Here is a 115,343-nt window from a genome sequence, read left to right as displayed (position 1 = left end):
TGTCCGCATCCAAAATGTAATAATAACCGTTGCCGTAAGCCATGCCGTAACGAGCCTGGCTCAGGCTGTCCAACGTCGCTTCGTCCGAAAAGCCGGTATCGTCGATGCGATACATATACGCTCTTGGCGTCTCGCCGTTCATGACTATGGATGTGGCGGCGTGCATGCCATTGTCCGAATCGGTATACAGCTGCATGGATGCGCTTGGGCTGTCGGCGATCGCGCCCCATTGCAAAGTGGCTTCGTTATATTTGTACAGCTTGGCCGTATTGTTCAGCGGCTGCAGCGGGCTATATTTGCGAATGTTCGCGTACAGTTCATTCGAGCCGTTTACGGCTACGCCCGTATAAGCGAAGCTGAACCCCCCCGCATCGGCAGGCACCGAAATTTGCGACCAGGTGCGATCCGCACCCAGCTTAAATATGTTTTTGCCGTCATTCATGTACACCGCGCCGTTAGCGCCAACGACCAGCGGATTCAGTGCGCCTGCGATCGTATAAGACGAGGGCAACTCGTAAGTGGCCCATGTAACTCCATGGTCGGCGCTGGTCCGTATTTTAATCACGCTTGGAGACATCATGCCGGTCGTTGTAATATCCGCCGCGTACCAGTTGCCGCTGCGGGCCACAAAGGAGAATACCGTGCCAAAATCGCTTTGAGGCCAAGAAGCGAACTTCCATTCGGTGTCCGTGACATTCCGGTAATAGACGCCTTTCGTACCGAGCTGACCCGCATAAACCGCTTGATCCACCGACAACATCGGGTTCATTACATCAAGATTGCTTGTAATATTGTACCAAGTTGCCGGCGGAGTTAGGGCGGCTGGCCAGAAGTTCGGGTTGCTGGTACGGATTTTATCGGCGCTTGCAATATAAAAATAGCTGCCGTCAAAAACAATACCTTTCGACGTCCAAGCCGCATCGTCGGTCAGAAGTTCCAAGTTGTACGAGGAACCGTCATACGAATAAATATCTTTGACAGGAGTCATATTCCCGTTGTTCGGGCTATCGGCGTGAGCAATATAAATGCGGCCGTTCGAGCCGCCGGTAAATTGCATTGTCTTCCAGGCAAGAGGGCCGGTTACCGGACTCCATGTACTCCCGTTTAAACTATAAAAGAGATTCGTCTTGTCATTTATGTTCGTTTTATTCGTTTTGAGAACTGATGCGTATACTTTTCCGTTGATGTCCGCAGCGGCGCTTGTGAACAAATACGAATAATTGCTGTCTTCAGGAACAACACCAACTTGACTCCAGCTGTTATTTGTACCGAATTTGGAAAGGTACATGGAGCTGAGTGCATAAAAATTTCCCGTCGTATCAAAAAACATCGATTGCAGCACATCAGCTCCGGCGTTTAGTGCGACATAACCGCCCGGCGGCCCGTTGATCTCGGCCCAATTCTGACCATTATCGGAGCTTTTGAAAATTTTGGAGTTGCTGGATGAGGAATCCGCCACACCTTCATCAATGACGTACATGTCACTGCCCTTGACCAACAGTTTGGCCGGTACGCTAATCTGGTTAGGCAACGTTACAAGCTCGCTCCAGCTCGAATCGTTTTTTTCTCTGACAACAATTTTTTTCGATGCTTTGTACAACAAGTACAGCTTATCGTTTGCGATGGCAATGCTGGTTACCCCTGCGGCAGCATTGCCGGTGATATCACGCCAGACATCGCTCGCAGCTTCCGCTTGTCCTAGTCCCGCGACGAGGCCGGGAAGTGCGATCATCAGTGCCAGCAGCAGACGTATCGCTTTTGGTATCAAGTTTCTCACCTTCATAATAAGCGTTCATTCCTCCTGTCGATATTTGTCATACCAAAAAATCAACATCTAATTATAACAACAGACTCTCAACAAACTCTAAACATAATGGTGTTTTGATGCTGCGATGCAATAATTCATCGAAAAAGCAAAAACCTCTTGCCCGCTTTTCAGAGCGGACAAGAGGTTCGGCTGCATAAGGATTTGTGATGCCTGCTAAAACTTTATGCGATTGCGGCAGTACGTAAACCCCGCAATGTTATTGCTTAAGCGTCTTAACCAGACGATCGGCTTCGCCATTCGGCGTGTCGATCGATTCATAGATGTTAATCGTCAGCGGATATTCCAACTGATCGGTCTTCAGATTGGTGAACTGAACGATCTGTTCGCCGCTTATCAGTTTGTTAGTGCCTGTAAACGGTACGGATTGGGAACCGATCGTGCGGCCCAGCCCGTCGACGAGCTCCATCTTGAACTTGGAGAAGTTCTGGTCGACAACGACGTTATCCTCGCGGTTTACCGTCAAGTCAAGCTTCATCTTGTACGTATAAGACAAGGTCTGGCCCGTAACGCCGCTTGTTTGTGCGTTCAGCTGCCAATCGTTTAACTTAACCGTAAACGGATAAAACGACATCGTATCGCTGTCCGTTTCCAGCGGTACGGCTGTTTGCAGCGCGGCCAGCGTTGTGTTATACGGCGCGGCGGTCACATTATCCAGCAGCCGGATGGAAAGCTGATCTCCTTTTTCCGTATCCGGGACCATAAACGAATAACTGACTACGTAACTCAAGTTTGGCATTAAGTTCGTTAACGTCATGTTTTGCCGCGTTCCCGTATAAACGGCGCCGCCGCTGCCGGCAATTTCAGTTTGGAAGGCGGGATAAGCGACGGTCATGCCGCTTTTGTTATTCAATTTAAATTTGGCGACAACGGTTTTGTACCCGTCATCGTCGGTTCCGTGCATGGTCAACTCGACCAAAGAAACCTCCGTATTCGCATCGATCAGCTTGCTCAGCGGATCTACGGAAATCGGCGTCCCCATCGTATAGTCGGCTGCCGGCATCGAGGACACCGAACCCGTGCCTTCAGCCGGAACGGCGATCTTAAGCCGGCCTACGTCAAACGATGCCGCTTGCGGCTGAGCTCCTGCCGCCGCGGGAGCGGTATACATCTCGCTTGTCATCAGGAACATGCTTTTCAGCACCGTGCCGTTGTCTACCGGGATAGCGACATGCACATATTTTTTCTCGCCGGGAGCCAGCTGTACGGCTTGTTCTTCCACCAGTTTGCCGGGGAATACTTTATCGTCGGTTTTTCCGTCCAGCCGGAAACCGCCCATCGTTTCTTGTCCGGTTCCGGTATTTTCAACAAGTAAAGTTACGACGAAAGCACGTCCTTTATCGTTGTTTTGCTCGGAATATCCGACGGTCGCATATCGGAGCGGCGAAACCGAACCGGGAATCGCAAACGATTCGCCCCAGCCTTTATTGGCGTAAGGATCGGTAATATCCGCCTTAGATGCGTTCCACACATTTGTAACGGGAATGGTCAAAAGCGTATTTTCCAGCTTCGGATAAACATATTCGTCCACATAAACGAAAGATACCGAAGTAACGGTAAAATCGTCCTGCCGGTCAACTTTGACCATATATGTCATATCGGCGTTTTCTTTGGCCAGCATCGATTTTTGATTGGTCGCGCTGGACGGCAGTGTATATACGCTGCCGTCAGAGGTTGTCACGCGCAGCTCATAGTCCGGCACGCGGTTCATCTGCGTCAGCTGATTGCGCAAGCGGACAGCGGCGCCGATCGTTGTGCCGGTTGTCGATTTGCTGAGCGACAAGCTTTTTACCTCGGCCTGCACCGTGCCGTTCAGCGGATACACCGCAGGAGCAGGAGCTACCACGGGGGCAGCTGCCGTTGCTGCAACCGTTGGCGCAGGAGCTTCTGTCGCCGCCGCTGGCGCTGCTGCATCCGTGGCTGTTGGCGCGGGCGTTTCCGTTGTCGCTGGCGCTGCTGCATCCGCAGCGGTTGGCGCTTCCGTCGCCACTGGCGCTGCTGCATCCGCGGCCGTTGGCGCGGGCGTTTCCGTCGTCGCTGGCGCTGCTGCATCCGAGGCCGAAGCTTCCGGCTCCGCGGCTGCTGTCGAAACCGCCGCGTTATCGGAGGCGGCTTGCGCCGTCTCCACCGCTCCGGTTTCCGGTTCCGCCAACGCCGGAACAACGGCTGAAAACGCCAAAGAGGCAATCATCAGCGTGGCAAGCGTCGCTTTCCAATTCATTTTCATATGCGTTTCCTCCTGTTGACTTATTTATGATTTTGCTACTTCCACTTTCTGGCCGTCCTTCAGCTGATGCTGACCGGATACGATGAGCTGTTCGCCCGGCTTCAAGCCTTCAAGTACCTCTTGATTCGCATCTTTCACCCGGCCCAGCGTAATTTTCCGTTTTTCCGCATGGTCGCCATTTAAAATAAACACAAATGTTTCGTTGCCTTCCCTTACTACACTTAAGCTTGGCACAACGACCGATTGCTCTTCTTCTTCGGTTGTCAGCTGCAGCATCACCCGCGAGCCGGGCTTTAAAGCCGCGTCCGTATTGGACGCTTCAAGCTCCAGTGCAAACAACTTCGTTTGGCTGTTCATCGTATTGGACAGGAACGTGATTTTCGCTTTCCGCTTCTGATCCGGACGGTCGGCAGGATAATAAACAAGTTCCTGCTTGCCTTTGACCAGCGCGGCGGCATTTTCCGTCAAATCGACCTTCAGCTTAACCGGATCCGTCTGCTGGATTTGCCCGGCTTTGCCTGCGCTGGACACCGTCGTTCCGACATCCACGGTCAAATCCGCCAACACGCCGGAAATCGGCGCGGTCACATTATAATTGTCCAAAGCGCTGGCGGCGTCCTGAACGCTCAGCTGCGAGGAAGCGACCTGCGCTTGAAGCGAGGCCAAACTGTCTGTATTGTCCAATGCCGCCAGCTTGTTTTGCGCCGAGGCGAGGTCCATCGAAGCATTGTTCACCAGCTTCTCTTGCTGGTCAACTTGCTGCTTTGTGGCAAGTCCGGCGTCATAATCGTTGCGTATTTTGTTGAAGTCTCTTTGTACCGTATCGAGCTGCTGCTGCGCCTTGGCGACGGAATTTTGCAAATCGACCCGGTTGTTAACCAGATCCTCTTGCGATTTCCGCAAGGAAGCTTCCGCACTTTGCAGGGCAACGTCGCTTTTCTCCTTGGCCCGTATGGCATCTTTCGAATCGATCCGGAAAATCACTTCGCCCTGCTGAACCGGTTCTCCCTTTTTCTTCAGCACCTCGACGACTTGTCCGCCGGCTTTAGGAATCAGATCAACCTGATTCACCGCAGCGACATCGGCCACTTGCTCTCGGGGAGAGCCCATGCTTTGCTTCGCTACAGCCGCTACTTTTACCGGCTTGTTTTGTGCCGCCGCAGCGGCGGCGTCCGGCTTCGTACCTGCCGTACCGCAGCCCGCAGCGAGCAAACCGACCATCGCGAGGAGCGCGGTGGTTTGCAGCATTTTGCTAGAAGATTTCATTATTGGTCACGCTCCTTAGATTACATTTTGATTTGCTTCACCGGTTTGCCGGGCTTGCGGTGAAACCAGCCGCCCATGCGTGTTTTCATAGCCTCGACCAGCTCATAAATGACCGGCACAACGACAAGCGTCAAAATGGTCGATGTCGTCAGACCGCCGATAACGACTACCGCGAGACCTTTGGAAATCAGCGTGCCCTTGGACAAGCCAAGCGCCAGTGGAATCAGCGCGACAATTGTAGCGCCGGCCGTCATGATGATCGGACGCAAGCGAACCAGACCGGCCTCAATCAAGGCGTGGCGTACCGTATAACCTTCCTCGCGCAACTGCTGCGCGCGGTCGATCAACACAATCGCATTGGTCACGACAATCCCGATCAGCATCATAAATCCGATAAGCGACGTAATATTTAACGACTCTCCGGTTAAAAATAATCCTAACAATCCGCCAATCGCAGCCAGCGGCAGCGAGAATAGAATCGCAAACGGCGCACTGGCGTTGCCGAACGCAAGCACCATAACCAGGTACACAACGCCGACGGCGACCGCCATAGCGGCAAACAGCTGCGTAAAGCTTTCCTGAATATCGGCGCTGACCCCTTTTACTTCGCGGGACACGCCGTCCGGCAGATCGACTGCGGCAAGCGCCGCGGATACTTTGTTGCTGACGCCGGATTTGTTCTCCGAATCGATTTTTGCCGTAATTTTAACCAATTGTTCCTTGCTCTCCCGCTGCAATGCGGCCGGAGCTTGAACTTCGTTGATTTTTGCCACCTCGTTTAAATAAACGGTCGTTCCGTTCGCCGTTTTGAGGGGCATTTTGCCAAGCTGTTCCAATGAATTTTTATCTGCTTTGGACAGCTGGATCGTTGTCTCGTACGTAATATTGTCGAATTTCATATCTCCTAAATTCTCTTTCTGTATCCAGCCGCGCGTCGTATCGCGTATCGTCTGGGCGCTTAATCCGAATGCTCTGGCTTTGCTTTGATCGACTTGAATCTCTACCTGCGTTGTCGCATCACTCAGAGAATCCTCGACCTCGCTCAGCTCAGGGAATTCCTTCAGCTTATCTTTAATTAACACGGAGGCCTGCTCAAGCAGTTGCTGGTCGTCTCCTTTCAGCGAATAGGAAAAATCGGTTGTAGACGTTCCGCCTCCGCCGCCGGCGAGCGTTTTGGGCTCTACCTCGGAACCTTTGGGCAGCTCGTACAAAATCAAATCCTGATATTCCTTCTTCACTTTATCGGGGTCCGCCGTTTTGTTTACTTCCGTGAACACTTCCGCGGCGTAAGGCACTTGGTCTTCCTTGCCGTTATAACCGACAAGAGACTCCACAAACGTAAACAGCGGCTGGCCCTTATCGTCTTTGGCCCCTTGAAGCATCGCTTCGATTTCTTTTACCTTCTGGTCGGTGCCGTCAATCGACGTTTCATAAGGCAGCTTGATCTGATAATACATCTGCCGCTCGGGGTCGCTGGAAGGCATAAAGCTTACCGCCAAATTCGGCACGATCGCCGCCATCGAAACGACAAACAGCAGACCGGATATTATCAGTGTTTTGCCGCGGTGAACAAGCGACCAATTGAGCACTTTCTCATAAAACGATTTGATGCGGCTTTTTTTCGTCTCGTCGTCGTGATGCGTGATTTTGCCGCTCTTTAGCACCAGCAGTTTGGCCATCATCGGAATGACGGTGAGCGCAACAAGCAGCGAAGAAAGCAGCGCACATCCGATCGTAATCGCAAACGGCCGGAAAAATTCGCCGACGATGCCGCTGACGAAACCGATTGGCGCAAACACGCCCACCGTGGCGATCGTAGATGAGGTAATCGCTCTAGCCACTTGCTGAGTCGCCATTACGATGACCGACTCGCCGCGCTCCTGCGCTTTCTGCAGGGACGCGTAAATATTCTCGATGACGACGATACTGTCGTCGACGACCCGCCCGACGGCGATGAACATGCCGCCAAGCGTCATGATGTTTAAAGTGATGTTCATCTGCGAAAGCATTAGCAGCGTCATCAGAATCGACAACGGGATGGACACGAGTACGATCAGCGTCATGCGCACGTTGCGCAGGAACAGCAGGATCATCAGCGACGCGAGCAGCGCCCCGACAATGCCTTCGCGCATCATGCCGTTAATCGATTCTTTTACCTCATCGGCGCTGTTGTAAATCGCCTTAAACGTCACATTAGGCATCGTTTTTTGCCATTCGGCGATTTGCTTGTCGGCTGCGTCGGAAAATTCGACGGCATTGGCTTCTTTCGTTTTGTACAAATGAATGCCGATTGCCGGTTTATTGTCCAGACGAGCGATAAAGTCGGAATCCGTGACGGCTTTGATTTCGGCGACTTGCTTGAGCAAAATCGTATCGCCCCGGCCTGTCGTCAGTTCCATGTTTTCCAAGTTATATAAGCTGTCCAAATCACCCGTGATCCGGGCCATCTTCGTATTGCCGTTGAATTCGACCGAACCTACCGGCCCGTTCGACAGTGCCGCCTTTATAGCGGAAGACACTTGGGTTGGGGTCATCCCCAAACTGGTCAGCGCGTCCGCGTTCATTTGAATGTCCAGCGATGTGGTGCGGCTGCCGATGGAATCGATGTGGTCGATTCCGTTCAAACCTTCGAAACCGGGCTTGATCGTATCTTTGTACAACTGGTCGAGTTCGGCTTGGCTCATGCCGTTATCGGCGTATACCGCCAAATAATAGGCCGGTATGGAAGCAAAACCAAAGGTCGCCACCTTCGGTTTACCCGCCGAAGTCGGCAGGCTGACATCCTGCATCAAACTTTCAATGTCCTGCTTTTTCTTGTCCGTATCCACATTTTGCTCAAATTGAACGATAATGGTGGACATATTGTCACTGGACGTGGATGACATCGTATCGATTCCCGCCACATTCCCTATCTTATCTTCTATAGGCTTCGTGACCTCATCCATCACGTCTTTAGGTGTACCGGGATACGATGTTGTCACCAGAACGACGGGAAATGAAACGTCAGGCATATTTTCCGCCTTCATGGTTGTCGCCGCGTAAATACCTCCTCCGAACAACAACGCGATGATGATAATGACCGCGGCCACGTTTTTCATGGAAAAGCCGGTCAGCTTGTTCAATTCGGTTCCCTCCCAACCTCTTTCATGCTGTCTCTATCTCTTGCGTTTCAAGCTGGTTCGCCCGACATGTCATCAACATACAAACTGAATATGAACTGAATGTGAACCGCAGCGCGGCGCAATACAGGGAATGAAAGGGATTTTGGCAGAAAAAAGCACACCGGGTCCGGTGTGCTTACGAATGTTTTTTGGCTGGTTCCGGTTTGAAAGTGGAGTAGCCGGGCAATGTAACCGTAAACATCGTGCCGGTCCCCGGCGAGCTGTTTACTTCGATCCGCCCATGATGAAGCGCTACGATTTTATGAACAATGGCAAGCCCTAATCCGCTGCCGCCCGTCTTGGAGCTGCGCGAACGATCCGCTTTAAAGAAACGTTCGAAAATCCGCTCGCGGTCCGCTTCCGTTATGCCGATCCCGTTATCGCTTATCGAAACGCGGATTTCACTCATCGCCGGCTCGAGCTGAATCCGGATGCCGCCGCCCGGCGGCGTGAATTTGATGCTGTTGCCAAGCAAATTCATCCATACTTGATTCAGTTGGTCTTTATCCGCGTGGATTTTCACATTGGGCAAACTCAAGTCAAGCGTAAGCCGTTTGCCCGACCATTGCGGCTCGCAAGCAACGACGACGTGCCGCAGCTGCTCGTCCAAAGCATAGGTGGAGGGCTGGAACGGATGCTGCTCCGATTCGAGGGAAGCCAGCTTCAGCAAATTTTCGCTGAGCCGGGACAATCTCTCGCTTTCCGTCTGGATGATTTCCAGATAACGGATGCGTTCCTGTTCGGGCATCGTATTATTTTGCAGCGCCTTGGAAAATCCCGAGATGGAGGTCAGCGGCGTCTGGATTTCATGTGATACGTTGGAAACGAAGTCCTGCCGCATCTGCTCCATCTTAGTCAGCCCTTCGCCCATTTCCTCGAAGCTGCGCGCCAGCTCGCCAATCTCATCCTTGCGGCTGCGCCATTCCAGGTCCACTTCGAAATCACCTCTGGCCATGCGCCGCGTCGCCGCCGTCATCGCCCTGAGCGGTTTGACCAAATATCTGGCAGCGATAAAAATAAACAGGCTGCCCGCAGCCAGCGCCGTAATCAGCGTCGTATACATTAGCGGCTGCAATCCCGAGTTCCACCGGTGCTGCGAAGGCTGCATAAATAAGGCAAGCATTCCGCCGCTGGATTGCAGCGGAATGCCGACAAGCACACGATCGATTTTGGAGCCGCTGCTGCGGTATACGCTGCCTGCCAGCACTTTATCGATCATATCGGAGGTAATACCGGAAATGCCAGCTTCTTTGTCGGCTTTAGCTGCGGCAAAGCTGCGGAACGATGTTTGGGAGTCATACAGCACCACATCGTATTCCTGTAAGGCATTGATCGCCGAGAAATACCCCGCCGCGTCCCTCACGCCAAGCTCCGTATACATCCGGCTCATCTGAAGTCCCGCTTGAACCAGCTCGTTTTGCATATCTTCATTTAACCTGTCGCGAAAAAAAGCCGTGCCCACGACTCCCGCTGCCGTGAGACCAAACATAACGGCAGCCAAAAACGTGGCGACTACGCGGAGGTACAACGTCTGCCTCATTTATGCCTTCACCTCGATGCGATATCCGAGCCCGCGGATCGTTACGATGGCAAACGGACTCGACGCTTCGGGGAACCGTTCGCGCAGCCGTTTGATATGCACGTCGACCGTACGGTCGTCCCCTTCGTAATCGATGCCCCATATTTTTTCGATCAGCTGGTTTCGCGTGAAAATTTGCCCTGGATAACTGGCAAGGCAGAACAGCAGTTCAAATTCCTTCAGCGGCAGCGTCTGGCTTTCTCCTCTGCCCGTTACTTCGAGACGCCCCCGGTCGAGCTCATAACTGCCGATGGACAACTTCTGCGACGACTCAATACGATACCGTTTCAGCAGCGCCTTCACCCTCACGATCAGTTCGGGCGGATCAAAAGGCTTGACCAGGTAATCGTCGGCTCCCAGCTCAAAACCTTTCACCTTCTGATTTGTTTCTCCTTTGGCCGTCAGCATCAGCAACGGCAGATCGGGATACCCGGCGCGAAGCTCGCGGCATAGGTCCCAACCGTCCATCTCCGGCATCATGACGTCGAGAATTACCAAATCAGCCCCGGCCGATTTTATAGTCGCCAGCGCTTCTTTGCCATCCTCGGCTTCAACAACGTCAAACCCTTCCTGGCGCATATAATAAGCGATCAACTCGCGGATATGGGCGTCGTCGTCGACCACAACTATGTTAACCATACATCGTTTTCACCGCCCTTAAATGACATCCCGGCAGGCCGTTTTATTGCTTCAGTCCTCTTATTGTTTGCCAAAACGGGAAGTTCCATGAGCGATGTTAAATAAGCTTCACGTATGTTTTTGACGGCCCGTTCCATTCCGAAAGAATTGTCCTTAAGCAGGGCTTGTAGCTGGAACGCATATTGCTGGACCTGGAACCGGCTGGTGTATAATGGAGTTACTATCCAATGAAAGCACAAATGAACAGGACCGCTTCTATCGTTTTTGATACGATGCCATTATAAGGAGGCAATGCGATGGAATGGCTGACCCGAATGACGGCTGCGATTGATTATATGGAGGAGCGGATGACCGAAAAGCTCGATATCGCCGAAATATCGAAAACGGCCTACTCATCTCCGTTTCATTTCCAGCGCATGTTCCATATGTTAACCGGCTTCACCGTGGCCGAATACATCAGGAACCGCCGGTTGACGCTTGCCGCGCAGGAACTCGCCGTGTCGAAAGATAAGGTCGTGGACGTCGCGCTTAAATACGGTTACGACTCGCCGGAATCGTTCTCCAAGGCGTTTCGCAAAGCGCACGGAATCACTCCTTCGGATGCGCGCGATTCGGGAGCGGGGCTTAAAGCGTTCCCACGTATCGCCTTCCAATTAACTTTGAAGGGAGATAAAGAAATGGATTACAAGATTGTGGACAAACCCGCTTTTACCATTGTCGGAAAGTCGATCGAGGTCTCAATGAAAGAGGGGGAAAATTTCCGGGAAATCCCCCGTTTCTGGCAGCAGTCAAATAGTGATGGTACCGTAGCCAAATTATGCGCTCTTGCCCCGGATAAGGATGTGCTGGGCGTTTGCCTCAGCTCAGGGCACCATAAGGAAACGTTCTATTACGCTATTGCGATAGAAAGCAGCGCGGACGCAGCAGGAGGAGAGTTCACGGCAACGCCGATACCCGCACTCAGTTGGGCTGTGTTTACTTCGGTCGGCCCGATGCCGGGCGCTATTCAAAACGTGTGGAAGCGCATATTTGGGGAATGGTTCCCGGCCACCGGCTACGAGCACGCCGACGGTCCGGAGCTTGAGGTGTATCCGCCGGGCGACACCCAAGCGGAAAATTACCGCTGCGAAATATGGGTGCCCATCATCAAAAAACCTTAATAGAAGTCAGTTTGCCCGGAAAATTCGCGGGACAGTCCCTTATTGCGGTAAGTTACTTTGGTGCGTTGAGGCGGGGTTAAGCCGCGGGTTCCGGCCGCCCATTAAAATCGAGCCCTTATGTGAACAATTTGGAGTGACCGGGGCCTCGATTTTAAAAGACGGACGCTAGCGCTTCTCCGCCCCGTGCCATCCCTTGCCGCCGGTCCTGCTAACCTTTTAAACCTGTCCGGTTTCATCCGGAATACAAAAGAACACCTTTGTCCCTTCTCCCGGTTTGCTTTCGATTGTAAGTCCCTTTCCATACATTTGCGCCAGCCGGCGGTGGGTGTTGGACAACCCGATACCGCCGCTGTCTTTGACCTTATAATCGAGCAGGTGGCTGATCGTATCCTGCCTTATCCCGATCCCGTTATCCGCCACTTCAAAAAGCACTGCGCCATCCTGCCGAACAATCCGGATAAGTAAGCGGCCTCCTTTCGATTTGCTTAGCAACCCGTGATTAACCGCATTTTCTACGAGCGGCTGAAGCGTCAGCGGAGGTATCGCCAAACTCACGTCCGGATCAACCTCCCACTCGACGGAAACCCTTTGCCCGAACCTTTCTTGTTCAATATATAAGTAAGAACGGACAAGTTCCAATTCATAAGAAAGCGGCACTCGCTCGCCGGAATTGAGCATATCAAAGCTAACTTGCAGATAGGAGATAAACGCTTCGCCCAACTGCTGCATCTTTTCCGTGTCGATGTCGCTCAACGCCATGATGGAATTCAGCGTATTAAACAGAAAATGCGGATGTATTTGCGCTTGAAGATACGCCGCTTCCATACGCAATCTTTCATTGACGGATTGCTTCAGTGCCGTCAACGACCATACGCGGTATTTCAACTCCAATGCGTCGGCCGGTTTGGTCACATAATCGTTGGCTCCGGATAAAAAACCGGCATAAATGTCGGCAGGTTCGCCGCGCGCGGTCAACAGCAAAATAGGCAGCTCCGATGTGGAGAACAATTCCCTTACCTTCCGTGTCAATTCATAACCCGACATATGCGGCATCATAACATCGACAATGAGCAAATCCCAACTTGCGGTTCGCAGCAGCTCAAGCGCCTCCAATGCGGAAGCCGCGGGCTGGATGTAGTATTCATCCGTCGACAAGATGCTTTCCAGCACTTTCAGATTGACCGGATCGTCATCAACCGCCAAAATGTTAGGTTTTTGGCCGTGCAGAGACAGCAGCACCGGCTGCAAAGCAGGCCAGCGATTGTCCAATTTATAAGGAGCAAACAAACCCTCCGCAGTTCCCTCATCATTTTCCTCCGCTGTGCGGGCTGCAGCGATCTGCTGCTGAGGATGCTCGCCGGCAAGCGGAAGCGCAAAGCTGAACACCGTTCCTTTGTCCGGTTCGGAGTTAACGGTAAGCTCACTGCCGTGAAGTTCGACAAGCTGCTTGCAAATACTCAAGCCAAGACCGATTCCGCCGCTTTCGCCCGCTCCGCGTGGCCCTTGCTCATAAGGCATAAAGATGCGCGCTTGCGTAGGTTCGTCCATGCCGATTCCCGTATCTTTTACATGAATGACAGCCGCTTCGCCAATGACCTCGGCAGTTACGGCCACCGTACCTTCGTCCGTATATTTCAACGCGTTATGCACCAAATTAAACAAAATTTGCACAAGTCTTTTTTCGTCGGCCCAAACGGGCGGCACCTGTTCGGCGATCTCCATCTGCAGACGCACCGGTTTGCGCTCCGTCATATATTCGAGCATGCCCATCACGCCGGATACGACCGATTGAAGCCGCAGCGGCTCCGGCTTTAATAAGATACGCTTGTCTTGAAGCCGCGCAATGTCAAGCAGGTCGTCCAGCATATGGGACATACGGCGGCTGATCGTCAGCAGAAGCTCCGTATCTTTGGACCGTTTGCCGTCCAGCTCGTCTTTTTCCCGAATCAGCATCGTCTGCGCAATATTCATAATCCCGTGCAGCGGTGTCCTCAGCTCATGCGACGTATTGGCGAGAAACTGATCCTTCAGCTTGTCCGCTCGCTTAAGCTGCGCGGTCAGCTTAAAGTTTTCCTCCGAATGGCGAAAATACTTCTTGAACCAAAACGATGAGAAACCGATGATGGCCGCAATCACATCAATGGGATAATACATTCTGGTGACTTCCGCATTATAGTTCACCACACCCCAGATAACGCTGGATAAAACACTGGTAGCCGCAAACAGTATAAAATGAGCGTCGCGTTGATTTTGAAACGTCATCCTGCCAATCATGTAAACAAACCATACCAGCGGAGCCAAGTATAAGAAACTAAAAACTTTATACCCCACCGAATAAAATACAAGCTGGATCGGAGCTGCCGCGATGAACACCGAATAAAGAAAAAGAACACCTGAATACGCCTGGAACCATCTCGTACCGGGCCTGTATGCAGCAAGGATTCGCGCCATCAGCAGCATAAAGAAGGACAACCACATATAAGACAGCAGCCGTATCTTGGCAGCCCAGGCATAGTCAAACGGGATCCAGCGCAGCAGCAGATTGTCATGGTCGGATATAACCGAAATACCGGCGCTCAACATCAGCAGCACAAATACAAGAAAGGATTTTTCTCTGACATTAAATATGTACAAGATTCCCGCATACAACGCATGCAAAAGCAGAATAAGGAAAGTGACCAGTTGGAACCCGATGGAGTACCAGCGCCGCGTATCGATCGCGGCATCCGAACCGAAATAGACGGATTTGATCAACCCGCCCTCATTCGGGCGTTCGAAATTGGCCGCTCTGACAATCAATTCGATTTCTTTGGCGTCCGTTTCATAATACACGGTGTACGCGGTGACGTAGGGCGTATGCAATTCCGCCCGCTCCGCCGGCTGACCGAACTCCGCCATCACACGCCCATTGATTTCCACGGCCGATGAAGTTTCAATTTTCTGCACCCAGAAAGCATAAGGCTGTTGCAGCGGCTGATCGACCAGAATACGCAGCCGGTAAGTCCCGTAGCCGTAGGAATCATTTTTCGCATCAGCGAAGCCGCCCCTCCAATCTCCAGGCACCTGCATGTATCCCCACGGAGCGGCAGATCGCTGCGCAAAGTCGTCGTGAGAAAGCAGCCGTTCCGGATAAAACTCCCACTCCCCATCCAAGGTGATAGGACGAGATAGCTCGAAGCCCCGGAGATCCAGCACGCCTTGTATGGCACGGGGATGCTCCGGTATCACAAAGAAGGAGAACCAGAACCACCGGAGCCCAAGAAGGATAACAAGAAACAACATAATGAGCGCAACATGTTTAATCATCTGGCTATAATTAGTTTTCATCATAACTTGTCAATTCGTTATCGTCTCCGGTTTCTCCTGTCAATCCATGGTTAAAATATAGGGGCCAACCGATCCCGTTCATCATTCAACTATTCTCTAACCAGCGCAGCTTGATGGATGTAGTCCGCCAGCGGCGGACCCAGCTTCACCATTTCCTTGGCGGCTAATCCGGCAATACACCTTGCCCCGTACTCGTTAAAATGCGTATTGTCCTCCAAACCTTCCGGATAATTCGGATGCTCCCCCGGCTTCAGCCATACGAACAGCTCTTTGGAGTTTTCCGGTCCCATTTCCCGGTACAGTCTTTCGGTGAGCGGCAGCAGATCGATCACAGGCACTGCCATTTCAGCGGCAAGCTCACGGATGGCGCCGGGATAATCACCGTGCGTTTGCTGAAGCTGCCCTTCCTGGTTAAAATGACGCCGCTGCACCGGAGTCACAAGCACCGGATACGCTCCTCTCTGCTTCGCTCCCTCCACATAACGGGTCAAGTACACCCGGTATGTTGTTTGCGGCTCCGTAAACCGCTCGTCTTGTTTTTGGTCGTTATGGGCAAAACCGACGATCAGCACATCCCCAGGCGCCAACTGCCCCAGCAGCGGATCCAGCCAGCCTTCCGCGATAAAACTTCGCGAGCTTCTGCCGCACCGAGCGGCATTAACCACGGTCACTTCGCCTTGTAAAAATAAAGGCAGCATCTGCCCCCATCCGGCCATCGGCGCCTGATCGTCAGGGTAATCCGCCATTGTCGAATCGCCCGCCATACATATACGCATCATCTTTCCCCCTCGGTAAGCTCTATTTCCAGCCGAAATAACATGCCAAAAAGCGCCTGCAAACCGGGCAGGCGCCTTCTACAGATAATCCCATTATATATAAAAACGTCTATCGAAGTCATTCATGGGATGTGCAATCGTACTTCAGCCGCATAATCCGGAAGCCGATCCAGATCCTCGGGAATATCAAGCAAATACAGATTCGCATAACCGCTGCGGTCGCTTGTGAACAGCAGTTTGCTCCCGTCCGGGCTAAACCGCGGATGGGCATGCACCTTCTGCACATGAAAGCTGCAGCGGTGTTCAGCGAGCAGCTTGGCTTGAGCGAATCCGTCAACGCCGCGCCGCCAATAAATAAGATCCTGAACCGGGGCGCGTCCGTCTACGATGACCTGCCTATCTCCATCCCCATGCGCATGCCAATTGACAAAAGCAAATTCAGTTTCCTCCATATCCGTATTGTCGAGCGAAATCGAACCGAAAAAGCCGGTCCCGTTCGCACGGAAGCCATGGTAGCCGATGCGGCCGCCGCTCTGCTCATCGGACTCGAGCCAATATTCGTGGCCGACCATCTCCAGCTCTTCCCTCCGGGGCCGGATCGGCCAAGTTCGTCCGGTCGCCGCGTCACAGCCCCATATGCGCTGATCGACCAGTTGCCAAGGCCCTTCATGGCAGTAAGTCAGCAGATGGGGATGCACCGGGGAAGGATTGACGTGGCCGATCCAGTCCCGCTCTTCCACAACGGTTCGGGCCTCGCCGCCGCTCACCGGTATTTGTACGATGCGGCTGAGCGGCCTCGCTTCCATGATTTCGCGGTGGCCGACGTAACCGCTGTGCAGATCGGTGCGGATACGGTGTGACAAATCTTCCACGAGATTGGTCAACACATACGCGCCGTCCGCCGATACGCTGATTTGCCCGGCTTGAAAACCGGCCGGCCCTTCATACAGCTGCTTTTCCGCTAAAGTCGCAAGATCGACCTCGGTAATCGTGTTGCGGTGCTTGTAATAAGCCTTTGTCCCTTGGGGATTAAGACAGGCGCTCAAAAAATCGCAGCCTTCAGTCAAGCCGGTAAGCTGCGTGATCCGTCCCATATCCAGCTCTATGCTGAACAGATTGGTGCAATTGCTGCGGTCCGACACGAACAGCAGCCGTTTGCCGCCGTCATACCAGCCGTTTTCGGTAAAATACAGGTGATAGTTATGCGCCTGATAGTCGGTCAACTGCCGCACCGAAACCCCGGACTTCGCATCTTGAAACGTCCGCCCCTCCGCCGGCCAAACTTCGCCTTTAAGCCCCTTGTTCATATAGGTTCCTCCCCGTCTCAAGCCATGATCTCGCTGCACCATTTTTGCAGTGCGCCGCTCCTTGTGCCAATCCGCAAATAAAGCCAATGCCACTTCGCGTTGTTAAACCAACTGCATCGCACCCGGCAAAAAAGACGGCATCTCGTTAGGCAGGTTCGCCCTTAAAATGCCGCCTCAGCGATTCGTTATTTGCCCGCCCGTTTATTGTAGGCATCGGTCATTTCCTGGCTCATCTTCACCACGTTCGGGTCGTTTTTCATCTTGGCGACGTATTCGTCCCATGCGGTCATCGGCACAGTTCCCAGCAGCACCTTTGTTTTCAAGTCCTGCACATTTTTCTGGAATTCCGGCAGGAACTGCTGCGCCGTCGGTGAGAATAAACCGATGCTGGTGTCAGCTACGCTGTTTTTCGTGCGGTCGTCCTGAACCTTTTTGTACAAATCGTTGGTTTCTTTCTGGAAAAAGATTTTCGTCGAGCTGGCATACGGGTCGGCAACGTAAACGATTTGGTTAAAGTCGGGACCGTTGTCGTCCTGCAGTTTCTTGGAATCAACGACTTTAACGCCGTCCTTCACGGTATGATGCGTGCCTTCAAAGCCGTAAGTTTGGATGTTAAACACATCGTCGTTCATCCAGGTGTCGACCAATTTCAAGATACGCTTCATCTTGGCTTCCGGCACTTTCTTCGGAATGGCCAGTGTACCGGCAAAACCGGGACCTTTCGGATTATAATTGTTTAATGAAGTGATCGGGTAAAAATCCGTTTCCTTGAAAGCCGGAACCGCCTTCTTAATATCGTTGTAATAATCCATCAGCGTGCCCGCTTTATCATTGATCATGCCGGCTTTGCCGGATTTGAACAGATCTTTTACCTGCGTCCCCTTCATGGACGCGAAGTCTTCGGGAATCAGCTTCTCCTGCACCGCTTTTCGCAAAAACTCCAGCGCCTGCTTTTCTTCCGGCAGGAAAGCGGTAAACACCATTTTGCCGTCAACCAGCTTCCAGCTGCCGTTGGCGCCGGTAAAGGCGTTTTCAATTTGGGCAAGCGATCCCATATCGGTCGGGTTGACGTTTGCGGCAAAAGGCATCGTATCCTTCTGGCCGTTTTTATCCGGATCGTTCTCGGCGAACGCCTTCAGCGCTTGATACAGCTCGTCGGTTGTGGTCGGCACCTTCAGATTCAGCGCGTCCAGCCAATCCTTGCGGATCATAAAAAAGCTGTCGGCTTCAGAAGGGCGGGGACGGGGGATCGAGTAGTTTTTGCCGTCCTCCATTTTCGTGAGATCCCAGGCGGTTTTGGAAATTTTGCCCGATAAATTCGGGTAGTCCTTAATATAATTCGTAATGTCCCAGAATGCCCCCTGCTGCACCATCGAGCGGAATACGGGTGAAAATGGATCGTTAATGTAAGTCAGATCCGGGATGTCGCCGGAGGCCAGCGTCACGTTCAGCTTGTCGGGGTAGCTGTTCGAGGAAACCCACTGAATGTTCATTTTGGAATTGGTCGCTTTTTCGATCGCCCGTTTGATCGGATTGTCGTCGGCTGCCGGCGTAGGGGTCAGCAAAATTGTCATAATGGTTAGCTGGAGCGGATCCTCCGGCTTGCTTGCCGTTCCCGCAGGTGCGGCCGAAGAGGACGGGGTGCTGGCATTGCCGGCCGGTGCAGCGCTTTCATTTGTACCGCCGCCGCAGCCCGCCAGCATCGACAGCGCCATTACGGCGGCGAGACTGAACGGTATGTTTTTTCTTATGCTCACGATGACTCCTCCTAAAAGTTTTTGCGCCAGCAAAAACTGGCTTCGTAAACCTCTACATCTCGTTCTTCGATCATCAGCCTTCGCTGACGTTAAGTCAACTGTAATGTAAGCCGTATCTTCAGACAATCGCACTTTCTTGCAGTCGCGATTTTTGCCGGTATAGACTTTGTTGCACGACCAGTACATAGTTGCGCCGCGCCGATTTGCGTTATTTCACCTGTTTGTTAGCAATTTCAGGAAATTTTCAATTTACATTCAGAGTGGTTTAAGCAAGCGCCTTTACAATAGGCTTCGTTACAGGTCAACAGACGATAACGAAAGTCAAGAAACGCAAAAGGCGGGGTGCTGGAAGATGATCAAATTTACGGTAGGAAAAAAGCTGGGGCTGAGTTTTTTGTCTGTCCTCTTATGTGTAGGCACAATCGGGGCGGTATCCACTACAAAAATGATGAACATGGGTGCGGATGCCGAGCAGGTGCAAACCTCTTATATGCCGAGCATGAAACTGCTTGGCGATATGAAGGCCGATTTTATTAACGTTGAACGGCTGACCTTAAGATGGGTCATGGAAACGGATGCCGGAGCGAAAGAAAAGCTCAGATCGCAGATTGACACCGCTGCAGCCGATATACAGAATACGGAAAATACATACAAACCTCTTGTGGATTCCGAGCAGGAACGGGTCATCTGGGAGGGCTTTCTCCAAGACCGTCAGACCATGTCGGAGATTCTTCCCAAGGTGCTCAAAGCCGGGGAACAAAATGACAGTGCAACCGCCGATAAGCTGATCAGCGAATCAAGAAGCTCCTTTAATAGCGCGCTGGAGCGGCTTGAGCAATTAATCGATCTTAATGAACAACAATCCGCGGAAGCGATGGAAGCTTCCGCCAACCAGTACAAAACAGGAAAACGTCTGGTCGATATGATCAGCATAGCGGCGTTAGTGCTGACAGCAGCTTTATCTTGGTTTGTTCCGAGAATCATTTCCAGGCCCATTGTCACTATGGCCCGATCCGCCAAGCGCATCGCGGCCGGAGACCTTACCGCAGAGCGGATCGATGTGAAAAACCGCGACGAAATCGGCGACCTGGCCGTTTCGTTTAACGAAATGACGGCGCAGCTCCGCAGCTTGATCCGAGAGGTCCAGACCGGGGCGAAGCACGTTGCCGCTTCTTCGGAGGAATTAAATGCCGGTACGGAGCAAATCAGCAAAGCGACCGAGCAAATCACGTTTACGATGGAGGAGGTTGCCGCCGGTACGGAGAGACAAGCCCGCAATGTGGATGAAAGTGCCAAGTCGATCGGCGAAATGTCTTCCGGCATCCGTCAAATCGCCAGAAACGCGGAAAGCGCAAATTCCGCCGCTATGGACGCCTCGGAGCTGGCTGCGGAAGGAAATCAAACGATCCGGATGAACGTTAAGCAGATGAATTCCATTCAAGATACGGTGGAGAGACTTGCCGAAGCGGTAGAAGGCCTGAGCCGGCGTTCCCAGGAGATCGGCCGCATTGTGGACACAATTACCGGTATCGCTCAGACGACCAATTTGCTCGCCTTAAACGCATCCATCGAAGCGGCGAGAGTCGGCGAACATGGGAGCGGGTTCGCCGTCGTAGCCAGGGAAGTGCGGAAGCTGGCGGAGCAAACTGCCGATTCGGCTAAGGAGATTGCGCTGATCATAACGGATATCCAGGCGGAAACCGGCCATGCCGTACAATATATGAAAGCGGGAACGAAGGAAGTGGCGGAAGGCATCGTTGCCGTTCGTATTGCAGGAGAAGCGTTCGACCGGATCCAACGGTCGGTTAACGAAGTCGCCGGCCAAATTCAGGAAGTATCCGCTGCCTCCCAGCAACTGTCGGCAAGCTCGGAGCAGGTCGTTCATTCGATAGGCGTCATTGCCGACGTTGCGGAAACAACCTCCGCCGGCACGCAGCATGTATCGACAGCGGTGGAAGAGCAGCTAGCCTCAATGCAGGAAATCACCAACTCAGCCGCCACCCTTTCCGTTTTGTCGGAGCAATTGCAGACAATGATCGTCAGGTTCAGGGTGTAGAACGTAAAGCAGGGCTCAAACGCAAGGTCCGCTCCAGCGTGCTGTTTTCTCACGCTTCGCGGACCATGTCCCGGAACTGACTGGGAGTAACGCCCTCATACTTTTTGAAAATCCGGTTGAAATAGCTTTGCTGGTAGCCGACCTTCTCAGCCACTTCGGTAATTTTCAGCTCGCTTTCCTTCAGCAGCTGCTTGGCTGTCACAAGCCGGATGTTGGTCAAATAGTCGATGAAATTGATTCCCGTGATCTGCTTGAAGGCACGGCTGAGCGTATAAGGGCTCGTTCCGTAATAATCGGCGCACGATTCCAGCGACAGGTCGGTCATATACCGCTCATTTAAATATAAAATCACCTGCTCGACCATCTGCTTCAGATGAAAATCCTGCTTGCTGATCAGCTCCTGAATAAAAGCGCGCACAATCCGGTGCTTGAACCACCTCAGGTTGTCCTCGGGCCCGTTCTGTTGGCTTAGCTCATCAAACAAATTCGCTCCTGCAAACATATACACCGGATTCATTCCCGAATGCACCATCGCATTCAAAATGCTGCCAAGCAGCTGCAGCATGCCTTGCCGCACGATCAGCTCGGTGGCCCCGTCCTGCGACAGCTCGCTTAAAAACTGCCCGATCAGCTCGGCCGCAGCATCCTCGGAGCCCATCCGGATGGAATGAATGATTTCTTTTTCCAGCGAAAACGGATAGCTGAATTTGCGCTGCATATCGGTTTTGTCGACCAGCTCCAGATCAATAACCTGGCTGCCCTCCGGCAAGGTACGGTAGCTGAGCGCACGCCGGGCTTCCTCGAATATATAAGGAATCTGCTTGCCGCTGGGCGTCGCTTTGCTGATCGAAATCGTCATTTGCAGCTTCAAAATCCGGCCGATCACACGGATCAGCTCCTGCCCCCAGTCGCGCAGCTCTTTCTGCCACCCGCTTCCCGGCGTGTCCTCCGACACGTGAATCAATACGCCGATGCACATGTCATGGAAGTTGATGATCTCTGCGCCGGAAAGCAGATTTTGCGCCAATTCTTCAATAATATTGGCCGCGGCAAACGAAACAAGCTCCTCGTCACCCGAGGAAAACCGGCCCTCCAAGCTGGACAGTCCGCGCAGCTGGATCATCACGGCGACAAACGAATGGCCGTCCGCATCGCGCCCGTACGTTTTCAGTTTCTCGCGAATATCCCGCTCCGAGTAGGAAAACAGGTAGCCCTGCACAAGCTGCAGCATAAACCCTTCCCGGACCAGCGGGAGCTGCTGCTCCAGCTTGCCTTGCAGCGATTCGCTTTCGCGCGAAAGCTCGTTCCACTGCTTTTCGATCAGCTCGAATTCGTCCTTGTTTTCGTACCGCTGCATCGTTCGCCGGTCCCTGGACAGCAAGCGCACCACCCGGTCAATCGGCGTATACAGCCGGTTGGATGCCAGCCAGGAGAACAGCAGCGCAAGCAGTAGTCCTACCAGGCTGATAAACACGATCAGCTTGGAAATAAACACAACCGGGGAAGTAATCGCCGTCACCGGAGCCGCTGACAAATACACCCATGCCGTGCCAAGCCTCGTGAGCGTGCCTGAAGAAACGGAATAGGTGACATTTTTATAGTTCATCAGAAACGATTCCGCTTTGCCCTGCCGTTTGCGGTATTCGGCTTGCAGCTCCTTATCCAGCTCGGTCATTTTGTCTCCGCCGGAAATGACCCAGCCGCCGTCTCCCGACATCAGCAGCGTGGAACCCTCGTTGTAAGGAGTCAGCGTACGCAGCAGCTTGCTCAGCTTCGTCTTATCCAGCGTAGCGACAAGTACGCCGAACGGCTCCGTGCTGCCGCCGGGCAGCTTCGTCACCAGCGTAAGCGCCGATTTTCCGTCCGCCCCCGGCTGATCCTTCATCTCGTCGGTCCAGAATATCGTTTTGTTCTGCTTCATAAACGCATTGTACTTGTCGATCTGCGCCGGATCCGTGAGAAACGTATATTTTTCCTTATTCATCGTAAGCAGCCGTGGTTTGTTTAGATAAAGCTCCACATTTTCAATCAGCGGATGCGAACCCTCGATCACGATCATCGTCCGGTACAATTCCTGCACCTGATCGTATTTATATTTAAAGTCCAAGTCCTTAAGCCTCTGGTCGAATTTCGGATCAAACGTCCAGTGTGAAAAAGTAAGCTCCAAATAAACCAGCTGGTCGTCGATATTTTCCGCGCGCTGTTTGATCTGGCTTTGGTGCAGCCGCTGCAGCTCGTTTTCGATCTGCTTGGTGGCGGCGAAATAAATGCCGGCTCCCACGATAAGTCCCGGAATGCAGGCGATTAACGCGATCATTAACAAGCTTTTGCGGTAAAAGCTGCGCTTGTAGCCGCGGGAGTCCTGTTCCGCCCTGAACCATTTCGCAATCGGCCCCGTCATCAGCGTCCCCCCGTCATCAATAAAAATCGTCTATGAGTGCGTGTTCAACCTCTATAGAGAACAGTTCAACAACGAGCCGCCAAAATCCTTTTACCCTTTGACGGAACCGACCATAGCTCCCTTGGCAAAATGTTTCTGCAGAAACGGATACACAACCAGGATCGGCAAGGTGGCGATGATGACGGCAGCCATACGCAGCGTCTCCGACGGCGGCGCAGTCGAAGTCGTCGTGGAAACGGCCAAGTCGCTGTTGCTTGCATTCAGCAGGATATTTTGCAGCAGCACCTGAATCGGCCACTTCGAGGCGTCGTTTAAATACAGCAGCCCGGTAAAATACTGGTTCCAGTAACCGACCGCGTAAAACAGTCCAAACGCGGCAAGCGACGGCAGCGATAACGGAAGAATGACGCGAATCCAGATGCCGATGTCGTTGCAGCCGTCAATGGCGGCCGACTCCTCCAGCTCGGCGGGAATGCTGTCGAAAAAGCTTTTCATCAAAATGACGTTCCAGCCGCTCGCCAGAGCCGGAATAATGAGCGACCAGATGCTATTGATCAGGTGCAGCTGGCGCACGACCATATAGTTCGGAATAATGCCGGGGCTGAACAAAATCGTCAGCACGATCAGCAGCAGAATCGTCTTGCGTCCGCGCAGCCGCTTGCGGGACAATGCGTAAGCAAGCGCTGCGGTCACAACGAGACTGCAGGCGGTGCCGACAGTCGCCAGAAAACCGCTGTTGCCAAGCGAGCGCAGAAACGCTTTCGACGACAGCATGTATTTATACGAGTCCAGGGACCAATTGTGCGGGAACAACACGAACTTCTTTTGCAAATATTCCGTCGGATCGGTAAACGAAACGACAAACACATAATATAGCGGAAAAAAAGTCGCCACCGCGACGATCCCCAACAGGATCGAGTTGACAGAGTTAAACATCCTGTCGCTTAAAGCTTGTTTCATAGGGGGAACCTCCTAAGATTTTTTTGCGTGAGCAAAAAAATCGCATCGTAAGCATCTACTGGGCTTTGCCTATGCAAAGCCTGCTTCGTAAACATCGTGGCCACTGAAAAAGTGAACGCTGCATGAGCGAATCATGCTTACGATCGCCAATTGTCCCCGAATTTCTTGAATTTACCTGCTTTCCGCTGGTGAAATTCGGGAACAAAAGCGAACGCTGTCGCTTCTCCAGCATGATTTCGATCACTCCGCTACTTTTTCAGTAGCCTCATAAGCATGTCATCACCACATTAAAATACGCCTTCTTCGCCCCACTTTTTGGCGATCCAGTTGGCGACCAGGACCAGGGCCAGCCCAACCACCGACTTGAACAGGCCGGCGGCCGTACTGTAGCTGAACTGCGCCTGCTGAATGCCGACCCGGTACACGTAGGTATCGAACACCTCCGCCACTTTGGAGACGGCCCCATTGTACATCAGGAAAATTTGCTCGAAACCTACATCCATAATATGGCCGAGCCGTAAAATCAATAGCACGACGATCACGCTGCGGATAGCGGGGAGCGTAACATGCCACATTTGGCGGAATCTTCCCGCCCCGTCCATTCGCGCCGCTTCATAGATTTGCGGGTCGACGCTGGCGATCGCCGCGAGGAAGATGATTGTGCCCCAGCCCGCTTCCTTCCAGATCGACTGCAGTGTCACCATCAGCCAAAACAAGTCCGGACTCGTCAGAAACGGAATACGCTCCATGCCGGACGCTTCCAATATTTTGTTGACGACGCCTTCCCCTTTGGCGAACATCAGGAACGTCAGCCCCGCGATGATCACCCATGACAAGAAATGCGGCATATACACGATGGATTGCACCAGCTTTTTATAAATCGCGCTCCGCAGCTCATTAAGCATCAGTGAAAGAACAATCGGCAGCGGGAAGAAAAAGACAAGATTCAGCGCATTAATCGCCATCGTATTGCGGAACAGCAAATAAAAATCCGGGTTGGCGAAAAACTTTTCAAAATGCTGCAAGCCAACCCACGGACTGTGCATAATGCCCGTAAAAGGCGAGTAATTCTGAAACGCGATGACAACTTCCCACATCGGCACATATTTAAACACAAGGAAAAACAACAATCCCGGAAATGCCAGCAAATATAAATACTTATCCCGATTCAGGTCGTTCCACAGCCGGGATTTGGCCGCAGACCGGCTTGCGGCCGCCGCTGTTCTGGAGATTTCCGCCATCTGCGCATACAGCTCCTTTCATCATTTCCTTGTTGAGGTCGCGCTGTACTTACACATAGTGCGTTTAACGGCCGTTGCCGCCAAACTGCTGTACAGGAAGCAGCGAATGTGAAGCGTCGTCGAAATAACGGCCCTCGAGTAGTCCCGCAAGTGAATAGGTCACACGTACCTCCAGCTCATTGCTCTCTTCGGTCAACCACTGCGACGAACCAAACCAGCGGTAAGGCGACCACGGGCGCACTCCGAGTGAACGGCCGTTAAGCAGCACCTCCACGGTATCGTGGACCGTCCAACCTTCCAGCTGCAATTCAAATTCCGCGCCTTCCGGCAGCTCCCGCTTATCCAATGTACGCGTGTAGCCGATAGTGCCCGCGTAATACGGATAACCGGGGCAAAATACTTCCGGCAGCCCGCTTACGCGTTCCGGCTGAGCCGTCATCACCGGATGGCCTTGCTCGTCAAAGCGGACTCCAAACGGACCGGTTACATACAGCGGATCAACAACTCCGTCCCAGTCATGCTCCACCTGCAGCGCGACTGTCAGCTCATTAAGCCCCGGACGCAAGTAACCGACGACGTCGCAGGCGATATTTTTATGGTCATATAACTCCTGATATGAAAAATGCTCCCGTGTTAGTGGATGTCCGTTCACATACAGCATCCATTCGCCGGAAATCGCCGCTTCGTCCATAAGCAGGCGGCAGCTCTTAGGCATGGTCTCGATCGTAAATTCGGTTTGGTACGTACAAGCCACCGGATAACCGACACTTAAACGGAACGGAGTGCCAAACGTTTGCCTGAACGCAACCGGCAACTGCAACTGAGCCGACAAATCGTCGCATTGGTCAATGAACGTTTTGGCTTTGACCGGCAGTTTTTGGAGATTGCCCATGTCAGTTCCCGCCCCAATGGTCAAGCCAAACGATTCGAAGCGGATGGCATTGCCGGCCAGCGGTTTCACCTGCCACTCACCTTGACGCTGAAGTGTCCATAAAACTGCATTCGCAGCTACAGGGTTAGGTTCCGGAGCAGGCTGCTCCTCCAACAGAGACATTGCAGGCACGGACCATTCGATCAAGTGCGATTGGTATGGAGCAAAAGAAAGCGGGATACGCCAGATTCCATTGTCGCCCTTGGATGCAGCCACCGGCTGCGAGTCGCCGGTCTCCAAATCGTACAAGCTAAATTCAAATCCGGAATGGCCGACCGGAAAGCTGAAGCCAAGCCGCTGCGAATCGATGCACAGCGTCGTTTCCAGTGTCCCATCCTCCTGATGGCTTACAAATACCGCTCCGGCACGATCCGAAAAACGCCGTGTTTGCATTAAAAATGATTGTTCTGCCCCGCCGCTTTCCAGTTTGACCGCAGCAGGGGACACCCGTTCAAGCAGCTCCACCAGAGCATGCATCGCCGCATCCTGACCCTCGCGGCCATGTTGACGAATAAAATAAACGTTGCCTTGCCCTTTTTCCCATGGCTGCGGCTCTGGCTTCCCGCTTGCAGCCGATTCCTGACGATTATCCGCTTGCTCCGCAAGTTCCTGCCCCCAATACCATTCACCCGACTGACGCGAATCGGTCCCGAAAAAGTCGGCTGAATCTTGCCCATCCGGGCTGCCTTCTTCGATCCGGTCGCTGGGCAGCAGTCCTATTGCAATCACGGTCCCGCCCTGCTCGGCGAACTGCCTCAGCTTCACCCATGCCCCCGCTTCCATATTGGTCAGCGGCGGCACGATCAGCACCTCGTAGCGGGCATCGCCGATGTGCATGGCTCCGGCGGACAACTCCGCCGTCTGCAGCAGCTCCGGATCCAGATGATCGTAGTCCCGGCGATTTTGCAGCAGCCGGATTCCGATCGTCTCCCAATCGTTTTGCAGCCGCTCCAGACGGGCCTTTTCCCCAGCTTCGCTGCCTCCGTATTGAAATCCGTGAAACGGATTGCCCATATGCGCCCATAATGTAGTCGTCGGATCAAGCACGGCGATTCGAATATCCGCCTGTCCCGCGCTCATCAGACTGCTGATGCGCCCCGTATAATCGCCAAGCTTGCGAAAATGCGGCCAATACGGATTTTGCAAAAATTGCGAAGGCGGCGCGTCATGTTTCACCATCCCGTTTAACGTGTAAAAAAACGCATGGAAGTTATACATATTTGTGCCAAGCGCCGCCATCCGGTCTATCATCCATTTAGCATCCTGCAGCGTCATCGACCAGCCGACGCTGTGAAAACATTCGATCAGATTGCGTTTGCGTCCAAGCTGCCGGGCCAAAGAGCTGACCATTTTCGGGTTGGCGCGCAAGCTTCCCGCATATTTATTCAAAATCCATTCCAGCGGCCTGCCCAGCTTTTCGTGAGCGGAATCTCCCCCTGGAACATGGCTGAACAGCTGCGTTGTCATGCGCACTGCCGGCACTTCGGCCACGTATTGCAAGCCGTGCCGCTCGCACCAGTCATGCACTTGCTTGTGATAGGACTCCCGCAGCAACAGATGCACCGTTTGAAAAAAGTCGTAGCGGATTTTTGCCCGGTTGGGGTGATCGGAGCAATAAAGCGCAGGCAACTGCTCTTGCAGCTCATATCCGCACCGCTCGCGGAAATAAGCGGGCAGCTGAGGCGACCACGGAATATGTCCCAGTAAACCGATCTCGTCGGTAAACATGCCTTTAATGGTCTTGCCGAAATGATCGCCGAGATGTTCGGCGTATTTGTCGTGAGTAAGACGGATAAATTCAGCCATAGCTTCGCGATGGCACGGATCTACAAAGGTGCCGTAATATTTGAAGTCCTCGATTTCTTTTTCCTGAAATACAACAACTTCCCAGTCCCCGGGAGGGGCGTCCCAAATCATTTTATAAATCGTGCGATAGGTGAAAAAACGCTTTTGATTGTATGCCGTGAGACCTGCTTTTTGAAAAACCGGATCCGCTTGAAAATTGCCGATGGTATGGCGCACATCAACCGCTTGTTCCCATAGTCTTGCGCCTTCCTTGCTCACCGGCACGGCCTTTGCGTACAAAATGCGCGCCCACGGCAGCTCCAGCGTAAGCTGAGATCCCCCTGCGACCCGCTCTGACCGTTGAACAAGCGTATAATGTTTGGCTTCGGGCAGCGTCAGCGTCACTTCTCCGCCCGCAATGCCGCTCGGATACGGGTATTCGTCGTACAGCCACACATGCAAGCCATGCTTCTCGGCACTCTCCACCGCCGTACGCACCTTAGCAAACCAAGCCTGCGACAAATACGGGATCGTCATGCCTTGTCTGGCGCATAAGAAAAATCCGCCTACCCCTTTATCCGCCATTTCGGCAATTTGTCTCTCCAATTGATCGTCCGCCATCTCTCCGTTCCAAAACCAAAACGGGTGAATTCGGTATTCGGATGAAGGCTGCTTATTTTGTTTCCAGTCCATAGTGTGGAACCCTCCTAAACGTTTTGGAAAAACGGCTGAATACTTATGCGTCACCCAGCCTGTCATTAATCGTTGGCGTAAGCGCTATCAACGGATAAAATCAAATGTTACTTTTTTCGCTCATGAGGGGAGGTTCCGCTTCACCACAGATTCTATGAACCTGACCAAATTCACAGGCAGCGATTGCGGAGGATCCGGCTCTCAACAGCTTTCCACTACTTCTTTCACTATAGCCTTGCCGCCGCCAAGCGGCAATCATACTTTCTTGAACTTTGCGCCGTATAGGGTGTGCACTTTTTTGCACGACTTTCACTTCGTTGCAGTTCAACCGCATAGCGCCCGTTGCATGCCTCAAAGTTAGGCGGCAGCCCAGTCCGCTGACGCCTAACCCGCATATAGTGGGCATATAGGCATTTGTAACCCCAAGCGCATTCCACGCCAGTTTTTGCTGGCGCAAAAACTTTTAGTTTATGCTTTCGATGCCAGTTTTTGCTGGCGCAAAAACTTTTAGGAGTTGACCGTCATGTATCCAGTTTATTATTACGCGTCCCCGTACCGCAGCTTTTCGGGCGTACCTGGCGCATGGCAAGGCACGCTGCCGGGTACCATCTCCGGGCCGGACTCGCAAATGGGGACTTTCCCACCGGGCCAACAGGGGGCATCGCCTTCCGCTGCACCGATGGCGCCTCCATGGTCTTATCCTCCGGGTCCGTTTCCCGGAGGCGGGGGACCCGCACCGGGTGGATTTCCGCCTCCACCACCTCCTGCCGGGGGACCCGCACCGGGCGGATTTCCGCCTCCACCGCCTCCCGGAGGACCAGCCGGAGGGCCGCCGCAAGGACCGCCCCCCAGCTTTACGCCGACTCAAGCGACATACGGCGCCGGGCCGGGAGCGCTGGCGATCAGCCCGGGCAGCATCCAAGGCTGCTTGTACCGCTACGTCTACATTTGGCAAAATAACGGCCAAAGCTACTGGGTATATTTGACCAACGTAAGCCGCCATTCGATATCCGGCTACCGCTGGCTTGGATTTGGACCGGTTGGTTCCTGGGTATACTTCGGAATCGATTTAAATCAAATCAGCCAATTTTACTGCTACGGCTGACCAAACCATGCAAAGCACGCTTTTGCTGCTATATAAGTTGAACACATGTTTTGGAAGCCCGTTCCATTCCGAAAGGGATTGCCTTGCCGGCTCAAACAACTTGTTTTGAATTCCTTTTATTAAATGGGCCTGCGGATGGTAGGAATTCAAAGCCAAAACTCGCCTGCAAGGCAATTCCCTTTCTCCACTGCACTCCGGTTTTTCCCTGATGTTCTTTTGTTCAACTTATATAGTATGAAACCGCAAAAAATCAGTTTGATACTTTCGGCACCTCGCGCAGCTCCCAGCGCGAGGTGCAACGGCGCATGATGGCTGCAACCTCAGCCGAAGCATCCGTGGCGTCCGTACGCTATATAAGCAAAAAAAAGAGACTGAACCGGGCAATGCCGCACCGGCCAGTCTCCTTTTTTTAAATAACGATTTAACTTCCTTACACCACAATTTACGTAATCCGAGCTATGTAAGTTGAACGAAAACACGCTGGAGATGAACTCGCATTCAGATGAGTTGGAGCCGGTTCAACTTACATAAATCAAAGCTTATTGAACAAATCCTTAAACACGCTGTCTCTGTTGATGTTCCACACATAACGGATGAAATGCCGGGATGAGTCGAAGCTCCATCTGAAATCCTCGGAAAGCAGCGGACTGTGCATAAGCGAGCTTGGCGTCCAACGCTCGTCGTTCAAATACGCGATGGTGGAAATATCCCAAATGACGCGTGAATAACCATAGTGGTCTTCGCTGCAGCCTTTATAAGTCTCGTATAAATAATGACCCATTTCGCCCTTGTCCTTCACATGGGCCTCCACTTCCGCCAATGTGGTGATCAGATGCGAGGAGACCCCCTTACACGGAATAAGCACAAGTGGTACGCCGCTGTCCAACACGATGCGGGATGCATGAAGATCCTGGTACAAATTAAACTCCTTCGTATTCGGCCAATGGAGCGCATGACCTCCGAGCCAGACGACAACGATCTTTTCGATAATTTTCGGCTCCAGCAAAATAGCTGAAGCTACATTGGTGATCGCTCCGATTGCAACAACGTACAGCGGGTCGTCGTCAGGCGACGCCATCGCCCGCTTCACCAAATCGCGTGCAGCCTCGCTGTCCACCGGCGTATGGGGACCCGGCAAATACGCTTCCGAACCGCGATATATCGGATAAGCCCCGTCCTTGCCCATCACCTTCATAATTTTCAGAAGCTCATCGTAACTCTTCTCCATGCCGTCTTTTGGACCCGAAGATAAGTGATTGTAGAAAGGAGCGGCATAAAAAGCTTCGATCTCCATCTTGTCCTTGGACTGCATAGCGTAAATGACCGCAAATTGGTCGTCGATTTCGTTAAAAGTGTCCGTATCGAGCACCATACGCACTTTGCCTTTCGGAGGTTCGAGCCTTTGCAGTAATTGTTCCGGCGATAACGCAGGATAGTTCATATCAATTCGCTCCTTGTCAGGGACTCTGTTTTCGCGAGCAACCATTCGCCCCACAGACTCCGTTTTTTATTCTTTAATGCCCGTACCCGTAACCCCTTGAATAAAATAGCGCTGAAGAGGCAGCAGCAGCAGAACGGGAATGATGACGGCGATAATGGAACCCGCATACAACTCGTTCCAGATCGTGGCGAATTCGGTCGTAAAATCGCTCAGCGCTACTTGAATCACCTTGTAATCTTTGGAACGGGTCGTGATTAGCGGCCACATAAACGATTCCCATTGGGAGATGAACAGCATCAACCCGGCGCTGACGGTAACGGGCCTGCACAACGGCATGATGACGGAGGCGTATATTTTCCACCATGACCCTCCATCCACCCTTGCAGATTCAATCAAAGCGTCCGGCAAATCGAGAAAAAACTGCCTGTATAAAAAGATCACAAGCCCATTGGCGACCGCCGGCACAATCAGCCCGTAATAGGTGTCGATCCAGCCAAGCTGGTTGACCAGCCCGTAAAGCGGGATGGCGATTACCTCGAACGGAATCATAAAGGTCAGCAGCACCAGAACAAACAGCGCATGCTGCCCTCTGAAACGGAACTTCGCAAAAGCAAAAGCGGCCATCGAGCCAAACCATATGCCGAACCCTACCGTAACCATAGCAACAAAAAACGTGTTATACAGCACTTTGCCAAAGTTCCTTTTGACAAACAGATTGACGTAAGCCTCCAACGTAAAATGAGTCGGCCAAAACGTTTGCCAAGTGACCGGAGATACGTATTTATAAATGTCGTGCAAAGGCCGCAAGGAAGACACGACGGCAAAAAACAAAGGAAAAATTATCAGAAAGACGACGACAATTTGTGTCACGTACATAGCCGATTTGGCTGCTGGTTTTGTTGTCACTCGGTTCGCCCCTTTCTAAACCGACGACCGCAGCAAGCGGAACTGGATGCCGATGATGCATAAAATGAGAATCAGCAGCAAGATCACGATAGCCGAAGCTCTGCCGGGGTCGGAGTATACAAACGCGCTGCTAAAGCTTTCCTGCATCAGCACGTTGGTGCTGTTCTCCGGCCCCCCCTTGGTCAAAATGTACATTGGCGCAAACAGCAGGAAGTTCGTCACCGTATCCGCCACCGTCACAAAAGTCAGCGGCCGCTTCATCAGCGGAAACGTGATGTTGCGGAATTGCTGCCATTTCCCGGCCCCGTCGATATCGGCCGCCTCATATAAGCTGGCGGGCACCTCCTGCAGCCCGGCCAGCAGGAACACCGCCCAATAACCGACGCCTTTCCAAGTGGCAATCGCCATAATCACCCACATCGCCTGATCTTTACTGGTCAGAAAAGGCTGCTGCGACTGGCCAAGCGCGACCAATAGCGAGTTGACGACGCCCTGCTCAGGGTTCAGCATAATGCTCCACAACACGCAGGCGATCGGGAGAGAAACGGCGATTGGCACCAGATTCAGGCTCCTGAACAGGTTGACGCCTTTGATCTTGGAATTCAGCAGAAGCGCAAGCAGGAAAGCGAGCACGATCTGCAGCGGGTTGACGAACACATTAAAAAACAAAGTCGCATATACCGATTTCCAGAACACGCTATCGGAAAACAGATACGTATAATTGTCGATGCCGACGAAAGTCGGCTGATCGGCGATAAACCCCGGTGCAAACAGGCTGTTTTTCAGCCCTAAAGCGATCGGATACACCTTAAAAATGATGAGCAGGGCCACTGCGGGCAATAAAAACAAGTAGGGCGCGTATTTGGCTCTGATCATAAGCGCTCCCCTTCCGATGTCGAATTTACTTCACTACGCTTTCATATTTCTTCAGCTGACGGTCCATTTGCGAAGCCGCTTCGTCAAGCGCCTTCTTGGGATCGGTGCCGTTTTTAATATCCTCAAACGCTTTATTGTACAGCGTTTCCCAATCCAAATATCCGGGAGTTAGCGGTCTTGGAACGGCCGTTTTCTGAGCTTCGTAGGTAGCGATACGGTACACGTTGTTCGGGAATTCGTCGAATTTTTTATCGGTATCGATCATTTTCAGAATATCGACGTTGGACGGCAGATCGTGATTGCCGTTAAACCAGATTTTCGCGCCTTCGCCGACCGTCAAATAGCGGATAAACTTGGCCGCAGCCTCTTTTTTCTCCGAATATTTGTTGATGCCCAGATGCCAGCTTCCCGTAGGTGTCACGATATTTTGCCCGCTGAAGTACGGATGGGGGGCGATCCCGTAATTCACCTTCGCGTCCGTAAACTGCACCGTATTCCACGTTCCGCCGACAAACATCGCGATTTTACCGGATTTGAAATATTCCTTGGATTCGTCCGGGGAAATCTTCGGGCTGATTTTCCAGGTGTTGAACATATCGTAATAAAATTTTGCAGCCTGAACCGATTTGTCGGAATTGATGAAACCCGTCGTTTTTAAACCTTTTTCGTCGATTGTCTTGGCCCCTAAACTTTCCGATAAAGCCAGCGTCTGGTAAGCACGGCTGATTTGGTCGAAGCTGAAGCCAAACACGTCGTTTTGCCCGTCGCCGTTTGTATCGTACGTCAGCTTCTTAGCGGCATCGACCACCTGCTCCCAAGTCCATCGCTTCTGAATATCGAAGTCGGGAGGCGTGACTCCTTTTTGCGCAAAAATGTCTTTGTTGTAAAACAGCACCTGCGTTGATGTGTTCATAGGCGCGGCCATCAGCTTGCCGTTGACCGATCCCGCATTAATCGAAGATTCAATCCATTTGGTCTTCCATTCGCTGGCCGGAAAATAATTCTCAAGCGGCTCCAAGTAGCCTTTGACCGTATAATTGGCGACCAGCGGACCGTCTACCGCAAACACATCGTAATCTTTTGATTTCGATCCAAGCTTGACTTCGATTGTCTCAAACAGCTGGCGGAACGGGTAACTCTCCAGCTTGACCTTAATTCCCGGATTTTCCTTCTCGAAACCGGCAACCACGTCCTGCAGCCCGTTTTTGTCCCATGAGCCCTGAGACATCATCGTAATTTCCGTTACTTTCGCATCCCCCGGCTTGGCGTCCTTGCTTACCGCAGGGGCCGCCCCCTTGTCGCTTGCGCTTGAACAGCCGATGACCGACACGGCAAGAACACCTGCCGTCAAACCCGACCATATTCTTCTCATTATGCTTCCTCCCTTGTTATATCCGGCGCCACTTATCAGTGTATAGGAGACGGCATCGGCGGAATACGGATGATTTCTTTAGAAAGTAGTGGAACTTTTTAATGTCCCGGGAGTCCGTCCCGGTCAGTCCAATGTTGTCATGGTTAATGATGCGAGTAGATTCAGGATGACAACCGTTGGACGCGGGCCCGAGGCAGTCAGTCGCGCCGTAGTAAGCGCTGGTGCGACAATGCCAAGCGCAGCGATGGCAGGCGCTCCGAAGGCGCGAAGCCCGAGGCACATCCCCCCCTCCACCGATGGCTGGTCCAGGGCGCAGCGCCTGGGGTCCCCCCGTGGGGGATTTAGGGGGCTATACACTCGCGATATTCCTGCGGCGTCATGCCGAAATGGCTTTTGAACAGCTTCGTAAAATAAGGGGTGTACTGGTAGCCGAGCTGCGCGGCGATTTCATATACTTTCGCTTTGCTGTTTTTCAATAAATACCGTGCTTTTTCCATCCGGTAGCGGTATATGTACTCGCTCACATTTTCACCCGTTTCCTGCTTATACATCGCTGAAATATAGGCCGGATGCAGCTGCATATGCCCGCCGAGCGCCTGCAGCGAAACGTCCTCGGACAAATGCCGCTCAATATACCGGTGCACCTGCTGCACAAACGTGCCGTGCGTTTGCTTCATCTCACTCACGAGGCGCGCTTCGATCCGGCGCAGCATACGCGAAGACCACCCATGGAGCTGATTCGCCGATCGCAGCATCGGACGGTTCATGCCCGCGTACTCCTCCGAGACCGAGACATCCGCCAACTGCAGGCCGTTCATATGAACAATGCAGGAGAACGCATTCGACAAGGCAAAAAACACCTCCGTCAAATGCTCGGACGTATCCAGTCCTTGCTCGCTTAGCTCGGCGAATACGTAAGCCAGCCTGTCGTCCGCTTCCTGCCAGCGGCCCGCCTCCATCAGCTGCAGCACTGTCGGCGGTTCATACAGCCGCTGAAGCGACCGGACCGGCGTCTGCGGCGGCTGGTCCCACAACCGGATCAGGTGCTCCTGCTCGCTGACGGGAAGTCTGCGCAGCAGCTGCAGCGATTTCTGATACAACTCCGCCAGCCGCTCCGGAAAAGGTTCGAAGTCGCAGACCAGTGCCGACACCTTGCCGCCCAAATACGTCGAGACGTGAATTTGCAGCTGGCATGCCAGCCGCTCCAGCAGCTTTTTGCCGGAAACCGGTTCCGGGACAGCAGGTTTCATTTTCATTAAAAACGTCAAATACTGAAATTCATCTTTGCAGGTCCATATGTCAAAATATTCGCCGAACACTTCTTCAGCGATATTAATGACGGCGAATTCAAACAACAAGATGCTCTGCTCGTCATATTCGAGGAAACGGTTCTCCACCCGAAGCAGCATCATCGCCGTCTGCCCGCCTATGGTAAAGGGAAGCTCGAATTTGTCCAGCTCTTCAATCAGCTTCTCGCGGGCCATCCGTTCTCCGCGCAGCAGTTCCCGCAAAAAGTTGGCTCTAAGCAGTGATAGATGGGAGCGCAGCGTCTGCTCCGTTTTTCGCCGTGAGCCGATGTCCCGCCATTTCCCTTGCACCGTCTCCGCTACTTGCACAATGGTATCCAGCAGCTCGTCTTTTTTGACGGGCTTGAGCAGGTAGGCGGCAGCCTTGGTTTGGAGCGCCTTCTGGGCGTATTCGAATTCGGCATAGCCGGATAGCAAAATGCACTCGGTCATCTTCCAGTTCTCTCTTGTGTACTCGCACAACTCGAGGCCGGACATGCCGGGCATGCGGATATCGGTTACGATAATATCAAACGGATGCTGCTCGATTTTCTCCACGGCCTCCAGACCGGAACCCGCCGTATGGATGTTCTCGATCCCCGGCATGTCGCCCAGAAACGCAGCAAGATCCTCCAAAATCACAGGTTCATCGTCAACCAGCAATAAACGTACCATTTGCGTAATCTCCTCTCCAATACATGACGATGCGCAATCCCGATGACGCCTGCGGCACCGTAAATTCCAAACCGGCGGTATCGCCGAACCAATGCTTCAACCGTTGGTTGACGTTCCACATGCCGCAGCCGATCTCCCCGTCCATCGGCCGGTTCAACCGCTCTTGCAGCTGGCGGAGCTGATCGCCGGACATTCCTACTCCGTTGTCCTCAATCGTGAGCCAAGCGCCGTCCCCGTTCAACTGTCCTCGGATGGCGATCCGTCCGCCTCCCATTTTGGGCTCGATGCCGTGGACGACGGCATTCTCTACAATCGGCTGGATCAAAAGGCGCGGCAGCGCAATGTCCAGCATCTCTTCGGGCACCTCGATATCGAATTCAATCCGCTGCAGCCTCAGCTTGTGAATGTCCAAATAATTGCGCACAATGCGCAGCTCGTCGCGAAGGCGGACTGTTTGATCCTCCAGCCTTGTCATATACCGGTAATAATCGCTTAAATTATAAGCCATGGCGATAACCGGCTCATGCCGGCCGAGGTTGGCCGAGCTGATAATAAAGTTGAGACAATTGTACAGAAAATGCGGATTGATTTGGGCTTGCAGCATCTTTAAAGTCGCAAGCCGGGAGCGGTTCTGCTCTTCGTATACGTTTTCAAAAAGATGCTGGATCTGCTCCGCCATATCGTTAAAACGGACAACAACAAAGTCGAATTCGTTATGAAACCACCTGTGAAGCCGTACGCCAAAATCGCCGTTCTGAAACCTTTTGAGCACGCCGATTAACGCTTGCAGCGGCAGCTGCACATGTTTGTACAGCAGATAGGAGGCCGTAAACCCGACGACGAGCAGCAAAGCGATACAACCGTAGAACAAATTGCGGCTTGTTGTGATCGGCAGCAATATTTGCTGCATCGGCGTGTAATCGACAATAGTAAACCCCAGCGGCTGGGAATATACGAAGTTAATCAAATACGGCTTGCCGTCAATTTTTGTTTGAATCGTCCCGCTTTCCCCCCGCATCTCGGGGCTGATCGCTTTCACAACTTCGCCGGTTCTTCCCGGATCGGACGTTCGGTTGTAGATGATCTGGAGGTCCGAACCCACCATAAACGGATCGCCCTTGCCGCCCGACTTCAGCTGGTCCAGCATCGAAGCCAGACTTTTCTCGTAAAAAGCCGTCTCCACAATAACGATGCTTTCGTCAATTTGCCCTTTTTCATTAAACGGTCCTCCTGCGTAATATACGAATTTGGAAGAGCCGATCCGGCCGGGGTCGGCCATATATACCCATCCGGCACCACGCGAATGATGGTCGAGCTGCTGATAGTCGTATTCACTTGGCGTGACGCCCGTAGACAGCTTTCTTTGCACGGACGGAAAATTCAAGCTGATCTCGTTGTACCAGCTGCTGGCCGAGCTTTGCAAATTCAGCTTCTCCTGCACGGTAGCGCTGAGCTGGGTCACCTTTTGCTCGTCATAGATGTACATCATTTTTTCCATCTCCATGACGGTCGGATCACGCGATAATGTAACCGTATTCATCGCTAGACTGTAGGCCATCGTATCCATCTGTGTGCGGAAAAACTCCAGCTGATTGCTGTTTTCCTTCTGCAGAAGCGACTCGACCACATGAACGCTGGCCTGGTTGGATATGCCGTACAGCAATAAAATCGGAATAAGAAAAATGAAAATCACCGCATTCATTTTCGTAAATATGTTTTTCTTGAACCTCATCGGCCCCCGCCCTCCATTCCCATTCGGAGAAAAATGTATCGTCTTAAAACACGGCTACAACACGTATGCGCTGACTTTCATTTTCCCAAACGGGTGTGTGTCTCGCTTACGCTTATCCATTATATTACATCGGATATTTGTATCCCGGCTATAACTGCAAAATCAACTGCGGGCACACCTTTGTCCCTGCCGCGGGAAAAGCAAGAACCACAACGATAAGAACCATAAACTGTCACGGCAATCGTATAAAGGTGAAATGAAAAGGCATGAGCCCGATACAATACCGGATCCATGCCCTTAAGGTAGCTTAATTGCGGAAAATGCGCTTCGCTACGACGGAAATTGTTCTCCGTAAAGCAAGCACAATTCGCTTCAGCCGTTTATTAATCCTTGCTTCACCGATCTAAAAATCACGAGAGTGGTAACGTCGATCCTATCCGGCACTCCGATCCGTATACGTCTTTGCAGCATCAGCGAATCATGAATTTAAAAAATCGTCGCGACACGCCCTAACGTTTGTTTCCGTTCCGGCCCAATGCGTGATCCCGGCTTCGCCGCCCAGCGCTTTCACCGGGCGGGCGCCAGCGGTCATCATCCTCGTCGTCTTCGATTTCGTCCAGCGCAGTATCCGTAATCGGTTCCTTTTCCTCTTGCGGTTCCATAACAGATTTCCTCCTTTATCTCCGGCAGTATATCGTCAGTCGCCTTATGCATCATTCAAACTTTGCCATCCGGCACGCTCCATTCCAGCAAGCACCAAGCGATTTCGCATTGGCGGCAATCGGAGACCACCGACGGCCCTTATATCAACAGCATACTGCCTTAAAGGCGGTTTGGTCCATCCCGATTGTTCGGCTGCACAAAAATAGCCCTGCCCCGGAATCATCCGCGGCAAGGCCCTCACCTAAACGTGATTTTGTTATTTTACAATCAGAACCGGCATGGACGCATGCTGAGCGACATAGTGGCTCACGCTGCCAAGCACCAATTCTTTAATACCGCTCAGTCCGCGGCTGCCGATAACAATAAGATCGCACCCGTGTTCGTTTGCATATTCTACGATTGTTTCGCCGATAATACCTTCCTCTACGTGGGTAATCACTTCAGCATGACTTTGCAGCGCTTCGGCTGCCTCGGCTACTGCCTTCTCGCCTTGCTGAACGCGAAATGAGCGTTCCTCGTCGGCAATTGCGTAATAAGATGAAGCCACCGTCGTCGTGGGGAAAGGAGCTGCATACAGCACATGCACCTTAAGTCCGGAAATCAGACCGCCCAGCTCCTTGACGTTTTGCAGCGCTTGTTTGGCGTGCTCCGAGCCGTCGTAGGCTAACAGCAAGTTTTTGCAGAACATGATCATCATCTTCCCTTCCTGTGGTCTCCCTCCATTATAGCACGTCCGGGGCATATAAATGTAATCTTAATCACACCGGCGTGGTTCATAACTAAAAAACAAGCAGCTCTATATTTCGTCTCACTAAATACTTGCGGATCCTGCCATCCTCTACTATACTTAAGTCGGCATAAAACCTTATCTATCGTTAGGCTGGTGAAAACCTTGAATGTACTCGGTGCGGGCGAACGTCTTATCCAAAATCACTTTCACGCTTTGACGCATAAAAACTACCGTTACTTCTGGCTGGGACAATGTGTATCTCTGGTCGGCACGTGGATGCAAAATATCGGTCAATCATGGCTTGTTCTGACCATGACCGGATCGCCTTTTTTGCTGGGGCTTGTCGGAACTGTGCAGTTTTTGCCGGTTACGTGTTTTTCCTTATTTGCCGGAACGATCATTGACAAATTCCCCAAAAAGACGGTGCTGCTCATTACGCAGACCGCTTTTATGCTGCTGGCGTTCATTTTGTCCGCGCTTGTCTTTACCGGTACGGTGCAGTACGGCTACATTCTCGTGATGGCTTTCCTGCTGGGCACGATTAATGCCTTTGACCTGCCTACGCGGCAATCGTTTAATATCGAAGTCGTCGGTAAGGAAGACCTGCTTAACGCGGTTGCCCTAAATTCGATGACCTTCAATCTGGCCCGCATTGTCGGTCCGGCGATCGGGGCGGGCATGATGGCTTATTTTGGAGCGGCGTGGTGTTTTCTACTGAACGGGCTGAGCTTTATCGCTGTGATATATGGTCTGCTGCAAATTAAACCTGTCGCTTATGTCCGCAAGAAAAAAGCAAATACCGGCGTATTTAAGGAAATCAAAGACGGTTTCCTGTATATCGCGCGGGATCCGCTGCTGGCCAAAACCATTTTGCTTGTCGCGGTGATCGGCACCTTCGGCTTTAATTTTGCCGTGCTGATCCCGGTGTTCACGAAATCCGTGCTGCACATGCAGGAGAAGACGTACGGCGTGCTGATGTCCTGTCTTGGCGTAGGTTCATTAATCGGAGCGCTCGCCATGTCGGTCAGAAGCAAGCAGGGGCCAAAGCTGGCGCTTATCGTATCCGGCGCTTACCTTATCTCCGTGTTTTTGATCGGCAACGGACTCAACAACGTGCTGTGGCTGACCGGCTTGCTGCTGGCCTTAAACGGACTTTGCAACATTTTATTCTCGACCAACTGCAACTCGACTTTGCAGCTCAACACGAAGGACGAATACAGGTCGCGGGTCATGAGCATCTACACCCTGGTATTTGCCGGATCGACCCCGCTTGGCAATCTGTTCGCCGGCATCGCCGCAGACCGGTTTGGGGCGGATGGCGCTTTTGTCGCATGCGGAAGTCTGTGCCTTATCCTGATTTCGGTGATTTTGCTGGTTTACCGCCATAAAGACCGGGATATGAACAAGCAGGACGCTTTGGCAACATGAGCTGCTGCCGCATACGGCATCATTTAAAAAGACCGAGACGCCTCGTAGAGAGGCCACTGAAAAAGAAGCGGAGTGAGCGAAATCATGCTGGAGAAGCGCCAGCGTTCGCTTTTGTCCCCGAATTTCACCTGCCGCAAGCAGGCACATTCAAGAATTTCGGGGACAATTGGCGATCGGAAGCATGATTCGCTCATGCAGCTTTCACTTTTTCAGTGGCCACCGATAGAGCGATCGGTCTTTTTTGCGAAACATCAAACATTCACGCTGCCGCTTGCAGGTTGAGCTTTCCTGGCGGAAAAGATGTAGACCAGCAAAGCGATGGCTCCGGAAATGGCCCCCGCAGCAAACAACGCCGTGAACCCAAACATCTGCGAAATCCAGCCAAGTACGATCGATCCGATGCCGATGCCCAGATCAAATGCCGTGGCAAACGAAGCATTGGCCATACCGCGCTGATCGGGACCTACCAAACGCAGCATCATCGCCTGCAGCGCCGGCTGCGCCGAGCCGAATCCGAGCCCAAACAGCACGGCGGCCAATACGATGCCTGCCACCGATTGAATGAATGCCAACGCAACCATGGCCGCAATCGTCAGTACAATGCCCGGAAGGATCGTATACACCTCACCGTAACGGTCGGACAGTCTTCCGGACAACATGCGGGCCACAGCAAGCGAAATCGCGTACACCAGGAAGAAGGTGCCCGAATTGACTTTGATCGACTCGGCGAACAGCGGCAGGAACGAAGCGACCCCACCGTATATAAACGCCATAAAAAAGATGGCCCCAGCCACCGGCAGCAGCACTTTATTAAATAAGACCATTCGTCCCCTCTTTGCCGGCTGGTACGGCATCTTCATTAGTGCCGCCCCCAACAATGCGATCACTGCGAGTGCAGCGGCAAGCGTGAATAACGAAGAAAACGAATATTGGCCCAGCATCCATACGCCAAGCAGCGGACCGATCGCCATCGCCGCCGTATTGGATAAACCGAACCAGCCCATGCCTTCCCCGCGCCGATGGGCCGGTATATGATCCGTCACGGCCGTGCTGATGGCTGTCGTGGAGACGGCCCAACTGGCCCCATGCACGATACGCAGCACAAACAGCAATACGATGCCGCTCACCCAGGTATAGGGGTACATCAGCAGCGCAAACAAGATAAGCCCCCAGACGACAAATACTTTTCGTCCGACCTGATCCAGCAAGCCTCCGATAAACGGCCTGACGACCACGGCGGCGATCGTAAACAAACCCATAACCAGCCCAACCTGCGATTCACTTCCGCCAAGCTGCTTGATGTACAATGGCATCGCGGGAATCAGAAAATAGAACCCGGTAAATAGAAAAAACGTCGATAAGGTCAATACGACAAACGGCACGGTCCATAAAGGCTTCACTGCTCCTCACACTCCTTCATTCAATTCGTCACACGAAATAAACTCATAAAGGAATAGTAAGGTTCATCAGTATACTTTGTCAACATTATTATATAATAAATATGTAAAGATAAGAAACTTTATAATATAAAAAAAGCGAAGCCCCCACGGAACGCTCCATGCAGGCTTCACTTTTTAACCTATATATGCAATTTGCGCCAGGTGCCTTAATCTTTAATTTCGACGATCAGCTCAATCTCCACCGGCGTATGAAAAGGCAGCTCGCTGGTGCCAATCGCAGAACGCGCATGCCGCCCGTTTTCTCCGAAAACTTCGATCAACAAGTTGGAAGCGCCGTTGATCACATAAGGCTGATCAGCGAAACCCGGCGCGCTGTTGACAAAAGCGAGCATTTTTACAATTTTCACCACGCGGTCAAGGTCCCCGAGATAACTTTTCATCACAGCCAAACAGTTGACAATCACTTGACGCGCCGCTTCCTGCCCCTGCTCGATCGTGAGATCGCTGCCCACTTTTCCTTCGTACATCAGGATACCGTCCACACGGCAGTCCTGCCCTGACAAATAAAGCAGATTGCCTGTCCGATTGCATGGAATATAGGAAAACCGCGGCTCTCCCACCGGGGGCAACTCAATCCCCAGTTCACTCAGTCGTGCTTCGAAATTCGACATCGGATACACACCCCGTTTTTTAAAATGATCTTAAGGCTTATGAACACCCGTCCCCTAGCAGCAATGGCAAGCGCGAATCAACGTTCCTTCCCGCGCATGAGTGTGCTCGCCACCCGCCAGCGTTATCTTGCCGCCAACCACTACGTGCGAAATGCCTTCGGGGTATTGGCGCGGATCTTGATACGTCGCGGTATCGCAAATCGTCGCCGGATCAAAGATAACCAGATCGGCGGCATAATGGGGCACAATCAAGCCGCGCCGGCCCAGCTTAAAACGCTGCACGGGGAACGACGTCACCTTGCGGACGGCCTGCTCGAGCGACAACGTCCGTTTCTCCCGCACATAACGGGCGAACAGCCGCGGGAACGAACCGTACAACCGCGGATGCGGCTTGCCTGTCTCACAATGCAGGCTGTCCGAGGCAATCAGCGACTTCTCCCAGCCGACCACCTGCTCCACATCACTGTCAGCCATGTGAAAAAACACGATCGACACTTGTCCGTCCTGCTCCAGCAGCAGGTCCATCACACAATCGGCGGGATGGCGCCCGCGCATGTCGCTGATTTCCGCAATCGATTTCCCTTCCAGCGAGGCATGCTCCGGATGGCTAACCGAAGAGATAATGACGGCGTCCCAGCCGGTGGAGCAGACCAGGTTGTCCCATTCCGTCTGTTCCTCGGCAAGCTCCTCTTTCACACGCCGGCGCAGCTCGGGGCTGCGGAACCGTTCCAGCGTCGCGGCGATGCCGCCCTCCAGTGTCCAAGGGGGGAGCACGGTCGTGAGCATCGTCGAACCGGCCGAATACGGGTACACGTCGCAGGTCACGTCAAGCCCCCGCGCCCGAGCGTCCTCGATCAGCTCCAGCGCCTCCAGCGCCTTGCCCCAGTTGCTTTTTCCCGCCGCTTTCAAGTGGCTGACATGCAGCGAAACGCCGCTCTGCTCCGCGATCCAGATCACTTCCTTGACGGAGGCGATCAGATTGTTGCCTTCCCCGCGAATATGAGTCGAGAACAAGCCGTTGTATTTGGGCAGCACGCGGCACAACTCGACAAGCTCTTCCTTCGACGTATAACTTCCCGGGGCGTACAGCAGACCGATGGAAAAACCGATCGCCCCCGCCTGCATCCCTTCATCCAGCAGCCGCTTCATATGGTCAAGCTCGGCAGCCGTTGCCTGCCTGTTTGCAAAGCCCATTGCGGCGATCCGCAGCGCGCCGTGCGCTACATAAGTCGCCACATGCTCGGACGGGCGGGAAGCGGCGACATGCGCCATATATTCGCCGACCGTTTCCCATGGCCACTTCCAAGACGTCGAGCCGATCACGGGTTGAATATAGGTTTTCAACATCTCGGCCCGCTCGGGCACTAACGGCGCCGGAGCCAGGCCGCAGTTGCCGATTACCTCGGCCGTCACCCCTTGGCGCAGCTTGATTTCGCTATGCGGATAATCCAGGATCATCAGATCGGAATGGCAATGTCCGTCGATAAACCCCGGAGAAATCACCTTCCGCTGCGCGTCAATAACTTGATGCGCTTCCATATCAAGACGCCCGACTGCGGCGATTTTACCGTCCGTTACGCCGACATCGCCATAAAACCACGGATTTCCGGTTCCGTCAACAATCTTCCCATTTTTAATAATCAAATCCAGCATGATGGGCAGCCTCCCTTATTTTCGGCTATCTCATATCGCACAAGAATCGTTGGTAGCGCTGCCATACTTCCGCCTTCGGCAATCATTGCCTGCTTTCTCGGGTATGGGTGCATGATCTGCGCGGGCAGCATACACGATAGAAGCATTCCCGGCCGCTGCTACTCCAGCATGCCCCGCGCTTGAACGGCCACCTTCTCAATGCTCGGACCGTCGACAAGATATACATAATTGTGCAAATTTAACGTGCTGCATACGTGATTGGGGATAATGTGAACGATGTCCCCCACCGCCAATGTATGATGAGGCTCCAAGCGGATAATGCCGTGTTCTTCCGAGAAGCGTTCCAAGACAGCGTCCGGCGCTTCGAGGATATGCCCAAAACCAACTAAATTCAGCGGGCTTGTATGGGGCTGGACATCGGTGGCGAACGTCTTGCTGCCGCCGTCGATCACCGCATGGCGCTCCGATGGCCGGCTGACGACCGTTGCCTGAATGACGGCTGCGCAGTCGTCCAAAGAGCAAACGCCAAATTTCGCCTGCATCCGGTCGTTAAACACAAACGTGCCGGGACGGATTTCCGTAACGCCTTTGACTTCGGCGGCGTATGCCCCCGTCGGGGTGGACCCGACGCTGACATCGGCGATCGGTATGCCTTCCGCCCGCATGGCTTCGGCGAGCCTTACCATCAGCTCCCCTTCTTCTTTGCCGGCTTTCTCCAGATCAAGTGTCGGTTTGCCGTCCAGCATCGCGCCGCGGAACGTAAAAATACCCGACAACCGCACGTTAGGGAGTCCGTGTATCAGCAGCGCCAGCTCAACCGCCTTGTCGTATTCGACGCCGGTTCGCTTCATTCCCGTGTCGATCTCCAGCCGCACCTGCAGCACATGATCGTGTCTTCCCGCCGTTTCCGACAAACGCCGGGCTCCTTCAAAGCTGTCCGTTCCGACAATCAGCCTGATTCGCTGACTGAGCCGAACCGCCCTTTCGATTTTGGCTTCAACAACAAGCGGATACGCTACAAATATATCCTCGATGCCGTGCTCCGCCATCACTTCCGCCTCGGAAATTTTGGCGACGGTAATGCCCGACGCACCCGCCATAAGCTGCGCTTTGGCGATGTCCGGGATTTTGTGCGTTTTGGCGTGAGGCCTCCAAGCGACGCGGTTGCGCTTGGCTACTTCAGCCATAGCGCTGATATTCGCATTCATCGTAGGAACGTCAATTAACAAACACGGTGTTTCCGGCATAGATCGATTCTCCTTTCTTGGATAGGGAAAACTTCATCTTTCGCCTTCTGCTTGAGTCATGTTTGCCGATAAAAGATGGCCTTTAAAACATAAATACGATTCTAGCGTCCGTTTTCCTTCCGGTTGGTAAAATTTCAAGTGAATAAAGCATATTTCTTGCCGGATAGAATGGAACGGATTGACTTCTAGTAAGATACCACTTATGATGAAATTAACAGATCTCGCCGAGCCTCTGCTTGAAAAAGCAAGCGTAATACGGGCGAGCCATTTTTTTATTCAGGGGTCTTTTTCATGAATGACAACCTTATTCAACCTTTGTCTGGCATGGAATTAAAACACCCGAAGACATATCAGGAACAACTTGATATTCTTCGCCTTCGCGGGCTTGTGGTTTTTGATGAAAGAAAAGCAATCGAGGCTTTAAAACGGCTTAATTATTTTCGGCTTACCGCGTATGCCCTAACATTTAAAAAAGACGGTATCTTCCAAGAAGGGACCACATTTGAAACGTTATATCGGCATTATGAATTTGACAGCAAGTTGCGGAATTTGCTCTCCGAAGTAATTGAGTATGTTGAGATCGCTTTTCGGTCTCATATCAGTTATGAGCTTGGACACAAGTATGGAGCCCTCGGTTATCGAGATTCTGCAAACTTCAGAGATCACGAGTACCACAACTCGTTCCTAAGCAAACTCGACTATTCATTGCAGGAATCTAAAGACTCCTTCGTAATACACTATCGCGAAAAATATAACAATCAATTTCCAATTTGGGTTGCATTTGAGGTGCTTACTTTTTCTAACCTATCTATGCTTTTTAGGAATTTACTTCAAGTTGACCAGAAACACATAACCAGGACCTACTATAGTAACCTTGATTATCTTGAAGTATCCAATTGGCTTCATGGAATGACCATCATAAGAAATCGCTGTGCACACTACAGCCGACTGTTTAATTATAAATTGCCTGTTCGTATAGGCTTTCGAGTTATCGATCGAAAAAAGGATATTAGCAGCAATGAGATTTTTGCCATCATTTTTAATACCAAATACTTAATGACAAATAAAATTATATGGCAGAGTTGGGTTACACGTTTGGAAGCGTTGGTCTCGGAATACCGGGAAGTGGATTTGGGGTATTTAGGATTTAAAGAGGATTGGCACGCTCTTCTAACAACATAATAAAACAGAGCAAGCACTCCCTCTTTGGAGTGCTTTTTTCATTTCGTGCAGGATGAGCTTAACTTTTTGATAGTCTAGCCCTATGTCCGAACGGTTTTAGCGTGTGATTTATATTTTACTCGAAGCTATTGCTTCACCGGATTAAGCAAAGTATCGAAGCCGCTGATCCGGCATTCCGCCACATCCCCATCCCGCAGCAGCGCCGATCCCGGCGTGCCGGTCATGATGATGTCCCCGGGCAGCAGCGTCATCATCTGCGAGAAATACGAGACGATGTACCACGGCCGGTAAATCATGTTGGCCACCGTATTGCGGTGGGTCACTTCGCCGTTGAGTCCGGTTTCCACCACCAGCGCATCCAGCGGGCCGACCTCGTCGAGTGTGACCAGATAGGGACCAAAGCTGAAAAACGTGTCGAAGCATTTGGAGCGCCCGAGAAAACGCGGGTTTTTGGCGTGAATATCCTGAGCCGTCATGTCCAAAGTAGGCGTTAGGCCGGCAACATACAATGGAGCCTCAGCTTCGCTGATCTCCTTGCATGTTTTGCCGATGATGATGCCAATCTCCGCTTCGGCCGTCACTCTTTCGGAAATGGCGGGCAGCACAATCGCATCTCCCGGGCCGATCAAACTCGTATCCGGCTTCAAGAAACAAATCGGCTCCATGTCGGGAGGCGTGGATGCCAACTCGACGGCTTTTTCCACGTAATTCATGCCGATTCCCCATATTTTACGCGGATTCCGGTACAGCGGAGCGATCACAGCTTCGGCGTACGGGATCGCTTCTACACCCGCTAACTGCTCTTTCCCTCCGCCGTCAAACCATGCTTGCAGCCCGGCAAGTTGATCCCGCTTCAGCAGTTCCAACAGTTCCACGGCCCAATTCGAACCGGTTAACCGGTTGACCGTATCCAAGGGGATCAGCCCCGTACCCACGGCAACGGCTGCCAGCTCGCTCCCCCCGATTTGAATGGTTGTCAGCTTCACTGCACAATCCCCCCTTCACGTTTTGCCGCCGCTCCCGCCAAAATGCCGGGATGGTTTTCCGCCCAGCTTAACGCGAATTCAAGCAGCCGCATATCTTGTCCGGGCCCGGCGATCAGCGATAATCCGACCGGCGCTCCATCGACAAATCCGGCCGGCAGCGTCAGCTGCGGCAAACCGCAAAGCCCGGCAATGCAGGTGAGCTGCAGCGTTTGCGCGCGGCGCAGCTCCAGCTTCGCGCCATCCAACCCGCGGATCGGAGCCGGTCCGGGTGCGGTAGGGATAACGAGCAGCGTATCGTCCTTAAGCCGCTCGGCCAGCTTGCTGGAGATCGCATGGCGTTTTGCGGTCGGAGGGTGGGGATTCGTTTCATAAAGCGACTTGGCCCATGCAAACCGTTCGGCGATTCCCGGACCAAAAGCGGGCTGAACGGATTGGATCCACTCTCCATGATGGCTCCATATTTCCAAAGCTTGAATGGTTCTGAACACATCCACCCATTCGGCCAGCCCTTCTGCGGCGACCGTTTCTTGTGCTGTAAAACATAACGCCTCGGATAACGATGCGCACGCTTCGTCCAACTGGCGTTGGCATTCTTCGTCGGCCAGCCCCCAAGCATCCGCGCCTAACAGGAGCTTTTTGAACGAGGGAGCAGCCGCTGCCGTCGGCATGCTTGACGTACCACTTAACGCCTCCGCCGAACTCCGGTTCCAGATCAGCAGCGGCCGCGCCACATCCACCACAAGCCGCAAATCACGCGACATCCAGCCCACTGTATCGAAGCTTGGAGCAAGCGGAATCACTCCGGATATGTCGACCGCGCCATGAGTCGGACGGAATCCGAACAATCCGCAATAAGAGGACGGGATCCGCACCGATCCGCCGGTATCCGTGCCCAGCGCAAAATCGACAAGCCCCGCCGCGGCCGCAACGGCCGAGCCGCTTGACGAACCTCCCGGAATGCGGTCCGGAGCGGCAGGATTGACCGGCGTGCCGTAATGATGATTTTCACCGTTTAAGCTGTACATCAATTCGTCCGTATGAGTGATTCCGGTCAAACAAGCGCCAGCGCGCAGCACTCTTTCCACGCTTTCTGCGTTCCGCTGCGAAGGCTCATGGGTCCGCAGCCAATCCGGACTGCCCGCCCCCGATATATGACCGGCGATGGCATACACGTCTTTGACCGCAAACGACTTCCCTTCAAGCGGACCTTTGCCAAGCGGCTCCACCTTTTGTTCAACGACAAACGCTCCCCATGAATCGGCCATGCTTCTCACTCCTTGCTTTGTGCTGCTGTGTTATTTTAATGCCAAACCCCGCAATACCGCCAAATCGTCTTCATCCAAAGCAGCTTCCGGCCCGTTTTTGATCAAATCGGAAAATGTCTCGTCCGGCACCATCGTTGTCAGCACGTAAAGTCTGCCCGTGCCCGTGTTATGCACCTCGTGATTGTTGCCCGGCGGCACGATAAAATAGGAACCCGGCGCGATGCTCACCTTCGTGTCGCCAACAACCGCTTCGCCGACACCTGCCAGCACGTAAAAATATTCATAGGCTTCCGAATGCTCATTCGGCGGCGTTTTCCCGCCTTCATCGAAAATCTCCACAACGGAAACAAACGGAACCTGCGTACCGTCGCATAACAGCACGAATTTATTGGAATCGTTGCTTGAAATTTTACGCACCGGACAATCGGTAAAGCTGCCTACCACCAAACCTGGAATACTCATTATAATTCTCCCTTTCGTTAGTGAAGTCCTTTTTTTAAAAATTTCCCGAGAGTCTGCCCGACCGCAAGGTAAATTCAAGAAAAACACGGTTTTCATTGGCGGTGGAGTGCTATCCGCTTTCCGCAATAACTGCGGGTAGAAATAAAAATTCATCATGTCATTTCACCGGTCAGACTCCTACCCCTGCCCCATACCCGCCAGCAATCCAACCGAGTCAGCGACAAAACCGTAGCACTGCTTAATATTGTAGATGGCCGCTTCCGCACAGTAGGGCGGTGAGTTCGTCGCACAGCAGTCGGCCAGTAGCACGCTGTCATAGCCGCAATTCACGGCGTCCTGCAGTGTCGCCATCACGCATTGATCAAGATTTACCCCGGCAAAAAGCACCGTTTCGACTCGTAAATTTCGTAAAATACTGTCCAGCGGCGTATCCCAAAAACCGCTCATCCGGTATTTATCGACGCGAATATCCTGCGGGTCGACCGCCAAGCCCTTGATGATATCGGCGCCCCAGCTGCCCTTCTCCAGCACCCGTGAGCCGTTATCCGGCAATGGTTCGCCGATGCCTACGCCTTCGCCGTCGCCGTTGTACACATGCAGCACCGACGGGCTGATATTCAGCCGGTCTTCGCGGTTGCCCCAATTCAGCCAAACGACGGGGACGCCGGCGTCCCGCAGCGCAGGCAGCAGCCGGTTGAGCGGATCCACCGGACTTTGCAGCACCTCGTAATCTCCGCCGATATAATCGACCCATCCGCCTTTGGAGCAAAAATCGTTCTGCATATCGACAACGACGATCGCCGTCCTGCTCAGATCCAGCTTGATCCGCTGCGGAGCCGCCTTCAGTTCGACCGGCTTGGCTCCGGGATATGCCCTGCAAAGATCGGCGGCTTCCTTGGATACAGTCCAGTAATTACTGCGGTGCCCCAATTTGTACATGCGCCGCTCCCCTCCTTGTTCATCCGCAGCCGAACTCCGGTTTTTTTAGTTTCTAATTTCCGAATCGTGCCACGAGCTGAGCATCCGTTTGGAGATCGCGTTGACGATCAGGAAAAAGCCGATACCAAGTAAAGAAGCGGACAATCCGCAAGCGAACAAATACGGAGTTTGCAGCCTGACCGCGGCAACGGTGATCGCATAACCGAGGCCGCCCTTGCCGCCGCCGATACCGGCGATGTATTCGCCGACAATGGCGCCGACGATCGACAGCGAGCAGGAAATTTTAACGCCGGCCAAAATATAAGGAAGCGCGGCGGGTATCCGCAGTTTCCACATCGTTTGCCATTTCGTCGCATTGTAGAGGTAAAACAAATTTTTCATATTTTGCTCGGTGGAATTCAGTCCGATCAGCGTATTCGACAAAATCGGGAAAAAGCTGATCAGGAATGCGATAATGACGATCGCGTTAAGACCGGCTCCAAACCAGATGACAATAATCGGAGCGACCGCGACAATCGGAATCGTCTGCATAATGATCGCGTAAGGGTATACGCTGCGTTCCACCAGCTTGGACAAGGCCAGCAGAATGGCAAATGTAATCCCCAACACGATACTTACGGCAAGACCGATAATGGCTTCCATAATCGTGGTGCTGACCGAAACCAACAGATTGTGCCCGTTTTCCAACGCCCCCGATAAAATATCGCTAGGTTTCGGGAGCAGGTAAGGCGGTATCGCGAATAACCGGACCAACCCCTCCCATAATCCGACAAATAACACCAATACGATAAATGGAGGACCTACCGCATTAAGCAGCTTCCAGATCGGAAGCTTGCTGATCGGTTTAACGGCAGGCGCCTCCGTACTTATCGTTTGCGGCCCAGTAAGATACGTTTCTTCCGTCGCCATATTCATTCTCCTCTCCGGCCTTCAATTTAAGTAGATGGTCAATCCGTTCGTTAATGCTTCAAGCAGCCCGATACCAAGCCGACATATTCTCCAAAATCATTGCTCGAACGAAATGCATCGCCGCGCGGAAATGGAGCTTCGATCGGAATTACGTCCGAGATTTTGCCGGGTCTTGGCGTCATCACAACCACACGGGTCGATAAAAATACGGCTTCGAACACGTTATGCGTAATAAACAGCACGGTCATCGTTTTTTCTTTGCTCCAGATGTTTAACAATTCGTCCTGCAGCGTTTGCCGGGTAATTTCATCCAAAGCGCCAAAGGGCTCATCCATCAGCAGCAGCTTCGGTCTGGATATAAGCGCCCGCGCAATCGATACACGCATCTTCATGCCGCCGGAAAGCTGGCGGGGCAAAGATTTGATATAATCCTTCAGGCCAACGAGCTCCAGCACCCGCTCCCCTTCTGCGTAACGCTGTTTCTTCGAAACTCCTCTGAGGCTGAGCGGCAACGTGACGTTTTCGATCAGATTGGTCCACGGAAGAAGCGTATGCTCTTGAAACACAAAAGCCGTTTCGTTATGTTTGCGCGCTTGCTTCGGCGTTGTGCCAAGCACGGACATTTGCCCGTGGGTCGGTCCCGTAAGTCCGGTAATCATGTTAAAAATAGTCGACTTGCCGCATCCGGACGGACCAACAAAGCTGAGAAACTCGCCTTCGCCGGCTTTCAGATTGGCGTTCTGCACCGCCACGGTTCCGTTCGGATATACCTTTCCGACATTGTTCAGTTCAACCAGCAATTGCGTTCCGGTCATATCATGGCTTGTTATCTCCTCTACACGCATGGCCATGCGCTTCACCTCCGATTGAATTGGGAATTGCGGCGCTGGGAATCAATACGACGAAAGTGATATGTGAATATTTATTCATTGCTGAGGTTATTGCGGGAAAAGGATGGCATTCCACCGCCAATGAAAACCGTGTTTTTCTTGAATTTAGCTTATGGTAAAAACACGGTTTTCAAAGCGGGCATAGACTTTCCATGCCATTCCCTTTCCCTCCACGCCCTGTATGAATAAATACTCACAACAGGCAAATCGTCGGACCGGCTCCAAGCGGACTTACTTCTTAGGGATAAACTCGGTCGTAAATGCCTTGCTGACGTCTTGCGGAGCTTTCAGCAGCCCCAGGTCGACGAGTTGTTTGTTCATCTCTTCCCAACGTTCCTTGGTCATATAACCGACGCCGTTTTTCTCGGCATCCGAACCGAAGACAAGCGGCTGGAGCGTTTTGGCGCTGTATTCCATCACATCTTCCGGATTGTCCGGGTTCTCCTTTTTAATAATCGGATTGATTTCTTGCCAGTGATCCTTGTAGTAGTTCCAGCCCTTGATGGTAGCTTCGACAAACGCCTTCACTTGATCCGGGTGCTCCTTCAGGAACGTTTCCGTCGTATACATCAGGTTTGCGTATGGTGCAAACCCGAAATCGGCGTTCAGCAGGGATTCGGTTTCGACGCCTTTCTTCTGAAGCACGTAAGGCTCGGAAGTAATGTAGCTTTGTACGGCGGAAGCAGGGTCGCTTAAGAACATGCTCAAATCGCCGGTATATTTTAACTCGGTCGCTTTATCGAGTTTGTAGGCCTTTTTAAAATATTCCCAGAACGAGACGCCGCTGCCGACAATCACTTTATGTCCGTTCAGATCGGCGATGCTTTTGATGTTTTGCCCCTTGTGAACCAGCATCGCTTGTGGGCTTTTTTGGAAGACGGTCATGACGGCTACAATCGGAATGCCCCGCTCGCGGGCGAGCAGCACCTCGTCCGACGAGCCCATGCCGAACTGCGCTTTGCCGGAGCCGACGATTTGCGTAGCGGAGACTCCGGGACCGCCGGGTTGGATCGTCATGTCCAGGCCCGCCTCCTTGTAAAAACCTTTAGCCAGCGCCGTATAATTGCCGCCATGCTCCGGTTGGGCGAACCAGTTGGTCACTTGCGTTACTTTGACAAGCGGCTTCTCCGCGGGCGCGGGCGATGCGCCGCCTGCTCCTGCCGGGGCCGGGGCAGGCGCGGATGCGGACGGCGTGCTGGATGAGCAGCCCGAGAGCAAAGCGGCACCTGCTATAACGGCGGCAAGCACGCAGCTTGCGGTTTTGAAAGAAACAGACTTTTTAAGGTTGAACGTGTTCAGCATAAGGTTTCCTCCACCCTTTAATTTGTCTCTATATGATTTCAAACTGCCTAACTTCAACGCGATCTTGTCTATAAGCCTTTTCCTTGATCTTAAGCTTCCGGAGCGTTCCATCGGTGTAATGCCGAAACGCTCACCCAGCGGCCATGCACGGCTACCCAGCGGGAAGGGGATTCTTGAATAAACAGTTGGGCCGCATGTTGCGCATCCACGATGACAAAGTTGGCCTTAGCCCCTTCTTCGGTGCCATATTGCGCAAGTCCCATCAGCGCGGCGGGGATTTCGGTAATCATCCGCAGCAGTGTGTGCATATCGTCCGCTGCGCCCATATGGGCCGCGTACGCCGTCAGCAAGCCGATCTGCACCAAGTCCCCGCGCCCGAACGGGTGAAACGGGTCCTGAATATTGTCGGAGGCTGCCGCAACCGGAACCCCTGCGGCCAGCAACTCCTTCACCCTCGTTACGCCCCTGCGGAAAGGACCGGTATCGTCCCTGCCCTGGAGATACATGTTGGCCGCCGGTAAAGTGACCGCTCCGACGCCGGCTTCCGCCATCATTCCGATAATCTCCGCCGCTTCGCCCGGCGGCATCGCAGCCAGCGAGCACAAGTGGCCGGCGGTCACCTTGCCGCCGAAGCCGTATTCCGCCGTCAGCTTCGCCATCGTGACGACCGTGCGGCGAGCCGGATCGTCGCTTTCGTCGGCATGCAGGTCGATCGGCTTGCCGTACCGGCCCGCCAGCTCGAACACTTGAGCAATCTGCCGCTCCGGCGTTTCGCCAAGATGCGGCGCCCCACCCAAGCCATCCATGCCCAGCTTCATCAGCTCCGCCGCCGCCGCAAGCTCCTGATCTCCCATCTGTCCCCGCGGCAGCATCGGGAACAACTGCACCTGCACCTTGCCTTTCAGCTCCTCACGGGCTTCCAGCGCCGCTTCCATCGTGCGAAAAGCAATTTCTTTACCGTAGGCGAGATGAAAATCGAGATGCGTCCGGATATACGTCGTCCCGTGGGACAACGCGGCAAGCGCGGTGGTCTTGATTCTTTCCTTGATCTCCGCTTTCGTGAACTGCGGCGCCATCCCCCCGTAGTTCTGAATCGCCTCCAGCAGCGTGCCCGAGCGGTTTCCTACCTTGGCGATGGAATGCGCCTTATCCAGATGCATATGCATATCGGCAAAACCCGGCAGCAGCATTCTGCCCTCCAAATCGATGACCACCGGTTCCGCTCCGCCGGTAAAATCCGCTTCCGTCAGCTTCACCGTACGTTTCGGCGCCGGCTCGGCGGCCGCTTCCGCTTGTTCGCCGATATACGTCCAGACGCCTTTTGACGCTTTCAGCTCATACCGCTTGGTCGGGCTCTTCAGCGGCAGCGCCGCGTTGATGAAATGCAGCTCCATCGGGGCGTCCTCCTTTGTTCCAACCATACACGCATAGTTTGTATTTTACTTGTGCCTGTTTATTGCGCTTGAAGCCTGATTTTACCGGGATTCAGCAGGTTCCGCGGGTCGTTGCTCATCTTGCTGAGCCGCATCGCATCCGCCCGCCCTTTCCCGCCGTCATCCAGCAGCCATGTATGTGGATTTGAAACCGGCACGCCGGTCGCTTCGAAAAATTGAATGATTTCGTTCAGTCTCTCTTCAGTCGTGAACCGGATAATCGGGATCGATCCCGGCGCAATGCGCCCGCGAGCTTTCATCCATTCCAGATGAATGATCACTTCATCGCCGAATTTCTCCTTGATCGTGTTGATTTGTTCCATATATTCCGTCCCGGAAAAGCTGGCTTGAATATAAGTGATGGTCGGATCGCTTTTCAGTCCCCATAAGGTCGTGTGATTCCACGTAAAGTCGGAGAGACTGACGCCCTTCTTATACGAAGCGGCTTCGATCGTGTGACCGAGACGGCCTCCGAAAGGTTCGGCCAAACCGTTCAGCGCCGGGATCGTACCGTCGACGGTTTCCAGCAGCACCGCCGCCGCATCCTTCTCCAGCACTTTTTTCAGCGGAGTAAAATAAGCGGGAATCGGCCATTCCATCACACTGACAAGACGCTTGAGCACCGAGTCATCCTTGGAGACCGCTTCGGCAAATCGCGCCGCCTGCTCCAGCGTATCGAAGTGATATACCGTCTGCAGCCAGTCTTGACGGGGAGCCAGCGGTATTTTCAGCTCGGTGACGACCCCGGTCGTGCCGTAATTATGAATGTAGCGGGCCAATTCCTCGCCGGATATGACAAGCTTCCGCGGCTGATCTTCCAATGTGTACACCGTCGCTTCGAGCACATTGCCGTCCCACAAGGTGCCCCACGTAATCGAACCGATGCCCCCCGAGCCGCCGCAGACAAACCCTCCGGCAGTAGCTACCATATAGGTGCTCGGATAAATCCGCAGCTCCTGGCCTTGCGCCCGCGCCGTCTTTTCGATCGTCCCCAGCTTGACTCCGGCTTGCACGCGGGCGTAGCCGTCGCCGATTTCAAGTATCGTGTCGAGTCCGCTTAAATCAAGCACAATGCCCTTCTCCAGCGGAACCGCCTGCCCGTAATTCCCGGTCCCCGCCCCACGCGCCGTGACCGGCACATTATTTTTATAGGCAAAAGCAAGCACGGCTCTGACATCCTCTTCGCTTTTGACAGCCGCTATGCCGTCGGCCACCTTGTCCTTGAGCTTGCGGTCAAGCACCGGAGAGTACCAGAAATAATCTTTGGACAGCTTTTCCCTCTCGGCTTCCGATGTAATAAAACGCTCACCGATCAACGATTCCATTTCCCCAAGCCATGTGCTCATCCGGGCCACTCTCCTTTTATCCGATTGAACTTACGCCTAAAATGCCGTTTATTTATATGCCTTTTCCAGTTCTTGTCTGATGCTGCGAAGATCAAAGCCGGCGATTTCCATCAGCCCTTGGGCGATCAGCTTGCCTCCGGCCTCCAGCATGCCTTTGCCTTTTTCCTCCGACGCCAGCTTGGCGTTGCCCGACGTGCCGGATGCGGACAAATCATCAATCACCCAGGCGAATGCTTTCTTTTTAAGATCCAGATATGGCGAGGCCGGAAAATGCGGAATTTCATCCGATGCAACGTCCAGGTGCACCCAATGCTTCACAGCCGCAAGCACCAGCGACGTTTCCACCGCCCCGCCATGAATGTCGGTGCGAATTTCCTCCGGATCAAAAAACGCCTGCGCCTGACCCAAACCGCCGGGATCAAGCCGGTATACCTCAAGCCCGGTTTCGACGCGAATTTCGCGTCCCATCATATTCAGCAGATCGGCGTTGCCGCCGTGCGTGTTGGTCAGCACCAGCTTGCGGAACCCGCTTATCTTCAAGCTGCGCGCTATATCGAGCAGTACGCTCATCAATGTCGTCGCAGACAGCGATACTGTGCCGAAGTGCCCGAGATGCTCATTGCTTTTGCCGTACGGCAGCGGCGGCAGCAGCCAGATCGGCGCATCATCCGGCAAATATTCAAACGCATAAGTCATATAGCTTTCGCCGATCAGCGTATCGGTGAACACCGGCAAATGCGGACCATGCTGCTCCATCGCCCCGACCGGAAGCACGACGACCGCCTGATCTTTGGGAATCGCCTCAACTTCCTTTTTGCTCAACCGCGGTAAAAAATGCCGGTCCCACGCTTTTCCTTGATATCGTCCCATCATGATATATCACTCTTCCCTTTTCATTTTTCATATTGCTATGTGCAAACCATCATTGACCGGTGCATAAAATCGGAAGTTCCAGAACCGAAGGCATCTCCGGCATACTTTTCACAGCGACTGTCGCAATATTCAGACTTTTGTTTCCGACCTTGTGAATGTCCGCTGACGATATCCCATTCGGATGCCGCACAAAAAGCGGAAATGCACTGCCGGTTAGCTCCAATCGAAGGGCGCTGCCCGGTTGAATCTGCACGCCCAGCGACAGCAGCTCCATCTCGATCGTCGCCCAGCCCTCCGTTTCGTCGGTCTCGTGTACTTCCGCTCTGCCGATCGAAAGCATCCGCGAGGATCCGTCCGGCCCGACTTCGCTTAGAATCGCGACGAGATCAGTGGCACCCGATACCGTCTGAACTTGAACCCGCAGCTTGGGGCTGCCAAACATGCTGACCGGCTGCTCGAAGATTTCGCTTGTATAATGGAGGATTTCATATCTGTCCTGAACCCCTCTGCGATCAAATGGCAAATACGATTCGAGCGGCATCGGCAATCTGGCGTCGTAGACGAACACATCCACGATGTCGTCGGGTTCGCTTACGCCTTCCGGCCGCAAGCGCCCGCCGCCTGAAGCTCCGTTGGCCGGCACCCCCGTGCCGCCGAGCACATATCGGCAGGCCGCATCGCCCGCTCCTTGGAAGGGGGAACCTTCTTCCAGCTTGTTCCAACGGCGGCTTCCGAGCTCAAAGTAAGTGATTTTCGGTTCAGCCAGCCATTCGGTCTCACGTTTGCCCTTAAGCCAATAGTCGAACCATTGAATGTGCAGCCGATGAACGTTTCCGTCGCTCTCCGGCCCGTGGTCGACGCCTCCGGTGTGACGTCCCCATGGAATGTGGCTCCAAGGGCCGATCATCAGCCGGTCATACCGGCCGGGAATCTGGCGCAGCGTCTCGTAGCTTTGCAGCGTCCCTTGGACGAAACAATCGTACCACCCGCCGAGATGCAGCGCGGGAACTTTGCTATGCGTAAGCTCCGGCAGCAGGTTTCGTTCCTTCCAATATCCGTCGTATTCGGTATGGCTGCACCATTCGTAAAACTCCGGGAAATAAGAGGTCAATATCGGATGTTCATCGCCTACCGGCATTCTGAAGATCAGCTCGTCGGGCGTTTTGTTTCTGACCAGCGTACAGAAAGCTTCGGCCGCTTCGTCCCCTTTTCTCCTCGCAGTATCACGCGCTAATTGAAATGCCCAAGGCAGGTGCTCCGCAAGAGCCAAGCGGCCATGGGGGTAAAACATCCCCTGGTACAAATCCGCTCCGCACATAGCCGGAATGATCGCCTTCAAGTGCGGGGGAGCCGCTGCAGCTGCCGCCCATTGGGTAAATCCTTGGTAGGAGAATCCGTACATTCCCACCTGACCGTCCGAGCAGCTGAGGCCTGCCGCCCATTCAACCGTATCAAACCCGTCTTCTTTTTCCCGAATAAACGGCTCGAATTCCCCCTCCGATACGCCTCTGCCGCGAACATCCTGAATGATGACGACATAATCTTGCCGGGCATACCATAACGGATGAGCGTAAGTAATCGTAGAGGCGATTTTTTTGCCGTAAGGCTGGCGCATCAGCAGCACCGGATAACGTCCGGGTTTATCGGGCCGATATATATCTGCATATAAGGTAATTCCATCCCTCATGACACAAGGTTGATTTTCTTCCAGCAGCACATCTCCAAATCGTCGTACAGCGGTCAACACAGGCACCCCCTAGCATGGCAAACATCATCTGTCGATTTAAAATTAAGTCTAAAGTTTTATTTATGTTATATAAACTAACATTAAATTAGTTCTTTAAAACGATCTTATCATGCTTCCGGCAGACAACAACCGGGACATCCTAATCAATTTTCGCTGAAAACCTATCATTTCGACTGTTTTCAACTTCATCTCCACGTCAATACGAATGATTTTCTCTTTTATTTCATTCATTTCGTCCGTTAGGTTAATGTCATTATATATACCAAAAACATCGATGTCAATACATATATGTTAGATTATATAACATAAATGAAACTTTTTTCATAGCAGCGCTTTCATTAGATTTCAACAAAAAAAGAACCCTCCCGCACTAAACAGCGGACGAGCTCTTCTATTCGAATCTTCCCGGTTTACCAGCCTATTGCAGCGCCGTCGCTGCGCGGATCGGCCCCGCCTTGGAGATTGCCGTCCTCCGTCATCTTGATCGCATGCGCATGCCCCATAACACCGTCGAAGTCACCTACGACACGTACCGTATGGCCCGCTTCGGCAAGCCATTTGGCCGTACTTTCGGCAATACGCGATTCCAGCTTCAGTTCTTGAGTAGGCTCTCCCCACGTTCTCCCCCATACAAAACGCGGCTCATCAACAGCCTGCTGCGGATCCATGCCATAATCAAACATGCGGGTAAAAATCGCCGTCTGCGTCTGGGGTTGCCCTTCCCCGCCTTGTGTTCCGTATAATAAAAACGGCTTCCCCTCCCGGCAGGCCATTGCAGGCATTAGCGTATGAAACGTACGTTTGCGCGGCTTCAACGTATTGACATGATTCGGATCAAGCGAAAAAAACGAGCCGCGGTTTTGCAGCAATATTCCCGTTTCACCGGCAGCGACCCCCGAGCCGAATTCAAAATATAAACTTTGGATAAACGAGACGGCATTGCCATCCTTATCCGTTACCGCAGCGTAAGCGGTATCGCTGCCCATCGCCTGCCCCGCCGGTTCCCCTGCGGTCCGCCCGGGTTGGATCGTTTGCGCCAGTTCCGCCGCATAACGTTTGCTCAGCAGACGATCCAACGGAATCTGCGAAAATTCAGGATCGGTCAGCACTTCGTTGCGGTCGGAGAAACCCAACTTCAACGCTTCGATCAGCAGATGATAATATTCCTTGGATCCGTGCTCCACCGCGCTGAAGTCAAACCGTTCCAAGATATTAAGCGCCATCAACCCGACAAAACCTTGCGAGTTGGGCGGCATCTGAAACACGTCGCAGCCGCGGTACCCGGAAGACAGTGGGGTCACCCAATCCCCCCGATGGTCCGCAAAATCGTCGGCAGTCAGCAGTCCCCCTTGTTGCCGGAGAAAACCGGTGATCTCAGCGGCCAGCGCCCCTTTATAGAAAGCGTCCCGTCCATTCGCCGCAATTTCCCGCAGCGAGCCGGCGAGCTCCCGCTGCACAAACCGGCTGCCGGCCTTGGGCACGGCGCCTTGAGGCAGATATACGCGGGAAGTGACGGGCGATCGGCTTAACATCTCGGCATGAAGCCGCGTATTCTCATATTGATCGCAGGATAACGGAAATCCGCCGGCGGCGTAATCAATTGCAGGCTGCAGCACATCGCCAAACGGCAATCTGCCGTATTCGCCAAGAACGGCCGCCCAAGCATCCACCATCCCCGGAACCGTAACCGCGCTAAGCGGGCCGCGGGTTGGAATCGACGCCAGTCCGGCGAAAGCCTGCAAGTCGGCTTTATATCCCGAGCGGCCGCTGCCGTTGTAACCCCGGATCTCCTTTTCATCGGTGTGGTATGTCATCCAGAAGGAATCGCCGCCCATCCCCGTCATATGCGGATACACAACAGCCAGACAACTGCTGACGGCAACCGCCGCATCAAACGCATTTCCCCCTCTTTCCAATATTCGGGCGCCTGCCGCCGTAGCAAGCCGGTGCGGGCTGACAACCATTGCTTGAGTCCCTATTGCAGAACGATTTTTTTGCGCCATAGTTCCCCTTCTCTCCCCAATTAATTGTCAACTAACATAACACACATTTTCAGTATGTTTCAACTTAAAAAAATATGGTTTCGCAGCATTTTTTTATAGTTTTTTGTTGAAAAAGCATGAAAATCGCTCTATATTTATACATAAGGTTAATTTTTACCCTCGTTTATAAATCAATTGACTCTATCTCTTGATATGAAGACCCTTTGAGGAAGGTGAAATTATGAAAGAAAATATGACATTTGAGCTACCCGATACGTATATCGATGGGATGGATCGCAAAATCCTCGCCGTACTCCTTTCCAATGGCCGGATTTCCTATACTGACCTGGCGAAAGAAATCGGACTTTCGAGGGTTGCCGTACAGGCGAGAATCAATGCTTTGATCGAAGAAGGAGTTATTGAGCGGTTTACCGCTGTCATCAATCCTGACAAAATTGGCATTACCGTTTCCGCTTTTTTTAACGTTGAAGTGGAGCCTCAATATTTGCAGCAGGTGGCCGGCGCCTTATCGGACCAACCCGGCATTACAAGCTTGTATCATATGACCGGGCCCAGCAAACTGCACATGCACGGCTTATTTCAGAACAACCAGGAGATGGAGTTATTTTTGAAGGAGAAGCTGTATACGTTGCAAGGGATTATGAGCGTAGATTGCCAAGTGCTGATTACACGCTACAAGAGCCGGATGGGGATGAGACTGTAATTACTGCCCAATGGTTGCACGCGAACGATGACTGACCGCTGCGGTCCATCCTGCGGCGGTCAGAACATTGCTTTCACCCTCATTCGGCAAGCCGCTTTGCCGCAAGAAAAAGAGCCCTCCGTATTCCGGAAGGCCCCGCTTTGTCTTACGCCAAACTTAAACTATTAATAAAAACCTCTGAATAAGTTGCCGAACCAGTCATAATCATTACCGGAACCTGCTTGGTTGCCGTTATCATCACCTTGGCCCCATGTGCTGTCTCCCCAGCCGAACCCGTTTCCACCGTTATTTCCGTTGCCACTGTCATTGCTGTTTCCATTGCCATTCCCGTTGCCGGAGGAACCGTTATCGTTGCCCGATTGGCCGCTGCCGGATCCATTGTTCGAGCTACCGTTATCCGCTTGTCCATTGCTTGGGATTACACGGCGGGCCGTTACGAACGTATCGTCCCAGGTGCTTCCTTTAAAATTGGAAATCGTGACGCCAACTCCCACTTTATAAGTGTGAAGCAGCTTATCGTTGCCCATATAAATCGAGACGTGATTGATTTTGCCGTCACGGTCCGTATCGGTGAAGATCAGATCGCCAGGTTTCAATTGACTTTTGCTGACTTTGGTGCCGACTTTCGCTTGTTCGCGTGAAGATCTCGGAAGATCAATACCAAATTTGCCGTATATATATTGAGTAAATGAAGAACAATCAAATGAACGGGTTTGTCCCGATTCAGCGCCGAACTCATAACGAACGCCCAGATACTGCTTGCCTTTGGCAATAATTTTACTTGCCGTGGACGAAGTTGATGAATCCGAAACTGCTGCAGCTGCATGCACCGAGCCAGGCGCCACCAGCATGCTGCCCGAAAAAGCGATCGAAAGACTTAAAGTCACACCTACGATAGTTTTCCCTATACGATTTCTTTTTACACTGTTCATGACGTCCTCCTTGTTTTGCGTGGTTGTTTTGTTCGTCTGTAAACACCATACCACATTCAAAACATCCACGATTTACCTGAAAAGAGGCAAAGCTGGTCTCCGTCCGGCATCAGCCGCATTTATTAGAAAACGATGAGAAGTGCATAGGCAAAAAAAGCTTGACAGCAAAGAAAGCGCATTGAAAGTAAAAAAACGCGCCGCCCCCGGCTTGAAACAATCGGTGACGACACGTTGTATACATCGTTTCTATTATTTCTTCTGTGTTTTATTATAAGCTGCAGAGTATTCCTCGATCACTTTGTCTCCGCCTTTAGTTTTCCAATCGCTTACCAGCTTGTTGTAGCCGGCTTCGTCAATTTGACCCATCACGAATTTCACGCGGGCGTCCTGAGCGATTTTATCAAGCTCGGTGCCTTTTTCCGAATAAGTTTGGGAAATGAGCGGATCGGTTACGTTAGCGACAAGGAATTTTTCATTTTCTTCAAAACGCTGCTTGTACAGCTTAGTCAAAGGCGCATCGTTCGGATTGGCTACCCATGCCGGCTGGATCGCCATATACTGCAGCGGCGATACTTCATCGGCAAACGCTTTGGCGTCGGTAATCATCGGGCTGCCATTTTCCATCTTCATATGTTTGCCTTCGATACCGAACATTTGCAGCTGCACCATTTGCGGGTCAAGCATTTTGTCGAAGTAAGCGAGAATTTTCTTCAGCTCGGCTTCCGACGTTACACTGGATTTCGGGAACATGAACACGCCTTGATGACCCGGCGTCGAGTTCGTTTTTTGACCGCTTGGCCCTGTGAAGGTAGGAGCGATGTTCAGCTTGGCCGACGGCGTCAGCTTAAGCAAATCGTTGTATTTGAGCGTAATGTTATCGATCGACGTAAACATCATGCCGGCTTTGCCTTGGTTAAACGCATCATACTTTTGGGAACCTTTGACGATGGCAAAATCCTGGTTAAGCAGTTTTTCCTGGTACATCTTGCCGAACAGTTTCATAACGTCCATGTATTGCGGCGTAATGAAGTCAGGAGTCACTTTGCCGTCTTTTACGCCCCAGCCGTTAAAGCCGCCGTTAGCCGTAACCAACGTATTGATACCCGCATAAAACGGATCGTCCGCATAAGCGAAGCCGTAGGTATCGTCTTTGCCGTTTTTGTCCGGGTCCTGTGTTGTGAACGCTTTAGCGACGTTGTAGAAATCGTCCATCGTTTTCGGCATTTGCAGACCCAGGTTATCCAGCCAGTCCTGGCGGATTATCAGTCCGATCCGGCCCAACGGACGCGCTCTGTACAGTCCGTACACTTTACCGTCAAACGAAGTATTGGCAATTGCCACATCGTTAACGTATGTTTTCAAATTCGGGAAGTCTTTCAAATAAGAACCGATTTCCCAGAACGCTCCCGCTTGTGCGGCATTAACGATAAACGGTTTTTTCATGCTTTCCGCAGGTACGACAATCGCTTTCGGCAAGCTGCCGGAAGCCAAGGTCACACTGAGCTTGTCCGCATAGCTGGCGTCCGGAGACCAGATGACTTTAATGTTGGTGTTAGTGTACTCCTGAATTTTCTTGAATACGTCGTTTGTATCGGTTGCCGGCGGTTGGGCATTATAGAAAGGAACCATCATCGATATTTCCGTAGGGCCGGACGGCGCATTGCCTGCTGCGGAAGAACTGTTGTTTCCTTGGGATGCGGAACCGCAGCCTTGAATAACGACTAAAGTGGTGGCGGCCAGACATGTCAATGCGATGCCTTTGCGTAAATTGGTTTTCACTGTTACCCCTCCAAGATGTTAAGAAGAACTCGAGTCCTTCAAGGATGTACGACCGCGGTCAAGCGGAAGATGAGCTATAAAATATTTAAATATATAGTGAAGGTTAAAAGGACGCTATTGCGATTATAGCTTATCCTTTTACCGATCCTAACATAACGCCTTTGGCAAAATGCTTTTGCAGGAACGGATATACAATCATAACAGGAATCGTAGCGACAACGATAATCGCGTATTTGATCGTTCCCGGCGGGATTACCGCTTCAGAGGAAGCTGCCGAATCGGAGAAACCCCCGTTGGACAAAATGACGATTTGCCGCAGCCATACTTGAATTGGCCATTTGTCGGCATCGTTAATATAAAGCAAGGCGTGAAAGTAATTATTCCAGTGCCCTACAGCATAAAACAAGGAGAACGTAGCGATCGCCGGCATCGACAGCGGCATGATGATTTTGAGCAAAGTTTGCAGTTCGTTGCACCCGTCGATTTTGGCCGCTTCTTCAATACCGTCAGGCATTTGCTGAAAGAAGCTTTTGAGCAAAATCAGATTAAATGCGCTGATCGCCGTCGGCAGCCATAATGACCAGTATGTGTTGAGAAGTCCCAAGCTTTTGACGATCAAATAAGTCGGGATCATGCCTCCGCTGAACAACATCGTAAAGACGACAAGAAGCATCAGCTGCTTGCGGTAAAGCAGCGTTGGCCTTGAGAGCGGATACGCCATCAATGCGGTCAGCAGCACGTTGATAAACGTTCCGACAACCGTAATGAGAATACTGATCAGCAAGCTGTGGTAAATCGTTTTTGAAGCAAAAATAAACTGGTATGCCTCAAATGAAAAATGATGCGGGATGATCACAAACTTGCGCACGAGAAGTTCTTCGGACGAAACAAACGAGCCGGATAATATGAAGATAAACGGCAGCAGCATCAAAAATGAGCAGATGGATAATACAGCGATGATGACCCCATCCGCCATACGGTGAGACAATGTCTTGCTTTCCAACATATTAGTAGACCCCCTCTTCGCCGAACTTTTTGGCCAGCCAGTTGGACGAAAGCACCAGCGCCAACGCAACAACCGATTTGAACAAACCTACGGCCGCACTGTAGCTGAACTGGCCGTTCTGCATGCCCGCTGTATATACATACGTATCGAACACTTCCCCGACATCGCGGTTCCCCGGATTCAGCATCAAGAATATTTGCTCAAAGCCGGTATCCAGGAACGTGCCTAAACGCAAGATCAGCAATACGATAATGGTCGAGCGGATTGCCGGCAGCGTAATATGCCAAAGCTGTCTCCACCGTCCGGCGCCGTCCATCCGTGCGGCTTCATATAACTGCGTATCGACACCCGCCAGCGCGGCAAGAAAAATAATCGTGCCCCAACCGGTCTCTTTCCACATTACTTGTCCGGTTATCATCGTTCTGAGCCATTCGGGACTCTGCAGCACGTTTAATGTCGGCAGATGAACCGATTTGAGCATTTCATTAAATATGCCGCCTTCCGTTGTAAACAGCATATAGCTGAGGCCAACAACGACAACCCAAGAAATAAAATGCGGGATATAAATGATCGTTTGTACCGCGCGTTTGAAAAACTCGTTTTTGACCTCGTTTAAAAGAAGCGCTATCACAATGGGCAGCGGAAAGAAAAAGACCAGGTTATAGACGGCCAATACGACGGTATTGAGCAGCAGCATCCGGAAATCCGAATCAAAGAAGAAACGCGAGAAATGTTTCAGCCCTACCCACTTGCTGTGCGTAATGCCAAGAAAAGGCTGGTAGTCCTGAAATGCGATAATTGCCCCGGGCATCGGCAAATATTTGAATAAGATAAAAAAGATCAGCCCCGGAAGCAGCATAATGTAAAGCCATCGGTCTCGAACCAATTTGGCCATTTTCGATTCTGATTTAGACTTGCTTTTTATTTTTTTATGGTTTGAAACCGTGTGCAGTTTCTGCGTTGCCGTCAAACTTTCCGACATGAGCTTTACCTCCCTTTCCTCAACTTGCTCGTAGCTAAAATGTAAATCCGTACAGCCGTTGCGTCTATATCCATATTCCGACTGCATGGCCGATATAAAGTGAGAAACCCTGATGTGGCGCGGGTTTTCGTGACTTGCATACATCTTCCGAGGTCGAGATATACATAAACCGATCCCAGAATCGCGCAGTAAAAATCCCGTATGAGCCGCAAAATTCGCATGCTCGCTACGGGATCATGTTTGAGAAAAGGTTTTATTCTTCTTTGCCGAGCTGCTGCCGGAATTGCCCGGGAGTCACGCCCTCCATCTTGCGGAAATAGCGGATGAAACTTGCCGAGCTGTTGTACCTCAGCCGTTCGGCAATCTCGGCTATTTTCATATCGGTTTCGGTCAGCCATTTCTTAGCCACTTGCAGCCGGAACCCTAACAAATATTCGGTAAAGGTAATACCCATTTCTTTGCGGAACACTCTGCCAACATAATCGGCATTTAAGCCAAGCCGGTCGGCACACATCTCCAAAGTCAAATCGTTCTCCAGTTCGGTTTCAATCATATGAACGACTTTGCCGGAGATCGTCGAATATTGGTCCCGCATATGTTCCTGCAGCAGCCCAATCGCAGGTTCGACCAGCACCCCGTAGAACCAGTTATCCATATCCGCGGCGCTTGGCAGCGAAAATAATTGGCTCAGCAGCACTTGCTGGTCGGGCAAATTCATCTGCTCGTACAAGCCGTTTTCGCGGATCATATCCATCAGCTCAAGGAACAGCCGCAGCAGCGACAGCCGATATGCTTCCGGCATGACCACCTCGGAAATCACCTGCTGCACAATCAGTCTTAGCTGATGCCGCGCTTCCTCCGCGTTAAGCTTGCGAATCGCTTCCAGCAGCTCAGTTTCCGCTTGTTTCGGATACTCCAGACGCACGCGGTCCGGTTTCACATCTTCGAAGAACAAAATCGCCTTGCCTCCGAGCTGTATCCGGTATTCCAGCGCCTCCAAGCCTTCTTTGTATGCTTTGGATGCATCCTTCAGTTCACTGTACGGAGAGCTGACGCCAATGCTGACTTTCATTCTGAGGAAATGTTCAATAGCTTCCTGCAGCTTGGCGCTGAGTTCATAGACCTCGCGCTTCAACTCTTCAAGATCGGAGGATGCGCCGCTAATCAGCGTAACCTGAGAGCTGCCAAGCAGCACCGGAATCAAAGTCCGTTCCGGCGGAAACAGTTCAAAGGTGATGTTGCCGACACCATACATCAGCAGCTCAAAATCGTGATGCTCATACCCAGTGCCTTCCAGCGTATCGATTTGCAATACCAGCACATGATAAGGATGGATAATACGTTCCATTCTTAAGTACTCCATGCGATCCTCGATATCTTTGGCTTTGTATTCGCCTTGAAACAGCTTGATGGCAAACAAGTCGCGCAGCTGAAAGTGGCTTTTTTTCAAATCCAGCTCCATCTGCCTCTGGGTGACAATCATCGTCTGCACCCGGTCCCCGATGACGGACAACTCGTTCATCTTGCCGTTCTCCGGCAGCAGCGATTCGGAGACGGTGCTGTATAATGCGCGAATCGGCGAATACATTTTGCGGGAACCAAACACCGAGAAGGCGAATGCAGCCAGAACCAGCGCAAGACCGATCCAAAACGTCAGCCAGCCGATGGCGCGGGACTGTTTAGTAATCTCGCTGACGGAAATGACGGTAAGATAAGTCCATCGGTTATAATCCGATTTGGAGTAGAGGATCGTCATTTTTTTGCCGTCGATCGAATAAGGAATCAGTCCTTCTCCTTGGTTCATGCCGCTGACCAGGCTCGGGAAGGTCGACTCCAGCCAAGCGCCGGTCTCCGGATCGCCACTTGTGATCAGCTTGCCCGACTGATCCATAATGGCATGAACGCCAGTATGGCTTTTGGAAATGAATGCGCTCAGTTGAGAAAGCGGAATCTTCACCACAATCATGCCGGCCGGTTCGGGCGTGTTGATCGGTCGCTTTTTGGCCAAATAAATGTTTGCGCTGTCATGCGTCCACGCGGAGCCTGCAAGCGATTGTTTGATCGTCTGCACGACCTCATCTTCGGCAAAACCGTTCGAAGATCTCGTCAACCGGCCCGAATCGGCGAGCTGCCAACCATATTTTAAATTATAGAAGGAAACTTCACGAAATAAATCCGTTGCCTGAATATGCGTTAATCCCGAAGATAACTCGCTAGTCATGCGAAAATCGTTGGGGGTCACATTCGTCTGCAAAGCGTCCGTAACCAGCGAGCTGTCGATAAACTGGATCGCCGTACTGTCCGTCAGTTCGAATATTTGCTCGATACTATTCTGCATTTGCCGGAGCACCTGCAGATTGGCGGTATTGACTTGGCTTTGAATCGCCTGCGACGATACCGCATAAGAGGCAATCCCGAGAAAAAGGACCGGACCGACCCCAAGGATAAGAGAAAAGGCGAGCAAACGAATAAAGTAAGTAGAGCGGAATAAGCCCACGATTTCCTTCCTTCCTGCATCGATAAAAGTGCGTGTTCAAAAAGTCCGCTTTTTGAACTGCCAAAATAAACTACCCGTTCTATTGTACCCATGTTTGCCGCAACATTGAATCGCCAAACGCAAACTGTTTGAACTTGTTCACAATTTTAAGTTAACATTAAGCTCCCTTTAAGGTTGCGATCATCCTTTTTTCATAATTAATTGAAATAATGGATGTATATCTAGTTTCGGAATGAAGGAAGAAGGTTGAACGGCTTGAACACGAAACCTGCGATTTTTTACATACAGGCGGCACGAGGGGTAGCCGTCCTGCTTGTCATGCTTTTCCACGCCTCGCGGATCGGACAAAAATATTTTAATTACAATTTTATGGGGCTTGCAGAATACGGACGATCGGGAGCGTACACGTTCTTTTTTGTGCTGACCGGATATTTAATGTATACCTTGTACCACAAGCATTTTGGCGATTCAAGTATGCTGAAAAGCTTCCTGTACAAACGATTTGCCCGTATATATCCCGTGTATTGGCTGATAACGCTTGTTGTTATTCCCATTTATTTTCTTGTGCCATCCTTTGGTGAAGGGTTCGAGCGCAAGCCGTCCGTGATCGTTGAATCTCTGCTACTGCTGCCTCAAGCTACCGGCCCGATTCTTAGTGTTGCCTGGTCAGTCACCTATATCGTCTGGTTTTATTTAATGTTTTCTTTGCTATTCCTCATCTCGGAAAAAGCGGTAGCCGCCGTGTATTCGTCATGGATCACCGTCATCGTACTCCATATGCTGGGTTGGCTGCATATACGGGACGGCGTCTGGGGACAGTTTCTGGTCAGCGAATTTCATCTTGAATTTTTTGCAGGGATAGCTGTCGGTTATATTGTCCGCAAACGGAAGTCGCTGGGCAATAATATGGCGTGGATTTTGAGCGGGGGCGCGGCGTATGTCGTATTATGGCTGATAAGATACAGAAATGCGGTCATCCCGTATGTCGATTTGCTGCATATGGTCGGTTCAGTATTAATTCTTGTCGGCATCGTCACTTGGAGAGGTAAAATCCACGAATGGCTGACGCCGTTAAAACATTGCGGTGACGCATCATATTCCATTTTGTTAGCCAGTTTGCCGGCAATGTCGGTTATATACAAGCTGGAACGAGGGCTTCATATTCCCGATCACTTGGGACTGCCGCTTACCGTCACCATATGCTTTCTCACCGGACTAGGCGTATGCCTGTTGTTTTATCGGTGGATTGAACAGCCTATCAATACGTTCCTGAAAAAACGCGAGCCGGCTCGAGCCCGCCGCATCGAAACGCGTATTGCGTAACGGCAGCTTGCCTTTTCACCGCATATAAGGGTTCCGCCTGCGCCTGCCTGCATCGCCGTGTTTCTGCTTATGTGCAGAACGCGGCTTTTTTGCGTCTCATTATTTCGTGATCGAAATTTTCACTGCGACTTTTTGCGACCCCACTAAACGAAAAAAAGCCGACGAAACATATCAGTGAGAAAATTAAATTCGATTTTTAAAGGAGAATCAAGCGATGCCATATCCTTATTCCAAACAAATGATCGCATTGGGCTTATCCCTAGTGATGGCCATGGGAGTCGGAACTTCAGCTTTTGCGAAAGGCAATGACAAATTCGACAACCGCTCTAACAACCGCTTTGATAACCGATCCGATAACCGCTTTGACAGCCGGAATTTCTTCAACGGCAAGAAGACCACAACGCAATATAAAGTCAACATCAATTTTAAAGATATGCAAAATGGCCAAGGCTGGGATTGGGCGCTTCGCTACATTGCCGACTTGGCGTCGCGGAATGTTTTTAACGGATATGAAGACGGCACTTTCCGCCCGCAGGCTACGGTGACAAGAATCGAAGCGATTACCGCTGCGATTCGGCTGATGGGACTGGAAAGCCAAGCGCAATCCAGCTCGGAGATGAGCGCCAGCCTGAATTTTGCGGATGCCAAGCAAGTTCCTTCTTGGGCGGTGGGATACGTCTCCGTCGCTCTCAAAAACGATCTGTTCGGCGAAAACGACAACAACGTCAATCCGAATCAGCCGGCCGACCGCCTCTGGGCTACGACATTGCTGGTTAAAGCGCTGAAGCTGACAAGCCAAGCCGAAGCCAAAATGAACCAAAAACTCAGCTTTGCCGACGCCAATAAAATTCCGGCCGGATCCGTCGGTTTTGTCGCGGTTGCCGTAGAGCAAGGCCTTGTCAACGGCTTCGAAGATAATACATTCCGCCCAAATCAATCCGTAACCCGCGCACAAATCGCGGCATTGCTCGACCGTGCCGGCGACAAATTGTCCGACAGCGAAGACGGCTTGCTTGTCGGCACCGTGAATAGCCCGGTTAGCGGCAATGTGCTGACCATCACAACCACTTCCGGCCAAACGGCAAATCTGGCGCTGGATCCGAATGCATTTATTTACCGCAACAATACGCGTATCACCGCCTCTCAACTTCAGACAGGCGATATCATCAAAAGCCGTACCGTTAACGGCAGCACCATTTTTGTCGAGGTTACGCAATTAAGCGGCGGCTCCACACCAACTACAACGCCGATCACTTCCTATAACGGACTGCTTTCCGGAACGCTGTCTTCCGTAGTTAACGGTTATACGGTCACACTGACCAGCGGCAACCAGACCTACAGCTTGCCATTGAACAGTAGCGCTCTCATCTACCGCTATGGCACTAACGTAGGCGCGTCCTCCCTGCAGGCAGGCGACATCATTAACCTGCGCGCATACAACAACACCGTGGTGTTTATCGATGTGACCCAGCCGTACGGCGCCGGCACGCAGCCGAATTATGAAGCAAGCTTCACCGGCAAGTTGGCCTCCCCGGTTAGCAACAATGTGATGGTACTGAATACCGGCAGCGAGACCAAAACATTCGCTTATAATACCGGCGCATTTATATACCGCAACGGGGTTCAAGTGAACGCATCCTCCTTGCAGGCAGGCGACTCGATCACCGTCTATACGGTGAACAATACGATCGCCGTCGCTGAAGTCACTGCGAATGCTTCGGGTCCGGTAACGACCGCTACCAACGGCAGCGATATCATCGTTAATGCAACGCTTGCTTCTACGGTTAACGGCAACACCGTGACCATCCAGAACGGCAGCTCGACCCAAAGTTATCCGCTGCAAGCCAACGCCTTTATCTACCGCTCGGGAGCTCTCACAAATGCAGCTTCTCTGCTGGCCGGGGATGCGGTCGTTCTGCACGTAAAAGATAACATCGTTTGGAGCGTGGAAGCGGCAACCGTATCCGGTCAGCTCACGGTGACAAGCGGCTCGGGAACCATTGCTTCCGCCATTTCGAACAATGTGCTGGTGCTTAATAATAACGGCCAGACAACAACCTACACCGTGGACGCCAACGCAGTGATATACCGCAACGGGGTTCAAACAAACCTTTCGACACTGCAAGCCGGTGATATCGTTGTAGTCCGCTCCTATGCAAACAACGTGCTTTATATCGAGGTGACTCAAGCCTCCAGCTCCAATAACACAAGCGCCTACACCATAAACGGTACGCTCAGCGGCGTGAACTTGAACAACCAAGGCGTATTGTCGACGGTATCCGTAACGCAAACGAATTCGGACGGCACGATCTCGACCAATGTGTACAACGTATCGCCAAGCGTGACGATTAACGGATCACTTGTTGTCGGACATTCGGTCGTGCTGGTGAATGTCAACTCGCTGATCACCTCCATTACGATAAATTAATCCGCGTCTCAACACAAAAGGCAAAAGCCCGATCCGGTCTCTTACAGACTGGGCGGGCTTTTTTTGCGTGCAATCCGGCACACCGTGATGATTTGTGGCCGGTTTGAAATGGCTTAAATAAGCGCCGGAAGAAACCCGATTCATTCGAGTCGACATGCACAAATGCACTTTTTCATCCAAAACGAATATAATAATTTCAATTTTTGTTGAAATCGTCAGAATATCGGTTTATATTAATACATAAAGTAGATTTGCAGCGCGGTTATTTTTCGTTTTGGAATATACAAAGCAATTCTGACGCCACTGTGACGTGCAAATGAAAGAAGGAGTGAGTAATAAAAATGAATTCCAAATTCATTTTGGAAGGCGCATCCTCTCCGCTTGATGAGATCGATCGTAAAATCATTGCGATTTTGCTGCAAAACGGCAGATCGTCCTATACCGATATCGCTAAGGAAGTCGGCTTGTCGCGTGTAGGGGTGCAGACGCGGATCAACGCGCTGATGGAGGACGGAACACTCGAGGGCATCTCGGCTATCGTGAATCCGGAAAAGCTGGGCATCACCGTATCGGCTTTTTTTAACGTTGAGGTGGAACCTAAGCATCTAATGGAAGTGGCCGACAAGCTGGCCGATGAACCCGAGGTGACCAGCCTGTACCACATGACCGGACCCAGCAAGCTGCATATGCACGGGCTGTTTGCCGACAACCGGCAAATGGAGCTTTTCTTGCAGGAGAAGCTGTACGCGCTGCCCGGCATTACCAGCGTAGATTGCCAGGTGCTTATTAAAAGATATAAAAGCCGCACAGGAATGAAGCTGTAGCCGCTAATCTTTCCACTACAGGAGTGTGACCCTCAATGAACCGTTACACAGAACTTATCATCGCCATGTTTAGAACGGGTATATTGGGTTACGGCGGAGGCCCATCGATCATCCCGTTAATCCGCTACGAAGCCGTCACCCGGTACCGCTGGATCTCCAACGAGGAGTTCGGAGAGGTGCTGGCCGTCGCCAATGCGCTGCCGGGACCGATCGCCACCAAGCTGGCGGCATATGTCGGCTACCGTCAAAAAGGTGTCCTGGGCGCCGTTGTCGCATTGATAGCCCATATTTTGCCGACATCTCTGGCTATGGTCTTATTGCTGTCCGTAATTACCCTGCTCAGTTCGTCCAAAGTTATAGCCGGTATGATCGGCGCGGTGACTCCGGTCGTCGCGGTCATGCTCGGGATGATGGCCTATGAATTTGCCGAAAAAGCGGTGAAAGGGCTGGGTAAAGTGGTCGGTATCGCCTTATTTGCCGTATCTTTTTTGCTGCTGCAGGTAGTCAGTGTGCATTCCGCGATTGTGATCGTGTTGTTCCTGCTGTACGGAGCGTTTCATTTCCGTGTGCTCGCCCATCTCCAAAAAAATAAGAAAAGCGCCCGAGGGGAGAGTGCCTGATCATGGAATGGATTTATCTTCTTCTCGGCTTCCTCATTCCCAACATACTTGGATATGGCGGAGGCCCGTCCACCATACCGCTGATGTATCAAGAAATCGTTCATCACTACCAATGGATCGATAATACGGAGTTTTCCAACATGCTGGCGCTGGGCAATATGCTGCCGGGGCCAATCGCCACGAAAATCGCCGCCTATGTCGGATACGAGGTCGGAGGCTGGGCAGGATTTATTCTCACCTCGCTGGCTACGGTCGTACCTTCGGCAGCAGCTCTTATCATACTTATTAATATTTTGCAGCGTTACCGCCAGTCGCCTGTCGTGAAAGGGATGACGCTGCTTGTCCAACCGGTAATTGCTGTGATGATGGCCGTGATGACATGGCAGATGTTCTCGGGTTCGGTTCATTCCATCGGCGTATGGCAGTCTCTTGGCATAGCAGCCGTCGCCTTTTGGCTGATGAGCATGAGGAAGATCCACCCGGCTTTGGTCATCTTATGCGCGTTCGTATACGGTGGCGTATTCTTAAGCTGACAACAAGCACATTAAGGGCAGGACGGTGAAACCGGATCGCTTGTGGACCGGAGAGATAATATGTATTATCGGGGTTTCGATCATGCCTTGGGCTCCCCGCTCGTAATAAAACCGTCCAAGTGACGCGAAATGCACCGAAATGCACCCCCAAAGGTCAAACACAACTGACGATTGGGGGTGCATTTTCATCACCGGACGGTTTTTATGTCATTAAATAATGCGGCGTTAGAGTCTTGCTCAAATCAAATTGTACGTCCGTCCTGAGACGTTTCTTTATCCCTGCGCAGCAGACCGTCCAAGGAGAGGGTGTAGCTGCCGCTCAAGGCAAGATGCAGCGCCATCACCAGAAGCGCCAGGTCCAGCTCGTACCCGGCCATTTTACCGTCTCCCAGAAATCCGACCGCCAGCTTGACTTTAAAGATCGCTCCAGCCATCAGCAAAATGATAACAACGGAAATCAAGCGGGTGCCGAATCCCAATATGAGGCCGATACCTCCCAATATTTCGACACCGGTCACCAGATACGGCATAAAACTCGGCAGCCCGATGCTGACGAACCAACCCGCGATCCCGTCAAATGTTTCAAACTTGGCAAACCCGTGAACCAAAAAAGTAATGCCCAGCACAATTCTTAATATTGACGTCCCCACACTTCTGTCCATAAATATTCCCTCCATATCGCAAATAACTAATAATTAATAAGTTACTTATTTTATGTATTGATTATATGTTGATCGTTTCCCTTTTGTCAAGCCTCGTGGTTTTCCTGCCGCCCTTGTCATTTTCTCATTCCATAGAAATAACGCCGATACTTGTCCGGCGGTTTTATTTTTTTCCGTCACGATTTGATTTTCTTTATATATGTAAACAAATTCTCATGCACCACATCAAAATCCGATTGCATGTTGGGTGGATGTAAACGTTAGCCGAGTCAGAGCGCCAAGCTCCGATATACAGCTGCCGTCCTGCCGGACTATGCTGAGCTTAATCGGCATAAGGGGGTGAATCATATAACAAAAGCGTGGGTCCGCAATTGGGAATTATATGCGCTTATTTTACCTGTGGTCGCATATGTCGCCGTCTTTGAGTATTTTCCGATGTACGGCGTGCAGATCGCCTTTAAAGATTTCTTGGCGACCAAGGGCGTCTGGGGCAGTCCGTGGGTCGGCTTCAAGCATTTCGAGCGGTTTTTCGAAGGGTATTATTTCGGGAGGCTTGTGGTCAACACTTTTCTGATCAGCGTGTATTATTTGCTCGTCAGCTTTCCGTTAGCCATTGCGCTGGCGCTAATGATGAACGAGCTGCGATCGGCGGCGTTTAAAAAGACAGTGCAAACCGTCACCTACGCGCCTCATTTTATATCGACCGTCGTGCTGGTCGGGATGCTGGCGATATTTTTAGCGCCGAAGAGCGGTTTGATCAACCAGGCCGCGGTGGCGTTGGGAGGCACAGCCGTCGATTATTTGGGCGAGCCTAGCTGGTTCAAAACATTGTACGTGCTCTCGGGGGTATGGCAAAATACCGGCTGGAATTCGATCATTTTCATCGCTGCGCTCGCCGGCGTCGATCCGCAGCAGCATGAGTCGGCGATGCTCGACGGGGCAAGCAAATGGCAGCGCATATGGCACATCAACATTCCGGGAATTTTGCCGACGATCATAATCGTATTTATTTTGGAATGCGGGCGCATTATGGCTGTCGGATTCGAGAAGGTATTTCTCATGCAGAACGATCTCAACATCAACGCCTCCGACGTGATTTCCACCTACGTCTACCGAAGCGGCATCCTGGGCGCCCAATACAGCTTCTCCTCCGCGGTCGGCTTGTTTAATTCGGCGATCAACCTGATCCTGCTGCTGACGGTCAACCGCTTGTCCCGTAAATTAACGAACACCGGCTTATGGTAACCGGGAAGGAGTAAAATATGGGCCATTTGCAATCCCGCGGCGACCGCCTGTTTGATGGGGCGAACATCCTGCTGCTCGGGCTGATTACCTTGATCGTGTTGTACCCGCTCATTTTTGTGCTCAGCGCGTCGTTCAGCAATCCCGCTTATATCTTGGAAGGACGCTTGTGGCTGTGGCCCAAAGGATTAACTCTTACCTCTTATGAAAGAGTGTTCCAGAATCCGTTTGTCATCACCGGATATCTCAATACGCTCCGGTATACGCTGATCGGCACAACGCTTAACGTCGTCTTAACCATATGCGCAGCGTATCCTTTATCACGCAAAGATTTTGCCGGGCGCGGGGCATTTACCGTCTATTTTACGGTTACGATGTTTTTCAGCGGCGGGCTGATTCCGACCTATCTGCTTATCAAAAGCTTGGGGCTGATCAACTCGTTTTGGGCGGTGATTTTGCCGGGCGCCGTCTCGATGTGGAACATTATCATCATGCGCACCTTTTTCCAGAACATCCCGGTCGAAATTCAGGAGTCGGCCCATATGGACGGCTGCTCCAATCTGCGGCTGCTTGTCCGCATCGTGCTGCCGCTTTCGCTGCCTGTCGTTGCCGTGATGGTGTTGTTCTACGGTGTTGGCCACTGGAACGCGTTTTTTAACGCCTTGATGTATGTGTCCGAAGCCGGAAAACATCCGCTGCAGCTGGTCATGAGAGGCATTTTGCTGCAAAATCAAATGGGAGCCATGGTTGGCGCTTCCGAAGGTTCGGTCGAGCAAATCGTCGCTGGCGAAGGCGTCAAATACGCCATCATCGTTGTGGCCAGCGCTCCTATCCTCGTTTTGTATCCGCTGCTTCAGCGGTATTTTGTCAAAGGTGTCATGATTGGAGCGATCAAAGGGTAATACGGACTTAAGCAAAACCATTCGAGGAGGTTCTTATGGGACAAAGATCAATATCCGCCGGCCACTGGGCCGCGATCACATTATTTGCCTGCGCCGCCATTCTGCCGGCCTGCACCTCGGCCCCTGCGGGAAGCGGTTCGGGTATTGCCGGCGATACGGGGAAATCCGCAGACACGGCCAAAAACCTCAACATAACCGGTCTGCCGATCGTCAAAGAACGGATCTCGCTGAAGATGGTCGCCGCTCAATCTCCGCTGCACGGCGAATGGAAAGATAAGCTGCTGTGGACCGAAGCCGAGAAACGGACCGGCGTTCATATCGACTGGGAGCTGATCCCGCAAGCCAACCTGGAGGAGAAAAAAAACTTGCTGCTGGCGAGCGGCACGTATCCGGACGCCTTTTACGGAGGCGGCATTTCCACACAGGATTTGATCAACTACGGTGAGCAAGGCGTGTTTATTCCGCTCAACGATCTGATCGACAAATACGCGCCGAATTTTAAAAAGGTAGCGCAAGCGCATCCGGAAATCATCAAAGGGCTCACCGCACCCGACGGCAAAATATACTCGCTGCCCAAAATTTCGATTAATCCGACGCATCTGCTAGGCACCAAGTTGTATATCAACCAGAAATGGCTTGATGCGCTCGGTTTGCAGATGCCTAAGACAACGGATGAGCTGTACCAGGTTTTGAAAGCGTTTAAAGAAAAGGACCCGAATAAAAACGGCCAAGCCGATGAAATTCCGATCAGCAACGATATTACCGGCGTCTACCGCTCGATTGCCGGCGCTTACGGTTTAAACAACCGCGGGCAGTCTCATCCTTACGTCGATTATGATGAAAATGCGAAAAAGCTGCGGTTTATCCCGATGGATCCGAAGTACAAGGAAGTGATGGAATATTTGCGCAAGCTTTATGCCGAAGGATTGATCGATCCGGAAATATTCACCAACACCGTACCGATTTTGACGGCCAAAATCACCAAAGACCAGGTCGGCGCGTTCCCCAGCATCAACACGGTACCGGCCGGGCAAAAACGGGTCGACTTCAAAGGCATCCCGCAGGCGCTCAAGGGTCCTCACGGCGACCAGCTGTGGGTAGGGATCGCCCCTTCCTTGCAGTTCCACGGCGCATTTGTCATTACTAAAGCAAATAAGAATCCCGAAGCAACGATGCGCTGGGCCGACTATTTCATCGACGGGGACGGCGCCGTGCTGTATTGGATGGGCGTCGAAGGCAAGACCTATGAAATGAAAGACGGCAAATACCGTTTCGTACAGGATATTGTCAACAATCCGAACGGTTTAACGCTGGACCAGGCAATTTCCCGCGATTTGGTCGCTCCTTTTACCAATCATCCGATTGTCCGTGAGGAACGGTTTGCCTGGGATACCGGCGAAGGACTTCCGGAGGTGATCGAAGCCGGCAAAAACCTCCAGCCTTACGTGCCGAAAGAAGTATGGCCGGCTTTCCTTTATACGCAAAAAGAAAATGAGCGGATGCTCGCCCTCTCCAACGACATCGACAAATACGTGAAGGAAATGCAAACCCAATTCATCACCGGCAAAGCGCCAATCTCCAAGTGGGACGACTATGTCGCCACCTTAAAAAAGATGGGGCTCGACGAATATATGAGCATTTACCTGGCTGCATATGAACGTTATTCGAAGAACAAGTAGAAAGGCGGAACATGTATGAGCCAAGCAGATAAGGATTTATCCCTGATCCCCGCGCCGGTTAATGAGGCGCACGGGGAAGCCAAATATACGGAACGGAGATGGCAAGGCATCCCCGGTATTGAATGTGCGGCGAACGGACGCCTGTGGGCGGCGTTTTACAGCGGGGGCGACAATGAAGGACCGGATAACTTCGTGGCGCTGGTCACAAGTATGGACGACGGGCGGACATGGTCGGATATTCGTTATGTCGTTGATCCGCCGGGCGAAGTGCGCGCTTACGATCCTTGCTTGTGGCACGACCCTTCGGGCAAGCTTTGGCTCTTTTGGGCGCAATGTTACACATGGTATGATGGGAGATGCGGAGTGTGGGCGGCGGTCTGCTCCGATTCCGGATCGGCTAACCCGGTCTGGTCCGAGCCGCGCAGAATCGCCGACGGTATCATGATGAACAAACCGACCGTGCTGGCCGGCGGCCAGTGGCTATTGCCTACGGCGGTGTGGGCTTGCAACGATTCGGAGCTGAACCGTCTGCCTGACGAGCGGTTCTCGAATGTGCTCTTGTCTGCCGACAATGGAGCGAGCTTTGAGAAAATCGGCTGCGCCGACATTCCGAACCGCCACTTCGACGAGCATATGCTCATTGAACGCAACGACGGCAGCTTATGGATGCTTGTGCGCGCCTTCTACGGAATCGGAGAAAGCGAGTCGTTTGACGGCGGCCGGACCTGGTCGGCTGGTAAACAATCGTCTCTCGGCGGTCCAAGCTCACGTTTTTTTATCCGGCGTTTGCAATCGGAGCGGCTGCTGCTCGTTAATCACTATCAGTTCCGCGGACGCAGCCACCTGACGGCGATGCTTTCGGACGATGACGGGCGAAGCTGGCACGGCAAGCTGGTGCTGGACCCCCGTTCGGACGTCTCTTATCCGGATGGCGCGCAGAGCGCAGACGGACGCATATATATCATTTATGACCGGGAACGAACCCAAGCAAAAGAAATTTTAATGGCTGTTTTTACAGAGGAAGATGTGCTGGCCGGAGGTTGTGTAACCGAACACGCCCGCTTGCAAGTCATCGTAAACAAAGCCTGACCAAGTCCGAGAGGAGCGTTTGAACAATGGCAATCGGGAAAACACGCATCGCGCGAAACGTGCTGCCGTCGCGGCTTTGGAGTTACTTTTTCTCGTACGTCCTGCTTGTCGCGCTCCTCTTGTCGGTGCTTGGCGGGATTGTATATACCAGCTTCTTCGACACGCTGCAGCGCGTCGTCGAGCATTCCAACGTCGCTTCGCTGACGCAAATCCGCGATCAGGTCGACCAGCGGTTCGCCGACATCATGAAAATTTCGGTGCAAATTTCCCGCAACTCCAAGCTGATTCCGCATCTGATCACCGAAAACGAATATGAGGCGATTCAAGCCGTCAACGAGCTGCGTTCTTACAGCTCTACGAGCTCTTTCCTGCTCGACATCGGGCTGCTGCTTAATGACGCCGACCCGAAACGGGTGTATGCGGCCAGCGGCATTTACCAAAGCGGTGATTTTTTCCGCAGCGCTTATCCGTTCCCGGATTGGAGCAAACCGGCGTTTATACAGGAGCTCCAAGAGCTCAGAGCGCCCCGGATCGGAGCAATTGAGCCGATCTCAGTCAACAATACGCTGCCTGCGCCCGCAGGGTATTACCTGTATCCGATTCCGACGGGCGGCAAGCCGTATCAGACGATTTTTTACATTTTGAACGGCGTTGAATTGCGGAATATGATTGCCGGCATGCTCCAAGGGTATGACGGGTACGCATTCGTAACGGATAAAAGCGGCAGAACGATCCTCTCCGTCGGCAAAGGCATTTATGCGGACAGCCCCAATCAAGAGCAGCTGCAGCGCAGCATCGCCGGGCTGGTGACGGATGTCCCGATCCAATCGATCCGGCTGCCTCAAGGGGAATTTTCCACCGTGCGACTCGAATCCGCCCATACGGACTGGTTGTATTATGTCGTCATGCCAACGGCTCAATTTATCGAGAGAGTGGAACGGACACGGACGCTGTTTTATGCGGCGATTGCCGTTGTGTTTGCGCTTGGCGTTGCCGCCTCTTATGTGCTGGCTTCGCGAAATTATCGGCCGATCCGCGCACTGATGGAAATCATCCATCGTAAAAGTCCCGGCGGCAGGACGGCAGTCCAGGACGAGCTGGCATGGATCTCCAAATCTTTTGAAGAGGTGACGCTGGAGAACAGCGGTCTGCGCTCCCAACTAAAGACGAAAGTCGGCATGATTAAAGATCAAGTGCTGCTCCATGTGTTCCAAGGCAACATTCCGCAAGGACGGGAGTGGGAAGATGATCTGAGGACAACCGGTTTGATGCTGGAGGGCGGCAGTTATGCGGTCATGCTGGTACAGATCGATCATTACGAACGTTTCGTTTCGGAAAATCCCGTTCCCATGCAAAATCTGCTTAAATACAGCATTACGAACGTCGCCGAAGAAATAGCGCTGGAATATGGATCCGGCTACGGGATTACGCTGGCCGATGACAAAGGTGTCGCGGTGCTGCTTCATTTGCAGCATGCTACGGACATTCAGGAGGATGCGGTGCGGATTTCGGAAAAAATCCGCGAATTTTTCGAGCTTTGTTTTCCGTTTACGGTCACTATCGGACTCAGCGGCATTTTTCATGAGCTGGAGCGGACGCCGCTTTATTGGAATGAGGCGTACGAGGCGGCGGCCTACCGGTTTATCCGAGGCGGCAATCGGGTGATTTACTACAGGGACATTGCTTCCGGCAAGTACAATCCGGCCTTGTATCATGCGCTGAGCGACTCGCAGCTGATGAAAGAAATCATGCAAGGAAATACGGCTGAAGCAGGCGCGGAAGCGCAAGCGTTGCTGGAGAAGCTCCACGACAGCGACATGCCCCCGGACGCAGCCAAAAGCATCTGTCTCAATCTGACCGGGTCACTGATTCAGGTTACCCATGAATTCGAAATATCCGGCGACAGCGGGCTGAAAGCGACAAGCGCCGCGCTGCTTGCCAACCGCTTCGAAACTTTGCGGCAGTTTGCCGAAGCTTACTGCCGCCTCGTCGGCATGGTTACCGAACATATCGTCAAGAAGAAGGAAAGCAAAAACTTCGAGCTGCGGGATAAACTGCTGCATTATGCAGAGGAAAACTTCACTGACGAATCGATGAATCTGCAAAAAATTGCCGACGCTTTCGGGATGTCTCCCTCTTATGTATCGCGGTATTTCAAAAATCAAACCGGAACAGCGCTCAGCGAGCATATTGACGAGCTGCGCATGAACTCGGCCAAAGAGCTGCTCAAGGCTGGCATCTTGAACGTCAAAGACGTCGTCAAGCAGGTCGGATATGGCGATCAAACCCATTTCATCCGCAAGTTCAAAAAAAAGTACGGGCTGACCCCCCAGCAGTACAAGATGTTGTACATGGCCGGGGGAACATCCCGCAACACTTCGGACGAGGAGCCGCACGAGCCTATCGGGCATAAAACGTAAACCGTATGAGGGCGTGGCTCGTCGCCTTGCATTTATATTTGGAAAATGCGTATGGTTAGTGAACTGAATAATGCAATGCGGCAGAACTCCTATTATCAGCGCCTGCCCCTCTAACGGACATGGACGACGCAATGTAAACAAATTCAGAGGTTTGCCAAATGTAATGGACACCGGAATCCTTATTTTTCCTGTCACCTGTGGTTTCCCTGACTTTTTGAGAGAATAAGGACGGTCCTGACCGTTAAAAAGGCAAACCTCGACTTTTTAGCCGAATAAGCGCGCTCCTGACCGTTACGCCCAGCCGCGACAATCGGCGGCCACCTCATATAAATAAAATCGCATAAGCACAGTACAGACGTTAAGCCCTTTCCGTTAGCCAGCCTCACTGAAATTCCTGATCAAACTACTAATAAGATCCCTTACTATAATCCGATCATTGCCTGGCCGGTTAAAAAAACTTGTAACGGATTTGCAGTAGCGTATTTTTTGCCACATCTTCGGCTTTGCCGAGCAGCGTCGTTTCTTTTTCGATTTTGCTGACGAGCTGTTCGCCGGTTAAAGTCGGAACACCTGCGGTAATTCTTTTGATCAGCTTGTCCTTGCTGGAATTAAGCCCGTAATCGCCGGTGAAGATGTAGTTGATGCCGGCTTGCCCGGCCAAATCGATCAGCTCGCGATGATATCTGCCATGAGGCAAGCAGAGCAGCCCCAGTTTGTTGCCAAGCTGGCCGCGCAGCTGCTTCTCCGCTTCGGATAAATCGGCCAGCACGCGCTGCCGGTACTCCTCGTCCGTCTCGACCCGGTTGGAATCAGGCAGCAGCAGACGGCTGGTCAGGGAATTGGCCGATTTTCCTTTATCCCCCGGTCTGAAATCATGGGAGTCAAACGTATGGGAATAAAAGTCGATGCCGGATTGGCGCATTTCTTTAATTTCATCCCAACTTAAAAAAGGCGGCTGCTCGTCTTTTTTGCCGACACTGCTGACGATCAAAAACTGCGTGGCCGACATGCCTTGCTTTTTTAGTTCGGGATACGCATATTGGTAGAACGATTCATAGCCGTCGTCGAACGTAATGACTACCGCATTGTCCGGTACCGGCTTTGCGTCCTTCAGGAAGCCGATAAACTCGTCCATGGTGATTACGTGAAAGCCATGCTCTTTTAGTGCCGCAAGATGATCGCGGAATCGCTCCGCGGAAATCGTAAACTCGGATTCTTCGGGATCGACATGATGGTAGGTCAGCACGGCGACTTGATTTTTATAGCTGTGGGAACGTAAGGAATCGACTCCGATGACAATCGCCAATACGGCGATAAGCAGTAGCAAAACAACAACCGTTTTTTTCAACATAACTTCTCCTCTGGCGGATCTATACGCTGCCCAAAGCAAACGCATTATGATTATACCCCAAGAGGGGCCCCGCAAGCGAGGAGGCCACTGAAAAAGTGAACGCTGCATGAACGAATCATTCTTACGATCGCCAATTGTCCCCGAATTTCTTGAATTGTACCTGCTTTTGGCAGGTGAAATTCGGGAACAAAAGCGAACGCTGGCGCTTCTCCAGAATGATTTCGCTCACTACGCTACTTTTTCGGTGGCCTCGCACGCGAGAAGTGGCCTCTTCTTGACGCCGCGTTCCGGAGCGACCTAGCCCTTGAAGCCGGCCGCTTAGCGAAATCCGCAAAACGCTGCAACTCCCGTCACACGAAAAAACGTCCGGCGATTTTGCCGGACGATCGTATCCGTCTCATTCCCGACCGCGGCTTCAGCCGCCGGTCCGATCCCATAGGAGGGGTCGGCTTATCCTCCTGATCGGAGGTGATGCCAGTGATCGAAGTAAAAGACGCACTCACCCTCATGTTTATGTTTGGGATGTTCGTTTTGGCGCTTCTCACGTACTTAAAGAAAAAGTAGACCGCCCCGTGACAAGGTTCAGGTCTACTTTTCTCCGTAGTTCCAAGCTTTGAAAGCCGACCCGCACATAAGGCGGATATCGTGCCACCCCGAACACGCCCCCTTCAGGGCATTCCGCTATCCATCTAAAGTGACGTTAGCGGCACGATTTGCAATTCGTCCTGTTTGCGAAGCTTTTCTTTGTAGCAAGTGATGCACAGTACAACCAGATATTCGTTTCATTCTTCCTCGGGACGTGCAAGTTACGGCTGCAAGCGGATTGTCCAAAAAGCGATCCGTTCTCTTTTCCACGTATAAGTGATATACAATTCGTTGTTGTCGGCAATGACCGCGGGATAAGAATATTCGCCCGGCTCATCTTCGAGAACAACCTCGTCCTGCCAGGTGAGGCCGTTATCGCGGGAAAAAGCGACGACAAGCGGAGTGCGCGGGGCGCGTGTCGAGTAACCGCTGACCGGATTGTACACCAACGCCAGCAGACCGCCGTCCATTAGGACGGCGTCGATGCCGCTGTTGTTGTTAGGCAGCGGCGTCGCATACGCGGCGCTCCAGGTGCAGCCGCCGTCCGCAGAATCGCTGCGGTAAATCGCTCCTTCCGTGCTGCGCAGCAGCATATGCACCGCTTTGCCGTCCGGGCTCCATAAGGTCGGCTGGATGAAGCCTTTTGCATTGGAATGCCGGGAACCGACGAGCAACTCAGCTTGCATCGGCACGATGCCGCTTGAGGACCAAGTCCGGCCGCCGTCAGCGGATATGTCGATAAATGCTTCCCAGATTTGCTTGCCTTCCTCCTCCGGATTCGGCCGTTCAATGGATGCAGGCGCAAGCAGGGTACCGCCCGCCAAGCGAATCGGTTTGTTGCGGACCGGCCCTCTGCCCCCAATATCTCCCGGAACTAACTCGGCCGGCTCCGACCAGGTAACCCCACCGTCCGCCGAGCGGATTACCCGTGTAAACCAGTCGGTAATTTCATGGCCGACCTTGTAGAACAACGTGACCACGTCGCCGTCTGCGTAAAACACCGGATTCCAGTGGGCGATTCCCTCCTCGTCGGCAATTTTGACCGGGAGACACCACACATCGCCTTGGCGGCGCGACAGCCAGATCGCCACATCGCTGGCCTTCTCGTGTCGGCCGCCGAACCAAGCGGCCAGCACGTCGCCGCCGGGCACACGGATGAGCGTAGAAGCATGGCAGCTTGGAAACGGCCGGTCGTCTTCGAAAATATATTGTTTTACCGTCGATTGTATCGGCATTGCATACATCCCCTTATCAATAAACAAGCTCGCGGAAATTTCTGACCGTATGGAAGGAAGCAAAATACACATCGTGCGGATTGGCCGACCGCTCATCGCCGGAGCGGCTTAAAATATGCAAATCGTCGCCGTCGATCGTCATAGAAGCGTATTGGCGGGAATGCTGGGTTCCCGCTCCCGCAGAGATCAACCCGGCAAAACACCAGTCGATGCAATTTTTCGAGAAGTGCAGCTGCAGCCGGTCCCTTTCATTGTTTGGCAAACCGTACCGGTCTGCAGGCAGCCGGTCGGCCCTTGTCATGCTGTCTCTGGCTTGCGAGCTGACCAACCAATACAGCTTGGTGACCTGATCGTACACAATATGAAATTTCATCTGCCCGCCCGGACACGGGACAAACAGCATCGTTTTCCCGGACGGCGCGGATTCCAGCATCGTGGTCATTGTACCGTCGTCATTTTCGACTACCTTGGCAATAGCCGCATAGCCGGTTCCCCCGGTATGGCTGCGCATCCATAAGTGAAATGTCCGGCCCGCAGCATCGTACCAATAATGATCAGGATCGACAAATTGCACTACATTGCTTTCCAGCCAGCCGATAGGTGCGCTGGTACGTCCGGGCGCAACCTGCTCTTTCTTCTTAGGTGTCGTGTTGAAGAACGGCACGCCGAAATAATCGAGCTTGCTGTCATCAACGGTTTCGCTGAATACAAGCTCGGAAGCAAACGTCCAGTTTTCGCGCCGGGTCAGATCGTCTCCGATTCTGCCTCGCATCAGAACAGGCGCAAGCGACGCCACACCCCAGCCTTCAAAATCGGTGTAGCCCATTTTCTCCATCACCAGATACACATTACCGTTCGCATAATGGACATTACACGGAGCTTGATGCCATTTCTCCCCTTCCGTCAGCTTGACGGGCTCAGACCAAGTCTCGCCATGATCGTCGGATCGGATGATCATCAAGTCCTGACGGTGTCCGAGCACGTAAAGCGACTGCCCTGCGGCAAACGGACGCGCATGAAAAAAAGGATATTCGCCTGTTTGGCGGAATGTGCCGCCATGATCGTCGGATACAAAAACTTTGCCCAGCTTGTTCAAATTGGCTACCTGCGTATATTTCCAATCTTTCCACTGATTCCCGTTATCCATCGTTGTTACAATCCGCCCGTTGTCCAGCCGGGTGATGCCGGGACTGCCGCAAAACAGCGTTGCGGGCTCGGGCGATTCATACACACGAATATATTCGTCGGCTAGCAGCCGTATTCGAGTCAAATCCTCCACCTCCACGTCGTTTAGGTATCGCTGCGTGATTTCAGTTCACGTTGCTTTCAACCTCACATTGTTTTCAATTCACGCTGTTCCTAGTTCACATTGCGCTCAATTTACGCCGATCTCAGTTCGCTTTATCCCACGGGCTGCCGTAATCGGGTTCCCCGTCAATGTATCCCAGCCGGCCGCGCAGCCAAGCCGCGTCCACGTCGCCAACCGCCATCCCGGCTGCCGCCGCGCGTGCGCCAGCGACACCAGCCGCCTGCCCGATGGCGGTCATCGTGGCCATCACCCGCACCGCTGCGGCCGCCGCGTGGCTGGCCGACAGCGCCCGGCACGGGACAAGCAAATTGTCCATCCCGGCCGCAACCAACGACCGGTACGGAATCTCGTAATAGTCTCCTTCCGGCACGCCGTACGCCTTTTCGACCGCGCCGTAGCCGTTTTTCACCTCATGGTCGAACCCGGAGCCCGTCGGAGAATGAATGTCGATAAAGTAGCGGCTGCGTGCAATGCCGTCGGGGAATTTGCGCGCTTCGGCAATATCCTCGTGCGTCATCGTATAAAGGCCCTTCACATGCCTTGTCTCCCTAACGCCTACTTGGCAGGCGACCTTCTCAAGGTACGAATCCTTGAAATACGGGACATCCTTGCGCAGCCAGTCCGCCATCAGAAACGCCTGCCTGCGGCCTTCCATCTCGGAAAACGTCAAGTCTTTGGCCAGCAAGCCGTTAACTTTGTTAATTCTCGTCATATTGAAGTGGAGCACGCCCGGATGCGGATAATCGTAAAAATGCACCCATTCCCGGTACGGATAATACAGCCGGCCTTCCTGAATCGCCTTCTGAAAATACGGTTCAACGAGCAGCCTCGCTTGCTTCAGACCTTGTACATTCCTCGCCTCCAGGTCGCGCCGCATCGCCGCCTTATCTACATTGCCTATGCGGAAGCTGACCGTCATCGCTTGCGTCAGGTTGTCGGAAGGACGGCCCAAGCTCCATTCGCAGCCTGCCAAATAAGCCAGATCGCCGTCTCCGGTCGCGTCGATAAAGACGTTCCCGCGGTATTCTTCCGGCCCGCTTTTGGAATTCGTCTGCACTGCCGTAATCCGGCCTTCTTCGCGGACTGCAGCTGTCAGCGCCGTATGGTAAATGATGTCCACCCCGGCCTCCTGCAGCATCGTATCGTATATATATTTCAGACGCTCCTCGTCAAAAGCGGATTTCGACAAAGCCGACCCGTATCCCCCGGCCTCTTGCAGCCGTGTCGCAATTTCTTTAAAAATACCGCCGATGATGGAGCCGCTTTGTTTTGTTTCTGGATGAACAAATTCGTGTCCCGCCCACGGATTAACCAAAGCGCTTGTAGCCATCCCCCCGGCAAAGCCGTATTTCTCAATTAGCAGCACCTTGGCTCCCTCCCTGCCTGCGGCAATAGCCGCAGCCGTGCCCGAAGGACCTGCACCACAAACGATAACGTCGTAAACCATTGATCTCTCTCCTTTTGTATTCAGCTTGCGCAGCCGTTATTTTTTGCTGGATTGGTACCAATTGTTAACCGCCTTGATCATCTCGGCTCCGCCTTCGCTGTTCCACTGGGAAATAAATGCCGCATAGCCGTCCAGCTTCTCTTCGCCCATCAGCAGCTTGATGAAATAGTCCTGCTCCAGCTTCTTCAGCGCTTGAATATTTTTCGAAACCTCGTCGATTGGCGGCATCAGCGAAGTCGGATCGGTTTTGAACACCGCCGTGTTTTTGTTCATCTCTTCAAAGGCGGCGAACAGATTCGGGTCGCGCCGCAGACGGGCCAGCCACATATCGGGGTAGCGGTGCTCGTCGATGCCGTTTAAATACCAGTAGCCGTTATTCCGCCGGTCGGTAAACGCAGGCATAATCGGTATATATTTGCCGTTCTCCAGATTAAAGGTTTCGCCTTTCGGACCGATAGCCAAAAACTCGAAATTATTTTCCTCCAGCTTCGTATCGAGGTATTTGACCGCATCTTCGGGATGTTTGGCGGACTTCGGAACGGCGCTGACATAGTTCAGCTTGTAGTCCGCCTGAATGCCTGCCGCCCCGCTTGCATCCTTAAGCGGCTGAATATAAGCGAGCTTCGCTCCGGCATTATTTTTCATGACCGCAGGGACGATCCGCGTCGCCGGCGTATAACCGACGTTCATCATGAGCGCTTTGCCGCTCACGTATTTCTCTTCGGCGGACGTCGTTTTATTGATCGCCCAATCCGGGTCAATCAATCCTTCCTTGTACAGCTTGGTCATATAAGCGAAGTAATCTTTGATTTGCGGCATTTGAATACGCGGCACCAGCTTCCCGTTGATGTCGGTCCACTCGTTGTACAGTTGAAATGCGCTGCCGATGGTCGGGTTGACATAACTGTCGCTGGAGCTGCCGGTAAACGGAATTTTGTCCGGATATTTGGCTTTCAGCTGCTTTAAAGCGTTGTACAGTTCATCCGCCGTTTCCGGCGTCTTCAGCCCCAGCCCGTCGAGCAAATCTTGGCGTATTTGCAGCAATGCGCCGACTTGCGGACGTTCGTTTTTTTGCGGAATGCCGTAAGTTTTCCCGCCGAGCTTGGCCAAATCCCAGCTTTCCGGGAGCAGCGCCTTTTTCATATTGGCTCCGTACCGGTTGATCAGCTCGTCAAGCGGCAGCAGCGCGCCTTGTGCGGCCAACGTGTAAAACTGCGTTGGCGTCAGCTTGATAATATCGTAATCGGCGCCGGAGGCGATTTCGATGTTAAGCTTTTCCTCCGGTTTTTGCTGCGGCAGCATAAAAAATTCCGCTTTATACCCTGTCGCTTTCTCCAGATCCGCCACCATCACATCTTTATTCGGGTCCAAATTTGCCGCGTAATTGGCCAAAATTTTTAAACTGGGCTTCGCTCCGCCGTTATCCGGCTTTGCGGCGGAGGCCGGCTCCTTAGCCGGTTCCTTGGCCGGTTCCGGGGAGCAGCCCACCAACATCGTTACAGCGGAAACAGCAGCCGTGACGGCCGTCATCCATTTTTTCATAAGTTTCCCTCTTTCCACAGGTTTTATAAAGCGCTTTCTTTAAATCGCCCCTTACCCTTTCACGGAACCGATAGTCAGCCCTTTGACAAAATATTTTTGCAAAAACGGATAAACAAGCAGGATCGGTATCGTCGATACCACAATGGTCGCAGACCGCACGCCTTCCGTAGACAAATTAAACGCTTCGTCTGCGGACAACGTGCCCGTCGCGCTTTCGGTGCTTGTAATCATGTCGTACAGAAATACCTGCAGGGGTTTCATCTCAGGTTTGCTAATAAACAACACCGGATAAAAAAAGCTGTTCCAATAATGAACCGCATAAAACAACCCCAGCGTCGCCAGCATTGGCAAGGAGACCGGCAGTACAATAGATACGAGAATCCGCATATAACCCGCCCCGTCCATCTCCGCAGATTCCTCCAAACCGTCGGGCAGCCCTTCAAAAAACGTTTTAGCCACAAGCATATTAAACGGAATGATCAGCGTTGGCACAATAATCGACCACAACGTATTCAGCAGTCCCAAACCTTTGATCAACATATAGGTCGGGATAATCCCGCCGTGAAATAACATGCAAAATACGTACAGCCACAAAATGAGCCGTTTCCCCTTCAAGGTTCCTTTGGATAAAGGGTACGCCGCGAGCACCGTGAAGGCAAGGCTGAGCAAGGTACCGAGCACTGTAATAAAAACCGAATTCAGAAACGATTGAAAAAAGGAAGACTGCATCATCACAAACTGCAGCGACTTCAGACTGAAACCGATCGGCCAAAAACTGACATCCCCGCTTAACACGGCCGTCTCTCCGCTTACCGATTTGGCGGCGACATGGATAAATGGAACGACCGAAAGCGCGCCGAGCAAGCCAAGCAGCACAACGTTGACAACATCAAAAGGTTCGACCCTACGCTTCCGTTTCATATACATCACCTACCATATGCTTCTTCCGAGCGTTTTTTTGCAAATCGTATTGCAGGTAGCGATTAGGATCAAAGCGATCACCGATTCGAACAAACCCAGCGTGGTCGCGATGCTGTAATCCATCCTCCCGAGTCCGATTCGGTAAATATATGTTTGGATAATATCGCCGACGCTGTAGACGGACGGGTTGTACATGGCCAGCACCTGCTCAAAGCCGGCGTTCAGAATATGGCCTACACGCAAAATCAGCATCAACGCAATAATCGGCATCATGCCGGGCAATGTAATATGCAGCATCTTCTGCCAGCGGTTGGCTCCGTCGATCATCGCTGCCTCATACTGCTGCGGATCAATGGAGGTAATGGCCGCCAGAAAGACGATCGCGCTCCACCCCATCTCCTTCCAGCCGTCTGACACGACAAGCAGCCCTCGGAACAAATCCGGATTTGTGAAAAATTTGATCGGCTCAAACCCAAGGCCCGCTACAAGCTGGTTGACAATGCCGTAAGTGCCAAGCATCGAATAAAACAAGCCGAATACGACGACCCACGAAAGGAAATGCGGCAAATAAACAAGCGTCTGCACCGTTCTTTTAAACCCGTTGCTTTTCACTTCGCCAAGCAAAACGGCCAGGATAATCGGCAGCGGGAACAGCAGCACCAGCTTGTAAATACTAATAATGAGCGTATTGCTGATAACGCGCAGAAAATCCGGCTTCGTAAAAATCGCCTGAAAATGCTTCATGCCTACCCAGGGGCTTTTGACAATCGAATCCAGCACCCCGTTGCCGACAAAAATGTTGAAATCTTTAAACGCCAGCGTCAGCCCGTATAGCGGTACAAACTTGATAATCAGCAGAAATACGATTCCCGGCAGCGACATGAGATACAAGCTGTAATGTTTTCTCCAGTATCTTGACTGCCATAATCTTCTCCCCTTCAGCCTCCCTTTGACAATAACCTCCGATTCTAACATGCTGTCATGTGCTCCTTCCGTACGGATTGAGTAAGTAAAACACAGTCGCTTTGCTTCGGTTAACCGCCGACTTGTGATTTTTATTGTACGGAAGCGGACTGGTTACCGCCATTAGACAAATGTATGATTTTCGGTAGTTTTCTATAGTGTTCCGATCGGCCGCATTCTCCGAAAGCGCTTCTATGCTATATTGATATCAGGGAAAACCGTGACAGAAGGAGCCGATAACATGTATAAGCTGTTGATTGCAGATGACGAATCCTTAACGCGGAAAGGGCTCAGGGATTACGTGAATTGGAGCCGGTTCGGCATAACGGTATGCGGCGTGGCCGACGACGGAACAACCGCCCTGCAGCTGGCCGAAGAGCTGAAGCCGGATATCGTGCTGACCGACGTAAAAATGCCTACGATGGACGGGATCAGGTTGTCCATGGAACTGCGCGCGAGGCTGAAGCACGTTAAAATTTTGTTTATCAGCGGTCACAACGACATCGAATATGTAAAATCGGCGCTTCAGCTAAACGCCGTCGATTATATTTTAAAGCCGCTTAATTTTGCCGAATTGGACAAAGTGATGGAGAGAGTCGTCGAACTGATCCGCGAAGACGAAAGACAGCGGGATATGATGGACCGCATGAACACCAAGCTGCTGCAAAGCATGCCGTTATTAAAAGAAAAATTTCTGATGACGCTCATTCGCGACGGGGGCGGCGAGGCGGCTGCGCTGGACGAGAAGCTGAAGTTGCTCGACATCACACTCCCTGCGGAAGGCCGATATATCGTTGCCGTCGTCCGCATCGACGACAGCGCCGACAAGCTTTCGCCGATGCCGGAGCGGGAGAAGCAGCTGCTTGCTTTTGCCGTGATCAACATTTGCCAGGAAGTCATTGATTCCAATATGGAAGGATACGTATTCGAAAACCGCTCGGGAGAATATGTATGTTTGCTTCGCTTGGCTTCTTCGGAAGCGGACGACCGGCTGTACGGCATGTTCAGCGACATGAAATTAACGCTCGGCAAGCTGCTCAAAATCAGCGTTACCATCGGCATCGGACACACCGCCGAAGTGCTGGGCGAACTGCCGGAATCGTATTATGCAGCTTCGCAGGCGGCCAATCATAAGCTCTTCTTGGGCAAAAATCAAATTATTACCTTGGATAGTTTGCAAGCGCATTCAGGGACAACCTTCCGGCTCACCGGGCAAGATTTGGAACTATGCGCTTCGCTGCTGAAGGCAGGCGATCATGAGAAGACGGCGGCGCTCATCAGCGGATTGTTCGCCCAGTTAAGCGAATACCGCAACGCCAGCTTGCGTTACTGCCAAAACACCGCCATGCAGCTGATGCTGACCGGCTCGGGGCTGTTGTTCGAATTAAAGCTGCATGACGACAGCTGGTCCGCGCGCGAACTGGATTTTTCCGACCGGCTGTTTCGGCTGGAAACCGTCGATGATATGAAGCGGCTGCTGCTTGATTATTTCAAGCTGATTTGCAATCTAATTCATACGAAACGGGACAATCACTCGGGCCTGGTTGTAGAGCAGGTCAAGCAATATGTAGGAAAACATTTTCACAGCGATCTGACGATCAACGATATTGCCGCCCACATATATTTGACCTCCACTTACGTATGTTTGCTGTTTAAGCAGGAGACCGGCGAAACGATCAACGAATATGTAACCAAAGTGCGGATGGAAAAAGCGATCGGCATGCTGGCCGACCTGAAATACAAGCTGTACGACATCAGCAGCGCCGTCGGATACAGCGATTCCAGTTACTTCAGCAAAATATTCAAGAAGCATACCGGGCTGACCCCTTCCGAATTCAGGGGCAAATATCAATGACAACGCTGCAGCGTTATTGGCATCTGCTCAGCGCCGTCACCGTCCGCAGACGTATTTTTACGTTGTATTTACTGTTGATCCTAATGCCCAGCAGCTCGCTGCTTTACGTGTATTATTTAAAATCGTCGGATATCGCCAAGCAGGAATTTATCCAATCCATGCAGCAAACGCTGAAGCAAGTTGAAATCAACATCAGCTATAAGCTCGACAGCGTGGCCAACGTTTCGGATATGCTAATCTCCAATCCGAATTTGTTCAGCTATTTAAGCATGGAAGCCGACGGCTTTGCGAGTTTTCGCCAGGTTCAAGCGATGAATGAGCTGAAAACGATCATCAACAGCGCACAGAACAACCGCGAGGTGTATTACGTCAGGCTGTTTATCCGGCCCACTCTGCAATATTCCCGCGAAGGCATCCAGTTTTTCCCGCTGGACGATATGAAAAAGCGGAGCTGGTACGAAGCGGTATTGGCCCGCAACGGGGCGATTTATTGGTCGGCGCCGTATGTCGAGCATTTTGCGGAAAATCAGGAGGATGTGCCCGTTATTTCTTCGACCCGTATGCTTCGCAATCCGAAAAACTACGATGATCCGCTTGGCGTGCTGATGATCGACATCAAGGAGCAGGAAGCGTTTAAGATGTTTTATTCCGTCATATTCGCAGCGGGTCAAACCGTCGGCATCGCCGACCGATCAGGCCAAGTCATTTCCCGGGCCGACCGGAACCCCGTGTTAACCGCGGAGCAAAAAGCTGCAATCGCCGGCCAAGATGAAGGTTATTTTACGGCAAGCGGTCAAGATCCCGGCTATTTGACGGTGTTTCATACGATTCCGGCCACCGGCTGGAAGATGATCGTGCAGGTGCCTTTAACGGATATTTCCGCCAAAAGCACCTCCTTAAACCGCGTATCGGGCATCATTGCGATTTTGTTTACATTTGTGCTGTTTGTAATCACGCTGTCGTTTGTATTTGCTTTTATTGCGGAAAGCATGGCACGCCGGATTAAAAAACTGATCGATACGATGCGCAAAGAAGGAATCGAAGATACGGAAACCCGGTTCGCCCAAGGTCAGGGAAATATGCTGATGCTGGAAAAAAGCATCTCCCACATGATCGGAACGGTCAGAATGCTGACCGAGCAATCGCTGCAAGCGCAAATTCATGAGAAGGAAGCGCTGCTGAAGGCACTGCAAGCGCAGATCAATCCCCATTTCCTCTACAATACGCTGGAAGCGGTCAATTGGATGGCGGTTCGCCGCGGGGCGACGGATATCAGCCTGATGATGGACGCTTTATCCAAATATTTCAGATTGACGCTGAACCAAGGCCAAGACCTGGTGCGCGCCGAAGATGAAATCAAGCTGGCGGAAACTTATTTATATATTCAATCCGTCCGTTTTGAAGATGAATTTACGGCAGAGATGGACATTGCTCCGGAGGTGCTGGATTATATCGTTCCCAAGCTTACGCTGCAGCCGGTCATCGAAAATGCGCTGCTTCACGGCATTCACAAAAACCGCGGCACACATGGCCTGCTCACAATCACCGGACGTCAAGACCACGGTTTCCTCCTGTTTACCGTAACCGACAACGGTACCGGCATTGCACCGGACAAGATGACGAAGCTGCTGAAGCCGCCCGCGCCTGGGGAGCAGACCGGGGGATACGGCTTGTACAACATGCATGAACGCGTGAGGTTATTCTCGGGAAGCGGAGGATATGTTCACATCACATCGGAGCCGGGCCAAGGCACAACCGTGACAATCCGGATCGCGGCCGTACAACCGAATCCGGTCAAGTAACTATAAGTTAAAAAAATAAAACAAAAAGGCGCAGCTCCGGTTGTCCTCCGTGACTGCGCGCTCATCTGGCTGTATATGACTTGATCCGTTCGTTATCTTTTTCGGCCGATCAGAAATTTCTTTTTGCCCTTTTTCGGCGTTTCCGGCAGATGTTTGTAGCTGCGAATCATCTGGCCTTTGCATAGAGGGCAGCTGGGATTCTCCTCAGTAACGAACTCTTCGCGAACCCATGCCTTGCATTCGGGTTCTTTGCATTTCCAAATTTGCACGTGCTTCATTTCATGTGACTGTTCTTCCGTAGTAATGGTAGCCATGACCAATCCAAATCCTCCCAATGAAGGTATGTATAAATACCTATTTTCCTGCGCCGAAATCCTCACCACAGACTATTTATTATAGTCTAAAATCGCTCAAGAGTCTCGCTTAAATTATGACAAAATAAAGACCGGCCTATGGGCTGGAAGAACTGGGCATATCTTGCCTATAAAACCACGGAATTTTACAGTTAAATTTCCACATAAAATGATAAATCATATCCGGTATCCAAACACTTTAGCAAGATGAGCTAAGCCGCCCAGCACCACTTTCTGTACGACAGCCGGAGGACTGGCAAGATATCCATCCCCGTATTTCCAAATGACGCCAAGCCAAAGCGGATTATACGGTACACCGCTTGGGTTCAGCTTCCCTTCGCACTCCAACTTGTGGTGCAGCGCAAACATTTCCCAGTGGAGCCCAGGCGGACGGATTTCATGCACTCCAATCAACGGCACTTCGCCGACATTCGAAAAGTGATGGACCTGCTTAGGATAAATGGTTATACGTTCGCCAGAACCCAGCACATTCTCGACTCCGTCTACATGAAATTGCATCAAACCTTGCTTCACCTCAAATGATTCCGTGAGCACCGGATGCCAATGGGGGGCATTCATCACCCCTTGCCGGGGCACCTGATGTTCGATTCGCAAAAAAGGTCCCGATTCATCATTTCCCCGCTCCAATAAGGTAACGGATCTTCCATCAGGATGACGTAAAATTTTTACGCCACCGTATTCTCCAAAGCTCCTATTCTCTTCGTCACGAGTATGCATGAAATCACCCTACTTCGTCGGGATAAACACAACCCGCTGTTCGTGGGAAATAGGCGCATCCCACATCTCCTCAACTTTAGAAAGGGAGAACGATACTGCGTTCACATTAAGTTTTCCGGACGCAATAGCGTCGATCAACGCGGGAAGTTCGGCAACATACCCGGCAGTAGAAACGGCACCTTGACCGCTGCCGATCACTTGAAAGTTAGCAGATCGAAGTGCAACGGACGGTATTGCAGCCGTTGGACCTGCAACCGAACCAATCTGAACCCAAGACAACTTGCGGCTTCGGTCCGATCTCCTCTTCAGCAAAGGAACCATCGCGGATTCAGCAGGTTTCCCCCACAGATAGTCAATGACGATATCGACTTCAGATGCTGCTTCGCCCAGTCGATCGGCAACCTCTTCCGGTTCCCCGACAAGTGAGACGATTGCGTCGGCGCCCAGCGCAGGAAGTGAATGAAGACGCTCTTGATCTCGCCCGGCTCCGATTACTTGACTTGCGCCAAGCAGTTTAGCGATTTGCACAGCCATTTGTCCGGAATTACCAGTGGCTCCAAGGATAAGAATCTTTTGTCCCTGCTGAAATTCAACTCGGCGACAAAGAGCCACCCAAGACGACATCGCCGGATTCATTGCTGCAGCAATTTGAACAGGGTCAGCACCCTCAGGAAGTGGGACACTACGCCGCAGATCGACAACCGATTTTTCTGCAAAGGTCCCAAAGGAAGTGTCGGGAGCTACGAAATAGACCAACTGACCATCCTCCAGCCGACCAACACCGTCAATACCTGGAATCAGCGGCAGCTCTTCTTTGCTTGTGTAATGGGAGCCATTTGCCTGCGATCGTACCCGAGGATGTAAACCCGCAGCAACGACGTCGACAAGAATCTCATGTTTTCCGTCAGGATTTGGCGTTTCGAACATTTCGTATTTTGCTGCAGAATCGAAAGAACGCACAACTGCTGCATACATATAAAAACCTCCTTTTGACTTTGCCAAAAATAGTTTGTTATACAAACAATATAGTTTGTTACACGTACAATGTCAATGTCTTTTGTGATACAATGTAACTATATACAGCTGGAATGCAGGGCTAATGCAGCGCTTGTTTAGAAACAGCTAGTCTGGAGTGAATTACTGATGAACGACGACAACTCTACGTTGCAAAGAAACCTATCGATGTTGGATAGCTTAGTACAACTATCATTCCTTGTCCAAGCTATACTTAACCGTGTAGGAGCCGATCATGATGTCTCGAACATACAAATTCGGCTGTTCGGAATTTTGCGGGATCGAGAATTGAGCATGTTACAATTGGCACAGTATCTCAACCTCGACAAATCCAGCATTACCGGTCTGATCGATCGCGCGGAACGCCGCGGGCTAGTCGAACGCATAAATGTTAAACACGATCGACGTGTAATCCATGTAAGAATGACACCCGCAGGGCAGCAACTTGTGCAATTAGCCGTTCGTGAGATCCAACAACAAATTAACACGGTAACCGAAGTCCTTAGTGAGAATGAACGCTCCCAATTTATTGCTCTCGCCTCAAAAATCCTGGGGGATTTTCCAAAATAAGAAAGAGAAGCATCGGGGAAAAGATACAAGATATGAGTGGGTAAAGAAAAGCGTCGGGACGATTGCCCGACGCCGCTTTTAGGGTTGGAGGTTTTTGAGACCGTTTATCAGCGATTCACTATTTCCGGATTTACAAATGTGAGCCGCCACTGGCATCGATCAATTGCCCGGTTATCCAGCGGCTGTCGGAGGAAGCCAGAAAAGCGGCTATATCCGCGACATCCTCCGGTTGCCCCCACCTTCCAAAGATAGAAAAATCAGCGCCATATTTTTGCGAGACAGGATCTTGCAGCATTGCGGCGTTCATATCCGTGGCGACGAATCCAGGTTGGATGGCATTAATCGTAATTCCGCGAGAGCCGAGTTGGCTGGATAAAGCGAGTGTCAGCGTGTTGATGGCCCCCTTGGTCATGCTGTATGCCGGAATGGCAGGCAGGGAAATTCTTGTTATAGAGGACGACAAGTTAATAATTCGGGCTTCGTCTCGTAAGCGCGGCAAAGCTTGTTGAGTCAGGAAAAATGGCATTTTTACGTTTATATTCATAATTTCATCGTATGCTTCTTCCGTAGTATCCTCGATTGGGGCTACTAAGGCGATCCCTGCGTTGTTCACTAGTATATCGAAGTAGCGTCGCCTGTACGCTCTTTCAACAATACATCCAATGTCTGATAAAGTGTCTGGATGCTTTCTAAAGAACCGAGTTTCGCACCAATCGCGAAAGCAGCCCCTCCACTCTGCTCAATGTTGTGTACCACTTCTTCCGCAGCGGCTCGGTTCGTGCCGTAATGAACGGCTACCAATGCTCCTTCTTGCGCTAAACGTGTCGCGACGGCACGTCCAATTCCCCGGCTTGCGCCCGTAACCAAAGCAACTTTACCTGCTAATCCAGTCATGATTTTAATCTCCTCTTGTGTCAAATAAGTACACGACAGTGATAACACAAGGTGAATGATGAAATGTTGCGCTTATATTCGAAAAACGCCTGACCCGCCGGCAAACCAGCGAATCAGGCGTTATTACATCCCGCTTATGGCAAAACAGCGCAAACGGCTAGAGCAGCGGCGGGCACGACGGCTGTCATACCAGCCGGAATACATGATCGGATTTACGCATGGGACGCGCAAGCTCAATACGGCCTAGCCGGCTCTCCTTCGCGCTGTGCGTTGCGGACGGCTTGGTCCGCTTTAGCGGAACCGGTATGCTCGCCGCTTTCGCGCTGCGCATCCGCCAATCCGTCGGTCACACGGCGTCCGTAATCCGGATCGGCTTTGGTGAAATAGTCGATCATTTGGCGACGGATTTCAGGGCGGCATATTTTCAAATTGTTGACCAGATTTTCAATCAGCTCATCCCGCTCCCACGCTTCAAACGACCGGTACGTCTCGCCCGCCTGGGCAAAATCGTTCGCCCGCTCGATCTTGCGCTGCATCAGGTCCGCATCATAATGCGGCTGGTGTTCCTTGCCGCTGCGCTGCATTTCCTTGAGGCCGCCGATCACGGAGGGCTCGTAATTGACATGCGGATTTTGCCCCGGTCCCGCATCGACAAAATAGGCCATCTGCCCGTCGCGCTGATTGGTCGCCACATGTTTCTTCGGCGCGTTGACCGGCAGCTGCAAATAATTCGTCCCGACCCTGTGCCGCTGCGTATCGGAATAAGAGAACGTGCGGCCCTGCAGCAGCTTATCGTCGGAGAAATCCAGCCCGTCAACGAGCACGCCGGTGCCAAACGCGGCCTGTTCCACCTCGGCGAAATAATTTTCCGGATTGCGGTTAAGCACCATTTTTCCCACCGGCAAAAACGGGAATTTGTCGGTTGGCCACAGCTTGGTCGGGTCCAGCGGATCGAAATCCAGCTCCGGATGCTCGCCGTCGCTCATGATCTGCACGCACAGCTCCCACTCGGGATATTCGCCGCGTTCAATCGCCTCGTATAAGTCCTGTGTCGCATGGCTGTAATTCATCGCTTGAATCCGGTCGGCATCTTGTTGGCGCAAGTTTTTGATTTCCGTGCGCATCGGCTCCCAATGATATTTCACCAGCACGCCTTGCCCCGCCTGATTGACCCATTTGTATGTATTGACGCCGGAACCCTGCATCTGCCGGTAGTTGGCCGGAATACCCCAAGGCGAGAACAGGAAGGTGACCATATGCGTCGCCTCCGGAGACTGCGAGAGGAAATCAAACATCCGCTCGGGATCATTCACATTCGTGACCGGATCGGGCTTAAAGGCATGCACCATATCGGGGAATTTGAGCGGATCGCGGATAAAGAAAATTTTTAGATTATTGCCGACCAGATCCCAGTTGCCGTCCTCCGTGTAAAACTTCACGGCAAACCCGCGCGGATCGCGCAGCGTTTCCGGCGAATGTCCACCATGCACAACGGTGGAGAACCGCACAAACACCGGCGTCCGTTTGCCTGCCTCTTGGAACAGCTTGGCCCTCGTAAACGTCGAGACCGGTCCGTCGCCGACCTTCCCGTAAGCTTCGAAGTAGCCGTGTGCTCCCGCACCGCGGGCATGCACGACACGTTCCGGTATGCGTTCCCGGTCGAAGTGAGATATTTTCTCGATAAAATGGTAGTTTTCCAGCGTCATCGGCCCCCGGCTGCCGACGGTGCGCACATTCTGATTATCGCGGATCGGATGGCCCTGCCGATTGGTCAGCGTCATCTCCGTTTCGCCATCGGCTAGCCGGGAATCACCCGGCCCTCCGGCACCCGTCACCGCTGTTCCCGGGACAGCCTGATCTACAGCGTTATGTTGTGTCGTATCGCTCATTGTCTTGACCTCGCCCTTTCGGATGAAAGTAAAATCTATGCGGTATTTTTATCCACAAAGCGTATATTTATACTGAAATGCCGGGTAAAAGAAAAAAGAGCCTGCAGGCTCCTCAATGCTTGGCGATTTAATATAAGCTGTACACATTGGCGCATTCTTCGGCGGTCGGTTCGTAGAAGCAGTGCTTCTTGAAGCGGCCGACCAGCGGCTGGTTATACCACGTGTCCGCTATAAAATTTTCAAAATCAGACAAGTTCCGCAACATAATATTACAATATTTTTACAATTGCCATGATATAATAAAGTTACGCTTAGGGAAGCTAAGCGATAATGGAGGGGATTGTCAATGAGCGAAATTGAAAAAGAAGCAGTACAAGCAGAAGAAGCTGCAGAGGCCGTAAGCGAAGCGGCCGAAGAAACGGCAGCAGCCGTTGAAGAAGAGACGGCCGAAGCGGCCGGAGAACCCGAAGCTAGCGAAGAAGCCGCAGAAGAAGCCGATGCCGTAGAGGCCATCGAAGCTTCAGACGAAGCGGCAGCTGAAGAAGAATTGGCAGAAGCCGCGGAGGAAGCCGCCGCTGCAGAAGAAGAATCGTCCGAAGCATCTGAACCATCTGATTCAGCCGAATAATTTCGTCTCAAATCCCTCTCTCCCAAGTGTAACATTCGAATTGTTCAGTAAAATTTAGCAACTATTGAAGAAGGAGTTAGGCGCTCTGAATGGGCCTAACTCCTTTAATATTTTAGAGATGTCAGCGGTCATGCAGCTGCACATAAAACGTCGTGGTTCCGTTCGGCATGCTTTTGACGGCAATTTTGCCGCGGTGCTGGGAGACGATTGATTTGGCGATAGCTAACCCTAAGCCGTAACCTCCGTTTTGCCGCGAGCGTGAAGCGTCGACCCGGTAAAATCGGTCAAAAATTTTGTCTACATGCTCGGCCGGAATACCCGCCCCGGTATTGGTCACGGTCAGTTGAACCTGGTGCTGGTGTTTTTTGAGCGTCAGCTTGATCGCTCCTTGCGGATTGGAATATTTGATGGCATTATCGAGCAAAATCATGGTGACCTGCTTGATTTGCTCGCTGCTGCCCTTAACGGTCAAGTCCGGTTCAATGTCGTAGTCTAACGAGAGGCCGCTCTCGTAAACGACCGCCTCCATAGTAAGGATGACGCTTTCGACGGCTTCGCTCATATTAAACGGAACTTGCATCATCTCCATTCTGGCGTCGTCCATCTCCGTCAAATAAAGAAGATCGTTCGTCAGCACCTTCATACGCTCCGTCTCCGACTTGATATGGTGCAGCCATTTGGCCTGCTCGTCAATCGTATCCTCGCCGTTGGCCAGCAGGACATCGGCGTTTGTATTGATCACCGCAAGGGGGGTCTTCAGTTCGTGCGAGGCGTCGGCGATAAAACGCTTCTGCTTCTCGAAAGCTTCCTTGACCGGCGCGATGGAGCGATTGGCAAAGTAGCGGCTGGCCAAATAAATAATGCCAAGCATAACCAGCGCGACTACAGCAAACGTATAGATCAGATTCGTCAATATGGTCTGTTCGGCGGTAACGTCCATATACACCACAAGATAACCTTCGGGATTCGGCTTCACCGTATAAGCCCAACGTGTGCCGGAAAGCGTAAACTGGTTTAAAGGCACAGGCTGCTCAGACGCTTTCTTCACAGCCGCGATATAAAAGTCGGCGGTCAGATCAAGCTGGGAGAACTTCTCCGTCACGTTCCACTTGCCGTCGGTTTGCAAAGCAAAGGAGAAAGCGCGCGCCCGGTCGCGTTCCATTCCCGGCCCATCCATGCCCTTGCGGCCTTGCGGACCGCCGCCCTTCTTCCCGCCGGCTCCCTCGGGTTTCAGATAGGAATCCGATACGTGATCAAGCTCCATCCCGATATCTTTGCGCACGTTCTGATACGTAAACGTATAGATGCTGGCGAAAGCCCCAAGCATAATCACCGATATGATGACCATGTTCATCAGAAGTAGACGGCTGCGCAGCTTGTCGAACATCACGAAGTCACCTCCAGCACGTAACCGACGCCCCGGATAGTATTAATCTTGACGGAGGAACTTAAGAAGACAAGCTTCTTCCGCAGAAACGAAATGTACACTTCCACGTTATTATGCTCCGCTTCCGAATCGAATCCCCACAGCTTCTCGATGATTTGCTCCTTGGACGTCACCGCCTGCTTTCTTGTCATCAACAATTCCAGCAGCTCGCTCTCCTTCAGAATGAGCTTCAGCTCCTTCTCCTTGCAAGTCAGCTTCAGCGTCGAGGTGTTCAGCTCCAAATCCTCGAATCTCAGTCCGTCCTCCGGCACTACTTCGCCTTTGCGGCGCAGGGCCGCCCGTATACGCGCAAGCAGCTCCCCTGTCGAAAACGGCTTGGCGACATAATCGTCGGCGCCATGATCCAGTCCGGCTATTCTGTCAGGAATCTCGCCTTTTGCAGTCAGCATAATCACCGGCGTATGGATGCTTTGCCCGCGAATCGTCTTTAATATGGAGATCCCGTCCATGCCCGGCAGCATGATGTCGAGAAGGAGCAAGTCGTAAATACCGCTCAAGGCGTTATCCAGCCCGGTTTGCCCATCGTGAGCGACATCGACGGAATAGTTTTGTTTTTTTAATATTTGCGATAGCGCCTCCGCCAGGTTCACTTCATCCTCTACAATTAATATTCTCATTCCTGCATCCCCTTTATGTTGGCATACCTTTATTGTGAGTATGGAACCTTTAATCAACCTTAAGCCGATCGAACCTCCCCCGCCCTCGCCGCGGCTCCGAACCAGCCGCCAGTTCCCGGTACGCAGGTCTTTCCACCCCACTCTATCATACTATTTCGGACAAGTTTGCAAAAAAATATTCGCTCTCCGGCCATTTAAGTTTCGTTAAAGGTTCGCGCCCTAATATACAGCTATGGAAGCGACGCACCGAATTCGGATAACAAGCGCAGAGGAGAGATGGAGCATGGCCATTGAAGTGTTCAACCGATACGAAAACAAATATTTGATGGATACGCAAGCTTTTCACCGTATATATGAGCGGCTGATGGACTATATGGAGCTCGACGATTACAACAAAAACAACAAAGTGTACTCCATCAGCAATATATACTACGACACCGAGCATCATACGCTCATTCGAAGCAGCCTCTCGAAGCCAAAGTACAGGGAAAAGCTGCGCATCAGGGCCTACGGTATACCCGAGCCCGGCGCCAAAGTATATCTCGAGCTCAAGAAGAAAGTATTCGGTCTCGTGAACAAACGGCGTACCGCGCTGAAGCTGGACGAAGCTTACGAGTTCGTGCGAACCGGGAAAGCTCCGGCGTACAGAAACGGAATGAACAAGCAGGTTATGCAAGAAATCGAATATTTTCTGTCGCGGTACGAATTGAAGCCGATGGTGTATTTGGCCTATGACCGGATCGCCATGTTTTGCAAAGGAAACCGGGATTTGCGAATTACGTTTGACGCCAATATCCGCTCGCGACGTTATGACCTCCGGCTGGAGCAAGGCGATTACGGCGAGCAGTTGATGGAAGAAGGCCAGTGGCTGATGGAGGTTAAGGCGGAGAAAACCGTGCCGGTGTGGTTGTCGAAGCTGCTGTCGGAGCTCCACATGTATCGGACCGGCTTTTCCAAATACGGCAACGAATACAAGAAGTCGATTCGCTACGCGAATCAAGAGAAGGAGCGGATCCTATGCTAGAGACACTTTTTAATTCCGGAGCAGCCGATACGACGTTAAGCTTGAGCCACGCGCTGCTGACTTTCGCCATAGCCATTCTCTTGGGCGGCATCATCAGCTGGACTTATACGAAAACACAGGAAAACTACTCCTCGAGCTTCACGCTTACCATGCTGGTGCTGCCGACGATTGTCGCCATCATTATCCTGCTGATCGGCAGCAACATCGCCCGCGCCTTCAGTCTTGCCGGAGCGTTCTCCATCATCCGCTTCCGCAGCGCGCCGGGGGATTCGAAGGACATCTCGTACGTCCTGTTTGCGATGGCGTCCGGCCTCGCCTGCGGCGTCGGCGCATACAGCTATGCCGCTTTATTCACCGTACTCCTGTGCGTGCTGATGTTTGTGCTCAAGGCTGTCAAATTCGGCGTGAGCAAAGAAACAACAAAGACACTCAAGGTAACCATTCCGGAAAACCTCGGATATGAGGAAGCGTTCGATGAAATTTTCAAGAAGTTCAATGTCGATTACGAGCTGAGAAAGGTGCGGACGACCGAGCTTGGCAGCCTTTACGAGCTTGTCTATGCCATCAAGCTAAGCCCTGGGACAAATCAGAAGGAATTGCTCGACGCCGTGCGTACACGAAACGGCAATCTCGATATTACACTTACCATGCACCCTGCCGTGCAGGAAAATTAAAAAGAAAAGAGGACTCTACTATGAACCGTTCAAATAAAGCCAAAATGTTTGCTATCGCCCTGTTGAGCGTAATGCTCGCCGCCGGCTGCAGCGCAGAGCCTGCCGCCACAGCTTCTTCCGCAGCTTCCGCCGCTGTTGCGGGAGCCACGTCAGCCTCCTCATCCGCCTCCGCGGCGGAGACAGCGGGTGTGGAAACGGTCAGCTTGGATGCTGCCAAACAGGCCAATTTTAAGGCCAAAGATGAGCAGATTGAATGGAGCCAGGCGGAATCGACAGCGATTACGCTGAGCGACGCCGGTGCAAGCGTCGCAGGAGCAGGTGCGGCAGCCGAAGGCGGAATCGTCACGATTACGGCGGCAGGCACTTATGTCGTCGCCGGCTCGATAACAAGCGGCCAGATCGTAGTCGACGCCCCCAAGGACGCGCTTGTGCACATTGTGCTGAACGGAGCCCGCATTACGAACAGCGTTGGCCCCGCGATGCATATCAAGCAATCCGATAAAACGATCGTGACGCTGCAGGACGGGACGGATAACGCCGTTTCCGACGGAACCGCTTATGCGGATACGTCCGAAGACGCGGCTGTCGGGGCGATCTTCAGCAAAAGCGATCTGACGATCAACGGCACCGGCAAGCTGACCGTTATCGGGCAAAAAAGCGACGGCCTTGTCAGCAAAGACGATTTGAAAATCATCAGCGGCACGATTGATGTTCAAGCTGCGGATGATGGCATCATCGGACGCGATTTGTTTGCGGTTAAGGACGGCGTCATCACGATCCAAGCGGGCGGCGACGGCATCAAGACGACCAATGACACAGCGGCGGATAAAGGTATTGTCGCCATCACGGGAGGAACCTTCACCATTACGTCCGCCAATGACGGCATTCAGGCGGAATCGTCCATGGCCATCAGCGGCGGCACGTTCAACATCGTCGCCGGCGGCGGCAGCGCAGCTTCGGCCAAGGCACATCAGGAAGAGCAGCCGCGCGGCTTCGGCGACCGTGCGTCAATGCAGCAGCAGCCACAAGCGCAAGCGGACAGCGCGGATACGCCAAGCGCCAAGGCGTTGAAAGCGAAGGGTGCTATCGCCATCGCGGACGGCACGTTCCAGATCGACGCGGCCGACGACGCGATTCACAGCAACAACTCGATAGCGATTGCCGGCGGGCAGTACAGTCTGGCGACAGGCGACGATGCGATTCATGCCGACAAAACCGTCTCGATCTCGAATGGAACGATCGATATTGCCAAAAGTTATGAAGGCATCGAGGGCACAAACATCGACATTGCCGGGGGCAGCATTCATCTTGTTTCACAAGACGACGGCGTTAACGTCAGCGGCGGAGACAGCCAACCGGCGGGTGGCGGCCGCGGCGAGCCCGGCGCAACCAACGGCAAGCTGACGATCAGCGGCGGTTACCTCTATGTGGACGCCGCGGGCGACGGACTCGACTCCAACGGTTCAATCGCGATGACAGGCGGAACCGTCATCGTCGATGGTCCGACTGACAATGGCAACGGCGCGCTGGATTATGACGGGACGTTTGAGCAATCGGGCGGCACGCTGATCGCTGCGGGCAGCGCGGGAATGGCTCAGGCGCCGTCCGACAGCTCGACGCAACGGGCTGTTCACATGACATTCCCCAGCACACTGCAAGCAGGTACGCTGGTCACGCTGACGGACAGCTCGGGCAAGACGGTAACGGCATTCGCTCCGGCGAAAAGCTTCGGCAGCATCGTGATCTCTACGCCGGAACTGAAAGCAGGCGAAGCGTACACGATCTCCACGGGAGGCAGCTCGTCCGGCAAGGCGACCGACGGCTTGTACGATGACGGCGCGGTCAGCGGCGGCACGAAAATAGTGACATTTACGCTCGGAGATAAAGTAACCTATGTGAATCAATCCGGCATTACGACAGCAAAAACCGGCGGTCCCGGCGGCGGCTTCGGTGGTGGCCCCGGCGGTGGACGCGGCCCGGGAGGCGGAGGCGCGGGCGGCGGAGGCCCGCAGCCCCAGTAAACGGCAATATGTTTGCTTGACCTGACCCAGCCGCTTAAGCCAAGCGTTAAGCTGAGCGTCAAGCACCCAAAGAAGCATGCTGTAAATGGAAGGGGCTGTTCCGCTATTGTTCTCGTGCCAGGGAACATTAGGGGATCAGCCTCTTGTTTGCTTTGTCCGAAATGCTCGCCGCCGCAATTCGTTGTTATAAACCCTGTTAACCGGCATATATTTTAGAAGCTTAAGCTTTTCAACAACGGTACGTTTGCGCCCCGAGTGAGGGAGGTGAGTGTCATGTGGGTTAAGCCTGATTTTGAGATCATTGAGGTTTGCGCTGAAGTCACGGCCTATGCTTACCAGAAATAATAACAACGTGCCGGAGAAATCCGGCTTCTATTTTTTAAGGGGGACGCCCATGTTACTGAAAGTATTAGGCTCCGCCGCCGGGGGAGGCGTTCCGCAGTGGAACTGCAGCTGCCCAAACTGCCGCAGTGCGCGGGCCGGGAACGGCATTGTCCGCATTCGCATGAATAATTCGTTAGCGATCAGCGCCGATGGAGAAACATGGTATCTTATTAACGCAACTCCGGACGTATGCGCGCAAATCGAATCCCATCCCGAGCTGTATGCCGGACCGCAATTGCGGAGCACACCCGTTTGCGGCATTCTGTTAACCGACGCCGAGCTGGACCATACGATTGGGCTGCTCAGTTTAAGGCAGAGCTCCGAACTTGCGGTATATGCCGCCGCCCCGGTGCTGAACGCTTTGACAGGCGCTTTTCCAGTTCGGCAAATCATTGCTCCTTACGCCACGTTCCATTGGGCGGAAATCAGACCCGGAGAATCATTCCCACTTTTTGGGGAAAGACTATCCGTATATCCTTTCTTGCTTGGCCGTAAGCCGCCCCGGTATGCAGCCCGCGCGGACAACTCCGGACCCGCCGCAGCGGATGATCCTTGGGTGGTCGGTTACCGATTCACCGACCGGCTGACAGGCGGCGTCGCCGTCTATGCGCCCGGAGTCGAGTCCTGGACGCAGGAACTGGAACGGCAGCTTCAGGATGCGGACTGTATTCTGATCGACGGCACGTTCTGGCATGCCGATGAGCTGAGGGATCTGGGCGCGTCGGAATTGGATGCCGCCGCCATGGGGCATGTCCCCATCTCAGGCCCTAACGGCTCTTTACGCCGGCTTGCGGAGCTACCTGCCCGCAGAAAGGTATACACCCATATCAATAACACGAACCCTATTCTCCATCCGGAATCAAGCGAGCATCGGCTGCTCAGCGAATCGGGAATCGAGGTGGGGTGCGACGGTTTGGAACTGGAGGTCTGAACGTACTGTGAATGAACGTTGGTCAAATGAAGAGTTTTTAGCCCGGCTTCGAAAGGTCGGGGCACTGCATTATCACGACAAGCATCCGTATCATGTCAGCATGCACGAAGGCAAGCTGACTCCCGAGCAGCTCCGGGCATGGGTCGCCAACCGGTTTTATTACCAGAAAAACATCCCGGTCAAGGACGCGCTTATCCTCGCCAAGCTGCCGTCCCGGGAGGAGCGGCGCAGATGGATTCAGCGCATCATCGACCATGATGGCCGCGAAGGAACCGAAGGCGGCATTGAAGCATGGGTCCGCCTCGGCGAAGCCGTCGGGATTCCGAGAGAAGAAATGCTGGATGAGCGTCATGTGCTGCCGGCAGTCCGGTTTGCCGTCGACGCCTATGTGAATTTTTGCCGCTTGGAGCCGTGGCCTATCGCCGTGGCCTCATCATTAACCGAGCTGTTTGCGCCTACCCTGGTGTCTCAACGGATCGGCGTGTTGGAACAATTGTATCCTTGGGTTCGGCCCGAAGGTCTCGAGTACTTCCGCTCAAGGCTGCATCAGGCTCCGCGCGATTCGGACCACGGGGTTGAGATCGTCATGCGGGAGTGCACTACGCGTGAGGAGCAGGAGAAAGCGATAGCGGCGCTATCGTTCAAATGCGATGTGCTGTGGGCGCTGCTTGACGCGTTAGCCCTCGCATATCCAAATAAGGAGGCGGTTCTGACATGACCGCACCGGGATTATCGGAACGTCCAAGGCTGCGCAGTCCGGCGCGGCTCAGATTCGATAAAGCCCGCCAAACCGACATGCTGCTGCTCCCGGAGCGTGTCGTCAATCTCAATGCTACGGCGGGAGCGATTCTTTGGCTTTGCGACGGCAGCCGGACGGTTTCACAGATCGTTCAGGAGCTGGAAGCAAGATTTAATCAATCGGACCTGCAAGCGGATATTGTGGAGTTTATGGCCCAAGCCGCGGACAAAGGATGGTTGGAGACATGGAAGTAAGCGCGCCTTATGCTTTAACTGCGGAAGTGACGCACCGTTGTCCTCTTCATTGCCCTTACTGCTCCAATCCGCTTGAGCTGCAAAAACGCGAGAACGAGCTTTCAGCCGATGAATGGCTGAGGGTCCTGGATGAAGCCAGCGAGCTGGGCATCGTGCAAGTTCATTTTACCGGAGGCGAGCCGCTTCTGCGGCCGGATACGGAGCTGCTCATTCGTCGGGCCCGCGAACTGGGGCTTTTCACCAACTTGATCACCAGCGGCGTCGGCGCTACCGACCAGCGCATCAAGCAGCTGGCGGAAGCCGGTCTGGACAGCATTCAGCTCAGTGTCCAAGCTCCCGAAGCCGAGCTGGCCGACCGAATCGCGGGATTTAAAGCCCATGACCTCAAACGCCAGGCCGCCCAAGCGATACGTGGCGGCGGACTTCCCTTACATATGAATGCCGTGCTCCACCGGCATAATATCTACCTTGTGGAAGACATCATCGAGCTTTGCGTGGGGTGGGGAGCGGCCCGGCTGGAGCTGGCCAACACCCAATACTACGGCTGGGCTTTTATGAACAGACGGAACCTGCTGCCTTCGAGAAATCAGCTTTCCGCCGCCGAAGAGGCCTATCACAGGGCCAAAGAACGATTCGGCAAACAAATCGAACTGATCTGGGTCATACCGGACTATTATGCGGAATTCCCGAAGCCCTGCATGGGCGGCTGGGGAAAATTATCGCTGACGGTCACTCCCGACGGGCGCGTTTTGCCTTGTACGGCTGCATCCGGCATCAAAACGCTGGATTTCGAATCGGTCAAAGAACGGAATTTGGCCTGGATTTGGCAGGATTCCCCCGCCTTCAACGCTTTCCGCGGGTTTGATTGGATGGCGGAACCCTGCAGAAGCTGCGACCGCCGCTTTCAGGATTATGGAGGCTGCCGTTGTCAAGCCTTTCTTCTAACAGGTGACGCACAGCAAACGGATCCCGTGTGCAAGTGGTCGCCTCACCACGCAACCGTCTCTCAATTTGTCGCCGCTTATTCCGCGCATACTCCGGATGACAACGAGCTGGATTCCAACTCTTATCGCCACTCTCCCAACTTTTCCTATCGCGGCAGGTAAGCCCCCTTGTGACGGAGGACGATGCCTGTGAAAATCTTCGACGCTCACTGTGACGTATTATGCAAGCTGCTGCTGGATCCCGGGCTCGATTTTGCCCATGAATGCAGCCTCCTGGATGTCACGCTTCCGAAAATGCTTGAATCCGGTATCGGTACGCAAAATTTTGCGATTTATTTGCCGGAAGACCTTGCCGGACAGTTTGACCTTGTGTTGAAAAGCATCGAATTGTTTCACGAACGGATTTTGTCGAACGGGCAATTGCGGTTTATCCGCACAAAAGACGATTTGCGGCTGGCGGCTGAAAATAAGCAAATCGGAGCTTTGCTTTCGCTGGAAGGCGTGGATGCGCTGCAAGGAAATATGACGTATTTGCGCACCTTGTTTTATTTGGGCGTCAGAAGCGTCGGCATTACGTGGAATCATGCGAACTGGGCGGCCGACGGCGTGATGGAGCCAAGGAAAAGCGGGTTCACGGCGAAGGGGCTGCATCTGATCCGCGAATGCAACCGGCTGGGACTCATTCTGGACGTCTCTCATTTGGCGGAAAAAGGCTTCTGGGAGCTTCATGAGCTTTCAGCGAAACCGTACATCGCCTCTCATTCCAACGCCTACACGGTTCGCCCGCATCCGCGAAACTTGCGGGATGACCAAATCGCAGCGATAATCCGCACCGGCGGCGTCATCGGCATCACTTTTGTCCCGCCTTTCGTCCATGCCACCGAACCTGTTGCCATGGAGAAGCTGCTGCCGCATATCGATCATATTTGCTCGTTAGGAGGCCGGCGCCATCTCGGACTCGGCTCGGATTTCGACGGGATCAAGGAATGGATCGTTGGTCTGGAGCATGCCGGCAACTATCAGCGGTTCGTTGAATTGCTGCAAAAGCATTACAGCGAAGACGATGTCGAGCATTTGGTCTACAAAAACTGGAATCATTTCTATACCAATCATCTGCCGGAAAACGAATGATATACATGAAAAAAGGAGCCCCTCCAACCAACGAGGGCCCTGAAAATGTAGCGGAGTGAGCGAAATCATGCTGGAGAAGCGTCAGCGTTCGCCTTTGTCCCCGAGTTTCACCCGCCGCAAGCGGGTATCATCCAAGAAATTCGGAGACAATCAGCGATTGGAAGCATGAATTCGCACATGCAGCGTTCACTATTTCAGTGGCCCCCGACCAGCGAGGGGCTCCTTTTTTTTGCGCATATCTTAGGAAACGGTAATCGTTCCCACCATATTATCGTGGCCCGAGCCGCATTGAATGGAGCAGTTGTAATCGAATTTGCCCGCTTTTGTTACGGTAAAGGTGGCGGTTTCGCCGTTCTTGACGTTCACCTTCAGATCCGGGATTTCCAATCCGTGAGATCCGTTTACGTTCTTCAACGTAAGTTTCACCGTATCTCCCACTTTCAGATTAATCGCCGGCGGATCAAAAGAAAAATTCGAAGCATTCACCGTGATTTCTTTGGTTTGTCCGCCCGCAGGGGGAGCGGTATTATTGGCCGCATTGCTCGCATTGCCGCCGGTGTTGGTCTTGTTGCCGCATGCGCTGAGCATCGTCAACACCGCCAGCACTGCAAACGTGAGTACAGCATAACGCTTCATTATGTATTCCTCCTGAATGTGAAAGAGATTTCGAAGTGCTTCAAGGATGTCTTTCTATATTGTTAAGATAGCCCGCACGGTTCCTTTTTATGCAGCACCTGCCTCCATCTCGAGCCGCGAGCGGGAGCTTGGATGCCCGGCGCTCCAGACTTCGTATGCTTATGAAAAAAAGCCGTGGGCCACTGCTGATTTTTTTTAACAATATAGGAAATAGTAACAATAAGACATGGCTAGAACATCATCAGGAGGTATCCATACTCAATGAAAATGAAAAAATCGAAGGCCATAAGCATTGCCTTATTAACGACAAGCCTTGCGTTAAGCGCCTGTACTTCAAACAAAAACAATAACGCAGCGCAGCCGCCGGCGACGGAGACTCCTCCGCCTGCATCCAGCACGACGCCGGGCAAGGTGACGGGAACCTCATTTGAAAACTTCGGAACCTACGGCTTTGATTTGGCAAACACCCGGCATGTGCCGTACAAAACCATCACCGCCGACAATGTCAAGGATTTGGGCATCATTTGGTCCAAAGAATTGAAGGCATTGGATGCGGACGTCAAAAACGGAAACCAATGTTATCCTGTTGTTATTGATGGCGTCGTATATATCACTACGGCAGGGAATCAAGTATTCGCTTTTGACGCGGTGACCGGCGGCCAGATCTGGCACTGGAAACCTTCCGCCGAACAAGCGGCCACCTTCAGCAAATCGGGTATTATCGCAAACCGCGGCGTAGCCGTAGGCGAAGGCAAAGTATTTATGCTCACTGTCGACAACCAGCTCGTCTCGTTGGATCAGAAAACCGGCACGCTGAACAAAATGGTGAAGTTATCCGATTCGATTCCGGATGTGACGCTGGAGAACGGGTACTATGAAACTACAGCGCCGGTTTATTCCAAAGGCATTGTATACATAGGCAGCAGCGGCGGCGACAATGGCGTGCGTGGTTTTGTTAATGCCTACAAGGCCAGCGATCTGACCCCGGCATGGGACAGCCCTTTCTGGACCGTTCCGCCTAAAGGCCAAGACTGGCTGGCCAACAGCAAATTCCAAGGCGGCGGCGCCGTATGGAATCCTCCCGCCATTGATGAAGAGACGGGTTTGATGTATTTTGCCGTCGGTAACCCGGCTCCCGATTTCTATGGCGAGGATCGCCCCGGAGCCAACCCGTATACCGATTCGGTCGTCGCCGTCGAAGCCGCAACAGGCAAGCTGGTATGGGCCAAACAAGAAGTCAGCCACGACCTGTGGGATTATGACGCCGCTGCTTCCCCGATGATCCTGAACGCTACCGTAAAAGGCAATAAACAAAAAATTGTCGTCGAAGGCGGCAAAAACGGCCAATGGTATGCATGGGATGCCAAAACGGGCGATGTGGTCTGGGACGGAATTCCTTTTGCCAAAATCGATCATCCGAAACCGACTCCGGAAGGCGTAACCGCGTATCCGGGCGTGCTTGGCGGCGAAAACTATGCCCCGGAAACTTACGATCCCGATTCGAATTATGTGCTGATCCCGGGTGTAGAGCAAGGCGTAGTGATCAAAGCGGCAAAAAATCAGGACGAGGCCGCAACTCCCGACTTCCCGGGGGCAGCCGCATTTGGTACCACGGAAGCCGCGCCTGCCGATGAAGTCGCTTTTGGCACGATTACCGCCATGGATGTGAACTCGGGCAAACAAGCGTATCAAATCAAAACAAAAGACCCGATGCGCGGCGGATTAACCAGCACCGCAACCGGTCTTGCCTTCTACGGCGAGCTTGACGGAAAAATCAACGCCCTCGATATTAAAACCGGTAAGGTTCTCTGGACATTCCAAACGCCGGGTAACAATATTCAGGCGGCGCCGGCGATCTTTACGGTCGATGGCAAACAGTATATTACCTTCACTTCCGGCGGCACGAAACCGATGGCTTACGTATTTGGGCTCGGCGGAGACAAGACGCAAGGAGCGGCAGGAACCGCGGAAGGCGGAAACGCACACGAACAAACCAAATAACGGGCTTCCGTCCGGCTCATAAAAGCGAGGCAAAAACTTGGACAAACTTCAATGTTTTTGCCTCCATTCTTATACGGATACGATAAAGTCCAGCGGTAATATGTCAAGTCCTGATCTGTGAAAATTGGAAATTGTTTTACCACGGTTGAGGTGGGAATCAGGAAAAATGGCAACACCAAGCTAAACCCAGTCGAAAACCGAAGTATCTTC

Annotated in this window: 91 protein-coding genes and 2 pseudogenes (1 of these 93 running past the window's edge); 32 read left to right on the top strand and 61 right to left on the bottom strand. The window is 52.4% G+C overall.

Annotation, left to right across the window (positions count from 1 at the left end):
- From EYB31_RS32790 to EYB31_RS32765, 6 genes are all read right to left on the bottom strand, one after another.
- A protein-coding gene (locus tag EYB31_RS32790; protein ID WP_131017726.1) for a hemoblobin-interacting domain-containing protein crosses the window boundary here: on the bottom strand, window positions 1-1,783 show its 5' end (the start). The gene continues 2,984 nt to the left of window position 1, outside the view; only the first 1,783 of its 4,767 coding nucleotides appear in the window; its start codon is at window positions 1,781-1,783; its stop codon lies beyond the left edge, outside the window.
- 241 nt (window positions 1,784-2,024) lie between these two features.
- A complete protein-coding gene (locus EYB31_RS32785) occupies window positions 2,025-4,052 on the bottom strand; it encodes a hypothetical protein (protein ID WP_131017724.1) in 2,028 nt (675 codons plus the stop codon).
- Between the two features lie 24 nt (window positions 4,053-4,076).
- Window positions 4,077-5,318: an efflux RND transporter periplasmic adaptor subunit gene (locus EYB31_RS32780; RefSeq protein ID WP_131017723.1), complete on the bottom strand. Its 1,242-nt coding sequence runs from the start codon at window positions 5,316-5,318 to the stop codon at window positions 4,077-4,079.
- 20 nt (window positions 5,319-5,338) lie between these two features.
- A complete protein-coding gene (locus EYB31_RS32775; RefSeq protein ID WP_131017722.1) occupies window positions 5,339-8,440 on the bottom strand; it encodes an efflux RND transporter permease subunit in 3,102 nt (1,033 codons plus the stop codon).
- Between the two features lie 175 nt (window positions 8,441-8,615).
- Entirely contained in the window at window positions 8,616-10,019 is a 1,404-nt protein-coding gene (locus EYB31_RS32770; RefSeq protein ID WP_131017720.1) for a sensor histidine kinase, read from the bottom strand.
- Entirely contained in the window at window positions 10,020-10,697 is a 678-nt protein-coding gene (locus EYB31_RS32765) for a response regulator transcription factor (RefSeq protein WP_131017719.1), read from the bottom strand.
- A gap of 296 nt (window positions 10,698-10,993) precedes the next feature.
- Here EYB31_RS32765 and EYB31_RS32760 point away from each other — a divergent pair, with 296 nt between their 5' ends.
- Complete coding sequence (locus EYB31_RS32760) at window positions 10,994-11,857, top strand: AraC family transcriptional regulator (RefSeq protein WP_131017717.1); 864 nt, start codon at window positions 10,994-10,996, stop codon at window positions 11,855-11,857.
- Window positions 11,858-12,073: 216 nt separating this feature from the next.
- Here the strand turns inward: EYB31_RS32760 and EYB31_RS32755 are convergent, their stop codons facing one another.
- From EYB31_RS32755 to EYB31_RS32740, 4 genes are all read right to left on the bottom strand, one after another.
- Window positions 12,074-15,187, bottom strand: coding sequence for a hybrid sensor histidine kinase/response regulator (locus tag EYB31_RS32755; protein ID WP_131017716.1), 3,114 nt, complete (start codon window positions 15,185-15,187; stop codon window positions 12,074-12,076).
- A gap of 86 nt (window positions 15,188-15,273) precedes the next feature.
- Window positions 15,274-15,963, bottom strand: a complete 690-nt coding sequence (locus EYB31_RS32750) for a rhamnogalacturonan acetylesterase (RefSeq protein WP_131017715.1) — start codon at window positions 15,961-15,963, stop codon at window positions 15,274-15,276.
- 119 nt (window positions 15,964-16,082) lie between these two features.
- A complete protein-coding gene (locus EYB31_RS32745; RefSeq protein WP_131017714.1) occupies window positions 16,083-17,267 on the bottom strand; it encodes an oligogalacturonate lyase family protein in 1,185 nt (394 codons plus the stop codon).
- 185 nt (window positions 17,268-17,452) lie between these two features.
- Window positions 17,453-19,024, bottom strand: coding sequence for a type 2 periplasmic-binding domain-containing protein (locus tag EYB31_RS32740; RefSeq protein ID WP_240763125.1), 1,572 nt, complete (start codon window positions 19,022-19,024; stop codon window positions 17,453-17,455).
- Between the two features lie 352 nt (window positions 19,025-19,376).
- Between EYB31_RS32740 and EYB31_RS32735 the strand changes: the two genes are divergently transcribed.
- The gene (locus EYB31_RS32735) at window positions 19,377-21,080 is read left to right on the top strand and encodes a methyl-accepting chemotaxis protein (protein WP_131017713.1); all 1,704 of its coding nucleotides are present in this window, start codon (window positions 19,377-19,379) and stop codon (window positions 21,078-21,080) included.
- Window positions 21,081-21,129: 49 nt separating this feature from the next.
- On the opposite strand, the gene EYB31_RS32730 is transcribed toward EYB31_RS32735, so the two are convergent.
- From EYB31_RS32730 to EYB31_RS32715, 4 genes are all read right to left on the bottom strand, one after another.
- The gene (locus EYB31_RS32730; RefSeq protein WP_131017712.1) at window positions 21,130-23,481 is read right to left on the bottom strand and encodes an AraC family transcriptional regulator; all 2,352 of its coding nucleotides are present in this window, start codon (window positions 23,479-23,481) and stop codon (window positions 21,130-21,132) included.
- Window positions 23,482-23,571: 90 nt separating this feature from the next.
- The gene (locus EYB31_RS32725) at window positions 23,572-24,441 is read right to left on the bottom strand and encodes a carbohydrate ABC transporter permease (RefSeq protein ID WP_131017711.1); all 870 of its coding nucleotides are present in this window, start codon (window positions 24,439-24,441) and stop codon (window positions 23,572-23,574) included.
- Between the two features lie 287 nt (window positions 24,442-24,728).
- Window positions 24,729-25,682, bottom strand: a complete 954-nt coding sequence (locus tag EYB31_RS32720) for an ABC transporter permease (protein ID WP_131017710.1) — start codon at window positions 25,680-25,682, stop codon at window positions 24,729-24,731.
- Between the two features lie 64 nt (window positions 25,683-25,746).
- The gene (locus EYB31_RS32715) at window positions 25,747-29,091 is read right to left on the bottom strand and encodes a glycosyl hydrolase (protein WP_165452738.1); all 3,345 of its coding nucleotides are present in this window, start codon (window positions 29,089-29,091) and stop codon (window positions 25,747-25,749) included.
- 523 nt (window positions 29,092-29,614) lie between these two features.
- On the opposite strand from EYB31_RS32715, the gene EYB31_RS32710 reads away from it, so the two are divergent.
- Window positions 29,615-30,196 carry a hypothetical protein gene (locus EYB31_RS32710; protein WP_131017708.1) on the top strand — a complete coding sequence of 194 codons (582 nt, stop codon included), beginning with the start codon at window positions 29,615-29,617 and terminating at the stop codon, window positions 30,194-30,196.
- A 532-nt stretch (window positions 30,197-30,728) separates the two neighbouring features.
- On the opposite strand, the gene EYB31_RS32705 is transcribed toward EYB31_RS32710, so the two are convergent.
- From EYB31_RS32705 to EYB31_RS32675, 8 genes are all read right to left on the bottom strand, one after another.
- Window positions 30,729-31,637, bottom strand: coding sequence for a nucleoside hydrolase (locus tag EYB31_RS32705; protein ID WP_131017707.1), 909 nt, complete (start codon window positions 31,635-31,637; stop codon window positions 30,729-30,731).
- A 66-nt stretch (window positions 31,638-31,703) separates the two neighbouring features.
- Window positions 31,704-32,543: a carbohydrate ABC transporter permease gene (locus EYB31_RS32700; protein WP_240763124.1), complete on the bottom strand. Its 840-nt coding sequence runs from the start codon at window positions 32,541-32,543 to the stop codon at window positions 31,704-31,706.
- A gap of 15 nt (window positions 32,544-32,558) precedes the next feature.
- Entirely contained in the window at window positions 32,559-33,419 is an 861-nt protein-coding gene (locus EYB31_RS32695) for a carbohydrate ABC transporter permease (RefSeq protein ID WP_131017706.1), read from the bottom strand.
- Between the two features lie 25 nt (window positions 33,420-33,444).
- The gene (locus EYB31_RS32690) at window positions 33,445-34,791 is read right to left on the bottom strand and encodes an ABC transporter substrate-binding protein (RefSeq protein ID WP_131017705.1); all 1,347 of its coding nucleotides are present in this window, start codon (window positions 34,789-34,791) and stop codon (window positions 33,445-33,447) included.
- Between the two features lie 341 nt (window positions 34,792-35,132).
- On the bottom strand, window positions 35,133-36,752 hold the full coding sequence (locus tag EYB31_RS32685) for a response regulator (RefSeq protein ID WP_131017704.1): 1,620 nt from the start codon (window positions 36,750-36,752) through the stop codon (window positions 35,133-35,135).
- Window positions 36,730-38,484, bottom strand: a complete 1,755-nt coding sequence (locus EYB31_RS32680; protein WP_131017703.1) for a histidine kinase — start codon at window positions 38,482-38,484, stop codon at window positions 36,730-36,732. The genes EYB31_RS32685 and EYB31_RS32680 overlap by 23 nt, the downstream gene beginning before the upstream one ends.
- A gap of 509 nt (window positions 38,485-38,993) precedes the next feature.
- Window positions 38,994-39,146: a hypothetical protein gene (locus tag EYB31_RS40470; RefSeq protein WP_165452737.1), complete on the bottom strand. Its 153-nt coding sequence runs from the start codon at window positions 39,144-39,146 to the stop codon at window positions 38,994-38,996.
- Between the two features lie 257 nt (window positions 39,147-39,403).
- Complete coding sequence (locus tag EYB31_RS32675; protein WP_165452736.1) at window positions 39,404-39,844, bottom strand: universal stress protein; 441 nt, start codon at window positions 39,842-39,844, stop codon at window positions 39,404-39,406.
- 195 nt (window positions 39,845-40,039) lie between these two features.
- Between EYB31_RS32675 and EYB31_RS32670 the strand changes: the two genes are divergently transcribed.
- Together EYB31_RS32670 and EYB31_RS40465 are read left to right on the top strand one after the other, a co-directional pair.
- Window positions 40,040-41,305 carry an MFS transporter gene (locus tag EYB31_RS32670; protein WP_131017701.1) on the top strand — a complete coding sequence of 422 codons (1,266 nt, stop codon included), beginning with the start codon at window positions 40,040-40,042 and terminating at the stop codon, window positions 41,303-41,305.
- 72 nt (window positions 41,306-41,377) lie between these two features.
- Entirely contained in the window at window positions 41,378-41,587 is a 210-nt protein-coding gene (locus EYB31_RS40465; RefSeq protein WP_165452735.1) for a hypothetical protein, read from the top strand.
- Here the strand turns inward: EYB31_RS40465 and EYB31_RS32665 are convergent.
- The 4 genes from EYB31_RS32665 to EYB31_RS32650 all read right to left on the bottom strand — a co-directional run bounded on the left by EYB31_RS32665 (window position 41,557) and on the right by EYB31_RS32650 (window position 46,276).
- The gene (locus EYB31_RS32665) at window positions 41,557-42,705 is read right to left on the bottom strand and encodes an MFS transporter (RefSeq protein ID WP_131017700.1); all 1,149 of its coding nucleotides are present in this window, start codon (window positions 42,703-42,705) and stop codon (window positions 41,557-41,559) included. The genes EYB31_RS40465 and EYB31_RS32665 overlap by 31 nt on opposite strands.
- 206 nt (window positions 42,706-42,911) lie before the next feature.
- Window positions 42,912-43,376, bottom strand: a complete 465-nt coding sequence (locus tag EYB31_RS32660) for a RidA family protein (protein WP_131017699.1) — start codon at window positions 43,374-43,376, stop codon at window positions 42,912-42,914.
- Window positions 43,377-43,430: 54 nt separating this feature from the next.
- Window positions 43,431-45,029, bottom strand: a complete 1,599-nt coding sequence (locus EYB31_RS32655) for an N-acyl-D-amino-acid deacylase family protein (protein ID WP_131017698.1) — start codon at window positions 45,027-45,029, stop codon at window positions 43,431-43,433.
- A 158-nt stretch (window positions 45,030-45,187) separates the two neighbouring features.
- Window positions 45,188-46,276, bottom strand: a complete 1,089-nt coding sequence (locus EYB31_RS32650) for an alanine racemase (RefSeq protein WP_131017697.1) — start codon at window positions 46,274-46,276, stop codon at window positions 45,188-45,190.
- Window positions 46,277-46,567: 291 nt separating this feature from the next.
- Here EYB31_RS32650 and EYB31_RS32645 point away from each other — a divergent pair, with 291 nt between their 5' ends.
- Window positions 46,568-47,458, top strand: a complete 891-nt coding sequence (locus tag EYB31_RS32645) for an Abi family protein (protein ID WP_131017696.1) — start codon at window positions 46,568-46,570, stop codon at window positions 47,456-47,458.
- Window positions 47,459-47,583: 125 nt separating this feature from the next.
- Here EYB31_RS32645 and EYB31_RS32640 read toward each other — a convergent pair whose 3' ends face one another.
- The 12 genes from EYB31_RS32640 to ggt form a co-directional block, all read right to left on the bottom strand.
- The gene (locus EYB31_RS32640; RefSeq protein ID WP_131017695.1) at window positions 47,584-48,444 is read right to left on the bottom strand and encodes a fumarylacetoacetate hydrolase family protein; all 861 of its coding nucleotides are present in this window, start codon (window positions 48,442-48,444) and stop codon (window positions 47,584-47,586) included.
- Window positions 48,441-49,709, bottom strand: coding sequence for an amidase (locus tag EYB31_RS32635; protein ID WP_131017694.1), 1,269 nt, complete (start codon window positions 49,707-49,709; stop codon window positions 48,441-48,443). The genes EYB31_RS32640 and EYB31_RS32635 overlap by 4 nt, the downstream gene beginning before the upstream one ends.
- 30 nt (window positions 49,710-49,739) lie before the next feature.
- On the bottom strand, window positions 49,740-50,171 hold the full coding sequence (locus EYB31_RS32630) for a cupin domain-containing protein (protein WP_131017693.1): 432 nt from the start codon (window positions 50,169-50,171) through the stop codon (window positions 49,740-49,742).
- A gap of 177 nt (window positions 50,172-50,348) precedes the next feature.
- Window positions 50,349-51,110: a cysteine hydrolase family protein gene (locus EYB31_RS32625; protein WP_131017692.1), complete on the bottom strand. Its 762-nt coding sequence runs from the start codon at window positions 51,108-51,110 to the stop codon at window positions 50,349-50,351.
- A 45-nt stretch (window positions 51,111-51,155) separates the two neighbouring features.
- Window positions 51,156-52,019, bottom strand: a complete 864-nt coding sequence (locus tag EYB31_RS32620; protein WP_170318290.1) for an ABC transporter permease — start codon at window positions 52,017-52,019, stop codon at window positions 51,156-51,158.
- Between the two features lie 50 nt (window positions 52,020-52,069).
- The gene (locus EYB31_RS32615) at window positions 52,070-52,864 is read right to left on the bottom strand and encodes an ABC transporter ATP-binding protein (protein WP_420819491.1); all 795 of its coding nucleotides are present in this window, start codon (window positions 52,862-52,864) and stop codon (window positions 52,070-52,072) included.
- 276 nt (window positions 52,865-53,140) lie between these two features.
- Window positions 53,141-54,211, bottom strand: a complete 1,071-nt coding sequence (locus tag EYB31_RS32610; RefSeq protein ID WP_131017689.1) for an ABC transporter substrate-binding protein — start codon at window positions 54,209-54,211, stop codon at window positions 53,141-53,143.
- 89 nt (window positions 54,212-54,300) lie between these two features.
- Window positions 54,301-55,605: an amidohydrolase family protein gene (locus tag EYB31_RS32605; protein WP_240763123.1), complete on the bottom strand. Its 1,305-nt coding sequence runs from the start codon at window positions 55,603-55,605 to the stop codon at window positions 54,301-54,303.
- A 59-nt stretch (window positions 55,606-55,664) separates the two neighbouring features.
- Window positions 55,665-56,990 carry an FAD-binding oxidoreductase gene (locus tag EYB31_RS32600; RefSeq protein WP_131017687.1) on the bottom strand — a complete coding sequence of 442 codons (1,326 nt, stop codon included), beginning with the start codon at window positions 56,988-56,990 and terminating at the stop codon, window positions 55,665-55,667.
- A 48-nt stretch (window positions 56,991-57,038) separates the two neighbouring features.
- Window positions 57,039-57,863, bottom strand: a complete 825-nt coding sequence (locus tag EYB31_RS32595; RefSeq protein WP_131017686.1) for a creatininase family protein — start codon at window positions 57,861-57,863, stop codon at window positions 57,039-57,041.
- 49 nt (window positions 57,864-57,912) lie between these two features.
- On the bottom strand, window positions 57,913-59,607 hold the full coding sequence (locus tag EYB31_RS32590; RefSeq protein WP_240763122.1) for a CocE/NonD family hydrolase: 1,695 nt from the start codon (window positions 59,605-59,607) through the stop codon (window positions 57,913-57,915).
- 413 nt (window positions 59,608-60,020) lie between these two features.
- A complete protein-coding gene (gene ggt, locus EYB31_RS32585; RefSeq protein WP_131017685.1) occupies window positions 60,021-61,613 on the bottom strand; it encodes a gamma-glutamyltransferase in 1,593 nt (530 codons plus the stop codon).
- Window positions 61,614-61,833: 220 nt separating this feature from the next.
- Between ggt and EYB31_RS32580 the strand changes: the two genes are divergently transcribed.
- Window positions 61,834-62,316, top strand: coding sequence for a chromate efflux transcriptional regulator ChrS (locus tag EYB31_RS32580; RefSeq protein WP_240763121.1), 483 nt, complete (start codon window positions 61,834-61,836; stop codon window positions 62,314-62,316).
- Window positions 62,317-62,480: 164 nt separating this feature from the next.
- Here the strand turns inward: EYB31_RS32580 and EYB31_RS32575 are convergent, their stop codons facing one another.
- From EYB31_RS32575 to EYB31_RS32555, 5 genes are all read right to left on the bottom strand, one after another.
- Window positions 62,481-63,248, bottom strand: a complete 768-nt coding sequence (locus EYB31_RS32575; protein WP_131017684.1) for a C40 family peptidase — start codon at window positions 63,246-63,248, stop codon at window positions 62,481-62,483.
- 249 nt (window positions 63,249-63,497) lie between these two features.
- On the bottom strand, window positions 63,498-65,027 hold the full coding sequence (locus tag EYB31_RS32570; protein ID WP_131017683.1) for an extracellular solute-binding protein: 1,530 nt from the start codon (window positions 65,025-65,027) through the stop codon (window positions 63,498-63,500).
- Between the two features lie 130 nt (window positions 65,028-65,157).
- Complete coding sequence (locus EYB31_RS32565) at window positions 65,158-66,033, bottom strand: carbohydrate ABC transporter permease (RefSeq protein WP_131017682.1); 876 nt, start codon at window positions 66,031-66,033, stop codon at window positions 65,158-65,160.
- A gap of 1 nt (window position 66,034) precedes the next feature.
- Complete coding sequence (locus EYB31_RS32560; protein WP_240763131.1) at window positions 66,035-66,928, bottom strand: ABC transporter permease; 894 nt, start codon at window positions 66,926-66,928, stop codon at window positions 66,035-66,037.
- A 340-nt stretch (window positions 66,929-67,268) separates the two neighbouring features.
- Window positions 67,269-69,512: a helix-turn-helix domain-containing protein gene (locus EYB31_RS32555; RefSeq protein WP_131017680.1), complete on the bottom strand. Its 2,244-nt coding sequence runs from the start codon at window positions 69,510-69,512 to the stop codon at window positions 67,269-67,271.
- Between the two features lie 255 nt (window positions 69,513-69,767).
- Here EYB31_RS32555 and EYB31_RS32550 point away from each other — a divergent pair, with 255 nt between their 5' ends.
- The 5 genes from EYB31_RS32550 to EYB31_RS32530 all read left to right on the top strand — a co-directional run bounded on the left by EYB31_RS32550 (window position 69,768) and on the right by EYB31_RS32530 (window position 75,240).
- Complete coding sequence (locus EYB31_RS32550) at window positions 69,768-70,835, top strand: acyltransferase family protein (protein ID WP_131017679.1); 1,068 nt, start codon at window positions 69,768-69,770, stop codon at window positions 70,833-70,835.
- Window positions 70,836-71,049: 214 nt separating this feature from the next.
- On the top strand, window positions 71,050-73,263 hold the full coding sequence (locus EYB31_RS32545) for an S-layer homology domain-containing protein (RefSeq protein WP_131017678.1): 2,214 nt from the start codon (window positions 71,050-71,052) through the stop codon (window positions 73,261-73,263).
- Between the two features lie 341 nt (window positions 73,264-73,604).
- Window positions 73,605-74,087 carry a chromate efflux transcriptional regulator ChrS gene (locus tag EYB31_RS32540; RefSeq protein ID WP_131017677.1) on the top strand — a complete coding sequence of 161 codons (483 nt, stop codon included), beginning with the start codon at window positions 73,605-73,607 and terminating at the stop codon, window positions 74,085-74,087.
- Between the two features lie 35 nt (window positions 74,088-74,122).
- Complete coding sequence (locus EYB31_RS32535) at window positions 74,123-74,707, top strand: chromate efflux transporter ChrB (RefSeq protein WP_131017676.1); 585 nt, start codon at window positions 74,123-74,125, stop codon at window positions 74,705-74,707.
- 2 nt (window positions 74,708-74,709) lie between these two features.
- Window positions 74,710-75,240 carry a chromate efflux transporter ChrA gene (locus EYB31_RS32530; protein ID WP_165452734.1) on the top strand — a complete coding sequence of 177 codons (531 nt, stop codon included), beginning with the start codon at window positions 74,710-74,712 and terminating at the stop codon, window positions 75,238-75,240.
- 242 nt (window positions 75,241-75,482) lie between these two features.
- Here EYB31_RS32530 and EYB31_RS32525 read toward each other — a convergent pair whose 3' ends face one another.
- Window positions 75,483-75,902, bottom strand: a complete 420-nt coding sequence (locus tag EYB31_RS32525) for a DoxX family protein (protein WP_131017674.1) — start codon at window positions 75,900-75,902, stop codon at window positions 75,483-75,485.
- A gap of 339 nt (window positions 75,903-76,241) precedes the next feature.
- Between EYB31_RS32525 and EYB31_RS32520 the strand changes: the two genes are divergently transcribed.
- Genes EYB31_RS32520 through EYB31_RS32500 form a run of 5 tightly spaced genes read left to right on the top strand, consistent with a single transcriptional unit; the run spans window position 76,242 to window position 83,234 of the window.
- Window positions 76,242-77,147 (top strand): ABC transporter permease, encoded by a 906-nt coding sequence (locus tag EYB31_RS32520; protein WP_240763120.1) that lies wholly within the window; start codon window positions 76,242-76,244, stop codon window positions 77,145-77,147.
- Between the two features lie 17 nt (window positions 77,148-77,164).
- Window positions 77,165-78,046 carry a carbohydrate ABC transporter permease gene (locus EYB31_RS32515; RefSeq protein WP_131017673.1) on the top strand — a complete coding sequence of 294 codons (882 nt, stop codon included), beginning with the start codon at window positions 77,165-77,167 and terminating at the stop codon, window positions 78,044-78,046.
- Between the two features lie 35 nt (window positions 78,047-78,081).
- Window positions 78,082-79,725 carry an extracellular solute-binding protein gene (locus EYB31_RS32510; protein ID WP_131017672.1) on the top strand — a complete coding sequence of 548 codons (1,644 nt, stop codon included), beginning with the start codon at window positions 78,082-78,084 and terminating at the stop codon, window positions 79,723-79,725.
- 15 nt (window positions 79,726-79,740) lie between these two features.
- Complete coding sequence (locus EYB31_RS32505; RefSeq protein ID WP_131017671.1) at window positions 79,741-80,814, top strand: sialidase family protein; 1,074 nt, start codon at window positions 79,741-79,743, stop codon at window positions 80,812-80,814.
- Between the two features lie 26 nt (window positions 80,815-80,840).
- Window positions 80,841-83,234, top strand: a complete 2,394-nt coding sequence (locus EYB31_RS32500) for an AraC family transcriptional regulator (protein ID WP_131017670.1) — start codon at window positions 80,841-80,843, stop codon at window positions 83,232-83,234.
- A 448-nt stretch (window positions 83,235-83,682) separates the two neighbouring features.
- On the opposite strand, the gene EYB31_RS32495 is transcribed toward EYB31_RS32500, so the two are convergent.
- Together EYB31_RS32495 and EYB31_RS40460 are read right to left on the bottom strand one after the other, a co-directional pair.
- Window positions 83,683-84,585, bottom strand: coding sequence for a polysaccharide deacetylase family protein (locus EYB31_RS32495; RefSeq protein ID WP_165452733.1), 903 nt, complete (start codon window positions 84,583-84,585; stop codon window positions 83,683-83,685).
- Between the two features lie 350 nt (window positions 84,586-84,935).
- The gene (locus EYB31_RS40460) at window positions 84,936-85,088 is read right to left on the bottom strand and encodes a hypothetical protein (RefSeq protein ID WP_165452732.1); all 153 of its coding nucleotides are present in this window, start codon (window positions 85,086-85,088) and stop codon (window positions 84,936-84,938) included.
- Between EYB31_RS40460 and EYB31_RS41425 the strand changes: the two genes are divergently transcribed.
- Complete coding sequence (locus EYB31_RS41425; protein ID WP_420819489.1) at window positions 85,057-85,149, top strand: putative holin-like toxin; 93 nt, start codon at window positions 85,057-85,059, stop codon at window positions 85,147-85,149. The two genes, EYB31_RS40460 and EYB31_RS41425, sit on opposite strands and share 32 nt — an antisense overlap.
- A gap of 242 nt (window positions 85,150-85,391) precedes the next feature.
- On the opposite strand, the gene EYB31_RS32490 is transcribed toward EYB31_RS41425, so the two are convergent.
- The 6 genes from EYB31_RS32490 to EYB31_RS32465 all read right to left on the bottom strand — a co-directional run bounded on the left by EYB31_RS32490 (window position 85,392) and on the right by EYB31_RS32465 (window position 92,599).
- The gene (locus tag EYB31_RS32490; protein ID WP_170318289.1) at window positions 85,392-86,405 is read right to left on the bottom strand and encodes a sialidase family protein; all 1,014 of its coding nucleotides are present in this window, start codon (window positions 86,403-86,405) and stop codon (window positions 85,392-85,394) included.
- 16 nt (window positions 86,406-86,421) lie between these two features.
- Entirely contained in the window at window positions 86,422-87,675 is a 1,254-nt protein-coding gene (locus EYB31_RS32485; protein ID WP_131017667.1) for a sialidase family protein, read from the bottom strand.
- A 121-nt stretch (window positions 87,676-87,796) separates the two neighbouring features.
- The gene (locus EYB31_RS32480) at window positions 87,797-89,161 is read right to left on the bottom strand and encodes an FAD-dependent oxidoreductase (RefSeq protein ID WP_131017666.1); all 1,365 of its coding nucleotides are present in this window, start codon (window positions 89,159-89,161) and stop codon (window positions 87,797-87,799) included.
- A 36-nt stretch (window positions 89,162-89,197) separates the two neighbouring features.
- Window positions 89,198-90,703 (bottom strand): extracellular solute-binding protein, encoded by a 1,506-nt coding sequence (locus tag EYB31_RS32475; protein ID WP_131017665.1) that lies wholly within the window; start codon window positions 90,701-90,703, stop codon window positions 89,198-89,200.
- Window positions 90,704-90,754: 51 nt separating this feature from the next.
- The gene (locus tag EYB31_RS32470; protein ID WP_240763119.1) at window positions 90,755-91,624 is read right to left on the bottom strand and encodes a carbohydrate ABC transporter permease; all 870 of its coding nucleotides are present in this window, start codon (window positions 91,622-91,624) and stop codon (window positions 90,755-90,757) included.
- 9 nt (window positions 91,625-91,633) lie between these two features.
- A complete protein-coding gene (locus EYB31_RS32465) occupies window positions 91,634-92,599 on the bottom strand; it encodes an ABC transporter permease (RefSeq protein WP_240763118.1) in 966 nt (321 codons plus the stop codon).
- Window positions 92,600-92,828: 229 nt separating this feature from the next.
- Between EYB31_RS32465 and EYB31_RS32460 the strand changes: the two genes are divergently transcribed.
- Together EYB31_RS32460 and EYB31_RS32455 are read left to right on the top strand one after the other, a co-directional pair.
- Entirely contained in the window at window positions 92,829-94,442 is a 1,614-nt protein-coding gene (locus EYB31_RS32460) for a response regulator transcription factor (protein WP_131017663.1), read from the top strand.
- Window positions 94,439-96,244, top strand: coding sequence for a cache domain-containing sensor histidine kinase (locus EYB31_RS32455; protein ID WP_131017662.1), 1,806 nt, complete (start codon window positions 94,439-94,441; stop codon window positions 96,242-96,244). The genes EYB31_RS32460 and EYB31_RS32455 overlap by 4 nt, the downstream gene beginning before the upstream one ends.
- A gap of 92 nt (window positions 96,245-96,336) precedes the next feature.
- Here the strand turns inward: EYB31_RS32455 and EYB31_RS32450 are convergent, their stop codons facing one another.
- From EYB31_RS32450 to EYB31_RS32440, 3 genes are all read right to left on the bottom strand, one after another.
- Window positions 96,337-96,558, bottom strand: coding sequence for a cold-inducible protein YdjO-related protein (locus EYB31_RS32450; protein WP_131017661.1), 222 nt, complete (start codon window positions 96,556-96,558; stop codon window positions 96,337-96,339).
- A gap of 216 nt (window positions 96,559-96,774) precedes the next feature.
- Window positions 96,775-97,212 carry a cupin domain-containing protein gene (locus EYB31_RS32445; protein WP_240763117.1) on the bottom strand — a complete coding sequence of 146 codons (438 nt, stop codon included), beginning with the start codon at window positions 97,210-97,212 and terminating at the stop codon, window positions 96,775-96,777.
- A gap of 132 nt (window positions 97,213-97,344) precedes the next feature.
- Window positions 97,345-98,310 (bottom strand): quinone oxidoreductase family protein, encoded by a 966-nt coding sequence (locus tag EYB31_RS32440; protein ID WP_131017659.1) that lies wholly within the window; start codon window positions 98,308-98,310, stop codon window positions 97,345-97,347.
- Between the two features lie 168 nt (window positions 98,311-98,478).
- Between EYB31_RS32440 and EYB31_RS32435 the strand changes: the two genes are divergently transcribed.
- Complete coding sequence (locus EYB31_RS32435) at window positions 98,479-98,919, top strand: MarR family winged helix-turn-helix transcriptional regulator (RefSeq protein ID WP_240763116.1); 441 nt, start codon at window positions 98,479-98,481, stop codon at window positions 98,917-98,919.
- Between the two features lie 130 nt (window positions 98,920-99,049).
- On the opposite strand, the pseudogene EYB31_RS32430 reads toward EYB31_RS32435, so the two are convergent.
- The 3 genes and pseudogenes from EYB31_RS32430 to EYB31_RS32420 all read right to left on the bottom strand — a co-directional run.
- A pseudogene (locus EYB31_RS32430) lies at window positions 99,050-99,813 on the bottom strand (SDR family oxidoreductase).
- Between the two features lie 233 nt (window positions 99,814-100,046).
- Window positions 100,047-101,594 carry a catalase gene (locus EYB31_RS32425; protein ID WP_240763129.1) on the bottom strand — a complete coding sequence of 516 codons (1,548 nt, stop codon included), beginning with the start codon at window positions 101,592-101,594 and terminating at the stop codon, window positions 100,047-100,049.
- Window positions 101,595-101,829: 235 nt separating this feature from the next.
- Window positions 101,830-101,925: pseudogene (locus EYB31_RS32420) on the bottom strand (cell wall hydrolase); the annotation flags it as partial.
- 123 nt (window positions 101,926-102,048) lie between these two features.
- Here EYB31_RS32420 and EYB31_RS32415 point away from each other — a divergent pair.
- Window positions 102,049-102,330: a hypothetical protein gene (locus EYB31_RS32415; protein WP_131017657.1), complete on the top strand. Its 282-nt coding sequence runs from the start codon at window positions 102,049-102,051 to the stop codon at window positions 102,328-102,330.
- A 121-nt stretch (window positions 102,331-102,451) separates the two neighbouring features.
- Here the strand turns inward: EYB31_RS32415 and EYB31_RS32410 are convergent, their stop codons facing one another.
- Entirely contained in the window at window positions 102,452-103,717 is a 1,266-nt protein-coding gene (locus EYB31_RS32410; protein WP_131017734.1) for a sensor histidine kinase, read from the bottom strand.
- Window positions 103,717-104,394, bottom strand: a complete 678-nt coding sequence (locus EYB31_RS32405) for a response regulator transcription factor (protein ID WP_131017656.1) — start codon at window positions 104,392-104,394, stop codon at window positions 103,717-103,719. The genes EYB31_RS32410 and EYB31_RS32405 overlap by 1 nt, the downstream gene beginning before the upstream one ends.
- Window positions 104,395-104,677: 283 nt before the next feature.
- Here EYB31_RS32405 and EYB31_RS32400 point away from each other — a divergent pair, with 283 nt between their 5' ends.
- From EYB31_RS32400 to EYB31_RS32360, 9 genes are all read left to right on the top strand, one after another.
- Entirely contained in the window at window positions 104,678-105,418 is a 741-nt protein-coding gene (locus EYB31_RS32400; RefSeq protein WP_131017655.1) for a polyphosphate polymerase domain-containing protein, read from the top strand.
- A complete protein-coding gene (locus EYB31_RS32395; RefSeq protein WP_131017654.1) occupies window positions 105,412-106,092 on the top strand; it encodes a DUF4956 domain-containing protein in 681 nt (226 codons plus the stop codon). Before EYB31_RS32400 ends, EYB31_RS32395 begins: the two co-directional genes overlap by 7 nt.
- A 20-nt stretch (window positions 106,093-106,112) precedes the next feature.
- Entirely contained in the window at window positions 106,113-108,113 is a 2,001-nt protein-coding gene (locus tag EYB31_RS32390) for a carbohydrate-binding domain-containing protein (RefSeq protein WP_131017653.1), read from the top strand.
- Window positions 108,114-108,386: 273 nt separating this feature from the next.
- A complete protein-coding gene (gene pqqA, locus EYB31_RS41600; protein WP_420819490.1) occupies window positions 108,387-108,458 on the top strand; it encodes a pyrroloquinoline quinone precursor peptide PqqA in 72 nt (23 codons plus the stop codon).
- 49 nt (window positions 108,459-108,507) lie between these two features.
- On the top strand, window positions 108,508-109,428 hold the full coding sequence (gene pqqB, locus EYB31_RS32380) for a pyrroloquinoline quinone biosynthesis protein PqqB (RefSeq protein ID WP_131017651.1): 921 nt from the start codon (window positions 108,508-108,510) through the stop codon (window positions 109,426-109,428).
- A gap of 7 nt (window positions 109,429-109,435) precedes the next feature.
- Window positions 109,436-110,146, top strand: a complete 711-nt coding sequence (gene pqqC / locus EYB31_RS32375; protein ID WP_131017650.1) for a pyrroloquinoline-quinone synthase PqqC — start codon at window positions 109,436-109,438, stop codon at window positions 110,144-110,146.
- A complete protein-coding gene (gene pqqD / locus EYB31_RS32370; RefSeq protein WP_131017649.1) occupies window positions 110,143-110,421 on the top strand; it encodes a pyrroloquinoline quinone biosynthesis peptide chaperone PqqD in 279 nt (92 codons plus the stop codon). Before pqqC ends, pqqD begins: the two co-directional genes overlap by 4 nt.
- Window positions 110,412-111,527 (top strand): pyrroloquinoline quinone biosynthesis protein PqqE, encoded by a 1,116-nt coding sequence (pqqE, locus tag EYB31_RS32365; RefSeq protein ID WP_131017648.1) that lies wholly within the window; start codon window positions 110,412-110,414, stop codon window positions 111,525-111,527. The genes pqqD and pqqE overlap by 10 nt, the downstream gene beginning before the upstream one ends.
- Before the next feature lie 21 nt (window positions 111,528-111,548).
- Window positions 111,549-112,496: a dipeptidase gene (locus tag EYB31_RS32360; protein ID WP_131017647.1), complete on the top strand. Its 948-nt coding sequence runs from the start codon at window positions 111,549-111,551 to the stop codon at window positions 112,494-112,496.
- A gap of 240 nt (window positions 112,497-112,736) precedes the next feature.
- Here EYB31_RS32360 and EYB31_RS32355 read toward each other — a convergent pair whose 3' ends face one another.
- The gene (locus tag EYB31_RS32355; protein ID WP_131017646.1) at window positions 112,737-113,132 is read right to left on the bottom strand and encodes a cupredoxin domain-containing protein; all 396 of its coding nucleotides are present in this window, start codon (window positions 113,130-113,132) and stop codon (window positions 112,737-112,739) included.
- Between the two features lie 261 nt (window positions 113,133-113,393).
- Between EYB31_RS32355 and EYB31_RS32350 the strand changes: the two genes are divergently transcribed.
- Entirely contained in the window at window positions 113,394-115,133 is a 1,740-nt protein-coding gene (locus tag EYB31_RS32350; protein ID WP_131017645.1) for a pyrroloquinoline quinone-dependent dehydrogenase, read from the top strand.
- Window positions 115,134-115,343 lie beyond the last annotated feature (210 nt).

Source organism: Paenibacillus thalictri (genome assembly GCF_004307995.1).
Classification (GTDB): domain Bacteria; phylum Bacillota; class Bacilli; order Paenibacillales; family NBRC-103111; genus Paenibacillus_AF; species Paenibacillus_AF thalictri.
This window is presented reverse-complemented; position numbering and strand designations above follow the sequence as displayed.

Coding starts and splice junctions, on each gene's coding strand:
- EYB31_RS32650 (WP_131017697.1), bottom strand. CDS start 46,276: ATGCCGGAAACACCGTGTTTGTTAATTGACGTTCCTACGATGAATGCG.
- EYB31_RS32360 (WP_131017647.1), top strand. CDS start 111,549: ATGCCTGTGAAAATCTTCGACGCTCACTGTGACGTATTATGCAAGCTG.
- EYB31_RS32530 (WP_165452734.1), top strand. CDS start 74,710: ATGGAATGGATTTATCTTCTTCTCGGCTTCCTCATTCCCAACATACTT.
- EYB31_RS32435 (WP_240763116.1), top strand. CDS start 98,479: ATGAACGACGACAACTCTACGTTGCAAAGAAACCTATCGATGTTGGAT.
- EYB31_RS32600 (WP_131017687.1), bottom strand. CDS start 56,990: ATGAGCACATGGCTTGGGGAAATGGAATCGTTGATCGGTGAGCGTTTT.
- EYB31_RS32510 (WP_131017672.1), top strand. CDS start 78,082: ATGGGACAAAGATCAATATCCGCCGGCCACTGGGCCGCGATCACATTA.
- EYB31_RS32460 (WP_131017663.1), top strand. CDS start 92,829: ATGTATAAGCTGTTGATTGCAGATGACGAATCCTTAACGCGGAAAGGG.
- EYB31_RS32535 (WP_131017676.1), top strand. CDS start 74,123: ATGAACCGTTACACAGAACTTATCATCGCCATGTTTAGAACGGGTATA.
- EYB31_RS32645 (WP_131017696.1), top strand. CDS start 46,568: ATGAATGACAACCTTATTCAACCTTTGTCTGGCATGGAATTAAAACAC.
- EYB31_RS32625 (WP_131017692.1), bottom strand. CDS start 51,110: ATGTACAAATTGGGGCACCGCAGTAATTACTGGACTGTATCCAAGGAA.
- EYB31_RS32505 (WP_131017671.1), top strand. CDS start 79,741: ATGAGCCAAGCAGATAAGGATTTATCCCTGATCCCCGCGCCGGTTAAT.
- EYB31_RS32440 (WP_131017659.1), bottom strand. CDS start 98,310: ATGTATGCAGCAGTTGTGCGTTCTTTCGATTCTGCAGCAAAATACGAA.
- EYB31_RS32765 (WP_131017719.1), bottom strand. CDS start 10,697: ATGGTTAACATAGTTGTGGTCGACGACGACGCCCATATCCGCGAGTTG.
- EYB31_RS32760 (WP_131017717.1), top strand. CDS start 10,994: ATGGAATGGCTGACCCGAATGACGGCTGCGATTGATTATATGGAGGAG.
- EYB31_RS32715 (WP_165452738.1), bottom strand. CDS start 29,091: ATGGACTGGAAACAAAATAAGCAGCCTTCATCCGAATACCGAATTCAC.
- pqqE (WP_131017648.1), top strand. CDS start 110,412: ATGGAAGTAAGCGCGCCTTATGCTTTAACTGCGGAAGTGACGCACCGT.
- EYB31_RS32675 (WP_165452736.1), bottom strand. CDS start 39,844: ATGATGATCATGTTCTGCAAAAACTTGCTGTTAGCCTACGACGGCTCG.
- EYB31_RS32515 (WP_131017673.1), top strand. CDS start 77,165: ATGGGCCATTTGCAATCCCGCGGCGACCGCCTGTTTGATGGGGCGAAC.
- pqqD (WP_131017649.1), top strand. CDS start 110,143: ATGACCGCACCGGGATTATCGGAACGTCCAAGGCTGCGCAGTCCGGCG.
- EYB31_RS32705 (WP_131017707.1), bottom strand. CDS start 31,637: ATGAACTATCCTGCGTTATCGCCGGAACAATTACTGCAAAGGCTCGAA.
- EYB31_RS32405 (WP_131017656.1), bottom strand. CDS start 104,394: ATGAGAATATTAATTGTAGAGGATGAAGTGAACCTGGCGGAGGCGCTA.
- EYB31_RS32480 (WP_131017666.1), bottom strand. CDS start 89,161: ATGGTTTACGACGTTATCGTTTGTGGTGCAGGTCCTTCGGGCACGGCT.
- EYB31_RS32425 (WP_240763129.1), bottom strand. CDS start 101,594: ATGACGCTGACCAATCGGCAGGGCCATCCGATCCGCGATAATCAGAAT.
- EYB31_RS32615 (WP_420819491.1), bottom strand. CDS start 52,864: ATGCGTGTAGAGGAGATAACAAGCCATGATATGACCGGAACGCAATTG.
- EYB31_RS32390 (WP_131017653.1), top strand. CDS start 106,113: ATGAACCGTTCAAATAAAGCCAAAATGTTTGCTATCGCCCTGTTGAGC.
- EYB31_RS32730 (WP_131017712.1), bottom strand. CDS start 23,481: ATGACGGGGCCGATTGCGAAATGGTTCAGGGCGGAACAGGACTCCCGC.
- EYB31_RS32685 (WP_131017704.1), bottom strand. CDS start 36,752: ATGGTACGTTTATTGCTGGTTGACGATGAACCTGTGATTTTGGAGGAT.
- EYB31_RS32750 (WP_131017715.1), bottom strand. CDS start 15,963: ATGATGCGTATATGTATGGCGGGCGATTCGACAATGGCGGATTACCCT.
- EYB31_RS41425 (WP_420819489.1), top strand. CDS start 85,057: ATGCCAGTGATCGAAGTAAAAGACGCACTCACCCTCATGTTTATGTTT.
- EYB31_RS32495 (WP_165452733.1), bottom strand. CDS start 84,585: ATGTTGAAAAAAACGGTTGTTGTTTTGCTACTGCTTATCGCCGTATTG.
- EYB31_RS32720 (WP_131017710.1), bottom strand. CDS start 25,682: ATGGCGGAAATCTCCAGAACAGCGGCGGCCGCAAGCCGGTCTGCGGCC.
- EYB31_RS32595 (WP_131017686.1), bottom strand. CDS start 57,863: ATGATGGGACGATATCAAGGAAAAGCGTGGGACCGGCATTTTTTACCG.
- EYB31_RS32545 (WP_131017678.1), top strand. CDS start 71,050: ATGCCATATCCTTATTCCAAACAAATGATCGCATTGGGCTTATCCCTA.
- EYB31_RS32415 (WP_131017657.1), top strand. CDS start 102,049: ATGAGCGAAATTGAAAAAGAAGCAGTACAAGCAGAAGAAGCTGCAGAG.
- EYB31_RS32350 (WP_131017645.1), top strand. CDS start 113,394: ATGAAAATGAAAAAATCGAAGGCCATAAGCATTGCCTTATTAACGACA.
- EYB31_RS32690 (WP_131017705.1), bottom strand. CDS start 34,791: ATGAGAAGAATATGGTCGGGTTTGACGGCAGGTGTTCTTGCCGTGTCG.
- EYB31_RS32540 (WP_131017677.1), top strand. CDS start 73,605: ATGAATTCCAAATTCATTTTGGAAGGCGCATCCTCTCCGCTTGATGAG.
- EYB31_RS32635 (WP_131017694.1), bottom strand. CDS start 49,709: ATGGCCGATTCATGGGGAGCGTTTGTCGTTGAACAAAAGGTGGAGCCG.
- EYB31_RS32400 (WP_131017655.1), top strand. CDS start 104,678: ATGGCCATTGAAGTGTTCAACCGATACGAAAACAAATATTTGATGGAT.
- EYB31_RS32465 (WP_240763118.1), bottom strand. CDS start 92,599: ATGTTAGAATCGGAGGTTATTGTCAAAGGGAGGCTGAAGGGGAGAAGA.
- EYB31_RS40470 (WP_165452737.1), bottom strand. CDS start 39,146: ATGGAACCGCAAGAGGAAAAGGAACCGATTACGGATACTGCGCTGGAC.
- EYB31_RS32450 (WP_131017661.1), bottom strand. CDS start 96,558: ATGGCTACCATTACTACGGAAGAACAGTCACATGAAATGAAGCACGTG.
- EYB31_RS32655 (WP_131017698.1), bottom strand. CDS start 45,029: ATGCTGGATTTGATTATTAAAAATGGGAAGATTGTTGACGGAACCGGA.
- EYB31_RS32755 (WP_131017716.1), bottom strand. CDS start 15,187: ATGATGAAAACTAATTATAGCCAGATGATTAAACATGTTGCGCTCATT.
- EYB31_RS32660 (WP_131017699.1), bottom strand. CDS start 43,376: ATGTCGAATTTCGAAGCACGACTGAGTGAACTGGGGATTGAGTTGCCC.
- pqqB (WP_131017651.1), top strand. CDS start 108,508: ATGTTACTGAAAGTATTAGGCTCCGCCGCCGGGGGAGGCGTTCCGCAG.
- EYB31_RS32630 (WP_131017693.1), bottom strand. CDS start 50,171: ATGAGTATTCCAGGTTTGGTGGTAGGCAGCTTTACCGATTGTCCGGTG.
- EYB31_RS32620 (WP_170318290.1), bottom strand. CDS start 52,019: ATGGCGACGGAAGAAACGTATCTTACTGGGCCGCAAACGATAAGTACG.
- EYB31_RS32560 (WP_240763131.1), bottom strand. CDS start 66,928: ATGGCCAAATTGGTTCGAGACCGATGGCTTTACATTATGCTGCTTCCG.
- ggt (WP_131017685.1), bottom strand. CDS start 61,613: ATGGCGCAAAAAAATCGTTCTGCAATAGGGACTCAAGCAATGGTTGTC.
- EYB31_RS32500 (WP_131017670.1), top strand. CDS start 80,841: ATGGCAATCGGGAAAACACGCATCGCGCGAAACGTGCTGCCGTCGCGG.
- EYB31_RS32470 (WP_240763119.1), bottom strand. CDS start 91,624: ATGAAACGGAAGCGTAGGGTCGAACCTTTTGATGTTGTCAACGTTGTG.
- EYB31_RS32575 (WP_131017684.1), bottom strand. CDS start 63,248: ATGAACAGTGTAAAAAGAAATCGTATAGGGAAAACTATCGTAGGTGTG.
- EYB31_RS32610 (WP_131017689.1), bottom strand. CDS start 54,211: ATGCTGAACACGTTCAACCTTAAAAAGTCTGTTTCTTTCAAAACCGCA.
- EYB31_RS32395 (WP_131017654.1), top strand. CDS start 105,412: ATGCTAGAGACACTTTTTAATTCCGGAGCAGCCGATACGACGTTAAGC.
- EYB31_RS32745 (WP_131017714.1), bottom strand. CDS start 17,267: ATGAACAAGGGGCTTAAAGGCGAAGTTTGGCCGGCGGAGGGGCGGACG.
- EYB31_RS32565 (WP_131017682.1), bottom strand. CDS start 66,033: ATGTTGGAAAGCAAGACATTGTCTCACCGTATGGCGGATGGGGTCATC.
- EYB31_RS32490 (WP_170318289.1), bottom strand. CDS start 86,405: ATGCCGATACAATCGACGGTAAAACAATATATTTTCGAAGACGACCGG.
- EYB31_RS32725 (WP_131017711.1), bottom strand. CDS start 24,441: ATGAAACAAGCTTTAAGCGACAGGATGTTTAACTCTGTCAACTCGATC.
- EYB31_RS32710 (WP_131017708.1), top strand. CDS start 29,615: ATGTATCCAGTTTATTATTACGCGTCCCCGTACCGCAGCTTTTCGGGC.
- EYB31_RS32410 (WP_131017734.1), bottom strand. CDS start 103,717: ATGTTCGACAAGCTGCGCAGCCGTCTACTTCTGATGAACATGGTCATC.
- EYB31_RS32785 (WP_131017724.1), bottom strand. CDS start 4,052: ATGAAAATGAATTGGAAAGCGACGCTTGCCACGCTGATGATTGCCTCT.
- EYB31_RS32780 (WP_131017723.1), bottom strand. CDS start 5,318: ATGAAATCTTCTAGCAAAATGCTGCAAACCACCGCGCTCCTCGCGATG.
- EYB31_RS32580 (WP_240763121.1), top strand. CDS start 61,834: ATGAAAGAAAATATGACATTTGAGCTACCCGATACGTATATCGATGGG.
- EYB31_RS32455 (WP_131017662.1), top strand. CDS start 94,439: ATGACAACGCTGCAGCGTTATTGGCATCTGCTCAGCGCCGTCACCGTC.
- EYB31_RS32695 (WP_131017706.1), bottom strand. CDS start 33,419: ATGATCAGAGCCAAATACGCGCCCTACTTGTTTTTATTGCCCGCAGTG.
- EYB31_RS32770 (WP_131017720.1), bottom strand. CDS start 10,019: ATGAGGCAGACGTTGTACCTCCGCGTAGTCGCCACGTTTTTGGCTGCC.
- EYB31_RS32735 (WP_131017713.1), top strand. CDS start 19,377: ATGATCAAATTTACGGTAGGAAAAAAGCTGGGGCTGAGTTTTTTGTCT.
- EYB31_RS32680 (WP_131017703.1), bottom strand. CDS start 38,484: ATGAGGTTCAAGAAAAACATATTTACGAAAATGAATGCGGTGATTTTC.
- EYB31_RS32605 (WP_240763123.1), bottom strand. CDS start 55,605: ATGGAGCTGCATTTCATCAACGCGGCGCTGCCGCTGAAGAGCCCGACC.
- EYB31_RS32355 (WP_131017646.1), bottom strand. CDS start 113,132: ATGAAGCGTTATGCTGTACTCACGTTTGCAGTGCTGGCGGTGTTGACG.
- EYB31_RS32525 (WP_131017674.1), bottom strand. CDS start 75,902: ATGGACAGAAGTGTGGGGACGTCAATATTAAGAATTGTGCTGGGCATT.
- EYB31_RS32475 (WP_131017665.1), bottom strand. CDS start 90,703: ATGAAAAAATGGATGACGGCCGTCACGGCTGCTGTTTCCGCTGTAACG.